General features: G+C 35.7%; 121 protein-coding genes, 2 tRNA genes and 1 other RNA gene (2 of these 124 cut by a window edge). 74 read left to right on the forward strand and 50 right to left on the reverse strand.

Annotated elements, in window-relative coordinates; translation table 11 throughout:
- Positions 1 to 748: the 5' portion of a primosomal protein N' gene (gene priA, locus WD055_00635; GenBank protein ID MEX0848717.1), read on the reverse strand. Its footprint begins 1,220 nt before the window's first position; only the first 748 of its 1,968 coding nucleotides appear in the window; its start codon is at positions 746 to 748; the stop codon falls past the left edge of the window.
- 63 nt (positions 749 to 811) lie between these two features.
- Here priA and WD055_00640 point away from each other — a divergent pair, with 63 nt between their 5' ends.
- The 3 genes from WD055_00640 (at position 812) to polA (ending at position 5,106) form a co-directional block, all read left to right on the forward strand.
- On the forward strand, positions 812 to 1,495 hold the full coding sequence (locus WD055_00640; GenBank protein MEX0848718.1) for a methyltransferase: 684 nt from the start codon (positions 812 to 814) through the stop codon (positions 1,493 to 1,495).
- A 100-nt stretch (positions 1,496 to 1,595) separates the two neighbouring features.
- Positions 1,596 to 2,276 (forward strand): methyltransferase, encoded by a 681-nt coding sequence (locus tag WD055_00645; GenBank protein MEX0848719.1) that lies wholly within the window; start codon positions 1,596 to 1,598, stop codon positions 2,274 to 2,276.
- 67 nt (positions 2,277 to 2,343) lie between these two features.
- Entirely contained in the window at positions 2,344 to 5,106 is a 2,763-nt protein-coding gene (gene polA, locus WD055_00650; protein MEX0848720.1) for a DNA polymerase I, read from the forward strand.
- On the opposite strand, the gene WD055_00655 is transcribed toward polA, so the two are convergent.
- A complete protein-coding gene (locus tag WD055_00655; protein MEX0848721.1) occupies positions 5,107 to 5,241 on the reverse strand; it encodes a hypothetical protein in 135 nt (44 codons plus the stop codon).
- A gap of 607 nt (positions 5,242 to 5,848) precedes the next feature.
- On the opposite strand from WD055_00655, the gene rpmA reads away from it, so the two are divergent.
- The 3 genes from rpmA to rho all read left to right on the forward strand — a co-directional run bounded on the left by rpmA (position 5,849) and on the right by rho (position 8,978).
- Positions 5,849 to 6,106, forward strand: coding sequence for a 50S ribosomal protein L27 (gene rpmA, locus WD055_00660; GenBank protein ID MEX0848722.1), 258 nt, complete (start codon positions 5,849 to 5,851; stop codon positions 6,104 to 6,106).
- A 112-nt stretch (positions 6,107 to 6,218) separates the two neighbouring features.
- Complete coding sequence (gene secF, locus WD055_00665) at positions 6,219 to 7,115, forward strand: protein translocase subunit SecF (GenBank protein ID MEX0848723.1); 897 nt, start codon at positions 6,219 to 6,221, stop codon at positions 7,113 to 7,115.
- 249 nt (positions 7,116 to 7,364) lie between these two features.
- A complete protein-coding gene (gene rho, locus WD055_00670; GenBank protein MEX0848724.1) occupies positions 7,365 to 8,978 on the forward strand; it encodes a transcription termination factor Rho in 1,614 nt (537 codons plus the stop codon).
- Positions 8,979 to 9,051: 73 nt separating this feature from the next.
- On the opposite strand, the gene WD055_00675 is transcribed toward rho, so the two are convergent.
- Positions 9,052 to 9,603, reverse strand: a complete 552-nt coding sequence (locus WD055_00675) for a hypothetical protein (protein ID MEX0848725.1) — start codon at positions 9,601 to 9,603, stop codon at positions 9,052 to 9,054.
- Between the two features lie 254 nt (positions 9,604 to 9,857).
- Here WD055_00675 and WD055_00680 point away from each other — a divergent pair, with 254 nt between their 5' ends.
- The 6 genes from WD055_00680 to WD055_00705 all read left to right on the forward strand — a co-directional run bounded on the left by WD055_00680 (position 9,858) and on the right by WD055_00705 (position 16,373).
- A complete protein-coding gene (locus WD055_00680; GenBank protein ID MEX0848726.1) occupies positions 9,858 to 10,853 on the forward strand; it encodes a hypothetical protein in 996 nt (331 codons plus the stop codon).
- A gap of 52 nt (positions 10,854 to 10,905) precedes the next feature.
- Positions 10,906 to 11,802: a hypothetical protein gene (locus WD055_00685; GenBank protein MEX0848727.1), complete on the forward strand. Its 897-nt coding sequence runs from the start codon at positions 10,906 to 10,908 to the stop codon at positions 11,800 to 11,802.
- Positions 11,803 to 11,838: 36 nt separating this feature from the next.
- Entirely contained in the window at positions 11,839 to 12,366 is a 528-nt protein-coding gene (locus tag WD055_00690) for a hypothetical protein (protein ID MEX0848728.1), read from the forward strand.
- 26 nt (positions 12,367 to 12,392) lie between these two features.
- On the forward strand, positions 12,393 to 13,211 hold the full coding sequence (locus WD055_00695) for a hypothetical protein (protein MEX0848729.1): 819 nt from the start codon (positions 12,393 to 12,395) through the stop codon (positions 13,209 to 13,211).
- A gap of 255 nt (positions 13,212 to 13,466) precedes the next feature.
- On the forward strand, positions 13,467 to 15,074 hold the full coding sequence (locus tag WD055_00700) for a tetratricopeptide repeat protein (protein MEX0848730.1): 1,608 nt from the start codon (positions 13,467 to 13,469) through the stop codon (positions 15,072 to 15,074).
- A 207-nt stretch (positions 15,075 to 15,281) separates the two neighbouring features.
- Positions 15,282 to 16,373 (forward strand): tetratricopeptide repeat protein, encoded by a 1,092-nt coding sequence (locus tag WD055_00705; protein MEX0848731.1) that lies wholly within the window; start codon positions 15,282 to 15,284, stop codon positions 16,371 to 16,373.
- On the opposite strand, the gene tsaD is transcribed toward WD055_00705, so the two are convergent.
- Together tsaD and WD055_00715 are read right to left on the reverse strand one after the other, a co-directional pair.
- Positions 16,370 to 17,392: a tRNA (adenosine(37)-N6)-threonylcarbamoyltransferase complex transferase subunit TsaD gene (gene tsaD, locus WD055_00710; GenBank protein ID MEX0848732.1), complete on the reverse strand. Its 1,023-nt coding sequence runs from the start codon at positions 17,390 to 17,392 to the stop codon at positions 16,370 to 16,372. The genes WD055_00705 and tsaD overlap by 4 nt on opposite strands.
- A 5-nt stretch (positions 17,393 to 17,397) precedes the next feature.
- Positions 17,398 to 18,093 (reverse strand): hypothetical protein, encoded by a 696-nt coding sequence (locus WD055_00715; protein MEX0848733.1) that lies wholly within the window; start codon positions 18,091 to 18,093, stop codon positions 17,398 to 17,400.
- Between the two features lie 66 nt (positions 18,094 to 18,159).
- On the opposite strand from WD055_00715, the gene WD055_00720 reads away from it, so the two are divergent.
- Complete coding sequence (locus WD055_00720; GenBank protein MEX0848734.1) at positions 18,160 to 18,639, forward strand: DUF2062 domain-containing protein; 480 nt, start codon at positions 18,160 to 18,162, stop codon at positions 18,637 to 18,639.
- Positions 18,640 to 18,647: 8 nt separating this feature from the next.
- Complete coding sequence (gene smpB / locus WD055_00725; protein MEX0848735.1) at positions 18,648 to 19,106, forward strand: SsrA-binding protein SmpB; 459 nt, start codon at positions 18,648 to 18,650, stop codon at positions 19,104 to 19,106.
- Positions 19,107 to 19,115: 9 nt separating this feature from the next.
- Here smpB and WD055_00730 read toward each other — a convergent pair whose 3' ends face one another.
- Both WD055_00730 and WD055_00735 read right to left on the reverse strand, forming a co-directional pair.
- Positions 19,116 to 19,382 (reverse strand): type II toxin-antitoxin system YafQ family toxin, encoded by a 267-nt coding sequence (locus tag WD055_00730; GenBank protein ID MEX0848736.1) that lies wholly within the window; start codon positions 19,380 to 19,382, stop codon positions 19,116 to 19,118.
- Positions 19,383 to 19,384: 2 nt separating this feature from the next.
- Complete coding sequence (locus WD055_00735; protein ID MEX0848737.1) at positions 19,385 to 19,666, reverse strand: plasmid partition protein ParG; 282 nt, start codon at positions 19,664 to 19,666, stop codon at positions 19,385 to 19,387.
- Positions 19,667 to 19,865: 199 nt separating this feature from the next.
- Here WD055_00735 and ssrA point away from each other — a divergent pair.
- The 6 genes from ssrA (at position 19,866) to prs (ending at position 26,019) form a co-directional block, all read left to right on the forward strand.
- Positions 19,866 to 20,237: a transfer-messenger RNA gene (ssrA, locus tag WD055_00740) on the forward strand.
- A gap of 135 nt (positions 20,238 to 20,372) precedes the next feature.
- Complete coding sequence (locus WD055_00745; protein ID MEX0848738.1) at positions 20,373 to 20,615, forward strand: GIY-YIG nuclease family protein; 243 nt, start codon at positions 20,373 to 20,375, stop codon at positions 20,613 to 20,615.
- Positions 20,616 to 20,738: 123 nt separating this feature from the next.
- Positions 20,739 to 21,170 carry a hypothetical protein gene (locus WD055_00750; protein ID MEX0848739.1) on the forward strand — a complete coding sequence of 144 codons (432 nt, stop codon included), beginning with the start codon at positions 20,739 to 20,741 and terminating at the stop codon, positions 21,168 to 21,170.
- 420 nt (positions 21,171 to 21,590) lie between these two features.
- Complete coding sequence (locus WD055_00755) at positions 21,591 to 24,287, forward strand: HAD-IC family P-type ATPase (GenBank protein ID MEX0848740.1); 2,697 nt, start codon at positions 21,591 to 21,593, stop codon at positions 24,285 to 24,287.
- Positions 24,288 to 24,387: 100 nt separating this feature from the next.
- Positions 24,388 to 25,011 (forward strand): OmpH family outer membrane protein, encoded by a 624-nt coding sequence (locus WD055_00760; GenBank protein MEX0848741.1) that lies wholly within the window; start codon positions 24,388 to 24,390, stop codon positions 25,009 to 25,011.
- Positions 25,012 to 25,098: 87 nt separating this feature from the next.
- Positions 25,099 to 26,019, forward strand: coding sequence for a ribose-phosphate diphosphokinase (gene prs, locus WD055_00765; protein ID MEX0848742.1), 921 nt, complete (start codon positions 25,099 to 25,101; stop codon positions 26,017 to 26,019).
- A gap of 221 nt (positions 26,020 to 26,240) precedes the next feature.
- Here the strand turns inward: prs and WD055_00770 are convergent, their stop codons facing one another.
- Positions 26,241 to 27,647 carry a hypothetical protein gene (locus WD055_00770; GenBank protein MEX0848743.1) on the reverse strand — a complete coding sequence of 469 codons (1,407 nt, stop codon included), beginning with the start codon at positions 27,645 to 27,647 and terminating at the stop codon, positions 26,241 to 26,243.
- 2 nt (positions 27,648 to 27,649) lie between these two features.
- Positions 27,650 to 28,768 carry a peptide-methionine (R)-S-oxide reductase MsrB gene (gene msrB, locus WD055_00775; GenBank protein ID MEX0848744.1) on the reverse strand — a complete coding sequence of 373 codons (1,119 nt, stop codon included), beginning with the start codon at positions 28,766 to 28,768 and terminating at the stop codon, positions 27,650 to 27,652.
- 88 nt (positions 28,769 to 28,856) lie between these two features.
- Here msrB and speD point away from each other — a divergent pair, with 88 nt between their 5' ends.
- Together speD and pth are read left to right on the forward strand one after the other, a co-directional pair.
- Positions 28,857 to 29,330, forward strand: coding sequence for an adenosylmethionine decarboxylase (speD, locus tag WD055_00780; GenBank protein MEX0848745.1), 474 nt, complete (start codon positions 28,857 to 28,859; stop codon positions 29,328 to 29,330).
- A gap of 17 nt (positions 29,331 to 29,347) precedes the next feature.
- The gene (gene pth, locus WD055_00785; protein ID MEX0848746.1) at positions 29,348 to 29,869 is read left to right on the forward strand and encodes an aminoacyl-tRNA hydrolase; all 522 of its coding nucleotides are present in this window, start codon (positions 29,348 to 29,350) and stop codon (positions 29,867 to 29,869) included.
- Positions 29,870 to 29,938: 69 nt separating this feature from the next.
- Here pth and WD055_00790 read toward each other — a convergent pair whose 3' ends face one another.
- Both WD055_00790 and WD055_00795 read right to left on the reverse strand, forming a co-directional pair.
- Positions 29,939 to 30,415 (reverse strand): hypothetical protein, encoded by a 477-nt coding sequence (locus tag WD055_00790; protein ID MEX0848747.1) that lies wholly within the window; start codon positions 30,413 to 30,415, stop codon positions 29,939 to 29,941.
- Between the two features lie 196 nt (positions 30,416 to 30,611).
- Positions 30,612 to 31,685: a hypothetical protein gene (locus WD055_00795; GenBank protein MEX0848748.1), complete on the reverse strand. Its 1,074-nt coding sequence runs from the start codon at positions 31,683 to 31,685 to the stop codon at positions 30,612 to 30,614.
- 132 nt (positions 31,686 to 31,817) lie between these two features.
- Between WD055_00795 and WD055_00800 the strand changes: the two genes are divergently transcribed.
- Positions 31,818 to 32,891, forward strand: a complete 1,074-nt coding sequence (locus WD055_00800; protein ID MEX0848749.1) for a DUF2339 domain-containing protein — start codon at positions 31,818 to 31,820, stop codon at positions 32,889 to 32,891.
- Here WD055_00800 and bamD read toward each other — a convergent pair.
- The gene (gene bamD, locus WD055_00805) at positions 32,881 to 33,954 is read right to left on the reverse strand and encodes an outer membrane protein assembly factor BamD (protein ID MEX0848750.1); all 1,074 of its coding nucleotides are present in this window, start codon (positions 33,952 to 33,954) and stop codon (positions 32,881 to 32,883) included. The two genes, WD055_00800 and bamD, sit on opposite strands and share 11 nt — an antisense overlap.
- 218 nt (positions 33,955 to 34,172) lie before the next feature.
- Here bamD and gspE point away from each other — a divergent pair, with 218 nt between their 5' ends.
- Positions 34,173 to 35,888 (forward strand): type II secretion system ATPase GspE, encoded by a 1,716-nt coding sequence (gene gspE, locus WD055_00810; GenBank protein MEX0848751.1) that lies wholly within the window; start codon positions 34,173 to 34,175, stop codon positions 35,886 to 35,888.
- A 28-nt stretch (positions 35,889 to 35,916) separates the two neighbouring features.
- Here gspE and WD055_00815 read toward each other — a convergent pair whose 3' ends face one another.
- A complete protein-coding gene (locus WD055_00815) occupies positions 35,917 to 38,373 on the reverse strand; it encodes an ABC transporter substrate-binding protein (GenBank protein MEX0848752.1) in 2,457 nt (818 codons plus the stop codon).
- A 141-nt stretch (positions 38,374 to 38,514) separates the two neighbouring features.
- On the opposite strand from WD055_00815, the gene WD055_00820 reads away from it, so the two are divergent.
- From WD055_00820 to WD055_00830, 3 genes are all read left to right on the forward strand, one after another.
- Positions 38,515 to 39,027, forward strand: a complete 513-nt coding sequence (locus WD055_00820) for a prepilin-type N-terminal cleavage/methylation domain-containing protein (GenBank protein MEX0848753.1) — start codon at positions 38,515 to 38,517, stop codon at positions 39,025 to 39,027.
- A 193-nt stretch (positions 39,028 to 39,220) separates the two neighbouring features.
- Positions 39,221 to 41,974, forward strand: a complete 2,754-nt coding sequence (locus WD055_00825) for a translocation/assembly module TamB domain-containing protein (GenBank protein ID MEX0848754.1) — start codon at positions 39,221 to 39,223, stop codon at positions 41,972 to 41,974.
- Between the two features lie 882 nt (positions 41,975 to 42,856).
- Positions 42,857 to 43,645: a phospholipase D-like domain-containing protein gene (locus WD055_00830; GenBank protein MEX0848755.1), complete on the forward strand. Its 789-nt coding sequence runs from the start codon at positions 42,857 to 42,859 to the stop codon at positions 43,643 to 43,645.
- A gap of 208 nt (positions 43,646 to 43,853) precedes the next feature.
- Here the strand turns inward: WD055_00830 and WD055_00835 are convergent, their stop codons facing one another.
- A complete protein-coding gene (locus WD055_00835) occupies positions 43,854 to 44,813 on the reverse strand; it encodes an RluA family pseudouridine synthase (GenBank protein MEX0848756.1) in 960 nt (319 codons plus the stop codon).
- 125 nt (positions 44,814 to 44,938) lie between these two features.
- Here WD055_00835 and mgtE point away from each other — a divergent pair, with 125 nt between their 5' ends.
- The 4 genes from mgtE (at position 44,939) to WD055_00855 (ending at position 47,209) form a co-directional block, all read left to right on the forward strand.
- Entirely contained in the window at positions 44,939 to 46,294 is a 1,356-nt protein-coding gene (gene mgtE, locus WD055_00840; GenBank protein ID MEX0848757.1) for a magnesium transporter, read from the forward strand.
- A gap of 225 nt (positions 46,295 to 46,519) precedes the next feature.
- Positions 46,520 to 46,595: transfer RNA gene (locus tag WD055_00845), tRNA-Lys, on the forward strand.
- 124 nt (positions 46,596 to 46,719) lie between these two features.
- Positions 46,720 to 46,797, forward strand: a tRNA-Glu gene (locus WD055_00850).
- 154 nt (positions 46,798 to 46,951) lie between these two features.
- A complete protein-coding gene (locus WD055_00855; protein ID MEX0848758.1) occupies positions 46,952 to 47,209 on the forward strand; it encodes a GIY-YIG nuclease family protein in 258 nt (85 codons plus the stop codon).
- 6 nt (positions 47,210 to 47,215) lie between these two features.
- Here WD055_00855 and WD055_00860 read toward each other — a convergent pair whose 3' ends face one another.
- The 5 genes from WD055_00860 to WD055_00880 form a co-directional block, all read right to left on the reverse strand.
- Positions 47,216 to 47,497 carry a hypothetical protein gene (locus WD055_00860; GenBank protein ID MEX0848759.1) on the reverse strand — a complete coding sequence of 94 codons (282 nt, stop codon included), beginning with the start codon at positions 47,495 to 47,497 and terminating at the stop codon, positions 47,216 to 47,218.
- 257 nt (positions 47,498 to 47,754) lie between these two features.
- Positions 47,755 to 48,288, reverse strand: a complete 534-nt coding sequence (locus tag WD055_00865; protein ID MEX0848760.1) for an ankyrin repeat domain-containing protein — start codon at positions 48,286 to 48,288, stop codon at positions 47,755 to 47,757.
- Between the two features lie 240 nt (positions 48,289 to 48,528).
- Complete coding sequence (locus WD055_00870) at positions 48,529 to 48,699, reverse strand: helix-turn-helix domain-containing protein (protein MEX0848761.1); 171 nt, start codon at positions 48,697 to 48,699, stop codon at positions 48,529 to 48,531.
- Positions 48,700 to 48,713: 14 nt separating this feature from the next.
- Positions 48,714 to 49,886, reverse strand: coding sequence for an ATP-binding protein (locus tag WD055_00875; protein ID MEX0848762.1), 1,173 nt, complete (start codon positions 49,884 to 49,886; stop codon positions 48,714 to 48,716).
- A gap of 593 nt (positions 49,887 to 50,479) precedes the next feature.
- The gene (locus WD055_00880; GenBank protein MEX0848763.1) at positions 50,480 to 51,157 is read right to left on the reverse strand and encodes an ankyrin repeat domain-containing protein; all 678 of its coding nucleotides are present in this window, start codon (positions 51,155 to 51,157) and stop codon (positions 50,480 to 50,482) included.
- Positions 51,158 to 51,477: 320 nt separating this feature from the next.
- Here WD055_00880 and WD055_00885 point away from each other — a divergent pair, with 320 nt between their 5' ends.
- Complete coding sequence (locus WD055_00885; protein MEX0848764.1) at positions 51,478 to 51,720, forward strand: GIY-YIG nuclease family protein; 243 nt, start codon at positions 51,478 to 51,480, stop codon at positions 51,718 to 51,720.
- A 23-nt stretch (positions 51,721 to 51,743) separates the two neighbouring features.
- Here WD055_00885 and WD055_00890 read toward each other — a convergent pair whose 3' ends face one another.
- A complete protein-coding gene (locus WD055_00890) occupies positions 51,744 to 51,989 on the reverse strand; it encodes a recombinase family protein (GenBank protein ID MEX0848765.1) in 246 nt (81 codons plus the stop codon).
- 378 nt (positions 51,990 to 52,367) lie between these two features.
- Positions 52,368 to 52,802 (reverse strand): hypothetical protein, encoded by a 435-nt coding sequence (locus WD055_00895; protein ID MEX0848766.1) that lies wholly within the window; start codon positions 52,800 to 52,802, stop codon positions 52,368 to 52,370.
- 874 nt (positions 52,803 to 53,676) lie between these two features.
- Here WD055_00895 and WD055_00900 point away from each other — a divergent pair.
- Complete coding sequence (locus tag WD055_00900) at positions 53,677 to 54,597, forward strand: endonuclease/exonuclease/phosphatase family protein (GenBank protein ID MEX0848767.1); 921 nt, start codon at positions 53,677 to 53,679, stop codon at positions 54,595 to 54,597.
- A 54-nt stretch (positions 54,598 to 54,651) separates the two neighbouring features.
- On the opposite strand, the gene WD055_00905 is transcribed toward WD055_00900, so the two are convergent.
- The 4 genes from WD055_00905 to arfB all read right to left on the reverse strand — a co-directional run bounded on the left by WD055_00905 (position 54,652) and on the right by arfB (position 57,859).
- Positions 54,652 to 55,149, reverse strand: a complete 498-nt coding sequence (locus tag WD055_00905) for a hypothetical protein (protein ID MEX0848768.1) — start codon at positions 55,147 to 55,149, stop codon at positions 54,652 to 54,654.
- Between the two features lie 252 nt (positions 55,150 to 55,401).
- Positions 55,402 to 56,841 (reverse strand): hypothetical protein, encoded by a 1,440-nt coding sequence (locus WD055_00910; protein ID MEX0848769.1) that lies wholly within the window; start codon positions 56,839 to 56,841, stop codon positions 55,402 to 55,404.
- A 33-nt stretch (positions 56,842 to 56,874) separates the two neighbouring features.
- Complete coding sequence (locus WD055_00915; protein MEX0848770.1) at positions 56,875 to 57,426, reverse strand: hypothetical protein; 552 nt, start codon at positions 57,424 to 57,426, stop codon at positions 56,875 to 56,877.
- Positions 57,427 to 57,448: 22 nt separating this feature from the next.
- Positions 57,449 to 57,859 (reverse strand): alternative ribosome rescue aminoacyl-tRNA hydrolase ArfB, encoded by a 411-nt coding sequence (gene arfB, locus WD055_00920; protein MEX0848771.1) that lies wholly within the window; start codon positions 57,857 to 57,859, stop codon positions 57,449 to 57,451.
- 171 nt (positions 57,860 to 58,030) lie between these two features.
- Between arfB and WD055_00925 the strand changes: the two genes are divergently transcribed.
- The 3 genes from WD055_00925 to WD055_00935 all read left to right on the forward strand — a co-directional run bounded on the left by WD055_00925 (position 58,031) and on the right by WD055_00935 (position 59,704).
- Positions 58,031 to 58,192, forward strand: coding sequence for a DUF1328 domain-containing protein (locus WD055_00925; protein ID MEX0848772.1), 162 nt, complete (start codon positions 58,031 to 58,033; stop codon positions 58,190 to 58,192).
- Positions 58,193 to 58,340: 148 nt separating this feature from the next.
- Positions 58,341 to 59,315, forward strand: a complete 975-nt coding sequence (locus WD055_00930; GenBank protein ID MEX0848773.1) for a sodium-dependent bicarbonate transport family permease — start codon at positions 58,341 to 58,343, stop codon at positions 59,313 to 59,315.
- 17 nt (positions 59,316 to 59,332) lie between these two features.
- On the forward strand, positions 59,333 to 59,704 hold the full coding sequence (locus WD055_00935) for a hypothetical protein (GenBank protein ID MEX0848774.1): 372 nt from the start codon (positions 59,333 to 59,335) through the stop codon (positions 59,702 to 59,704).
- A gap of 75 nt (positions 59,705 to 59,779) precedes the next feature.
- On the opposite strand, the gene WD055_00940 is transcribed toward WD055_00935, so the two are convergent.
- On the reverse strand, positions 59,780 to 59,983 hold the full coding sequence (locus tag WD055_00940; protein ID MEX0848775.1) for a hypothetical protein: 204 nt from the start codon (positions 59,981 to 59,983) through the stop codon (positions 59,780 to 59,782).
- Between the two features lie 277 nt (positions 59,984 to 60,260).
- Between WD055_00940 and WD055_00945 the strand changes: the two genes are divergently transcribed.
- The 3 genes from WD055_00945 (at position 60,261) to WD055_00955 (ending at position 61,991) form a co-directional block, all read left to right on the forward strand.
- Positions 60,261 to 60,830, forward strand: a complete 570-nt coding sequence (locus tag WD055_00945) for an ankyrin repeat domain-containing protein (protein ID MEX0848776.1) — start codon at positions 60,261 to 60,263, stop codon at positions 60,828 to 60,830.
- Positions 60,831 to 60,941: 111 nt separating this feature from the next.
- Entirely contained in the window at positions 60,942 to 61,148 is a 207-nt protein-coding gene (locus tag WD055_00950; GenBank protein ID MEX0848777.1) for a hypothetical protein, read from the forward strand.
- Between the two features lie 99 nt (positions 61,149 to 61,247).
- On the forward strand, positions 61,248 to 61,991 hold the full coding sequence (locus WD055_00955; protein ID MEX0848778.1) for a hypothetical protein: 744 nt from the start codon (positions 61,248 to 61,250) through the stop codon (positions 61,989 to 61,991).
- Between the two features lie 57 nt (positions 61,992 to 62,048).
- Here the strand turns inward: WD055_00955 and mutL are convergent, their stop codons facing one another.
- Complete coding sequence (gene mutL, locus WD055_00960) at positions 62,049 to 63,926, reverse strand: DNA mismatch repair endonuclease MutL (GenBank protein ID MEX0848779.1); 1,878 nt, start codon at positions 63,924 to 63,926, stop codon at positions 62,049 to 62,051.
- Between the two features lie 126 nt (positions 63,927 to 64,052).
- Here mutL and WD055_00965 point away from each other — a divergent pair, with 126 nt between their 5' ends.
- Positions 64,053 to 65,075 (forward strand): hypothetical protein, encoded by a 1,023-nt coding sequence (locus tag WD055_00965; GenBank protein ID MEX0848780.1) that lies wholly within the window; start codon positions 64,053 to 64,055, stop codon positions 65,073 to 65,075.
- Position 65,076: 1 nt separating this feature from the next.
- Here WD055_00965 and WD055_00970 read toward each other — a convergent pair whose 3' ends face one another.
- The 11 genes from WD055_00970 to WD055_01020 all read right to left on the reverse strand — a co-directional run bounded on the left by WD055_00970 (position 65,077) and on the right by WD055_01020 (position 74,111).
- A complete protein-coding gene (locus WD055_00970; protein MEX0848781.1) occupies positions 65,077 to 65,598 on the reverse strand; it encodes a PilN domain-containing protein in 522 nt (173 codons plus the stop codon).
- Positions 65,595 to 66,275 carry a hypothetical protein gene (locus tag WD055_00975; GenBank protein ID MEX0848782.1) on the reverse strand — a complete coding sequence of 227 codons (681 nt, stop codon included), beginning with the start codon at positions 66,273 to 66,275 and terminating at the stop codon, positions 65,595 to 65,597. The genes WD055_00970 and WD055_00975 overlap by 4 nt, the downstream gene beginning before the upstream one ends.
- Entirely contained in the window at positions 66,247 to 67,149 is a 903-nt protein-coding gene (gene prmC, locus WD055_00980) for a peptide chain release factor N(5)-glutamine methyltransferase (protein MEX0848783.1), read from the reverse strand. The genes WD055_00975 and prmC overlap by 29 nt, the downstream gene beginning before the upstream one ends.
- Before the next feature lie 57 nt (positions 67,150 to 67,206).
- Entirely contained in the window at positions 67,207 to 68,010 is an 804-nt protein-coding gene (locus WD055_00985) for a hypothetical protein (GenBank protein MEX0848784.1), read from the reverse strand.
- Positions 68,011 to 68,023: 13 nt separating this feature from the next.
- Entirely contained in the window at positions 68,024 to 68,698 is a 675-nt protein-coding gene (locus WD055_00990) for a hypothetical protein (GenBank protein MEX0848785.1), read from the reverse strand.
- A 186-nt stretch (positions 68,699 to 68,884) separates the two neighbouring features.
- Entirely contained in the window at positions 68,885 to 69,895 is a 1,011-nt protein-coding gene (locus WD055_00995) for a hypothetical protein (protein MEX0848786.1), read from the reverse strand.
- A gap of 15 nt (positions 69,896 to 69,910) precedes the next feature.
- Positions 69,911 to 70,801, reverse strand: a complete 891-nt coding sequence (gene ftsY / locus WD055_01000) for a signal recognition particle-docking protein FtsY (protein MEX0848787.1) — start codon at positions 70,799 to 70,801, stop codon at positions 69,911 to 69,913.
- A 60-nt stretch (positions 70,802 to 70,861) separates the two neighbouring features.
- The gene (locus tag WD055_01005) at positions 70,862 to 71,371 is read right to left on the reverse strand and encodes a hypothetical protein (protein MEX0848788.1); all 510 of its coding nucleotides are present in this window, start codon (positions 71,369 to 71,371) and stop codon (positions 70,862 to 70,864) included.
- 86 nt (positions 71,372 to 71,457) lie between these two features.
- Positions 71,458 to 72,771, reverse strand: a complete 1,314-nt coding sequence (locus tag WD055_01010) for an ankyrin repeat domain-containing protein (protein ID MEX0848789.1) — start codon at positions 72,769 to 72,771, stop codon at positions 71,458 to 71,460.
- Between the two features lie 60 nt (positions 72,772 to 72,831).
- Positions 72,832 to 73,431, reverse strand: a complete 600-nt coding sequence (locus tag WD055_01015) for a hypothetical protein (GenBank protein ID MEX0848790.1) — start codon at positions 73,429 to 73,431, stop codon at positions 72,832 to 72,834.
- Positions 73,432 to 73,451: 20 nt separating this feature from the next.
- Complete coding sequence (locus WD055_01020; protein MEX0848791.1) at positions 73,452 to 74,111, reverse strand: ribonuclease HII; 660 nt, start codon at positions 74,109 to 74,111, stop codon at positions 73,452 to 73,454.
- A 230-nt stretch (positions 74,112 to 74,341) separates the two neighbouring features.
- Here WD055_01020 and WD055_01025 point away from each other — a divergent pair, with 230 nt between their 5' ends.
- From WD055_01025 to rpsR, 4 genes are all read left to right on the forward strand, one after another.
- The gene (locus WD055_01025; protein MEX0848792.1) at positions 74,342 to 74,830 is read left to right on the forward strand and encodes a hypothetical protein; all 489 of its coding nucleotides are present in this window, start codon (positions 74,342 to 74,344) and stop codon (positions 74,828 to 74,830) included.
- Between the two features lie 212 nt (positions 74,831 to 75,042).
- On the forward strand, positions 75,043 to 75,714 hold the full coding sequence (locus WD055_01030) for a S24 family peptidase (GenBank protein ID MEX0848793.1): 672 nt from the start codon (positions 75,043 to 75,045) through the stop codon (positions 75,712 to 75,714).
- A gap of 185 nt (positions 75,715 to 75,899) precedes the next feature.
- Complete coding sequence (gene rpsF, locus WD055_01035; GenBank protein MEX0848794.1) at positions 75,900 to 76,385, forward strand: 30S ribosomal protein S6; 486 nt, start codon at positions 75,900 to 75,902, stop codon at positions 76,383 to 76,385.
- Between the two features lie 15 nt (positions 76,386 to 76,400).
- Entirely contained in the window at positions 76,401 to 76,688 is a 288-nt protein-coding gene (rpsR, locus tag WD055_01040) for a 30S ribosomal protein S18 (GenBank protein ID MEX0848795.1), read from the forward strand.
- Between the two features lie 189 nt (positions 76,689 to 76,877).
- On the opposite strand, the gene WD055_01045 is transcribed toward rpsR, so the two are convergent.
- Both WD055_01045 and WD055_01050 read right to left on the reverse strand, forming a co-directional pair.
- The gene (locus WD055_01045) at positions 76,878 to 77,300 is read right to left on the reverse strand and encodes a hypothetical protein (GenBank protein MEX0848796.1); all 423 of its coding nucleotides are present in this window, start codon (positions 77,298 to 77,300) and stop codon (positions 76,878 to 76,880) included.
- Entirely contained in the window at positions 77,297 to 77,677 is a 381-nt protein-coding gene (locus WD055_01050; GenBank protein ID MEX0848797.1) for a hypothetical protein, read from the reverse strand. The genes WD055_01045 and WD055_01050 overlap by 4 nt, the downstream gene beginning before the upstream one ends.
- A 150-nt stretch (positions 77,678 to 77,827) precedes the next feature.
- Here WD055_01050 and typA point away from each other — a divergent pair, with 150 nt between their 5' ends.
- Both typA and WD055_01060 read left to right on the forward strand, forming a co-directional pair.
- Positions 77,828 to 79,633: a translational GTPase TypA gene (gene typA, locus WD055_01055; GenBank protein ID MEX0848798.1), complete on the forward strand. Its 1,806-nt coding sequence runs from the start codon at positions 77,828 to 77,830 to the stop codon at positions 79,631 to 79,633.
- An 86-nt stretch (positions 79,634 to 79,719) separates the two neighbouring features.
- On the forward strand, positions 79,720 to 79,983 hold the full coding sequence (locus WD055_01060; protein ID MEX0848799.1) for a hypothetical protein: 264 nt from the start codon (positions 79,720 to 79,722) through the stop codon (positions 79,981 to 79,983).
- Between the two features lie 12 nt (positions 79,984 to 79,995).
- Here the strand turns inward: WD055_01060 and WD055_01065 are convergent, their stop codons facing one another.
- Positions 79,996 to 81,006, reverse strand: coding sequence for an adenosine deaminase (locus WD055_01065; protein ID MEX0848800.1), 1,011 nt, complete (start codon positions 81,004 to 81,006; stop codon positions 79,996 to 79,998).
- An 89-nt stretch (positions 81,007 to 81,095) separates the two neighbouring features.
- On the opposite strand from WD055_01065, the gene truA reads away from it, so the two are divergent.
- Both truA and WD055_01075 read left to right on the forward strand, forming a co-directional pair.
- A complete protein-coding gene (truA, locus tag WD055_01070) occupies positions 81,096 to 81,860 on the forward strand; it encodes a tRNA pseudouridine(38-40) synthase TruA (GenBank protein MEX0848801.1) in 765 nt (254 codons plus the stop codon).
- A complete protein-coding gene (locus tag WD055_01075) occupies positions 81,853 to 82,440 on the forward strand; it encodes a GNAT family N-acetyltransferase (protein MEX0848802.1) in 588 nt (195 codons plus the stop codon). The genes truA and WD055_01075 overlap by 8 nt, the downstream gene beginning before the upstream one ends.
- A 313-nt stretch (positions 82,441 to 82,753) precedes the next feature.
- On the opposite strand, the gene WD055_01080 is transcribed toward WD055_01075, so the two are convergent.
- Positions 82,754 to 82,975, reverse strand: coding sequence for a hypothetical protein (locus tag WD055_01080; protein MEX0848803.1), 222 nt, complete (start codon positions 82,973 to 82,975; stop codon positions 82,754 to 82,756).
- A gap of 94 nt (positions 82,976 to 83,069) precedes the next feature.
- Complete coding sequence (gene gpmI / locus WD055_01085) at positions 83,070 to 84,572, reverse strand: 2,3-bisphosphoglycerate-independent phosphoglycerate mutase (protein ID MEX0848804.1); 1,503 nt, start codon at positions 84,570 to 84,572, stop codon at positions 83,070 to 83,072.
- A gap of 170 nt (positions 84,573 to 84,742) precedes the next feature.
- On the opposite strand from gpmI, the gene WD055_01090 reads away from it, so the two are divergent.
- From WD055_01090 to WD055_01125, 8 genes are all read left to right on the forward strand, one after another.
- Entirely contained in the window at positions 84,743 to 85,075 is a 333-nt protein-coding gene (locus WD055_01090; GenBank protein ID MEX0848805.1) for a hypothetical protein, read from the forward strand.
- A gap of 54 nt (positions 85,076 to 85,129) precedes the next feature.
- Positions 85,130 to 85,516: a hypothetical protein gene (locus tag WD055_01095; GenBank protein MEX0848806.1), complete on the forward strand. Its 387-nt coding sequence runs from the start codon at positions 85,130 to 85,132 to the stop codon at positions 85,514 to 85,516.
- Positions 85,517 to 85,551: 35 nt separating this feature from the next.
- On the forward strand, positions 85,552 to 85,869 hold the full coding sequence (locus tag WD055_01100) for a hypothetical protein (GenBank protein ID MEX0848807.1): 318 nt from the start codon (positions 85,552 to 85,554) through the stop codon (positions 85,867 to 85,869).
- Between the two features lie 145 nt (positions 85,870 to 86,014).
- Positions 86,015 to 86,371: a hypothetical protein gene (locus tag WD055_01105; GenBank protein ID MEX0848808.1), complete on the forward strand. Its 357-nt coding sequence runs from the start codon at positions 86,015 to 86,017 to the stop codon at positions 86,369 to 86,371.
- A 210-nt stretch (positions 86,372 to 86,581) separates the two neighbouring features.
- Entirely contained in the window at positions 86,582 to 87,145 is a 564-nt protein-coding gene (locus tag WD055_01110) for a hypothetical protein (GenBank protein MEX0848809.1), read from the forward strand.
- A 163-nt stretch (positions 87,146 to 87,308) separates the two neighbouring features.
- Positions 87,309 to 87,629 carry a hypothetical protein gene (locus WD055_01115; GenBank protein MEX0848810.1) on the forward strand — a complete coding sequence of 107 codons (321 nt, stop codon included), beginning with the start codon at positions 87,309 to 87,311 and terminating at the stop codon, positions 87,627 to 87,629.
- Between the two features lie 18 nt (positions 87,630 to 87,647).
- Entirely contained in the window at positions 87,648 to 88,400 is a 753-nt protein-coding gene (locus tag WD055_01120; protein ID MEX0848811.1) for an RsmE family RNA methyltransferase, read from the forward strand.
- A gap of 70 nt (positions 88,401 to 88,470) precedes the next feature.
- Positions 88,471 to 89,466, forward strand: a complete 996-nt coding sequence (locus tag WD055_01125; protein ID MEX0848812.1) for a hypothetical protein — start codon at positions 88,471 to 88,473, stop codon at positions 89,464 to 89,466.
- Here WD055_01125 and tsaB read toward each other — a convergent pair whose 3' ends face one another.
- On the reverse strand, positions 89,467 to 90,150 hold the full coding sequence (gene tsaB / locus WD055_01130) for a tRNA (adenosine(37)-N6)-threonylcarbamoyltransferase complex dimerization subunit type 1 TsaB (GenBank protein MEX0848813.1): 684 nt from the start codon (positions 90,148 to 90,150) through the stop codon (positions 89,467 to 89,469). It abuts the gene before it with no gap.
- Positions 90,151 to 90,572: 422 nt separating this feature from the next.
- Positions 90,573 to 90,974: a Holliday junction resolvase RuvX gene (gene ruvX / locus WD055_01135; protein ID MEX0848814.1), complete on the reverse strand. Its 402-nt coding sequence runs from the start codon at positions 90,972 to 90,974 to the stop codon at positions 90,573 to 90,575.
- A 311-nt stretch (positions 90,975 to 91,285) separates the two neighbouring features.
- On the opposite strand from ruvX, the gene WD055_01140 reads away from it, so the two are divergent.
- The 7 genes from WD055_01140 (at position 91,286) to WD055_01170 (ending at position 100,609) form a co-directional block, all read left to right on the forward strand.
- The gene (locus WD055_01140) at positions 91,286 to 92,647 is read left to right on the forward strand and encodes an alanine:cation symporter family protein (GenBank protein ID MEX0848815.1); all 1,362 of its coding nucleotides are present in this window, start codon (positions 91,286 to 91,288) and stop codon (positions 92,645 to 92,647) included.
- A complete protein-coding gene (locus tag WD055_01145) occupies positions 92,604 to 94,028 on the forward strand; it encodes a UDP-N-acetylmuramoyl-L-alanyl-D-glutamate--2,6-diaminopimelate ligase (protein MEX0848816.1) in 1,425 nt (474 codons plus the stop codon). Before WD055_01140 ends, WD055_01145 begins: the two co-directional genes overlap by 44 nt.
- A gap of 85 nt (positions 94,029 to 94,113) precedes the next feature.
- Positions 94,114 to 94,344 (forward strand): hypothetical protein, encoded by a 231-nt coding sequence (locus WD055_01150; GenBank protein ID MEX0848817.1) that lies wholly within the window; start codon positions 94,114 to 94,116, stop codon positions 94,342 to 94,344.
- Between the two features lie 236 nt (positions 94,345 to 94,580).
- Complete coding sequence (locus WD055_01155; protein ID MEX0848818.1) at positions 94,581 to 96,557, forward strand: sodium-translocating pyrophosphatase; 1,977 nt, start codon at positions 94,581 to 94,583, stop codon at positions 96,555 to 96,557.
- Positions 96,558 to 96,750: 193 nt separating this feature from the next.
- Positions 96,751 to 97,965, forward strand: coding sequence for a hypothetical protein (locus tag WD055_01160; protein MEX0848819.1), 1,215 nt, complete (start codon positions 96,751 to 96,753; stop codon positions 97,963 to 97,965).
- 128 nt (positions 97,966 to 98,093) lie between these two features.
- Positions 98,094 to 99,365 carry an exo-beta-N-acetylmuramidase NamZ domain-containing protein gene (locus tag WD055_01165; protein MEX0848820.1) on the forward strand — a complete coding sequence of 424 codons (1,272 nt, stop codon included), beginning with the start codon at positions 98,094 to 98,096 and terminating at the stop codon, positions 99,363 to 99,365.
- An 11-nt stretch (positions 99,366 to 99,376) separates the two neighbouring features.
- A complete protein-coding gene (locus WD055_01170; protein MEX0848821.1) occupies positions 99,377 to 100,609 on the forward strand; it encodes a DUF1343 domain-containing protein in 1,233 nt (410 codons plus the stop codon).
- Positions 100,610 to 100,613: 4 nt separating this feature from the next.
- Here WD055_01170 and WD055_01175 read toward each other — a convergent pair whose 3' ends face one another.
- The 3 genes from WD055_01175 to WD055_01185 form a co-directional block, all read right to left on the reverse strand.
- Entirely contained in the window at positions 100,614 to 100,934 is a 321-nt protein-coding gene (locus WD055_01175; protein ID MEX0848822.1) for a hypothetical protein, read from the reverse strand.
- A gap of 85 nt (positions 100,935 to 101,019) precedes the next feature.
- Positions 101,020 to 101,691, reverse strand: coding sequence for a superoxide dismutase (locus WD055_01180; GenBank protein ID MEX0848823.1), 672 nt, complete (start codon positions 101,689 to 101,691; stop codon positions 101,020 to 101,022).
- A gap of 127 nt (positions 101,692 to 101,818) precedes the next feature.
- Positions 101,819 to 102,226, reverse strand: a complete 408-nt coding sequence (locus tag WD055_01185) for a thioredoxin family protein (GenBank protein ID MEX0848824.1) — start codon at positions 102,224 to 102,226, stop codon at positions 101,819 to 101,821.
- 728 nt (positions 102,227 to 102,954) lie between these two features.
- Between WD055_01185 and WD055_01190 the strand changes: the two genes are divergently transcribed.
- The 6 genes from WD055_01190 to WD055_01215 all read left to right on the forward strand — a co-directional run bounded on the left by WD055_01190 (position 102,955) and on the right by WD055_01215 (position 109,433).
- Positions 102,955 to 105,549 carry a ribonucleoside-diphosphate reductase subunit alpha gene (locus WD055_01190; GenBank protein ID MEX0848825.1) on the forward strand — a complete coding sequence of 865 codons (2,595 nt, stop codon included), beginning with the start codon at positions 102,955 to 102,957 and terminating at the stop codon, positions 105,547 to 105,549.
- A gap of 18 nt (positions 105,550 to 105,567) precedes the next feature.
- Positions 105,568 to 106,566, forward strand: coding sequence for a ribonucleotide-diphosphate reductase subunit beta (locus WD055_01195; protein MEX0848826.1), 999 nt, complete (start codon positions 105,568 to 105,570; stop codon positions 106,564 to 106,566).
- Positions 106,567 to 106,734: 168 nt separating this feature from the next.
- The gene (locus WD055_01200; protein ID MEX0848827.1) at positions 106,735 to 107,373 is read left to right on the forward strand and encodes a hypothetical protein; all 639 of its coding nucleotides are present in this window, start codon (positions 106,735 to 106,737) and stop codon (positions 107,371 to 107,373) included.
- Between the two features lie 62 nt (positions 107,374 to 107,435).
- A complete protein-coding gene (locus WD055_01205; protein ID MEX0848828.1) occupies positions 107,436 to 108,542 on the forward strand; it encodes an ankyrin repeat domain-containing protein in 1,107 nt (368 codons plus the stop codon).
- Between the two features lie 46 nt (positions 108,543 to 108,588).
- On the forward strand, positions 108,589 to 108,912 hold the full coding sequence (locus WD055_01210; GenBank protein ID MEX0848829.1) for a hypothetical protein: 324 nt from the start codon (positions 108,589 to 108,591) through the stop codon (positions 108,910 to 108,912).
- 116 nt (positions 108,913 to 109,028) lie between these two features.
- Entirely contained in the window at positions 109,029 to 109,433 is a 405-nt protein-coding gene (locus WD055_01215) for a hypothetical protein (protein MEX0848830.1), read from the forward strand.
- 81 nt (positions 109,434 to 109,514) lie between these two features.
- Here the strand turns inward: WD055_01215 and WD055_01220 are convergent, their stop codons facing one another.
- Positions 109,515 to 110,123, reverse strand: a complete 609-nt coding sequence (locus WD055_01220) for a hypothetical protein (GenBank protein MEX0848831.1) — start codon at positions 110,121 to 110,123, stop codon at positions 109,515 to 109,517.
- Between the two features lie 392 nt (positions 110,124 to 110,515).
- Between WD055_01220 and WD055_01225 the strand changes: the two genes are divergently transcribed.
- The 3 genes from WD055_01225 (at position 110,516) to WD055_01235 (ending at position 112,847) form a co-directional block, all read left to right on the forward strand.
- Positions 110,516 to 111,406: an ankyrin repeat domain-containing protein gene (locus WD055_01225; protein ID MEX0848832.1), complete on the forward strand. Its 891-nt coding sequence runs from the start codon at positions 110,516 to 110,518 to the stop codon at positions 111,404 to 111,406.
- An 87-nt stretch (positions 111,407 to 111,493) separates the two neighbouring features.
- Positions 111,494 to 112,120 carry an ankyrin repeat domain-containing protein gene (locus WD055_01230; protein ID MEX0848833.1) on the forward strand — a complete coding sequence of 209 codons (627 nt, stop codon included), beginning with the start codon at positions 111,494 to 111,496 and terminating at the stop codon, positions 112,118 to 112,120.
- A 13-nt stretch (positions 112,121 to 112,133) separates the two neighbouring features.
- Positions 112,134 to 112,847, forward strand: a complete 714-nt coding sequence (locus tag WD055_01235; protein MEX0848834.1) for an ankyrin repeat domain-containing protein — start codon at positions 112,134 to 112,136, stop codon at positions 112,845 to 112,847.
- Here WD055_01235 and WD055_01240 read toward each other — a convergent pair.
- Positions 112,836 to 113,240, reverse strand: coding sequence for a thioredoxin family protein (locus tag WD055_01240; GenBank protein MEX0848835.1), 405 nt, complete (start codon positions 113,238 to 113,240; stop codon positions 112,836 to 112,838). The two genes, WD055_01235 and WD055_01240, sit on opposite strands and share 12 nt — an antisense overlap.
- Before the next feature lie 179 nt (positions 113,241 to 113,419).
- Here WD055_01240 and WD055_01245 point away from each other — a divergent pair, with 179 nt between their 5' ends.
- Together WD055_01245 and WD055_01250 are read left to right on the forward strand one after the other, a co-directional pair.
- Positions 113,420 to 113,953, forward strand: coding sequence for a hypothetical protein (locus WD055_01245; GenBank protein ID MEX0848836.1), 534 nt, complete (start codon positions 113,420 to 113,422; stop codon positions 113,951 to 113,953).
- Between the two features lie 20 nt (positions 113,954 to 113,973).
- Positions 113,974 to 114,179, forward strand: the 5' end (the start) of a protein-coding gene (locus tag WD055_01250) for a hypothetical protein (GenBank protein MEX0848837.1). The gene runs 337 nt beyond the window's last position; 206 of the gene's 543 nt are visible here — the first part of the coding sequence; its start codon is at positions 113,974 to 113,976; the stop codon falls past the right edge of the window.

Below are 114,179 nucleotides of genomic sequence, written 5' to 3' on the forward strand. Positions count from 1 at the left end.
CATCAACAATGATCAATCCTAGATTTGGTAATGGCAATAATACCGGTACATGCACACCGATAATTACTGTCGGTTGCCGATTGAGCAGGCGTTGCCAAATCGTTTTTTTATCTTTTGCGGCAGATGCTGAATGAAAACTTAATAATACAATTTCTTGTGGAAATTGTATTTTCAGTAAACGTTCAAACTGCAGTGCTAAAGTGACTTCTGGCAGTAAAAGAAGGGTGGTTTTATTTTGTGCGTAAGCATGTTCAATCAATTTTTTATATACTTCTGTTTTTCCTGACCCGGTCACTCCATGGATCACCGTGGGCGTAAAAACATGATCTGTTATTTTTTGTTGTACAAAGTCAAAAGCAGTTTGTTGTTCATCGGTTAAAGTAACCGATTGTATTTGTTTTGTTTGTTCATCAGGTTGCATAGTGTTGCTTATCGGTTTTTGTGCAACAAATTGATGTATGCGTTTTAAATAATAGGTTGGTTCTGTTTGGTAGTATTGTGCTAGATGTTGAATAAACGGCATGTAGTGAGGATCATGTGGAAGTTTTTCAATACCTTCAATGGGCCGAATTTCAAAATTGCTGTTCGGTTTATAGTTAAAAGTACGTAACACTAAAGCTTGCGCAATGCGTTTTTGAATGGGAACGCGCACAATAGAGCCGGTTAAATCTTTTTGTGTAAGATTTGCAGGGACTTCATACAGTAATGGTTGTGGAAAGCCTTTGAGTAAGCGAACTTGAATGAACATATATACATGTTACTTCAAAATGCGTTATTTTTGTATATATATGTTTAAAAAAAGGATATTACCATGTCAATATGGCGCTTATTTGCTTTAGTATGTATTTTTTTTGTTATGAGTATAACGTTCTATTGTTATTTCTATTATGGCGATTGTATTTTCTTTGGGCGTTTTTTATGGCAACCAAAGCAGACCGGCTCAATTATGCCAACTTCGCGTATTGCAGCAACTGAATTGATTCAACCAATGTTGGCAAAAGATGGCCCGCGCAATATTCTTGAAGTTGGTGCCGGTACCGGACCGGTAACTGAAGTTGTCGCGGAGCATTTACGGCCTGAAGATAAGTTCGATGTATTGGAATTGGATGATGTATTATGCGATTTATTGCGTGATAAATTTAGTGCATATGAACAACTGGATATTCATTGTGTGCCGATTGAGCAATGGGATCCGGGTTATCAATATGATGTAATTATTTCCACGGTCCCTTTGACTAATTTAAATTCTGAGCAAATTCAGCCGATATTACATCAATTTGAGCAGTTAGCAAAGTCGAATGGTGTGATATCATATCTTGAGTATATCGGTGGTATGCAATTAAAACAGTTGGTTGCGACAGAAGAGCAAAAAATTGAAATGCAAAAAAAAGAACAATTGTTCGATACATTTAAGAATAAACATAAAACAGATACAGTTTCAGTTTTAGTTAATGTGCCGCCAACTTATGTACATCATGTGAATATGTTAAAATAAGTAAGTAAAAAAAGTTAAGCTCTTGACGAATTGTGTTGTTCCCTTACAATTGCAACAACGTTAAATCATTTTTTATTAAAAACAGTTACTTAAGGGCGCAATGAAAAGACAGCTTTTATTTTCAATTTTATTGTCAGGCGTTACATCGTTATATGGCTATGATTTTTATGGCAATTATCTTTTTTTTAAACAGTCAATGCATGATATGAGAAAAATTGGTGCTATTATGCCAACATCGAGATCTGCAGCCAATGAGTTGGTGCGTCCATTATCATTTAAGGTTGGAGCACGGAATATTTTAGAAGTTGGTGCAGGAACCGGTGCAATTACCGAGGTTATTATTGCTCAATTAACACCGGAAGATCGATTTGATATTATCGAAATTGATCCGGCATTGTGTCAAATCTTGCACAAAAAATTCGGTCATCTTGCTCATGTTCATATTAATAGCATGTCGATTGAACAGTGGAATCCAGGCTATACATATGATGTAATTATCTCTACTATTCCATTGACCAATTTGGCAATTGAAGATATTGAGACCATTTTTAATCATTTTCAATATCTTGCTGCACCGGGGGCTGTGTTCTCTTATTTGGAGTATATGTCTGCTCCATTAAAAAAACTATTTATAAACAGCCAAAAAGCTGCAGTATTGCAAGAGAAACTACAGTATATGCATGATTTCAGGGGGCAATTTCGTAGCAATTCTGTGAAAGTGTTTGTTAATGTGCCGCCTACCTATGCGCATCACATTGTGTTACCGGGCAAATTGGCATAGATTGGGAACAATGAGCTTTGTATGGTATAATGGGGTAAAGTATCCTTGTTATAGAAAGCGCTAAAAAATGAAGAAATTTGATCCAAAAAAAACCATATTTTTAATTGATGGAAGCTCTTTTTTGTATCGAGCTTATTATGGCTTGCGTCCGTTGCATACAAAAGCAGGAGAGCAGGTTCAGGCGGTTTATGGCTTTATACGTATGATCAAAAAATTGATAGATCAATTCAAGCCTGAGCATATTGCTTTAACCTGGGATTCCCCCGGCAAAACAACACGTCATGATATGTTTGATGAATACAAAGCAACGCGTCAAGCGCCGCCAAGTGATCTGTTTGATCAAAAAGAACATATCAAAACTTTTGCTGATTTAATTGGGCTCAAGCAAATTGCAATGCCCGGCATTGAAGCTGATGATATCATGTATTCTATGGCATGTGATGCAAAAAAACAGGGTTTTGATGTGGTATTGATCACTTCTGATAAGGATATGGGCCAAATGTTGGATCAAAAAACCTATATTTTCGATACATTCAAAGATGTTATGCTTGATGTCAATTCATTTGAGGAAAAAATGGGTTTTCCGGTTGCTAGATTGCCATTCTATTTTTCATTATTGGGTGACAGTTCTGATAATATTCCTGGAGTACGTGGTATTGGCAAAAAGGGCGCATTGGAACTTGTGCAAAAATTTGATTCTCTTGAAGATGTCTATAGTCGGCTTGATGAGGTGCCAAAGCCTCGTATGCGCACAGCTTTAGAAAATAATAAAGATAATGCATTTTTAAGTCGCGACCTATTTTTATTGCAATATTATCCATGTGAAAAAATCATTGCTGATGTGGCATTTAATCCAAGCGATTGGGCAAATGCTCGGCCATTGTTTGCCCAGCTGAATTTCAAGAGTTTGCTCAAAAGTTTAAATGGGCTTCCTGTCCCAGGTAATGTTGGCGAGCAACAACAATTGTTATTTGGTACAACTGCAGATAGTCCACAACAAACCAAAAAAAAACGAATTGATCATCAATTTAAAAAAGTAACAACAGATGCTGATTTACAACAGTTAGCTACTGCATTAAAAACAAAAAAAACTTTTGCGTTGGATACAGAAACAACCGGTATAAAACCGATGAGTGATCCAATTGTAGGGATTTCATTTGCAACTGAAGTGGGAGATGCTTGGTATGTTCCATTTGGTCATGCTACTGATGAAGAGCAGCTTACTCAACAGCAGGTGTTTGATGTTTTAGGGCCAATTTTACAAAATCCTGATTATAAAAAATATTTGCATCATGCAGCATTTGATATTGCAGTATTATGGCAAGCGGGTGTTGAGCTCAAAGGTGTTGCCTTCGATACGATGGTTGCAGCAAAATTGGTTAATAAGTCATGGCAAAAAGCAAGTTTAAAAGCTCTTTCAGAGTTTCATTTAGATGAAATTATGCTCAGTTATCAAGAGGTGGTGAAAGATAATAAATATCGTAATTTTTCATATGTACCCCTTGACTTGGCAACACAATATGCAGCGGCCGATGCGCATCAAACATTAAAGCTTCAAGAAGTATTGTATAAAGCACTTAAGCAAGAAGATTTAATTGAGCTTTATGAGCAGATCGAGCAGCCATTGCAAGATATATTAATTTCAATGGAGCAGGAAGGTGTTGTTGTTGACGTTGAAAAACTGAGTCAACTGGGCAAGAAAGTGAATGCCGATTTAATAGAAATTGAAGATCATATTATTAAGGCAGCCGGCGATAAATTTGCCGGAATTAATCTTAATTCGCCAAAGCAAGTGCAGCAGTTGTTGTTTGATGAATTAGGTTTGCCGCCACAAAAAAAGAGCTCAAAAGGCAGTTTTTCAACTGATAGTGAAGTGCTTAAAATTTTGGCGAAACTGCATCCAATTCCCGGTATGATTTCAAAATATCGAGAATTGGCGAAATTAAAAAATACCTATATTGATGCATTGCCTACTTATATAAATCCTAAAACAAATAAGATACATACAAGTTTCAGTCAAACTGCGGTAGCAACAGGGCGTTTGTCCAGTTCTGATCCTAATTTGCAAAATATCCCTGCAGATATGCATGGTTATGGAATTGAAATTCGTGCAGCTTTCAGGCCAAATGAAGGCGATGTTTTTGTTTCGGCAGATTATTCACAGGTTGAATTGCGCGTAATGGCTCACTTATCACAAGATGAAAGCCTTAAAAGCGCATTTGCTCGTAATGCTGACATTCATGCGGAGACTGCAGCTCGTTTGTTTAATGTTTTGCCGGATGAAGTTACGCATCAACAGCGCCAAATTGGTAAGCGTATAAATTTTAGTGTTTTGTATGGTATGACTCCTTATGGACTATCTAAAGATTTGGGAGTTCCTTTTAAGGATGCAAAGCAATATATTGATACTTATTTTGAACAATATCCAGGCGTTCGTGCATGGATGGATCAAGTGGTAGAGCAAACAAAAGAGCTTGGTTATGTTGCCACAATGTGTGGACGTCGTCGTTATCTGCCCGGTATTTACGAATCTAATAATGGATTATACCAAGAAGCGGTGCGGGTTGCGGTCAATACAGCAGTTCAAGGAACAGCTGCAGATATAATGAAAATTGGTATGTTGAAACTGGCCCAAGCATTTAATGAGCAACAAGTTCCTGCAAAGATACTGTTGCAAATACATGATGAATTGTTGATGAGTGTGCAAAGAGGATTTGAAATACAGGCAGGGCAGATTGCGAGCAATATGCTTGAAAATGTTGTGCTATGGGATGTCCCATTGCAAGTTACAACACGTATCGGTGCTGATTGGAAAGAAGTGACAAAGTAACTATTCCGTTGTTTTTTTTGCTTTTTTTTGCTTAGGTTTAGTTGTATTGTTTTTGTTTTTAGGTTCCTCTTCATGAGGTGTATTAAGCCACTGGCCTAAGCTACTTTTTGGTTTTGATTTTTCTTTTTTTTTCATTTTTTTTATCCTGTTTTATTTTATTTGGTATAGCTTCGTGTGGGGCTAAATTTTTATCGAAAGTGTTCGATTTAAAGATTTAAATAAGTAAGATTCAGCCGGAGACAAGCTCCAGCTGAATCTGCTAATGTATTAGGCAGGAACGTGGCTATTTACCACAAGATGTACATTCTTGCTTATCACAACCACAGTTGTCCTTGCATCCATCGCCGCAATCACATTTGCAGTGCTTACAGGCTAGAGTAAAATTAAAAGCTTTCATAGTAAGCTCCTTGTTTTTAATTAATTAAATAAAGATTACATAAAGGCTTTCGCCCTCTTCTATCTTAAAAGATAACAAAATAGTTTTCTATTTGTAAATAATTGCTTGTCTTTTAATTGACTTAAAGGTTTTGCCTTAATATTAAAAACAGGTAATTATAGGTGTTTTTTTAATGTTACTAACTGATCTATAGTCAAATATTAAAGAGGGTTTTTTTTAGGTGGAAAGGTTTTTGACTTTTGTTAACGATTCGGCTATAGTATCCCTATATAGAAACAAATCCAGTATTCAGATTTCTTTTGAAAACTAAATAAATAAAAATAAATAACCTGTAAAGGAATTGCGGTGGCAACCAGTAAATCGGGTGGAAGTACCCAGAATGGAAGAGATAGTCAAAGTAAAAGACTTGGTGTAAAACTTTTTGATGGACAAAAAGTTACAGGTGGCGAAATTATCGTACGTCAACGCGGTACAAGAGTTCATCCAGGTAAATCTGTAGGTCTTGGTAATGATCATACGCTTTTTGCTAAAGCACCAGGATTTATTAAGTTTCATTATGGTCATAAAGGCCGAAAATACGTTTCAGTTATTCAACACTCATAGTTGTTTATTTAAATATATAAAATTTTAATGGACAGAACGTTGAGTGCGTCGTAGAATAAAACTCTGTTATGAAGTTACATTGTACTAAAAAGTCTAGTTGACGGAGAGTCTCATGATTAATATTTTGCAGTATCGCAAATTGAGTGCCATAGTTTCACTTACCATTTTATTAGCAGCCGGTGTATTGTTTGTGTATCGCATGCAAACACGAGGCTATGCGTTTACTTATAGTGTTGATTTTACAGGTGGAACGCAGATTTTACTTAAATTTAATAAAGATACTACAGCTTCAGATATCAACAGTGCTCTCAATGAAGAATGGCCAAATGCTGTTTTACGTCAATTTGAAAAAGACGAATATTTAGTACGTGTGAAAGAATTCTCTAATGACCCGCAGGGCTTATCAGCACGCATGGTTGATGCAATAAAAAAAGCTCATCCAGATTATGAAATTACAGTTTTAGAAAATGAAGCTGTTGGAGCTGGCGTTGGACAAACGCTGCGTTATAAGTCGTTAATGGCGATTTTTTATGCATTATTAGCAATGCTTGGATATATTGCTGTTAGATTTTGGTCGATTGGCTTTGCCGTTGGTTCTGTTGTAGCATTAATACATGATGCGCTTATCATGCTGGCAGTGTTCTTGATCTTTGGCCGAGAAATTTCAACTAATGTTATTGCAGCTGTTTTAGCCGTATTAGGCTACTCTATTAATGACACGATCGTTATCTATTCTCAAATACGAGAAAATTTAAAAACTTTAAATCGCTCTTCGATTTATGATATAGTTAATATAAGTTTGAATCAGACTATGCGCCGTACTCTGTTGACCAGTATTTCTACCGGTTTGACTGTTGGGGCAATGTTTGTATTAGGTGGTGAAGCGTTACGAAGCTTTTCTTTAGCGCTTTTAATAGGTATAGTTTTTGGTACTTATTCATCTATTTTTATTGCAAGTCCGATTGTTATGTTCTTTTATAGAAATAAAGATAAAACAGTTTTGCAATAGATTAATATCAATTTAAGAATGTATAAAAAAATATTGAATTATTAGATGAGCGTTCAGAAATAGGTTGACAGGGGACATAGGTATGTCTTCTTAGGTCCTATTTGAAGAAAAAATTTTGTGTGCGCTTTTATTTTAGTTTAGTATTTTTATCAAAATTATTATTTTTCAAATCAATGATCATCATGGTCAAAGGGGGCCATTCATGTCAATTAATTCAGGATTACTTTTTCCTGCGACAAGGAGGCATTAATGAAGGTGCGTGAAACGATACCAGTTACGAGCGAATCTACCAAAGATGAGGTGGCTAAGCCATCTACGGAAAAAAATGTGGCTGAAAAAGCTACTAAGCCAAAATTGGTAGCAAAGAAACCAAAAGATCCTGCAGTTGTTCCCGTTGCAGAATCATCAAAAAATAAAAAACTATCTACAGAAGTTCCTTCTGTAAGACCGGTCGAACAAGAAGCTGCTCGACAAGTGTCTGACGAAAAAATAAAAAAAGAAGAACGTAATCAAAGAGTTCATGAAGTTAAAGGTGGAAACAGGCGTCCTGTCCATCAAGCTGATCACCGTAATAATCAACAAAAGCCGCATCGTTTTGAGTCAAAGAAGCCTGTAGAAGAACGTTCATTTAATGATTTAGTTAATTATGCTCGTCGATTTGGGATTGTTGGCGCATTGTTAATGCGTAAGCCAGAGTTAGTTGAAAAAATTAAATATTTTGAAGCTCATCCTGATCTTGAAATAGAGGTTGAAGGAGTGCTGGAGCGCTTGCCGGATGGATTTGGTTTTTTGCGTTCATCAAAATTTGATTATGTTTCAGGTCCGGATGACATTTATGTTTCTCCGTCTCAAATTAGACGCTTTGGTTTGAAAACTGGTGATACAATAAGTGGTATTATTAGAAAACCAAAAGAAAATGAGAAATATTTTGCGCTTCTGAAGATAAGTAAAGTAAATTATGATGATCCATCAAAAATTAGTGACCGCATTCCTTTTGAGCGCTTATCTCCATGGCATCCTACTAAGAAGTTTAATTTAGATTATGATCCAACTGTTATTTCAACACGTATTATGGATCTGTTTTCTCCTATAGGTAAAGGACAGCGTGGTTTGATCGTTGCTCCTCCAAAAGTTGGTAAAACAGTATTGTTAAAAGATTTAGCTAAAAGTCTTATTACTGAGCATCCGGAAGTTCATTTGATTGTTTTGTTGATTGACGAGCGTCCTGAAGAGGTTGCTGATATGAAAAAAACAGTTCAAGGAAGTTCAGCTGAAGTTATAAGTTCTACTTTTGACGAGCCGCCAGAGCGTCATGTTGCGGTTGCTGATATTGTGCTTGAAAAAGCAAAGCGTATGGTTGAATCAGGCAAGGATGTGGTTATTCTACTTGATGCTATTACTCGTTTGGCACGTGCATATAATGCAACGGCTCCTGCATCAGGAAAAGTTTTGAGTGGTGGTATCGATGCTAATGCATTGCAAAAACCAAAACGTTTCTTTGGTGCTGCACGAAACACCGAAGAGGGTGGTTCATTAACCATTATCGGTACGGCACTTGTGGAAACCGGTTCACGTATGGATGAGGTTATTTACGAAGAATTTAAAGGTACAGGTAATATGGAAATGCATATGACGCGTAAACTTTCCAATCGTCGTATCTATCCTGCATTTGATATTTTGCAATCAGGAACACGTCGAGAAGATCTCTTACAGCCTGAAGATATGCTCAATAAAGTATGGGTATTGCAGAAATTCCTATCTACTATGAATACTATTGAAGGTATGGAGTTCTTGATTAGTAAAATGAAAAAAACTAAAACAAATCAAGAATTTTTAGATGCAATCAATAAAAAAGCAAGTTAATTGATTGTAGAATTAGATATAAAAAAGGCTCGCAATTTTGCGAGCCTTTTTGCTTTGAGATGTTTTTTTTTGGCTAGTGTAACCAGTAATTGCCTAAAAGTGCAGCAGCAGCTATAAATGTGGTGCCAATAGTAGCCATCACTGTTTCTTTGCTTTTTAATTCACCGGAGTGTTCTTTTAGGTTTTGATAAGAAAGCAATGCGCCCAATCCGGTAATAACAGAGCAAAAGAATCCTTTGAATATATGAGCGGTTGAGGATTTAATTGACTCTCTAACTTCGTCACCGAGCCTTTTTGGTGTAGCATCTATGGTTATTTTTAATGGCTGTACAATTTCTGTTGATAGTTGTGTAATGCGTTTCTTTGAAAGTGTATCAAGTTGTCCCACTGTGGTTTCTAATGTCTGTTCAGTTTGGTGTAGTGCTTGTATTATAGGGCGAGAGATCATAGTTGCTTGGTCAAGTTGTTTATCTTGTCCTTCTTTTTTTTGTTTTCTTTCATTTGCGTTTTGCATTGCTTGAGCCATTTCTTTTCCTTTACCCGGTGGTAAATTTAAACCGCTAAACATTGCATGATTAACTGTATAGATAAAGCATACTAAAGATAAAATATAGATTCTTTTCATGAATAATTTCCTTATTATGTGATTTCGGTATTATATATTGTGTATACAATTATAAACTATGTTAAGTTAATGAAAATAGGTGTATTTGCTGTTTATTTTTTAAAAAAAAGTTAGAGTTTTTTATTAACTTTCGATGTAAATAGTACTTTATTTTAATGTAAAATTAAATGTTAAAAAAAATGTTTTCTTGGAAATAAGTATATCCCTTATGTATGATATATACAAAAGGGATTATAAAATAAAAAGTAGATACAATGAAAAAAAAGACGATTCCGTTATCATTATTATGTGTGTTGTTTTATTCAAATGCACTGTTGTGTGCTGATCCTTTGGCGATTCAAGTATTGGATTCTGATGCGGAACGTCAATTGATGATGATAGATGTGCGCAAGGAAATTGCCTCAGGCGCTCAGATTCATCAAGCTCTTTCATCTGGTAAGGATAGTCAGATAGTTCAATTTCAAGATAATTATCCGGAAAGTATTAGGTCATTTGTTTGGTGGGTATATGCAAAGGGCCAAAAAAAGTTTTCTGAAGGAACATTTGTTGTTCAAGATACGCCAACTTTTTCAATTCTTACTTTCCTAAAGAGTTGCCCGGGAGTTTATGAGCGTTGTTCTACGCATTTTAAGTATAATGTAGAAAAAGAGCCACAGTTTGGTTTTGATATTGCTGACTTGCCAACTCAAACAACAAAGCGAACCATTTTATTTGGTAAGGCCGGTAAAGATATAAAAAAGCAAGCTGATCTGATTTTTATTAAGCCGGAAAGTTGGGGTACTGCAACATGGGGGCATTGGATAATGCACTCTTTGCAATTGCCGCTTTGTGTTGCTCGTAAAGTACCTTATTTACAATATCTGGCAGGTACTGATGATGATCCGGGATATCAAAAAGAGCGGATACCAAATGATGTATGGTATGAATTTATTGATCTCATAGCTCAAATACAAAGTGTTGTCGCAGAAGAACATAAAGTTAAAGGTGAAGATTTTATTGCAAATGCGTATCAGCGAGGTATTGCTTATATGATTTCAGTATTAGATGATCTTGTTGTTCTTGATCAAGAAGTTGCATTAAAGGTATCTCTTTTTATCAAAAAACTTAATGAACGATTTGATCATACAGATAAACGTTATGGTAATGAAGTGGTTATTGTACTTGATGAGGTTCAAGAGATTTGTCCTGAAGTGATTGAGAAGCTTGCTCAGGAGCATCTTCAGCGATATCCCGTGAAGATTTGTGCATAGTTAATTTCAAGCGTATACTCCTTTGTAGTTAATTTTACTTACGGAGTATACAATGCAAAAAAAGATCTTGTTTTTATATTGTTTTTTATTTTGTACATTTGCTTTTTGTGCAGATCAACAACAAAAAGAATTGGCAAGCAAAAGACGCTTGTTTCAAGAGGCTGATGAGCACTATAATCAAGGATTGTTGTGGCAGCAAAGAAATGAGTTAAAAACTGCGGCCTATTGTTTTACACAAGCAGGGATAAAAAGTAAAGATCATTTGTTGGGTGCTACTGTGCATCTTGCTTATTATCATACGCTTAAACGAACAGATTGTGTGATTGCAGATGCAATTATTAAGGCAGCAAAAGCATTTTTTGAAAAAGCTGCTAATGCTCAATCTGCGGCTGAAAAACACCCTCTTTATTGGCCAGAAATTCAAAAATGTTTTGAGCTTCCTGAAGTTGTGCCTACAAAAAATGGATCAACTAAAAAAAGGAGATCTGCTGAAAAAGGTAAAGAGGCAAAGGATGAGCAAGCGTCACAAACACTACCTAAAAAAATAAAAACTGCTGAAGATTATTATAAGGAAGGGATGGTCTTTCAATCAAAGGGCGATATTCCTGAAGCAGCTAAATGTCTTATTCGAACAATGGAGATGAGTTCAAATACTTATGGATTACGTGCCGGGGTCCCATTAGCCTTTTATTTTTGCCAAAATAAAGATGGCGGCGTTATTACCCATTGTCAAATGCGTTGGATAAAAAGTCATTTACAAAAGCCTAATTATGCAGAGCGTGCGGCAAAGCAGTTTCCTTATTATTGGCCTTCAATTAAACGTTATTTTGATGTATATGATAAAAACAGGGTCAAGCGGGCTCCGGATGAAGGAACTTCAGCAGAATTAGAAGAGAATGCAGAAAGACGATTAAAGCGTAAGTGTACGCAAGCTGATGAAGATGTATAATATATATGCAATATAGGTGATTATAAAGGTTTTGCTATGTTTTATTTATTATTTTTTTTCTTTTTTTATAGTGAATTAACGGCTGCTGATCCAGCATCTGCGGATAATGAGTTGAATCGTTTATCTATTGCAACAAGTTTAATGGAATCCGGGCCGTGGTTAACGCGCAATAAAGAACGATTTATTGGTGGAATGCATTATCTGGGCATTGTGACCGTTTTGCAACAAAAAATCGGGACCAGTTTGAATATGCGTGAACATGTCGACTTATTGGGGCGTATTTGTGGATATTATCAAGGTGTTGGTTGGGACAGCATTGCGCAAGAAGAGTTATATGAAAAATTACGTGAAGTTGATGTACATGCTAAAATGATGCGACAATATGAAGATCGTTATGATGCACTTATTGCTCGGCCGGTTTTGCAAATGTCTGAAAAAAGGCATTTGCATATAGCCGAAGATCCGCGGGCAGATAAACGAGTGAGAGGAAATCCAGTGGATGTATTGCCAAATAAGTATACAAATGAAGATGAAGTCATAGCGATGGTGACGACACCAGACTAATTATTTATTTTTATAGGAAAGATGTAATGCTACAGAGGAATAAGTACAGTATAAGCATTTTTTTTTGGATGAATGCTCTTTTTGCTTGTGATCCTAATTCATTAGGGATATTAAAAATCTTGCCTAATCATTCAATTCGTATGCCAGAAAAAAATGGTGTAATACAGATTGTAGAAAAAATAAATCTTGAAGATATTGATGTGATTGTGCATGAGCCATTTATAGAGGCTGCTCAAGATCGATGGGATAATGGTTTGCCATGGATTTTGGCTGCAGTGTTGAGCTTGAACAATAAAAATGGTCTTTTGTGGCGAACATATTATGATGCATTGGGGCTTAATCGATGGTTACTAAGTGATGAATATGAAATGCGTTATGCAGTTGATCCTCTCAATAGTTTTGAAATCATTACGATTGATTATTTAAGTTTAGAATCTAAAGAAAAAGAATTTATTCATTTAGGAACGTTTGATCAATTACGTACTGATGATAAATCGGTTTTGAGATTGTTTTTTAAAGTGGATGTAGAATCGGATGTTGAGGCGATGGATGAGTTGGGTGTATTTTTGTATAGCGAAAAAAAAGATGTTTCGGGAGCTTATCAGTGGTTCAAAAAAGGTGCTGAAAAGGGATCCATTTATTCTATGCTCAATATCCTTGATCTTTGTGTGCATCATAGAGATTCGATTGTTTTAAGTGCTGCCGAATGTGCTCATTATGTAAGTCAGATCAATAAAAAAGACCATATTGATGAAGTTCATAGTTATAAAATGGGGACAATTCGTCAATATGGTAATGATAGATGGAGTAATATTCGGTGTCTGTTGAATGGGAATGGTGCCTGATCTTTAAATGTGCATTTTCGATTCTGGTTTAGTTGCTGCTGAAAAACGGAAGCGTTAAAATATATCCAAGCTTAGATCATCGAATTGGTTTTGCTTTATGATGAGCTGCCAATCTAATCAATTTATGTTCAAGTATCGATTCTTAGTTTTTTACCTGAATCTGGCTATGAGCTTTTTCCCTTGATCTTTACCCTTTGAATATTGTATAATTGCATTATATATAATCGCATTATTTAAAAAAAAGGCTCTTTAAAGATGAATTTTATAGAAAAAGCTTTTTTATCGTTGTTTCTTATCAATGCTTTGGCATATGCTGCTGATCCGCAAGCGCAAATATCTGCTTGGAAGGCTTTACCGAAAGGTTCGTTAACACTTTCTGAAAAAGTCAAAATCGCTGAAGAGCGAGGGCAAATAAAGAAAGATGATCAAGGGAACCTCATTGAACAGATAAATTTTGATGCTGACGATTATATTATATTAGATTCATTTCAAGAGCTTGGGCTAGCGCAGTACGAAAAAGGGTTGCCTTGGGTTTTAGCCGCAACAATAACAAAAGAGGGCGAAAGCCTTTGGAGGGATTATTTTGATGCGCAGGGAATTAATAATTGGCTATTAAATGAGCAATTTAGATTGAATAAGGCCGAAGTTATTCATCCAGTGACGAAGCGCCCAATTATTACGATTGATTACTACAGTCTTTTTCCAGGTAAAGAAGAGTTTGTATATATTGGCAATCTTGAACAATTAGTAAAAAATGATCCTCAAAAGATGAGATTGTTTTTGCAAGCAGCTAAAGGTAATAATCAGGATGCAATGACAAATTTAGGGGTTTTGTTATTTGAAGAAGGAGATATTGCAGGGGCAAAAGAGTGGTGCAAAAAAGCGGCCGATTTAGGCAATACAGATGCAATGACAAATTTAGGGATTCTGTTGTTTGAAGAAGGAGATATTGCAGGGGCAAAAGAGTGGTACCGAAAAGCGGCCGATTTAGGCAGTGTGGTTGCAATGACAAATTTAGGGATTCTGTTATTGCAAGGGGGAGATATTGCAGAGGCAAAAGAGTGGTACCGAAAAGCGGCCGATTTAGGCAATACAGATGCAATGACAAGTTTAGCGTTTTTGTTGTTTGAAGAAGGAGATATTGCAGAGGCAAAAGAGTGGTGGAAAAAAGCGGCCGATTTAGGCAATGCAGATGCAATGACAAGTTTAGGGCTTTTGTTGTTTGAAGAAGGAGATATTGCAGGTGCAAAGGAGTGGTACCGAAAAGCGGCCGATTTAGGCAATGTGATTGCAATGAAAAATTTAGGGGTTTTGTTGTTTAACGAAGGAGATATTGCAGGTGCAAAAGAGTGGCTTGAGAAAGCGGCCGATTTAGGCAATGCAGATGCAATGACAAATTTAGGGATTCTGTTATCGCAAGGGGGAGATACTGTAGAGGCAAAAAAGTGGTACCGAAAAGCGGCCGATTTAGGCAATGTAACTGCAATGAAAAATTTAGGGGTTTTATTGTTTAACGAAGGAGATATTGCAGGTGCAAAAGAGTGGCTTGAGAAAGCGGCCGATTTAGGCAATGCAGATGCAATGACAAATTTAGGGATTCTGTTATCGCAAGGGGGAGATACTGTAGAGGCAAAAAAGTGGTACCGAAAAGCGGCCGATTTAGGCAATGTAACTGCAATGAAAAATTTAGGGGTTTTATTGTTTAACGAAGGAGATATTGCAGGTGCAAAAGAGTGGCTTGAGAAAGCGGCCGATTTAGGCAATCCGGATGCAATGAGCAATTTAAGGGCTTTACTGGCAAAAGCAGAAGATGAGTCCCAAGAGAATGAAGATGAAGTTCCGGCTGCTGCAAAAGTAGGCTAAAAAACATCCAGGCTTAAATTATCAAATTTGTTTTATTTTGTTTTATGATGAGCTGCCAATCTAATCAATTCATGTTCAAGTATCGATTCTTAGTTTTTTACCTGAATCTGGCTACGAGCTTTTTTTCTTGATCTCTATCCTTTAGATATTGTATAATTGCATTATGCATAATCGTATTATTTAAAAAAAATAACAAGGCTCTTTAAGATGAATTTTATAAAAAAAGCTGTTTTATCGTTGTTTCTTATCAATGCTTTGGCATATGCTGCTGATCCGCAAGCGCAAATATCTACTTGGAAGGTTTTACCGTTTCCTGCGATAAAAGTTGCAGAAGGTGATGGGCAAATTAAGCAGTTCGAGCGAGTGGATCTTAATGCCGTTGATGGTATTGCACGAGAGACTTTCAAAAAGATGATTGCAGAGCAATGGGAAAAAAAATTGCCTTGGGTTTTAGCCGCAACATTAGATATTGACGCCGAGGGTAAGTTGTGGCGCTCTTATTTTGATGCATATTCAATAACTCGATGGCTGTTGAATAATCGATTTCAACGAATTGCAGGCAGGAGAAATCCTTTGACGGGGCGCCCAATTGTTATGATTGATTATTTCAGTATTAATCGTTCGGATAAAAAATTTAAACATATCGGTACCCTTGCGCAATTAGTAAAAAATGATCCTCCAAAGGTGAGATTGTTTTTGCAAGCAGCTAAAGAAGGTGATAATCCTGATGCGATGTTAGGTTTGGGGCTTTTGTTGGAAAAAGATGAAGACATTGCAGGGGCAAAAGAGTGGTATAAAAAATCAGCTGATTTGGGCAATCCTGATGCGATGAATAACTTGGGAGTTTTGTTGGCAAAAGATAAAGATATTGTAGGGGCAAAAGAGTGGTGGCAAAAAGCAGCTGATTTAGGCAGCGCAGTTGCAATGCTTAATTTGGGGCATTTGTTGGTAAATAATAAAGAGGTTGTAGAGGCAAAAGAGTGGTACAAAAAATCTGCTGGTTTAGGCAATGCAGTTGCGATGAATAACTTGGGGGCTTTGTTAGCAAAAGATGGAGAGATTGCAGAGGCAAAAGAGTGGCTCAAAAAAGCAGCTGATTTAGGCAATGCAGTTGCGATGAGAAATTTGGGGATTTTGTTGAAAAAAGAAGGTGATATAGAGGGGGCAAAAGAGTGGTTAAAGAAATCTGCTGATTTAGGCAATACAAATGCGATGATTAATTTAAGGAATTTGCTGGCAGATGAGTCCCAAGAGGATGAAGATAAAGTTCCAGCAAAAAAACGGGCTCGTATTGATTAAAAAATATCTAAGCTTAAGTCATCAAACTTGTTTTGTTTTGCTTTATAATTGGCGACAAAGGCGATCATAGCTGCGTTATCAGTACAATATTGCGGTGAGGGTGAAAAAAACGTTAACCCACGTTTTTCGCAGAACTCGCTTAGTTGCTGCTTAAGATACTTGTTGCAGGCAACGCCACCAACAAAAGTGACGGCTTTTACTTTAGGGTAAAGTTGAAGTGCAAGTTTAAGTTTGTTTTTAAAAATGTCGCCCATGCAAACGAGTAATGAACTTGCGACCTCTTTTTTCAGTTGTTTGTCATTATTTTTTAAAAAGGTTTTTGTTTTCAGATCAAAAGCATCTCGTTTAACCAGGTCATAAAGTACCGCCGTTTTTAAACCAGAAAAGCTGAAATTTATCATATTTTGTTTTCCGCGAGGATAGCTATAAAAATCTTTAAAGTTTGCCTCACGGGCCAAATTTTCCACGATTGGGCCACCTGGGTATCCAAGGTTGATAAGTTTAGCAATTTTATCAAATGCTTCACCGGCTGCATCGTCAATTGTCTGTCCAATTATTTCATACTCGCCGAAGTCTTTAATTAAATACATTGAGCTATGCCCACCCGATGCGGTCAAGCAAATATGCGGGAACGGCACATTATGCTCAATCATTGATGAGAATGCATGTCCTTCAAGATGATTAACGCCGATGATCGGAATCTTTTTTGCGTATGCGAGTGCTTTTGCAAAGCTTACACCAATAAGTAATGAACCTGGCAAGCCGGGCTTGCTTGTGACTGCAATAATGTCGATATCATCTAATGTTTTGTTTGCTTTTTGTAATGCTTCTTGCACAATAGGTTTGATTTTTTGTACATGTGAACGAGATGCGATCTCAGGAACAACGCCCCCGTATTGTTTATGCAGATCAATTTGTGAAAACAGAACGTTTGAAAGCATGCCGTCTTGTTCATTATAAACTGCAGCTGCAGTCTCATCGCATGAGCTCTCAATTGCTAAAATGGTTGGTTGTTTCATAATGATTAAGCTGTGAGTGCAATAATGGTTTTATGTGGAATATCATGTTTTATTTGTGTATTTTGTTTGGCATGAATTGTTTTTAAATCAAGTGATGACAAGATAAACTGTGCTGATACATCATGCAGTTCATCAGGTGTTAACTGATGTAAAATCTGTTCATTGAGTACAATTTTTGGTAATTCCAGCGCATTGCCTCCTTCAACATTCTGTATCAGGTTGGGATGATAATGCACGATGATTGCATTGTCCGGAATGCGCATATCATCACGTAATGCTTTTTGTGTAATTTCCCAACTACCTAAAGCATTCAGATCAGTCTCAGGGGTGATCTTGGTGGTAATCTCTCTGTTGGGGTTGAATTTTAAATGAAAGAGTTTGTAGGGGCGGCTTTTGCATATACGTTGAAACTTTATGGTGTTTTGCTCAGTAACCCACTCAATATCATTGCTGATTAACAAAAAGAATTCATTACGCATTTTATACTCTGAAATTGCAAATGAGATTTGATGTGTCTCTTGTTGTATTTCAGTAATAATTTGATCGCCGGCATAATACACTGCCACCGGTTCGGTTATTTTTGTGTCGTATGGGAATTTTACTGTACCATACCAAAGAGCTTTATCAGCCGCAAGGTAGGCGTCAATATTGCCAAAAACAGTTGGCAGTAGGACAATGCTAAAAATAAGGGACTTGTTCATGGGTATACCTTTTTTGTATTTAAGCTATACTTACACATATAATTAAGTTTTTGAAGTAAGGCTAGAATGATTATACAAAAAGTTCAACAGTTTGGTAAGAGAATATTACAAACAGAGGGTTCGATAAAAAAACGTGCTCGTTCAATATGCTTGGGTATTTTTATCGCTTTTTCGCCATTTGTAGGATTACATACCCTAATGGCATTTGCTTTATGTTGGTTATTTTCTCTTAATTATCCCATTACCGTAACGGTACAATTGGCTATAAATAATCCTTGGACTTGGGTTCCTGTTTATGGATGTGGTTATGGTTTTGGTAGATTATTAAGTAATGTATGTCATATTGATTTTGCACAATGCTCTCCGAAATTTTTTTCATCTATTGAGCCTTTGTGTTCAACGGTTGGCGTGTCTGCCGATTCCATTTGGATCTTTTTCATTGGAGGCAATGTTTTGAGTGTTTTGCTTGCAATAAGTATGTATATTCCGATAAAATGTCTTTTCAAGAAACTTGAACAACGAAAAACATCAGCAACCTCTTCATGAGTATTTAAATGAAAATTATTGCATCGAACAAAAAAGCATTTCATGATTATCATATTGACGATCGCCTAGAGGCCGGCATTGTTCTTTCCGGCGATGAGGTTAAATCAATCCGTGCTGGGCATATTTCGCTCAAAGGTTCATTTGCACATATTCAAGGTAATGAACTTTTTTTGGTCAATTGTCATATTACCCCGTATACAAAAGCTTTTGATAAGGCAGGCAAAGATGAAGAATATGCAACACGTCGACGAAAACTTTTAATTCACAAGCGTGAATTGACTAAAATAATGAACGATATCGCTCGCCAGGGAACAACAGTTGTGCCACTTAAAGTGTATTTTAAGGGTGGCTTGATTAAGGTTGAGCTTGGTATCGCAAAAGGTAAGAAAAAAGCTGACAAGCGCCAGGCGTTAAAAGAAAAAGACCTTAAACGTCAAGCAGATCGTGAGATAAAAGAGCGGTATTAAGTTAAATAATTAAAAAAGGTCAGCATGAGTTCCTGTTCTTACTAAAATTATTTCTTGAATTGTTTTTTTATAGATTAAAAGCCAGTCCGGTTCAATATGGCATTCCCAGTATCCTTTCCAGTTGCCATGAAGGGGGTGGTTTCTATTTTTTGTAGGTAAAGGTTTTTCTTTTATAAGTAGTGAAAGAATATCGTTCATTTTTTTAAGATTTTTTCCATGCTTTTTTACTTTTTTAAAGTCTTTTTTAAATTGACTTTCGTAAGCTATGTTGAGCATTCTTAGCTTTCCAGTTTTTCAAATAGGTCTTTTATGTCTTTAGCTTGAACAAGCTTTTTGCCTTTTTCAATGTTGGAAATAGCTTTTAAGGTTTCTTTATTTGGCGTGTGAGAATGATTACAGTCAACTTTTTGATCAGATTCATCAATCCAATCGTCAATTAATTCATTGATAATTATACGCATGCTTTTTCCGCGTGCAGCTGCCATCGCTTTTAATCGACGATGCTGTATTTTAGGGACATCTACTACGATTCGTGATAATTCGTTTTTTTTAGGATTCATAACTGTTTTTTGCCTTTTTTTGTATATTTATATAATACTATATTTATATAATACTATAAATGTATAAAACAAGTAAAGAGGCAAGGTGTTTGGGTGTGATATTCATGAGAGAGAAGGTAATCTTGACTAATAGAAACACTTTGGCTACTATAATAGTATGATTTCTTTGAAACAAATTTCAGGTTTTCTCTAAAGATTCGGGGGCGTCCAGGCTTCGACGTGTTATTTAGGGTCTGAGGTGCATGCCGAGCGTTGACTGAGTGCTCGTTAAACAATTGGTTAAACTATAAATGCAAACACTCAGGTGAATGCAGTACCAGCTTTCGCTTAATAGCTAGTTGGTATTCTTGTTAATTAAAACGTGCCTATCAGTTTTGTTAACTCGTAATAACTCAGATAGGATTTCCAGAGTGAGCATTCATCATTGTGTAGCTTTGGAAATATTACGCAATGATCTTATATGTGATGCTGAGTTCTCAAGGCCGTATATAAGTATAATTGAGAAATAAGCATGTAGTACCTAGGATTTGCGATAGTGCGGACATGGGTTCGATTCCCATCGCCTCCACCAGTCTTCGTTCCTTACGGAACTTCGTCTGGCAAGCCAGTTTTTTTAAGGAATTGATTTTAAAATAAAAATAACTTTATTAGAACGAAGACTGCCCGAAGAAGCCTTGGCGAAGACGGGCTTTTAATTCTGGTTATCATGTATTATGTATATCTTATTAAATCACTGAAGTATTCAAATCAAATGTATGTTGGTATAACGACAAACTTTAAAAAAAGATTAATTTGTCATAACTCTGGCGGTTCTTTCCATACGGCCAAGTTTAAGCCTTGGGAGTTGATTACCTTTATATGTTTTAAGGATAAAGTCAAAGCAACTGAATTTGAAAAATATTTAAAATCACAATCCGGTAGAGCTTTTGCCAAAAAACGATTGATTTAAATTTTTCAAAAACATTTTTCGATAGTTAAAAAACAATGCTCATGATAAATGGGCGTTTTTTTTTGCGCAATTTTGCTAAGCTTTCTTTGTCTTTTAAAAAGCAAAGCTTAAAAGGAGTCTGTAATGAAAAAAGTGGTGTGGTGCATAGGTCTATTGTGCGCTCAAATTTGGTCAATGGATGATCAAGAGCAAAAAAAGGGAACTGTTGTAGTAGGTTCAGGTGAGGTTAAGATTGAGGATGGTTTCGATGTGAATAAAGCTTTAGATATTTTGCGGTTTTGTCAAAGAGCAAAAGCAACAGACTCTGCGCCCAATGGCTATATTCCCGGAACAGTGGCAACTGTTCTAGAGGCAGCCTATCTTAAAGAGCCGACATATTTTGAGCAAACGTACAGTGATTTATTCACTAAGGTATTGATATGGGTAGAGCAAAACATATTGCATGAAGAAAGAACGTTTGATGTAGATCAAGGCTTAAAATTTTTGTCTTTATTGCAAAAAGCAAAAGCAACGGAATCATTTGCCGATAAGTATGTGCCAAAAAGATTATATTGAGTTGATGTTTCAGCTGTCCTGGAAACTGTTTGGATAAAGGATCAAACTCGTTTTGAACGCGTCTATGGTGGGCTTACCACAAAAATGTTGCAATGGACAGAGCAGAATCTATTGGATGGAAAGCCAAAAGAATAATACAATAGGCTTTTTTAAAGCAAAAAAAATATTGATCATTGTGTTTTGTATTTAGTTACCTGTATAGTTTTTATTAGTAATGTCATTGAAAAATTCGCGGGATTGTCGTCAACATCAAAATTCCATGACTTGAAGGGGAGTGGGGTGAACAATTCGTTTTCATTTAGGGATATTGGCGATGTGAATGGAGGTTCTCCCGCGATCTTATCTTTTTTTATGCTGACATTTGTGCTTTTTTTTTCTACGCTAACGTGATTAAGAATCAACGTTCAGGTAGGATTTTTTATGAATCAAGAATTAGACATTTCATTGAGGGCGCTAGAGCGTCTATGCAAGACCAACATTAAAGATGGTTTATCTGCTGCTGAAGCTCGCAGACGACTAGAAACTGATGGCAAAAATCGATTGCCTGATGTAAAGCAAGAAACATGGACCATGGTTTTTTTGCGTCAGTTTCAAAGCCCGCTTATTTATATGTTATTAGCTGCTGCGATCATTATTTTTTTTGTAGGTGAAGATAAATTAGATGCATTTATTATTTCAGGCGTACTGCTTTTTAATGCTATTGTAGGCACCATTCAGGAAGGGCGCACGCGTTCAGTTTTACAAAGTTTAAAACGATTTGTGAAGACCACCTCTATTGTTATACGTGATGGCAAAAGAGTGTTGCTTGATGATGTTGATATTGTGCCCGGGGATGTTATTTTGTTGCAAGAAGGGCAACGAATTCCGGCAGATGCTTACGTTTTCCAATCGAATGCACTGCAGCTTGATGAAGCAATTTTAACAGGTGAGTCACGCCCGGTGTATAAATCACCTTATGTAGAGTGTGCGCAGGGCGAGCAACAAGATCCGGCAAATATACTTTATAAAGGGACATATGTATTGTCGGGTTCAGGCAAAGCAGTTGTATTTGCAACCGGATCGTATACTGAGGTTGGTAAAATTCATAGCGGCATTGAGGGCCTTGATACTAATATGCCACTCAAGCGAGAGATTGATCGGCTTTCATACTGGTTGCTTCTGGTTGTTTTGGGCACGTGTGTTGTACTGTTTACAATTGGACTTTTTGCAGGTCAACCATTGCGTGAATTATTAGTAATGTTGACTGCATTGTTTATTTGTGTTGTGCCTGAAGGATTACCGGTTGTCATGACTTTAGTATTGGTGACCGGCGTATATCGTATGGCAAAACAAAATGTCTTGGTTAAGCATTTGCAGGCGGTAGAAGGTTTGGGGCGTGCTGATGTTATTGCGGTTGATAAAACAGGAACGCTAACGCGTAATGAGCTTTTGGTTAGTAAGGTCCTTACTCATGATGATCGCTATGTTGTTTCGGGTCAGGGATATTATCCTGAGGGTGACATTTTATTAAATAATACAAAAGTAGAAAAAGTTCAATTTGATGCCCCATTGTATTCGATGGCGGTCGCTGCAGGATTGCTCAATTCTGCTGAAATCACCTATGATGAATTGCGTCATACGTTCGATATAAAAGGTGACCCGACTGAGGCTGCAATGTATGTGTTTGCCAAAAAAGCGGGATTTGATCAGCAACTGCATGATGCATATGAAAAATTGTATGAAATCCCATTTAGCCCTGAATTGCAGTATCATGCAGGCTTTTTTGAGCATGAGGGCCAAGGGATTATGTATGTTATCGGTGCGCCAGAATTACTATTTTCAATTTCTGAGCCGGTGCATAAAAAAGATGATGGCTTTTTACGCGATTTGCTCAAAGATGGATTGCGCGTGGTGGCGGTTGCTTCAAAAGCGTTTGATATTGATATATTCGCTCCGGACATGGCAGATGATGCACGATTTGATGTTGCATTATCCGTTTTAAAAAATGGGCCGTTAACTTTGCATGGTCTTTTTGGTATTCAAGATTCTATTCGTCCGGAAGTTCCTGAAATGGTGGAGAAAGCACAAGATGCAGGCTTGCAAGTGATTATGGCGACAGGTGATCATAAGGATACTGCATTGTATGTTGCAAAAGAGGTGGGTATTTTCAAACCGGGTAATGATACTTTAACGGGAACTGAGCTGAACAATCTCAGTGATGATGAGATGCTCGCACGGCTTGAGCGCACAACGGTTTATGCACGTGTAATGCCGCAAGAAAAAATGCGCTTGATTAAACTGTTTCATAAAGAAAATCGCATTATTGCGATGACCGGTGATGGCATTAATGATGCGCCGGCATTGGTTGCAGCAGATTTGGGTATTGCCATGGGAGGCATTGGGACTGAAGTTGCAAAGAAAGCAGCAGATATAATTTTGCTTGATGATTCATTTGCAACAATAATTCGCGCAATTGAGCAAGGGCGACATATATTTTATACGCTCAAGCGAGTGATTTTATATTTTTTTGCAACTAATGTGGGTGAGGTATTGATCATCCTTTTTGCTTTGTTGCTTAATGCATTTGGATATGATTTTCCCTTGCCGCTAACTGCGGCGCAGATTTTATGGCTTAACTTGGTAACGGACGGTTTTTTGGATATTGCACTTTCTATGGAGCCACAAGAGGAAGGGCTGTTGCGCAAGAAATGGTTACAAGAAAAAGTTCATCTTGTCGATTGGTATATGGCAGCAAAAATGGTGTTTTATGCAGTGCCTATGGCGATAGGTTCTATATGGATATTTTTTCAATATTATCAAATTGATGTGCGCTTAGCTCGCACAATGACTTTGATATGTATGGCGATGTTTCAATGGTTTAATGCATGGAATTGTCGATCAGAAAATAGATCATTATTGAGTATCGGTTTTTTGACGAATCGATGGCTTATTCTGGCGACCGGTTTTGTCTTGTTCCTGCAATTTTTACTTGTTTATGCACCATTTATGCAATATATTTTCAAAACGGTTCCTTTAAGTTTAGATCAATGGTTATTGATTTTGGGCATCACAGCGCCCATTGTTTTGTTTGATGAAATGCGCAAAGCGATTGTTCGATATATTTGGCCAGAGGGCTAAAGCATGGCTGGAAGGCTGTTGACTAATTTTGCAAAAAAGTTAAAGTTAAAAAAGTTAACCTAATATGTTTATACTACATTATTTTAAGAAGGATATGTATATGAAAAAGAAAATGTTATTTACCTGTGTTTTGTTGAGTTCAGTCGGTCTTGCATTTGCTAAGGATGATAAAGCAGTTACTAAAGCCGATGCAAAGACAATGCCTGCAAAGAAGACAGAGCTTGATCCATCAAATGTGCTTTATGTTGATATGCAACAAGCAATGTTGCAATCAAAACAAGGTGCTGAAGCACAAAAAATAGTAGAAGCAGAAGAAAAGAAATATGCTGAACTTGCACAAAAAGAACAGCAAAAAATGATGAAGTTAAAGGCTGATACAGATGCTAAAGCTTCTATGATGACTGCTGACGCACGTCGTAAAAAAGAAAAAGAACTTGCAGATATGCAACGGGATTTCCAAAACAACATGCAAGACTGGAAATATGAATTGCAATATACTATGCAACGCGAAACTGATGCAATGGTAAAAGATATTGAGCAAGCAGCAATTAGTTTAGCTAAAAACAACGATAAAGCTGCTGTGATTGATGCAACAACCGGTCGTGCACTTTATTTGCGTGATGATGTAAATAGCACTAATCAGTTGGTAAATGTACTTGATGAGCAATATACATTGAAACTAGCTCAACAAAAAAATGATAAAAAAGCGGCAATAACTGCGTAAGTTTTTTTAAGTCGTATTGATTAAAAGATATATAAGCCGAAGAGATATCCTATTTCTTCGGCTTATTTTAGTAATAAGGAGCTGTTGATGAAGCAAATTATTATTGCATCAGAACATCAGGTGCAGTTAGCCGAGCAGATTGCACAAAAAATGAATGTTCCTTTAATCATGTCTAAAACAGTTCGTTTTGCTGATTCTGAAATGCGCATTGATTTTGTAGTAGATAATGATTTAATTCTTGAGGCGCATGCGATTGTTGTACATTCAACCGGCCGTCCGGTGCATGATAATTTAATGTGGTTATTGTTAACCTGTTATCAATTAAAGCAAAAAGGTGTAAAAACGATAACTGCAGTTATTCCCTATTTTGGTTATGGCAGGCAGGATAAAAATTCGGATGGAACTGTTGGTGCAGTACAGATGATAGCGCGTATGCTTGAGGTTGCGGGTATTGATCAGATTGTAACCGTTGAGTTGCATGTTCCTGAGGTTATTAAGTACTTTTCTATTCCGGTACATAATATTAAGTTAGATAATTTTATAGCCCATTTTTTAAAGCATTATTGCATAAAAAAAGATTGTACCTTTATTGCACCGGACAAAGGTGCAGATGATCGTGTTGTTGCGATTGCAAATCAATTGGATGCGCCGGTTATGCATTTTGCAAAAGAGCGTTATGCTGTCAATCAAACCCGCATTATTTCATCGCAAGGTACATGTAAAACAGATAAATCAATCATAATTGATGATATTATTGATACCGGTTCAACTATTGTTCATGTTGCGCAGGAATTGTACCAAAAAAACAGATCATGTAATATTGCAGCATTTGCAGTTCATCCTGTTTTGAGTGCAAACGCATCAGATTATTTGCAACAGTCGGTTCTTTCTAAAGTTTGGGTAACTAATTCAATTCAATTGGCCATTGATCAACAGTTTAAAAAACTTGAGGTTGTTGATATAAGTGATGAAATTGTTGCATGTTTGGACAATATTAGTATTCAATAGTGCAAGTTTTTGCAGTTCAAGAAATAGTTAAAAGATTTGTGCCTGAAAAACGTGAGAAGGCTTTTGCTCTACTTGCTATGGGCACAAGTGAATCTGAATTGCTAAAAATTGTGTGAAATTATTGAGAGATCAAAAAGGTGTACATGGAATTCCTTTTTGATCTCTCATGGTTTTTGGCTCATTTCGGCATGATATCTTGGAAAATAATCTGTTATTGCTTGTTATTGTTCTGTTATCAGTTCGCCTCCGCTTTGCTCTATAGCAGTTCTAATGTGATCTATTTGTGTTGAGTCTAATGCTGTTCCTTTTAGATGTAATTCTAGACTTTCTGGTCTTATTCCGAAATCAAGCTCTTCAGGGATATGTTCTATTGGATTATTTGAGAGGTCTATGTGCCATATGTCAGGAAATGCCTCTTGGCCAAATGAAGGGAGTGTTGTTATAAGATTATTACTGAGAGCCAGGGAGTTGAGCTCATTCCCTATTATGTTGTCAAAAGAGCTTATTTTGTTATGTGCCAGATCAAGCCAATTTATATTATTAAGGTTTGCCGGTATGGTTGAGATATTGTTGTGTGTGGCATAAAGATCTTCAAGATTTTCTGAGGCTAAAAAATCGGGCAATTGTGTAAGAGCATTGTAGCTGATATCAAGTTCTACAGGATTTAATGACATTATATTTTTCGGGATTGATCGTAAACGATTGTGCGAAAGATTAATTGCGAGTTCTTGAGAGATGTCAGGCGGGTCAGGAAGTCCATCTAAGCTTGTAAGGAACAATCTTGATAAATTTAAAGTTGTTACCTCTTTTTCGTCTAGGCCTATTTCAGATATAGATCCCGGTTGGAATTTAATGAAATGTTCAGGTAGCTCACGGATCGAGAGCTCAAAGTAAATATTTTTCCATTCTTCAGGCATTTCTTGATATGTTAAAAAATATTGTTTTGCGATGTAAGGCATGTAGTTTCGTATAATATTAGGTGCAAGAAATTTATTCAAGAAGGCTATAATTTCATTATGATCTTCTGGGATATGTACTTGAGTAAATAGATATTTTATTAAAGCATTTTTTATTGTATCGCTTGCTTGAAAAAAATCAGTAGCATTCAGAAGGATAAAGATATTAGGATTTCGTTTGATATCACGTTTGGACATTTTTAAAGCTGCAAAATAAATTTGGCCTTTATGCCAATAATAAGGGGCAACTTGCTTGCTTAATATGTTTTTAATTTCGTTATCGATTTCTTCAGGTCGCTGCTCAGCTACTGTCATTATATTAATTATATCTTTGAGTGCTTGCGTATCAAAAAATGAAAACTGATACACTTTTGCAGTTGGATCAATACCTTGCTCCTGATCAAAGGCAATCAATTCATTAAGTGTTTGAGATTGATTTTGAGCGGTTTCCATTTCAATTGGGAGCAATTCATGACTATCAGATTCGACTGAAGATTGTATATGAATTATTTTGCCGGTTTCTCTTTTTTTTCTTTCATCTTGTTTATTTTGTTCGGTTCGAGATCGTTTGCCTAATGTTGATACGTCCGGCATTATTTCATCAGGATTATATGCTGCGGGTAGGACGACGTTGGCGCATAATAATAAAGTTAAATAATGTCGCTTTTTCATTGTTAGCTTTCCTGTTTAAATAGTTTTTCGTATTGTTCATAACCTTCTTTTGCAAGATCTTTAGCCGGTACAAAACGCAAGGCTGCAGAGTTCATACAGTAACGCAGGCCGCCTTTATCTTTAGGGCCATCATTAAAAACGTGCCCTATGTGAGAATCGGCATGTTTGCTGCGAATTTCGGTACGTTTGAAAAATAAAAAATTGTCTTCTTTTTCAACAATGTTTTCCGGTGCTAGCGGCTGCCAAAAAGTTGGCCATCCAGTTCCGGATTTATATTTATGTATTGAACTGAACAATGGTTCTCCTGAGACTATGTCTACATAAATACCTGGCTCAGTATTGTCCCAGTAGGCATTATCAAATGGTTTTTCCGTGCCATTTTCTTGGGTAACTTTGTATTGCATTGGTGTTAACGTTTTGCGTAGCTGTGCATCGGATGGCTTGATAAAGCTTTGCCAATCTTGTTTGTTCATGTTGTTATATGGGCGCACTGGAACTTTATAGTGCTGTTCGTTGCCCCATGTTTGTTTTAGATACTTATCGCGTCCTGATCGTAGGCGAAAAAAAGCATATTTAATGGGATGCTTTTTATAATAATCTTGATGATATTCTTCGGCTGGATAAAATGTAGATGCGGATAAAACTTCGGTTACAATAGGCTTTTTGAATATTCCTGTTTGTGCAAGTTGATGCTTTGACTGTTCAGCTTCACTTTTTTGTTGTTCATTGTGATAAAAAATAGCTGAACGGTATTGCGGTCCACGGTCGCCAAATTGTCCGTCGGCATCGGTTGGGTTGATTTGGCGCCAAAATATTTCAAGTAAATCATGGTATGAAATTTTTTTAGGGTCGTAGGTAATTTGTACCACTTCGATGTAACCTTTTTGTGCGTAGTCTTGATAGTTTGGGTTATCTCCTATCCCGCCCATATATCCTGAAACAACTTTTATTATACCATCAGCTTTTTCATATGGTGACTCCATGCACCAAAAACAGCCTCCGGCAAATGTGGCAACAGTAGGAGTATGAAGGTTATTTTTGTTGTCACGAACTGGCGCTTTGGCAATAAGCATTGCTCCTCCCAGGGAAAATATAATAAAAATCAAAAATTTGTTTCCCATTGTAATTCCTTTTTTTTTAAGTATAATCGATAGAATAAGTTAATATCAATAAAAACCTTGTCTATTTGTAATTTTTATGGAGCAGCCTATGAAAAACATTTGTATTCTTGTCATATTATCTTTTTCTGCCTGTCTTAGTGCTCAGTCTGTGTATGAGATCAATAATCTTTTGCAAAAGCATGAGTATAAAAAAGAAGGGGTTGTCGAGCATTTAGGAACGCATATTATTGCAGAATTTATGGGATGCTCGTTTGATACTTTAGATAATCATGATGTACTTGCAGATTTATTGCGCAATGCAGCGCAAAATGCACGTGCGACGGTATTGAATGTTTCAACTCACAAATTTGAACCGTATGGCATGTCAGGGTTGGTATTGTTACAAGAATCACATATTTCTATTCATACTTGGCCGGAATTTGGTTATGCTGCAATTGATATTTATACATGTGGTGAGCATGTCAGTTCTCAAGCTGCTATTGATACCTTGGCCGCATTTTTTAAGCCTGAACATGTCCGTCAGATCGAAATCAAGCGTGGTTTTGATAAACTGATGAGTTAAATAATAAAAAGAAGATCATGGAGCAAGAAAAAAATATAAAAGCAATTATCGGTTTGGGAAATCCCGGATCGAAATTCAAAAAACATCGACATAATATTGGATTTTTGGTTGTTGATGAGTTTGCCCGTCGGCATCATGCTGATTGGCAAAGTAAGGGTTTATTTGATCTTGCTGAGTTACAACATGATGGTAAAAAATTGTTGTTACTCAAGCCGCAGACATTTATGAATGATTCGGGCAAAGTTATTCCTTGGTTACAAAAAAAGGGAATTGAACCTGAAAACATCATGGTTATCCATGATGAGTTAGAAAAACCGTTTGGTCATACATCAATTAAATTTGGTGGCTCTGCTCGTGGCCATAATGGATTGCGCTCTATCATTGCTCATACAGGCAAAGACTTTTATCGTTTGCGTTTTGGTATTGGGCGTCCTGAACGTAAAGAAGATGTTGGCGATTTGGTTTTGAGTAACTTTTCTGAACCACAGCAAGAACTTGACCGGTTGATTGACCAGGCTGTTGATATGCTTGAAGATTAAAAAATTAAAAAAAGAGAGCTCTTTATATAAAAAGCTCTCTTTTTTTAATTTAATATAAACAAATTCTGTTTATTTTTGTTCGTTTGAAACTTCTTCAGATGTAACTGCATCATCAACGTTATTTTTAGTTGAAGTTGTGTTAAATAATGAATTAACGTTTTGACGAGCCATGTTCCAATAGTTAGTTGCATAAGTTTGTGTTGTTGTGAATGCTTTGTTGAACTGATCATTTTGACGAACTTCTGCCAATGCAGTCGGTGCGTTAACTTTAGCGTTGAATAATCTTTGTCTAATTGCTGCAAAACTGAATGGATTTTGTAATTGTGTAATTGGTGTGCGAGTGTCTGGATTTTGCATGAAATATTCAGCAGTTTTACCTAGTCCATAACCTGAAGTTCCATAAATTACCGGACGGTTAAAAAGTGCTTGACGAGTAAGAGTTGCAGCTGATGTAAATAAGCTTTTTGTTGCAACAAGCATTGCATGGCAAGGTGCTGCACAAACTAATAAGAGCGCAAGAGTAAGCGCTTTTTTCATAGATAACATAAAGTATCCTCCATTTGAGCATGAAATAAGGTAAAAAATGCTTTTCTACCCTGTTTTTCAGCTTTTTATATTAATATATACACTTATCATTTTACATAATTACCTTGGTTTGTCAATTTGTATAGAATAGTTGCCTTTTGCTTTAGTATTATTTCTATTAAGCTGTTTTGATAAAGGTGCTTGAGTAAAAAAGTATCTATAGTCCTGCTTTAGAGCAGATTTCAGAAGAAACTTTATAGCATGCTAAGCCAAATAATATCATTCCTGCAGCACGGCCTGTAGTATAGCTTCTAATTCTATTAACATGTCCCAAGGGGCTTTTTTCCAACAGTCCTCGATAGCGCAAAATGTTTAGAGTTGCTTTTGTGCGTAGACCAGGAGATGTTTCAGAGGTATTGATATGTTTTGCTGCTGCATTATATGTCAGAGAAATGTTTATAGGATCGATGTTAGAGTTATAAGAAGTATAAGATGAAAGATGTCTTTTTATGCCTTCTTCTGTTAAGTGTTCTGTAGGATGTTCATGATATGAGCATCGTTGATAGCCTTTTTTTTCAATAACAGGTGCAATTTGTTCTATATGTTTTCCACCTGCTACGACAATAGATGTTCGATTTTTTCTACGATCCTCGGATATTTTTTGCAGTATATGCAGGTCAAGCAAATGAGCTTCTCGACTTGAGAAGAGGCAATACGTTGGCAAAGGATTGAGTCCTAGTTTTGAACGAAATAGATTTGTTACTTTATTATAGTTGGTCATGCTAAAAGGGTAGTGTTGTAATTTCTTAAGTATTGGCAAACCATATTTTTCAAATTCACCAATAATTTTTTTGTTATGTTCTTGAAAGTCATTTTTATAAGCTAATGTTTGTTCATATTGTTTTAATATCGGTGGTGCATAGAAACATCCTAAAACGCTATCTTCACGAGGTCTAAATTCAATGTTTGAACTTTTGATACCGGCAGCTAATGCCCAAGGATGTAAACAAAATAAAGGAATTTCTTTACCAAATCGGTGGGAAGGGCCTAGTAGTAATAGCCGTGATGTTTTAGCAGCCATTTTGTCTTCAACAATCATATGGGCATTAGGTATGTGTGATGCTCCCTTAATAAGTTCATATTGTTGGTAACAGCTATGTTTATCTGGTAGATGAATATCACCATAACCGATAATGACATGATTGTTTGCGGGGTCCTTCCAGATACCGGCGGAATATATTATTGCTTGTACATGTGATCCAATCAGTAGTGTTAAAAAAAATAATAACATAGTTAAAGGCCTTTCTAGTTTAGCTCTATGTGTTTAGTTGTGCATATATAATAGTTTATATATGTATATTGCTCAATAGGATTGATGCTTGAGGCTGTATTATAGTATCTTCATATAAATATGGAGGATATAATGAGTCAAAAAAATAGCTTAGTATTAATTATCGATTTCTTGAGTAATTTGTTTAAATTAATTATCCCGGCTATGAGTGCCTTTTTATTTGGTTATCTTATGTTTCGGGCCACTCCTATAATTTCACCAATGATTGCTTTAATATCTGTTACTTCAGTTGCTGTTCTGTTTATTGGAATGGCATTTTATCTCTATCACTTTAAAGATGATATCTATATTGCTTATGGGGGTGCGATAGCCGGTGTTAGTCTGTTATATGCATCTTTTTATCAAGCATATGTCTCATTTGCTCTTTTCAAGCCTATTGAAACCTTTTGGCATTTAACTATTATTGCTCTTGCAGCAGCGTATGCGGCGGTTCGTTTTCAGGGTTGGTTACTCGCAGTGTTGGCAATCGCAATGAGTTTGGTTACGCCTTCAATAGTATTGGTTTTCTTGAGTAGATCTTTTTTAGCTTGGTATTTTGTTTTGTTTTTATTGTTTTCGATGCTGATTGCTTATTGGCGGGGTTGGTTTGAATTGGCAGCTTTGAGTTTTCTGGGGTTTGTAATGTATAATCCGCTACTTTTTACTTTTACCGATTTAGAGGGAAAAAAAGGATTTTTGAGTATATATCAAGTTTTTTGGATTGCAGCAGCTCTTTTTGGTATTTATACCTGTATCCCATATTTCTATACATTGTTTTGGGCAAAAAAAAGAATCTTTGAATCGATTAGTATTACTGTCGGTGGAGCATATAGTTTTGCATTGGTGCGTTATATTATTAAAACGCAATTATCGATGCTTGAAAAGCTTCCTTTTTTTATCAAGTTATTTGTTGGTAAAACGCTTATTATGAATGATATTCATATGTATCTATTTTTGTTGTACGGATTAATATATGCGCTTCTCTTTGTACTTTTATATTTAGTAAACAGACAAGCGAAAGTCGTACTTGCAACATTAGCAAGTTTATCTGTTATTTGTACAATTGGCATGTTTTATACGCAAACGAAAGCTACCGGAATTTTGCGATATATAATGCGTCTACGTAGATTTTTGTTGCAAACTATACAAGTGGTTATTAGGCAGTAACCTGTTTTATATCTTGTATGGTCGGCTTTAAAGCTAATGTAATTTCATGATCAGGGAATTTTTCAATTAATTCATTCAATTTTGTTTGTTCGATAGTTTTGTTTTGTTCTGCTTGGGCAAGCTCGATTTCCAGTTTCAGTAATTTGGGTTCGATGTTTGGGCGGACAACCAAATCATTGCTGCGAGCATCATCTAATCGTTTGTGAGCAGAACGATAAATACCACGGCCGATATAATGCTGAGCAACATAGAGATTGCTATCAACAAGTTTTTGTTGGCACATGCGCTTGAATTCGGAAACGCGCTCTATGTTTTCTTTGGCATAGATTGCAGAACGTGTCTCAAACTGTTTAATCAAATTGAGTGTATCTTCAGTTTTTGTTTGATCGCGATCAAAATTTGCAGTCTGTTCCCAACTGCACTCAATCGCTTTTACAAATGCCTGTTCAACATATTCATTGCCGGGATAGAGTTTTATAAAGTCATCGAACAGTTTTTCTGCTTTTGCATATTGCCCTGTTTTCATCAAAAGTTCTGCCCATTCGAGCATGATGAAAACTAATTGCTCAGCATTTTCAGTCAGACGGAACATTTTCTCAAGATATTTAATAGCAACTTCATAATCACCTTCTAAAAGAAGTTCATTTTTTCGTTGCAATAGTTGGTGGAAATTCATTTGGCTTATAGTCAAATGCTCTTTGCGTGGTGCTCGGCGTTTTTGCATCCATTTTTTGTATGATGCTTTTTCTTTTCGTTCTTTATTTCTTTTTCTTGCTTCGTCTTGATCTGGTAGGTTGCGACTAAATTGTTGGCTGAGTTCCTGTTTTTGTTTTGTGTATTCAGTTGGAGGTGCAGGGGCAAAAACGAGCATTCTTGGCGGTTCTTCATCAAGAACTTCATTTGTAACTGTGCTTTGATCTTGGGTGGTCTTAGGGTTTTGATTTTCAGTTGTCTTTGGTTCTTGTGTAGTTATTTTTTCTGTTTGTTCAGATTTTACAAGATCATCTTTTGCATGTATTGCAGTGATCGTTATCAGAGATAGTATAAGAGCAATCTGTTTCATTTTTTAAACCTTTTATAGATCAAGATAGTTTGAGTTGCATATAATAATTTTATCGCCTGGGCTTATAAAAGCAAATGCCATGAGATTAAGATTTGCTCCTTTTAATACAATAGGCTGTTTCAGGTTTCCCTTGTCTGTAACATTTCTATACTATTATTTTTATTGTTGGTTTGTTATGCTGTCAAAATAATTAATACAAGCCATTTTAGGATATGAAAATGTTCAAAAAGGATGTGGGAGATCTGCTCATTGAGGCAGGTTTAATAACTTCTGACCAACGAGATCAATGTAAAAAAGAGAGTAATGAGTCCGGTGCTGCAATAACTGAATGTTTATTAGCAAAAAAAATTATAACACCTGAAGCGCTTGCAAAAGCATTGGCAGCATATGTTGGTGCACCGTACATTGATGTTGTTACTGATAAAATGGCAGACATTACAACTTTAGGCAAAATTCCGCTCAAATTCTTGCGCGAAAATGAAGTTATGCCGGTTGTCATTGATGGAAAAATAACTACATTGACCTCAAATCCTATGCATTTTCAACCGATTGATGAGTTAAGTTTATTATTAGGTGGCAATATTGGTTTTGCTATTGCTCAGCCAAAAACGATCATCGAAGCAATTAATAAGTATTATCCGCTTGAAGGAACCAAGCAGATGATGCAAGAGTTGGCAGAAGAGGAGCCGGCACTTGAACAAGTAGAATTTACCGATATTGATGAAGGTGACATTGTTTCAATGGCTGCAGAAGCGCCGGTTATTAAGTTGGTTAATCATATTTTATATCAAGCGGTAAAACAGGGTGCATCTGATATTCATATTGAGCCGTATGAAAAAGAAGTTGGCGTTCGTTATCGTATTGATGGCGTGCTCTATAATATCATGTCACCGCCTAAAAGAATTCAGGATGCATTGATTTCACGTATAAAGATTATGGCGAATTTAAATATTGCTGAAAAACGTGTACCACAAGATGGACGAATAGATTTACGCATTGCGGGAAAACCGTATGATATTCGTGTTTCGATTTTGCCCGTGCAATTTGGCGAACGTATTGTGATGCGTTTGTTAGATAAGTCCCGTACTTTTTCTAATTTAAAAGATATCGGTTTTTCCGATCGAGATTTTGCAATTATTACTACAGCAATTTCAAAGCCGAATGGTATTATTTATGTTACCGGACCTACCGGTTCCGGTAAGACGTCAACGCTTTATGCGGTGTTAGGTGAATTGAATAAACCTGGAGTTAATATTATTACCGTTGAAGATCCGGTTGAGTATCAAACAAAAGGTATTGGGCAAGTGCAAGTTCGTAGTAAAATTGGTATGACATTTGCAGCAGCTTTACGTTCTATTCTGCGACAAGATCCAGATATCGTAATGATTGGTGAAACCCGTGACCAAGAAACTGCTCAAATTGCAATTCAAGCAGCATTAACAGGTCATTTAGTATTAAGTACATTGCATACTAATAGTGCACCGGCAACCATTACTCGTTTGCTTGATATGGGTGTTGAGCCTTATCTGATTGCATCATCTTTGGAGCTTGCGATGGCACAACGTTTAGTCCGTAAATTGTGTCCATACTGTAAAAAACCTTATAAACCGACATTAGAAAGGCTTGCAAGTATCGGTTTAGATGAAAAAACCGCAAAAGATATTACATTTTATGAGCCGGTTGGATGCGAAGAATGTGCACAAACCGGTTATAAAGGTCGTCTTGCTATTTTTGAAATGATGGAAGTTACCTCTGAGTTGGCAAAGTTGATTATGGAGCGTGCTGATACCTCTCTTTTGCGACAACAGGCAATGAAGGATGGTATGACGTTACTTGTACAGGACGGTTTGCGTAAAATTAAAGAAGGTTTGACAACTATTTCTGAAGTTCTTTCGGTCGCTACTGTTGAAGTTGAAGTGGAAGAGTTTGAATGACATACTTTTGTATGAAATTACATATTCATTAATTGTATGAAAGAAGATCGATTTCTTCCCATTCCGGTTTTCCAGTGTTTAGCCAAAGAGTATTTAATAGTCCGCGATCATAAAAATTGAGCTTGAGGCCTTTAAATTCGTAATTTTTTATATTTTCGATAAATTCTAAAAGATTGTCTTTATTTATTGGTTTTTCTAATCTTTTTAGGCAATCTATAAGAACACTAGAATTTATGTATGCTTCAAGACTGATTGTATTGAATTCTAAGCCTTTGTTGGCGGCATCTTTTCGGTATTCTTTAACGATGTTAATGTTACTTGCATTTGGATTGGGGACAATGTTTGAAATGATCATATCCAAACCTTTTTGTTTTAAGAAGTCTTCTAATCTTGGTTCAGAAAGCGTGTCGAGGCCAAACAACATTTTTTTTGTAAGAAAGTCCATGCCTACTTTGTTTAGAAGTTCTTTGGTTGGAATGGACAGGACATAAAAACCGATAGCATCAGGATTGAATTCTTTAATTTTTTTTGCTTGTTCGCTTAAGTCTAATACATAGCGTTCAGAACTTACAAATAGATAGTCAGTAATATTGTGCTTTTTGAATGCTTCTTTAGCTCCTTCAATTGCATTTTTTGCCCAAATATCGTTTTGATATAGAATAGCAATTCGTTTTGCATCTTTATTTTTAATTGCATAATCAACAAGTATTTTTCCTTGTTGAGCATATGAGCTGCGCAAATGGACAACATATTTTAATCCACGTCCAACACCTGAATTAGGAAAGAGTACTAAAACTTTTTCTTCTTTAATCAAGTCTTGATATGCCTCTAGTGTAGGGTCTCCAAATGGAGAAAGTAGAATATTTGTTTTATATTCATTCAAGAGAGTAAGTATGTTTTCACGAGTATTGTCAGGAGTATATTCATCATCCAAGGTGATGAGTTTTATGGATTTATTATGTACTCCTCCGCGATTATTGATATTTGTTATGGGCATCATGAGGCCATTTTGAATATTTGTTCCGTACATCTTAGCAAATCTTTCTAGTGGAATAGACGTACCTATAACAATAGTATTGTTTTGTACGACCATTCCAGTTTGTGGTTCTGGAGCAACCACAGCGGCTTCTGTTTCAGGTTTGACTTCTAAGGTATCTTTTTTTTCTTCCTTTTTTGCATCGACCGGAGTTATCTCATTGCTTTTTTGAGCAAGAGTACAGCTTTGAGAAAGTTTCTTAATTTTTTCTTCGATTTCTATTGTGTTTCTTAAGAGATTTGTAAATAACTGATCGTTACTTGTTGATTCTTCGTCAGATCGAAGTTCTTGCAGTCCGGTTACTAAATTGTAGGTGTTATTTTTCTTGAAGCCCAATAATTCTCTGACGTCTTGGTTGTAGAGAGTTATTGTCCATTCATTTAATGTCTTGCCTACATTAAGAAATGTAAAGGCATCAAAGTAAAAGTCTTGTAAATGACGATAGCTTTCAGTTGGTGCTGAAAGAAGTGTCCATGCAGTTGATCCTTTATCTGATTCGAGTTGGGCCAAGCCGGGTGTTGGTCGATATATTGTTGATCGACTTTCACTTTTGATAATTGCGCGAATATTTATTTTTTTTTCGCTATCTTTAACTTTATTATTAAGTTGAAAGAGTTGTATTCTTTTATCGGTACCTTCAAAAAATCCTGTAAATTTTTCTTCATCAAGTTCTGTTTTATCTCGTCCATAATGAGATATTCTTATAACATTAATTGATTCATCATCTTCACTTCCAATCAAATAAAGTGCAAGAGGAAGCGTGTTGAAAAAGCTTGAAATTTCTTTGCCTAAGGGAGGGTCTTCATTTGAAATTGAGGCAGCTCTAATGATTAGATCATCTTTTAAGTTAAAATTCTTCCAATGATCAACATCTTCATGATTGCCTCGTATATAAAATACTTTATTAGAATTTTCATCCATTAATTTTAGTATTAAGCCAAGTACTTCAAGAGAATATGCAGATCTATTAATAAAATCACCATTAAAAATAAAATAGTAGTCTGGTTTAATTATTTGTAGGTTTTCATCTATAATACCGCGCTTAAAAAGCTCTTCAAGAGCACGGACGAGGGAATGAAATGCCCCTTGGACGTCGCCCCAAATGATAAATGTACTGCCTTCTTGCGGTTTCATTTTTATTACGTATCGGCCAATGTACCCAGAGTTTTCTCGATCATTAGTTACTTTGGAAAGTAGGTGTGCAAAACCTTTTATATTCCATGAAGGTGGGGTTTTTATGTTGATTTTATAAAGAAATCTATTAAACCAGTTTTGGACAAGCGTACGAGAGTAGGCAGAAAAATCAGGGTTTGCCCAAGTGGTACCTTGTATTGGAGGATTTTCATCAATGCTCGCAGCATATTGACTGATTTCAGGTAAATTGGAAAAAAACGTAAAATTTATTGTGGGAACAATGAGGCTTACAAGTAGGATATAGATTTTTTTCATAAGGTATATGTCTTTTCGGTTGTGATTATTATTGAGTGCATTTTTGCTTTTTATTTTTTTATATGCACTTGTTTTTAAATAATTTCACATGCATCATGATAATAAATATAGATGATGAGAGTAAAGTATATGTATTTTAAAATGAATATAGGTCAAAAAAAAAGTTTAGGGTTTTCTTTGTTAGAGATGCTTATTGTTTTGGCGTTGGTTTCTCTTACGTTGTATCTATCCTTTGGGCAGTTGCGTTTTTTAAAGCGTGGATATGCCTGTGCAGAGTTAGATAGTTTGTATCAGACCTGTTTGTATATGCAGCGTCATGCAATGGTTACCGGAAAAACTTGTGATATAACATTGAATCTTGTAGATAATTCTTATCAATTTAATAATCAACAATGTCAATTGGCGCAAGGTATACAATTTGATGTTTTGCCATACGTGAAAGGACCGCCGTCAACGCCTACAAAATTATTATCAAAGCCGTGTAGTTTTAAAAATAATCATATCAGTTTTTCAAAAGATGGGAGTATGAGTGCAGGAGCAGTGTATATAACTGATGTGGCACATAATTGTTTGTATGCGTTGAGTTCGTCAGTTTCGTCGTATTCCTATTTGCGCAAATATCGTTATGCTGGTAAATGGCATCAGTTAGATTAACGTGAATTAGATTTAAGAAATTTATTTTGCAAATTGTTTTTTTTTGCTGATATAATGCGGCTTAATGAAAGAAGTGGGTATTTTTTTGTCATCCTCGAAGAGGATGACAAAGTAGCGTCTTTAAATTATATGCAAAGAACTGACTAGATCAAGTTTACATTAGATTGGACCAGTATTTTTTGGAATAGTTACTATGTTAAAGCAACTTGTGTTGTCTTGTATTGCCGGTTTGTGCATAGTTGGATTCATGGCTCAGCGTGATACATGGATACAGCAATATGTGCTAGATTATTTTATTACCCAATTTCAGTATGCACTTGATTGTAGAGTTTCATGCCGTTTACAAGATTGTTCTATGTCAGGATTGCAACTACAGTGTAGAAATTTACAGGTAATGCCTAAAAATGGAACCGATTGGTCATGGCGTGCAAAACAATTCAATATTGGTTTTTCATGGTGGCAATTGTTACTGTATGGCTCATTTGATTTTTCAATTTATATTCAAAATATGCATGCATATTCTCAAATAAAAGATGATGAACTTGCTATTGCCAATCATCTTTATTTGGCATTTCGTGGGCCACAACTTTCGATATATACATTCTTGAAAGATATGGAATGTGATGATCTGTTTGTTACTATTGAAGACAGGCAAAAGCATCGTTATGTTGATTTACATTGGGACATTCAGGCCAAAAAGATCGACAACTGTTTTAATGTAGCTGTTGATCTTTATAAGGGTTCACTTCTTGCACAAGAACGTACATTGTTTAAAAATATGTCCGGCTCGTTACAATTTGATTCTTTCGATGGACACCCAACTATTGATGTCTGTGTTAAAGGGGCTGCATCAATTGAAATGCCACAATTGGGTTCAGAAGTTACTCCGTGTTATATCTCCGGGGCATGGCATCATAATCAAGGAACTTTTAGTTTAAAAAATGTTGACCACTCATTTGCTATTGATCCTGTTTTAATTAAAAAAGATGGCAATGGTTTGCAAGTTTCAGTTGAGGCGAAACTTCCCTTAAATTATGTTTGGCATATGCTTACAAATGATAATGATGATAATCGATTATCAGGTAGTTGTGCATTACAGGCAAAGTATGGAGCCTACGATGACACAGATAACTTTCATGGGCATGTTTCTGCTCAGCGCATGCGTTGGCAAGATAAAGAGATCGGCTCGCTTGCAAAGATTACTTTTAATAAAAATACAGAAGATTTAGGCAAAGCTCATTTTGGTGGCGGACTGTATTTACAAAGAACTTCAGGTGCATGTGTTGCAGGATCTTGGTCCTGTTGCCCGCAAGAAGGGATTGCGCAAGCAAGTATAAAAAATAATGCACGGCTTACTTTTTCACCTAAGCATGATTGGCAAATATTGCCGGATGACCTAACCATTAGTTGTGATGTTGATGGTCACGGAGCATTACATGTTCATTATGATGGTAAAGCAACACATGCAAAAGTACAAAATCATATTGTTTCCTCAGGCACTGCATTGATACAGGGAGCGCATGTTGAAGCGGAAGGAACGCTCGATGAAAATAGGTATAAACTTAATGCTTGTTATGATCCTGTTTTGTACTTAAATTCGTTTGATTATGCGAATGCGCAAGGAGATACATTAGTACAAATGACTGGAAACGAAGAACAGCATTATTCAGGATTTATTGATGTTGGTTGTGTCAAAGATATTCTCAAGAAACGTTTACAATATGATTTGCAAGGTGAAGGGATATTTAAACTTAATATTGATAAAATTGATCAATGTTATCATGCAAATGTGCACCTTGTTAATGGTGCAATTCGTTTGCCGCGGACTTATAACTTTGTTCAAGGTTTTGACTGTGATCTTTTTGTTGATCCATTGTATAAAAAATGTACAGTACAAGATTTGGTTTGCACATTGCATAATGGTATCATTTCAACTCAAAAAATGCATGTTGTATTGGCCGATGATTTAAGTCCAAGTTTTGTATATGCGCCTGTTTTAATTGATCGTTGCTTGCTTAACGTTGAAAAAGAACTGTTTGCTATTGTTTCAGGATCAATGTTGTTGAGTAAGAAGCAGGATGCTGATGCTTGCCTAAAAGGGCATTTGATTATTGATCGTTCGCAGTTGAAAGAGAACCTGTTTTCTGATGTGTTTCAAAAAAATATGCGTAATTATACCGCTTATTCATTTGATACGCATGACGATGATTTGCAATGTGATATTACTATAAAAACAAAATATCCGGTACGGGTGCAGACGCCATTTTTGCAAACTGATGCCCGTATTAATTTATCAATAAAAAATAAAGTACGAGATCCGCATGTTTCAGGATCGGTTAATTTAAGTACTGGTCAGTTGCACTTTCCTTATAAGCCTTTATATATTACCAAGGGCTCTTTGCATTTTTCACCAGGTAAGTTAGATGATCCGCTTATTGAATTAGAAGCAAAAAACTGTATTAAAAAAAATAATATTAATTTACATGTTACCGGTTCATTGCAAAATCAGCATGTGAGTCTAGAGGCGTCACCGACTTTAAGTGAAGAGCAGATCATTTCATTATTACTTGTCGGTTCGCAAGAAGAATCACTCAATATGGTTATGCCTGCGCTTATTATGCAAAACATTAAATCGATTTTATTTGGGTATGATCAAACGACGCATAATGCAAGTCGTTATTTTGGCAATTTGCTCAAACCGTTCCGACGTATACATTTGGTGCCAAGCTTTATTGATCAAAGTGGTCGTGGTGGTTTGCGTGGTGCAATTGAGATTGATATTAGCGATCGTTGGCGTGCTGTAATTCAAAAGAACTTTAGTTTGACTGAAGATACTCGTTTTGAATTGGAATATTTATTATCTGATGATATTAGTGTACGCGCAACGCGGGACATTCGTCGTGATTTGATTGGTGAAGTTGAGATGAGGTATAAATTTGGGGATTGATTTTTTAGTCCTCGCCGGACGGGCTTTTTGTTGTTTTTAGCTTCTTGTGAAATTATTGGCTTTTCTTTTTTTTGAATTACTTTTGTTCCAAAGGTTGTCTTGCCACAACCTCTGGACTCCGGGCAAAAAAAGGGAGGCCCCTTTTTTTAATCCCCTTATCGCGGATAAAAACGTCCTTCTTCACTTTGTTCATTCGGACTGTCAGCCCACACTCTCACTCACGTTCCTACTTCGCTCTTCGAGCTGCGAAGGACGTGGTCGATCTTAGGCTTCCATATCCGCTAAAGGAATAAAAAAGATATTAGACCTTATGCGTAATAAAAAAACAGAGACACAAATACTTTTTTCCCATCTCCCTGTACTTCCGTCAAATCACACTTCTCAAAACATTACACAATTGATTTACTTTAAATTATAGCACATGCCAATACGCAGATTATAATAACATTTTGAGGTGGGCGCATTTTTTAAAATTAATTACGCATAAGGTCTATTATAAATTTATGTCCGGTAGTTTGTCTGAGGGTATTTGCCGTTTAGGCATAATGGCCCGAATACAAACGTGCAAGGCGCTCCAACAGCATGTTGGTGTATTTTAGTTAAGGTATTTTGTACAAGCAAAATACCTTAGCCTGTCTGGCAAGACAATAAATAATTTTAAAAAAAGAAAAACAAGCGATCACGATGCTTCGACAAGTTCAGCATGACTTCGCTGCACACGGCAGCATGACTTCGACAAGCTTACCTTTTTGCCGCACACGGCAGCATGAAATCAAAAAATAAAAATTAACATGTAATTTAAAAAAACAAGAAAGCCTTTGATAATGAATATATAATATAGTAAACTGCACCTGGTAATGTAGCTAAAAAAAGGGAGAAGTAATGCAAGCGCATGCTTTCAAAAGAATATTTCGTATTTTGGCACTTTTTGCATTAGCTTTTTTTTTGGTAGGATCAGGGATATGCCCTCCTGAGCTTTCACTAAATCGAAGCACACGTAAATCAAGAGCTCGCAAAACAATTCTAGAAGTTCCCGTTTCATTTGGTAAAACACATTTTATTGTTGGTTTATCAAAAGAAGAGGTTTCTCAACGTAACGCACAAAGTAGTTTTTCTGATGTTGAATGTACGGTAAATGAGGCATACTTTTCTCCTGATGATGATTTGCAGCAAAAAATAATAGATTTTATTGATCAAGAAAAAAAGGGTATTTATTTAGCAATATTTTCATTTACCAATAAAAATATTGCTGATGCTTTAGTGCGTGCACATAAACGGGGCATTGAAATTCAGTTAGTTGCGGATCCAAGTTTCTTGCATGATCGTTATACCAAGATTGCATTGCTGCAAGAAAAAGGAATTTCTGTTTTTGTGTATGATCCAAAAAAATCACCTGGTAATGCATCAACTATGTCGAATATTATGCATAATAAATTCGTGCTTTTTTTGAATAATGTTGATGATAAGCCATTGGTTTGGACAGGGTCATTTAATTTCACCAAGTCAGCATGCTTGAGTAATCAAGAGAATGTTGTGGTGTTAAATAATCCACAAATTGTGAACAGATATATCGAAAAATTTCATGAGTTAAAAAAGCGAGCAATTGCATACAATAACATACATGCTGCAGCCGGACGGGCAACCACAAAAAGAACAGCAAAAAATAAGTGAAAAACATTGTCGGGAGCTAAGACCCAAAAGATATGTGTAAAGTGTGCTTCATTACTACAATTCCTTCTTAGCTCTGCATTATGCTATTTCGAATTTAAGAAAAAAGCAAGTTCTTTTTTTTAGTTTTTTTTACAGAGTTTTTGAAAATGTGCTTTAAATTAACGTAATCATAGTTTTTTAACAAAAATCGAAACTTTCTTTCTTTTTATTAGTGAATTATTTTTAATTTTTGTATGATTTTTTTAATATCTTCAGGGAGTTCACTTTTTATTGCAATTTTTTCTCCATCAAAAATAAATTGCAATTCAGCTGCATGCAACGCTTGTCTGTCAATGAAGGGTGATGGTTTGCCGTATACAGGATCGCCAATGATTGGATGGCCAATTGCAGCAAAATGTACGCGAATTTGATGTGTGCGTCCGGTTTCTAATGTAACACGCACTAGTGCGGCATCTTCATAATATTGTTCAACCTCGTAATGGGTGACTGCATTGCGTGCTTTTGTTTTGGCCTCTTTTTCTGATGTGTATGTTGTCATGCGATTTCTTTCTTTCGGATGCCGTCCAATTAGCAAATTAATAGTTCCTGTTTTTGGTGGATGCCCTTTGACGATTGCGTAATATGTTTTGTTTATATCACGATTGCGAAATAAGATGCCGAATTGTGCGTAGGCATAATTGGTGCGTGGAATAATCATCAAGCCGGAAGTGAGCTTGTCAAGGCGATGAATAATTCCTGGGCGATCTACAGAGCCAACATGAGCAATGTCGTCAATGTTGTGCAATAGCCAATCAGAAAGCGAAACTTCATTGCTTGTTGATGTCGTGGGATGTGCAAGCAGGCCTGCCGGTTTTTCGATAATAATGAAATGAGGGTGCTTGAATACTATTTTTATAGGGATGTTTTTTTGTTTAACCATGTCAGCAGTGATATTGCGCTTTGGTGGAAACATAATAAAGATCGCGTCGCCAGGTTTTACTTTATGGCCGGACTTAGTAACTGTTTGTGTATTTACTTTAACATAGCCATCTTCGATTGCACGATGGAAAAAACTGCGTGTATAGCTAGGAAATGCTTGATGTAAAAAAATATCAATACGCTCTTGAGAGGTTTCAGCATCAACAATGAGTTCAAATTCTTGGCCATGTTGAATAAGGTTTGGTTTCATCAATTTTATCCGGAATTTAAAGTGTATATCCATAGACAAGTGTATTGGGATAGCTTATGATAAAAGTAACAGAAAATAAGCATTAATGCCATATCTCACACAGGCAAAAGTTTAAAGGTCGGGCCATGGATAACAAAACGTTACTTGAAAAAATAAGATATAATGTTATTGAGGTTGCAAATCAAAGTACGGCACTTGGAGCGTCTCTATGGAAAATGTTTATGGAACTCCATCAGGCAGATATAGCAGATTTTTTTTCTGATATTGACAGGGAGTCCTTTTGTGTGTTGTTTTTAGCACTGCCAAAAGAGTTAAAGTATGCAGTTTTTAAAGAGCTTCCTGATAGTTTAAAAGTGTATATTTTGGGCAGGCAAGAAGAGTCTGATGCTTTGGCTATTTTGAATGCTTTGCATGCGGATGAATTAACCGATCTTTTTGATTATTTTTCTGATGATGAATTGCGCAAGTATATGAATGTGCTCAATCAGACTGCGCGTGAACGTGTTTTATCGCTTAGAAAATTTCATCCTGAATCTGCCGGTGGTATTATGGACCCTCATGTTTTCTCTCTTAAGCAGGGTTTTACTGTAGGCAAAAGTGTTAGTATTTTGCAGCGTTTAAAGCCGGATAAAGATATTTATCAACGGATTTACGTAACTGATGAAAATCATCGCTTGCTTGGTTGTATTGATTTACAAGATCTAGTATTACATGGCCCAAAAGAACGCATTTCCAGCTTTATGAAAAAAAATGAATTGATTTTATCGGTAGATGAAGATCGTGAAAAAGTTGCACATCAAATGATACATTATGGCTTGACCAATGCGCCGGTAGTCGCCCAGGATGGTCTGTTTTTAGGAGTAGTCCCGGCAGATACTTTGGCTGATGTTTTAGTTGAAGAGGCAGGTGAAAATGTGCAGCGGATTTCTGCAATGACGCCACTTAAAAAATCTTATTTTGAAACGCCATTTTTAAAATTATTATATGAGCGCAGTGGAATCCTGGTTATTTTATTATTAGTCGAGTCGATATCGGGCACTATCTTGGAAATGTATGAATCAACCTTAGGGATTGTATTGCTATTCTTTATTCCTATGATTATTAGTACCGGTGGAAATACCAGTAGTCAAACATCAGCTGTTGCTATTCAAGGTATGGCAGCGGGCGAAATTCGTGAATCTAATATGTTTAAGTTTTTAAGACGTGAATTGAGACTTGGGGCTGCAATTGGCTCATTGCTTAGTATTGCCGCATTTGGACGGGTATTCTTAACGACCGGTTCATATTTGTACGGTTTTGTTATTAGTTTAGCTTTGGGGCTCATCGTTATGCTTTCAGTTGCTTTGGGTAGCCTTGTCCCTTTAGTGCTTAAAAAATTGAATATTGATCCTGCATTTTCAGCCGGTCCATTTTTGGCAACCGCCATGGATATTTTAGGTGTACTCATTTATTGTGCTATAAGTCGATTAATTCTGTTCTAGCATTATTTTAGCATGGCTTGAACCAGGTAGGGAAAAAGATGTTTATTAAGGCTTTTTGCTCGTAAACAATAGCGTGTTTTATAGAATAAAAAAAGAAAAGTGTTGTTAGAAAGGAAAAATGCCCAAAAAAAGAGCTTTTTCCTTGACAAAAGAACAACATACCTATAAATTTATTTTTGTATCTTAACTGTAAGATGCTTTTTCTTTTGAAATAAACTTTTGGGAGAGCCGTTAGCTCAGTTGGTAGAGCAACAGCCTTTTAAGCTGTGGGTCGCTGGTTCGAGCCCAGCACGGCTCACCAGTCTACACTTATCCGGGTCTATAGACTCGGCAAGCTACGTCTGGAATAGCTATTTTTTTAAATGAATGTTTAAGTTAAACTTTATTATAAAAAAACAAGCTGTAACAAAACTAAAAATAAAGATGTCCCCATCGTCTAGCCTGGTCCAGGACGTTGCCCTTTCACGGCAGAGACAGGGGTTCGAATCCCCTTGGGGACGCCAGTCTTCGCTCTAAAGAGCTTCGTCTGGCTTTCGCCGCTAAATAAATTAAGAAATGAATATAAGCTTTGATAGCAAATAGCGAAGACTGTCCGACGAAGTTGAAAACGTAGACGGGCCGGCCCTATCAATTGAATTATCGAATTACTGTGTTATTATGTATTATGTTTATCTCATAAGATCCATAAAATCTCCTCAAGCTATATACGTAGGTTATACTATCAATATAAGACAACGGTTAGAGACTTATAACTCCGGTGGTTCTGTTCATACAAAAAAAGATCGACCTTGGGAATTAGTTGTGTGTATGGTATTTAAAGATATGAAATGCGCAAAACAATTTGAAAAATATCTTAAGTCTCAATCGGATAGAACATTTGCTAAAAAACGATTTTTGAATTCACAGATTTCGTAGAATGCCTTATTGCCATTTATTGCAAATCAGTTGTAATGAATAAGTGCTGGAGGCATGCAATTCAAAGGCTTTGATCGCAATGTGTGCTTCAAATTTATCAACCACGATATCTTTTTTATCGCCTGATATGCGAATATTTTTATAGCCATAGGGTGCTTTTGACGGCCATTCTCCCTTGCGTAGTTTCTGCTCTATAGTTCGTTTGACGTTATCGCTAATGGCATCGGAATAATATTTTGCCAATCCCAAACTGAATAACGATTTTGTGTGAAGTGTTATCTTCCGCATAATGCGGTGATTGTATCCACGTGTTTGATGAGTTGTTCAGGTTGCCTGTCCGCCGTAGCTTCAGCGAAGGCTGAAAGGCTGATGATATAAATCGTTTTCATGATGCTGTCTTTTTATTTTTTATGGATGTCATTTGTATGGATTATAATTTAAAAATGAATTATATAGATTTCTTTAAAAGAATGCGAAAAAAAGCTAGCCGTATATTTTGTTACACAACTAGCTTTTTTGTTTTATTTTTGTGTTTAGACTTTTTATTATGGTCGTGCGGGTTTGGTAAATTCGCCTGTACTAGTGGGGGTGTGGTCTTCTATAACCTTTGCTAGCTGTCTATTCATTTGAGCAGCAGTTTGACCATGTTTGTCCTTAAGTGTTTTGTTGACACCCCAATCAAGTAAAAGCTTTGCCATATCTGTATTGTCTTCAAAGAATGAGGCTCCTCCAGGAGAACTAGTATGGAAACTTGCCACATAATGTAAGGGTGTCGCTTTAAGCGCGTTATCTTGATTGTTTACATCAGCGCCTCTTTCAAGCAACAATCGTGCAAGTTTTTTGTTTCCTAGCATTACAGCAAGAACTAGAGGTGTTAATCTATGCTCTTCAGTTTGAACGTTTACATCAGCACCTTCATCTAGCAACCTTGTGACCTTATCGTGTAGATAGCTTCCAGATAGTTCTTTTTCCAGGATATTTATTAATTCTTGGCTTTTTGTTGCTTGTTGTGGATCAGCAGCCCAAATATTACAAGCAGTTGCCAATGCAACAAGGTAGAGTAAATTTGCTTTCTTCATATTATTTCCTTTTTTACTCTGGGTTATAGGAGTCAGACCATCTGACACCCTTCTATTATTAATTTTATAATAGCAATTATTTAGGGGGGGGGGGTGCAAGGAAAATATGAAAAAACATGCTCTATCAGGGGTAAAAAAGCTAAAAAACAGTTAGAGATAGATTTGGCAAATTGATTTAATGAGGATCTTTGGGTCAATTCTTTTTTGAAATGTGGATTGGGAATTGTTGGCCATTTCTTTCTATGATAACTTTGCGCAGCCAAGACCTCTTAATATTTTGAACAAGCTTTGGGCGCTTACATTCTTGCGTGTTCCAGATTTTACACTTTGTACAATAGTTGGAGAAAGGCCGGCAGCCCTTGCAAGCTTATGCATCGAAACTTCATCACTTTCTATTGCTGCTGCAATCATTTCTTCAATTTATTTTAAAAAAAATTTTTTAAGTATGTATCAAAAGCACCTGTTGAGATAGAATCAAGGCCGCACGCAATAAATGTTTCAGTTAATGGAAAGATATCTTTGCCAGGATATATGACCAGTAGTAGGTCAAGTTTCAGATCCCTTTGTGCACTGTGCATGGATTTAGTCGTTGAAGGGGAATCGGTATATTTGAATTCAAATCCGATTCGCTTTCCTTTTTTTATAATAAACAGATCCAACTCTGCAGATGCTTGTGTTGCCCAAAAAAAGCATTCTTGAGATGAAACTGAAAGTGTTTGTATAATTTGTTCAAGGGCAAAGCCTTCCCAGAATGCTCCTAACTTAGGATTGCGTTGTAGCATTTTATCATCTTCGATATCAAGCAGAGCATTTAAAATTCCGCTATCGCGAAAATAGATTTTGGGTGATTTGACTTGGCGTTTTTTGAGGTTTTCAAACCATGGTGAGAGAATGCGAATCATAAAAGTTCCTGCAAGGATATCCACATATTTGCGTACGGTATGATCAGAAATGCCAAGCGAGCGAGAAAGTTCACTTGAATTGAGTATTTGTCCATGGTAATGAACAAGCATGAGCCAAAAACGGCGCATTTGTTCAGGAGGAATATTAAAGCCTAAGCTTGGAATGTCTCTTTCTAAAAAGGTGGTTATGTAATTTTTACGCCAGAGAAAGCTTTTTTCTTCTGTATCGGCTAAATATGAGCGTGGAAATCCTCCTCGGATCCACAGTTTTTTGCTTTCATGTACTTCAAACAAAGTAAATGGAGGTAGCTCAATATAGCCAATGCGGCCGGCTAATGTTTCAGATGATTGCTGTATGAGGTCTTTTGAGGCGCTGCCAAGAATGAGAAATTGTTGCTTGTTTTCTGGGCGATCAACAAGAACGCGCAAAATGGGAAAAAGTTCTGGCACACGTTGAATCTCGTCGATGACGATGAATTTTGCAGTGACATTTGAGAGTGCGAGCATTGGATTTTTTAGACGAGCGAGATCAAGAGGGTCTTCAAGATCAAAAAAATGGGCGTCATCAATGTGATGCTTTGTAACATAATCTCGTGCTAACGTTGTTTTTCCCACTTGTCGGGGACCCAAAATAGCGCAAATAGGATGAATGCCGAGCAATGTTTGTATACGTTCTAGGTAATCTTTTCTAATCATAAAGTTCCTTGAAAATTCGAGGTTTAACTTCGATATTACAAGGAACTCTGCATAATTGCAATATATTTCCTTGTAAATTCGAGATTTGATCTCGAGATTACAAGGAAGTCAGTGGTTATGTTTTTAGACAGAAGCATAGTCAATCCTATAAAAGAGCTAAATTGATGGTTTGTGTTGGCTTGAGCCACTCTTTATCATCTTCATCAAAATTGACTTTTAAACCTAGGCATGAATAGAATGCGTGTTAGGCGTGTTAGGCGTGTTAGGCTGATAGTTATCTCTATTTTGCGAGTTCCGAACATATCCAAGAAGTGACGCCAGTCTTCGCTAAAGCTTCAGCTGGCACGGTCATCTTTTTAATGAATTGGTTTACAAAAATAAATTTATATTATTCACGAAAAGCGAAAGCCACCATACTTCGCTCCTACCAGAGCCTTCGTACGGCAAGCCATTTTTTTCAGATACATATGAAGTTAGTCTCTATCAAAATTGAGCTTCAAACCCAAGCATGAATAGAAGGCCTTCATTCTTGTTAGGCTGATGGTAATCTTCATTTCGCGATTTGTATAGAACATATCCAATTTTAAATTGGTTTATTTATTTATTGCCCTTTTGGTCATAGGGCCTTGTTCTGATTGTATAGCTTCTAAAACAGAAGGTTTCTGCTCTCCTGCTGACATCAATTTCGCACCATGGCTAAGCAGTAGCTCGACTAGCTTATTATCTTTACGTATTGCAGCCCAATATAATGGAGAGTGTGATATTCGTCGTGTTGTTTCAAGATTTTTTTTTTGTATAACATTAGGATTAGCATTATGCTTCAGCAACAATCGAATTATTTCGGCATTATCTTCATCTTTAAATTTGTTTACTACTAATTCGACTAAAAATGGCCGATCCTCATTTTCTTGGCCGACATTAGGATCAGCGCCATGCTCCAATAACAACTTAACGATAACTGGGTTATTCTTCAATTTGGCTGCTCGCCACAAGGGTCTTACTTTATATCTATCTGCAATGTTAGGATCAGCTTCGTTCTCTAGTAGTAATTTAGTCATCTCTTCACTTCCATTGTGTATTGCCCAGTGTAAGGCTGTTAAACCTCTTTCTCCTTTTTCATTTGGATCAATGCCTTGCTTTAACATTTGTTTAACACCATCAATGTTGTTTTCTTTCACAGCAGATATAAAGTTTTGTACGTTATTATCGGCAGTCCAGACGTTACAAACAGTTGCCAATGCAACAAGGTAGAGTAAATTTATTTTCTTCATATTATCTCCTTTTTTATTTTGAGTTTATTTATATTGATTTCATAATAGCAATTATTTTTGGAAGGGTGCAAGGAAATTATGAAAAAATATGCTATATCAGGGGTAAAACAGATAAAAGAGCTAAAATCCATCAAAATTGACTTTTAAACCTAGGCATGAATAGAATGCTTTCAGTCGTGTTAGGCTGATAGTTATCTCTATTTTGCGAGTTCCGAACATATCCAAGAAGTGACGCCAGTTTCGAATAAATGAAATTGGCTATCCAGCCGTCGCTCTTCGAGCTATGGCGGACAAGCGTCTTCTTTAACTGATTTAATATTATGTATTTTGTATATTTCCTAAAATCAATTTCTTTTCCTGATAAAATGTATGTTGGTTATACATCTAATGTTCAAGTTAGATTGGCAGAACACAATGTGGAAAATTTTTTTCATACATCAAAATATAAACCTTGGGAAATAATAACGTCGTTTGGATTTAAAGAACAATCAAAAGCACTAGCGTTTGAGAAGTATTTAAAGTCAGGTTCAGGGCGAGTATTTATAAAAAAGCATTTCCTCTGAATTTGCTTGTTCGCCATAGCCCTTCAGGGCGAAGGAGGATCGCTAATGGCATCGGAGTAATATTTTGCCAATCCCAAACTGATGCCAAATTGGAACTTTTCTGAAGTTGAAATGCGGTTATTGATAATTTGCCCATCAGAAACGAAATGGAGTTCAATCTCATCATTGAGCGCTTTTTCATATAATAAGGATATGCGCTTATCAAACACGTTTCGTGAAAGCCGATCAACTTTATCGCAGCATACTGCGACTTTTTCTTTTTGAGCCAAAATAAGATCAATGATGCATCAAATTCTGTGCGGTTATTGCAATAGGAGCTTTCATCGACTGTGTCCGTCGAAGTTTGCCGAGCCAGAAGGCCCGGATAGACTAGGTCGGAAGCTGCATATTTCAAGAATTTCAAAATCGCGCATCTGGCAATGTTATTGTTAGTGTATCAGTACATCAAAGAAAAAAAAGAAGAGCCAATTGCACGTATTTTTTGTGCATTGTTGTCGAACCAACAAACGTTATACGGGGTGGGCTAATGATCTAAATTGAGCTTAACCAATATAAAGAGTCTAGCCATCAGAAAGTTTTTGTGCTTTAACAAAAAAGTCAGACGATCAATGAAAGTCTGACTTTTAGATTGCAACTATTTTTAATCATTATTTAGTAAAGGGCTTTTTCGATTCGGTGAGTGCTTTTTTCCAGCTTTCGAATGTCTTTTTTCCTAGATATGCTGCCATGATTCCGCTTGCAGTGAGAGAGCCAGCTAAGGTCATTTTGTTTATGTTTTTAGGAAATCCCTGATGCAACGCTTTAAGCAATGGTGAGGCAGCTGCGCCGGTCATTATGCCCCAGCAAATTGTCTCAGGGGTTTCCCCTAAGGAGATGCCTTCTGATGATAAGAACACCGGGTCTTCAATGCATTCACGAATGCAAAAATCGATCAGGAAAAATGACAAAGCGCCTGTTAAAAGAGTAACTTTCCCTGTATTAAGTACTCCACCTAGAAAATTTTTCGAATTCTCTATGATATTTGCTTGGGCTGACCCGACCAGCATGCACCCTAGCACACTGCTTAATAGTATACGTTTCATAAAAAGACTCCATTTAAAAGAAAGGTATATTTTTAGCTACTTTAACTATTTTACCATAAAAAAATGAAGGCATCAAGGGCCTTTGTATTTTGCTTAACGATTGTTTTATTGGTATTATTACTATTTGTGAATCCTTCTAGAAGGGAACGTTGATTTTGCGATGTTTGGCAATTTGCCGATGTTTTGAGAGCTTAAGTTTTTGCTTTCAACTTCGCCGAACATGACGGTAGAAAAAAAATATTTTTTAAATAAATCACAAAAAAGAAAAACCATGTATTTCGTTTATTTACTCAGATCTGTAACTTTTCCGGAAAAAACCTATATAGACCACGCTAAGGATGTTCCGCTTTGTTTGCAAGAGCACAATGCAGGAGAAGATCAGTATACTGTTCAACATAAGCCGTGGAAATTAGTTACATCTGTTGCGTTTAAGGACCGAGATAAAGCTATCAAGTTTAAACAATATCTTAAGTCCGGACCCGGTCGGATTTTTACCAAAAAGCACTTTCTATAGAATTCACTGATAAAGTTTTTTATTGATAAGGATCATCCTGGTATAGATCGCTTTTATAATCTTCTTTCGCTTTCAATGCTTTTTGTTTTTCTTTTATAGGCATTTTGGCGCTTTTCTTTTCATATGCGTTTGTGACAATGATTTTACCATCATCAAAGAAAAAACATATTTATTTAAAAGTTCAAATGCGTCTCAATAAACAAGGAATTTTTTAAATTAATTGAGGTTAAGTATTGAGAAAAAGAGAGCCTAGACGTGAATAGAAAACTTTGCGCGTGGGCTAGTAGTTATCTACTAGTCTAAAAAAATGTTAGTATTGTAGCCGGTTTCTATTTTTAATTTTTTTCAAAGAGGAAGAACATGAACGAATGTTGGTCAAGTAAGGGTTTGATGCTAGCCTTATTATTGTGTGCGAATGTTGCGCAAGCTGCTGCAGACGAACTATCGAAAGATGTATTTACAAGTTCTGCTTTAAAAGTATTGTCATATAATATTTGTACTGAAGCAAGAACATTTGGCACAGAGTTAGATATAGAGCATAGGCTTTCGGCGATTTTGAAAATTATAAAAGAAAGTAATCCAAATATTATTTGCTTGCAAGAAGTGCGTAGTAAAGTTGCTGAAACGGTTGCAGCATTATTGAGTGCAAATGGCTATAGAACCCATTACTCTTCAAATAATGGTGGGGAAATGTCGTTGGGATTAATGACTGCATATAAACCGGATTTATTCCTTTGTGAAAGCCATAAAACGCAATGGTTTTCTGAAACGCCGAATGAGTGTAGCGGTAATGAATGGTACCCATGGGGGCGCATTTATACCATTGCCAAATTGCGTGCGTGTTTGAAAGGCGGTATGCCAGATACCTCAAAAGATTCGCTTTGGATAATAAATACTCATTTAGGATTGAAAGAAGAAGAAAAAGAATATAGCGCTAAACAGTTGCTTGCCGCTATGGCAGTTTTAAATCGGGCAGTACTTGTTGGTGACATGAATTTCTTTGATGATAAGCAAGGCCTGGAACAACGTAAAATGTATACGGATGCCGGTTTGCTTGATCTTCTTGCAAAAAAAGTTGGAACTTTTTCAGGTTATTCATATGATGGGTTTATTCCTAAAACAAAAGCGACATTGTCAAAGCTTGATGGTGCTTTTACAAAAGGAATAAAACAAGTGGAAGCAACTGTTTTGCTTTACGATGAACTTGAAGATGATTTAAGTAATCGTGATGAAATGCCATCAGATCATTTGCCGATTCTATTACGTTTGGCAAAACTTTAGATTTTAAATAATGAAAAAAGGCCCTATTTTAATAAGGCCTTTTTTCATTGTTATTTAAGATGCAAGTTTTATTAGTTCTTTATGTAGTCGTTTTGCATCGTTAAAACTGTATTTATCAATTAGATCTGCTGGAAAGAGTTCTGAACCATAATCGGATGCTGTTGGCAGATTGTCTACTATTTTCTTTAGCTTTTTTGCAGCCAAATCACACTCTTCTTTTGTTGGGTTTAATGATATAAGGTATGCAAGGGCATTTATACGATTATACGGAATGAATTCTTCCCAACAATCCCAGGGAAGGCCATCGGGATGAATTATTGTGTGAGTTATTTTTCTTGAAGTGTTTAAGTATGATGCTGCTATTACAATAGGGAATTCTCTCGTTTTGGGATCAGTTTCATGAATATTATCTTTATTGAAAGTCTTTCTCACAATTTCAACCTGGCCTCTTCTTAGGGCATCAAATCGTGAGAAAGTAGTCGATTCTTTTGAGTTTTCTGCTGATTGAATGTTTAAGCATACCGCTAAGGTACATAAATAAAATAATTTCATTTTGAGGTTTCCTTTCAAATTGTGTGAGTCTGTTAACAAATTTGAATAATATCATAGATTTAAAGTTTATGATATACGCTTTAGTTTACGGCAATTTTTTTCTAATGGAATCTATTGTATGATCTCGAAAATTATTTCCAAGCAAGATTGTTCGGCAACAAATCTGAAAAAGTTGCAGTGAAAACTAAAATCGTTAAATGTGCTTTTATTAAGGAATAAAGGAAGTATAAAAGATAATTTATGCTTATGTTTTTAATAACTGATGCCAAACTTACTCCATACACACCAATTTGAAAGAGCATTGTTGTCTGTGGAGACTTCATAAGAGGCTCCGGCGCCGATCAGTGTGGGCAGACCATAAAAGTGGCCGTCATAACCAAATGCAGCGTACACTGAGTTGGTGAGTGAGCGTGGCATGGTGCCGGATGCAATGTTTAAATCGCACAAACTTAATTTAACGCATGACGGATCGGATACTGGAGCGTTATTAATCACCGATTGGCAAATCTGAGCACATGATGCAGATGTTGGCTGTTGCATACAATCGCCAACAATGTCATAAATGGCATAGCCTTTAGGAAAATCATAGATTTGAACTTTTTCTTTTTGTTGCCACCAGAAATTATAGCCAATTTCAACATCACAACTGCGGTGACGATAATGCAATGCAATCCACCAATCAATACGGGATTGAATGGTGATTTGAGCCTCTTGAGTAAAAACATTTATACCCGGCATACTATTTGAGGGTTCATCACATTTTACCACTTGTAGGTAACGCGACCAATCACCATTTTTGCACAGATCAAACGAGCGTTTTTCATGTACCGGCAGTCCATAAAGATATTTAAAATCGGTTAAGATCGCCAGTTCATGGATTTCATCTGCATAAAAATTATGGTCTGCAATAAAGCCGAAACCTACAGCATTAACGGTACTCCCAACTATGGGTTCAAATATGCATTCTGCGGTGCCGGCTTTTCCGGTTGGCACGGCAAAGGTGAAATATGGACTTAAATGATCAACGCTATCTTCTTCAAGAAAGTACCAATCATAGCCGAATTTAAATTCAATGTTATCTACACCATGCTTTGTTTGTGTTTCAGGACAGAATGTATTAAATTCCCAGTTTTCTTGATTGAGTGCTTGGCAAATATTTGTGACATTACATGCGGTTCCAAAAGTGTTACTTTTTTCGCACAAACCAATGTTATGTTTTGATTTCATTGCTGCAAGGGCAATGTCTGACCATAAATGAATATTTAAAATTGGATTCCAATTGATACGAATATTTATGAACGTCCCGATGAGGGTACGTTGTGGACTAAGTGAAAAAGAACCATCAAACTGCTGGTTTGCATCGGCAATTAAATTAAGCCACAACGAGCCAATATCTCCCGTGCCATCTTCTTTGACAGAAACGGATGGTTGATTACACGGTAAAAAAAAGCGGGCAATGTCGTCTTCGTTGGTGGAGCGTTGATAAAATGGTGAAACTTGAAGCGTGATGAACGTATCATGATTTTTAAAAATGGTTCGATACCACCAGAATAAAGTAAGGTTGTGTTGCAGTAGGTTGTTGCTTGTTATATCTCGCGGAATAAAAACGCTGTGTGAATGGCATGTATCATTACGGCAATCAGCTAATACCATTATGTGCAAAAAAAATAATAAAAAGTAGAAGTGCTTCATATAATCCTTTTTTTTCTTATACTCATGCAGAGATCAAGGTAATTTTTTGCGGGCATTATATGCATGTACATTCATGAGAGCTGCAACAGGGAGAAATATGATTGTAGCGCCTAAAATTGTTGCACAAAGTAAAAGAAGAAGGCCATGCCATCTTGCATGCTTAGTTAAGTGATCACTGCAATGAAATGATTCAGTAATAGAGCTTTTATCAAGTACAATGCAATATTCTATATAGTAATAACGAGAAGCAAGATAAAGGCCTGGAATAATAAAAAGGATTAAGCCGATATTGACTAAAATGGTATATAAAATTAATGCGGCAAGCCCTTTTATAAATGTTTTCCAATCAATAAAAAATTGCCTCAGTGTGACCGGTTGTTGTTGATACAACAAATAAGAAACTTTGATGTAGCAAAGCGTGATATAGAAAAATAAAAAAGGGAGGCCGAGACCCAAAGTTGTTATGCCAACAATTAAAACAAGCAGTGCTGTGAGAAAAAAAAGTTTTATAAAAACTGTTATATGATCAAAAAATTCTTTAAATGCCCATGTAGCTGCATGAGTTACAATGGAGAGATTGTTCATAACTTTTTCCTTATTATATTTTTTATTCAAAATCTTTTTTGCTGCGCATGCGTTTGAGTACGCTTCTTATTTTTTTACTTTTGAGTCGTTTTTCTTTTGCACCTTTTGGAATTCCGGTTTTCTTTCTTTTTTTTGGTATGTATAAAGCTTTACGTATTTTTTGTGTAAGCAGATCATAGGCCAGTTTTTTGTTTTGTAGCTGACTGCGAGTTGAGCTATGTTGTATTACGAGTTCACCATCTGTGGTTAAATCTGATTGTAGTTTTTCTAATATACGTTGTTTTTGATGTTCATTGAGCGCGTTTGTTTTATGCACATTCCATCGAATAATTACTCGCGTATTTGTTTTATTAACATGTTGTCCGCCCGGACCGCCGGCGCGTGCAGTGGTTATTTCCAATTCATGTTCAGGAATTATAATATTATTTTTCATAAGTATCATTTTATTATTAAAAGTTATTTTGTTTTCAGTTTATACAGAAGTATATCTAAAAAACTATAAGAATCATGTTTTTAGTCCGGATAATATTGTTGAGCTTTGAGTGTATCGCAATGTAATATATATAGGAAAGAATCACAAAACTAAGTAAAGAAAGGGTTCCAAATGATCGATTGGGTAGTAATTTTTTTGATACTAGCTATAGTTGCCGGAGCTTTAGGATTTGGCGGCATTAGTATTGTGTCGGTAGAAATCGCAAAATTATTATTTTTCATCTTCTTGCTTTTGTTTGTTGCATCACTTGTGATGAAGGTCTTGCGTAAGTAATAAAAATATCTGTTGAACAATCGGCAAAGGATATATTAGCAATGGTTGTATCCGGCCGGAATTGATGAAAAACCGGCTTTTTGCTAGTATAGAGATATTAAGTCCTCTTGTATTCCCTTTTATAACTAATGTTTTAACCGGAAAAACTATGTGTATTGATCCGATTGTTCTGTTTTTTTTATGCGGTATTTTTATAAAATTGATATTTCCATCTCTGAAAATGCCTAGACTCGTATATGATAGTGTGAGTGTTTTTTTACTTATATCTATTGGTCTAAAAGGAGGGCTTGAGCTTTGTACTTGGGCAAGTCTTTCATTGTTGGTTCAAGTTTTGGGCATTTTACTTTTAAGCATCGGGATCTGTTTTTTGGCATATTTTTTGCTTGATCATTTTGGTTCGTATAACAAGGCTGATTGTGTTGTGATTGCAGCTCATTATGGATCGGTCAGTGTGGGAACTTTTGCCGTTGCAATTGCGATGCTAGAGCATCTTGGTATTGACTATGAATCATTTATGCCGTTATTTGTAGCACTGATGGAATTTCCTGCAATAATTATTGCATCGTTAATGTTGAAAAATATCTATCATGGAAATCAGTCGTTTATGCGTAGTTTTTTTAATGCTTTGAGTTGTAAGAGTGTCTATGTTTTATTGTTAAGCATTGCTTTCGGTTATGTTTTTGGGCCTTATGGTATTGATGTTATTGAACCTTTATTTTTTAATCCATTCAAATGGATATTGGCGGTCTTTTTGGTTGAAATGGGCATCTTAGTTGGTGATCAGTTTAGTTTGATTAAGAAGCATTATAAAGAAATTGTGTTGCATTCTATTGGATTGTCACTAATAGGCGCATCTCTTGGCTTATTGTTTGGTTTAATATTCCAGTTAAGTTTGGGTGGTGTTATTTTACTTATGGTGTTAGCTGCAAGTGCTTCTTATATTGCCGTTCCTGCATCACTCCGCCAAAGTTATCCTCAGGCGAATGTACCATTGGCTTTGAGTCATTCTCTAGGTGTAACTTTTCCATTTAATGTTTTTTTTGGTATTTATATGTATATAGCGGCAGCTTCTTGGATTTTTAATTACTTTGGCCTGGATAAGTCGGTTTATTTTTGTAGTTAAAAAAAAAGGATTTAAAGATGATTGGTAGTAATATTTTAAAGAGAAAGCTGATAACATTATTTCTTGTTTCTTGTTTTTGCATAAAAGCAAATACAGAAGCTCAGCCGCTTACGCCGCGATCATCTAAAGATTTGGTACATTTTTATGAAGGATTGTTTCAGTTAAAAGAGTCTGCTATAACATGTAGCACCACTAGTAATAAAAAAGAAGCTCAAGAGATGGAGATGAGATTGAATCGTTTGACTGCTGAGTTTACTGGAGTGTTATTGTCTTCCGGTGTTGACGCAGCAAAGGTTCTTGCATTAAAAAGTGGATTGCAGCAAACGAATAATAAATCACAATATATTGCGTCTCTTGAACAGTTGTTGAGTGGGCCTTTATCAAAATAGAGTTGAATGTGTATAAAAAAGGTGGACGGGAGATATGAACATTATATCCCGCCCACCTTTTTTATATATTTATGCTTATTTTTTCTTGCGTAACATTGGCAAGCCGGTGCGTTTGTTTTCAAACACTTCATACCCTGCAGGTAGAGTGTCTAAAGCATTTTCACCGGCTTCCCCAGCAAAATAGTAAATTCTTTGTAGGCGACCACCGGCCAATTTCACTTCTTTTGTGTGCAAGTGGTAGGTTTTGCCACTTTTTTTAGATTTTGCAGTAAAAGCCATGATTAAGCTCCTTTTTTTATTATATTTATTCAAAACACCTAAAAATAGTTAAGATACAGCTATTAACATCAATATATTAAATTCAAATAGGAAATAGCTATACTTTTTTTAAATTTATCTGTTTTGGCTATAAAATAGCTAAAAAATGTATGCTTTTTTTAATAAAACAGTTTTAACTGAGGGATTTTTTAATGTTATTGCTTTTTGTATAGACTTTACTTTATAATGTATAATATGAAATAATGGTCGAAGTGATCTGAAAGAAAAGGGTATTTTCATGAAGAAAATTATGTGGATGTTGATTTTTATAAGTTATGCTTCATTATTGCGAGCAGATGGTAGTAGATCGCCTTTACTTAGGCAAGCTGCTCAAATTAATTTAAAAAGTCTTGTTGAGTCAGAAGAATTTGAGCCGTCAGAATCGAGCTTACCTTTGGAAGATCGACATGCAGTAACGGCAAATAATAAGCTTAATTTTTTAAAAGCAATTAAGGAGGGCGATGAACGTGGTGTTCGCCGTTTTTTACTAAAAAGAAAACCTATATTTGTTGATAAATTAACCGGTTTTACTTCATTGCATGTAGCTGCGATGCATGATCGTTTAGATATATTACATTTGTTGTTTGCTCATGGGGCTCAAAAGATAGTTAATGTTGTTGATCGCAATGGAAATACTGCTTTGCATTATGCAGTTCAAAAAGGTGATCCTCAAGTTGTTATGAAATTGTTGATTAATAAAGCTGATCCAACAATAGAGAATTTGAAGGGCCAAAAGCCAAGTGATCTGATTCAAGAAGATAATGAATTCATTAAAAATTTATTAATTGAGTATGCTAAGAAATTTTAACATGAGTTTGTGTTTTTGTTTTCCTATTTTATTTTTGAATGTTTGCACATAAAAGTAAATAGAATTATACTTTAGTATCTATACATGAGCTTTTTTTATTCAGGACAATTTATGTATAAAAATAGTAATAAGACACTCGGAATGTTATATATTGTTTTTGGCGCTTTATTATTCTTGTTAGCTGCAGGTGAATGGCTTTTGAAAGCTGGTTTGGCAATCGCGGCTTTTTATATTATAAATTATGGGCTTTCGTTGCGCGGGAAGCCTCCGTTGACTTTTTATGTGATGCGTTGGTTTAGTGGAACGCGTCCTTTTTAACTTTTTATTATTTCACATAATATTGTTTTCTCTTTGGGTAATATGTTACATTGAGCCCATGGGAAGCTTATATTAAAACTTTTTTTTGGAGTATGTTTTATGAATACAAGACTTTCACTTTCAATTGCTGTCAAGCGTTCTTTTAATTTGATACTTAATAATGCGAGCGTAGTTGTTCCGGCAACATTGCTTTATTGGAGTATTCTTGCGCTTGTAGGTTTTTTTTCTTTTTCACCGCTTATTAGTTTTCAAAGCATTTCTTCATTATGGTCTGGTTTGAATGGTGCAACGCCACAATTACAACAACAGGCAATTACATTGTTTATTAATGAGAATGTTTCGTTGTTTAGGTATGGTTTTCTTGCGCTATTGCTTGTGTCATTAGTTTCTATTTGGTTATGGATCGGTCTGGTGCGTGTCTTATTCGATCTGTATGATACAGGCAGTAGTAATGTCTCACAGCTTTTTTCCGGTTCACTTTCACAAACATTTAAGATGTTAGCGGGTTGTGTTTTATTGATGCTCATGTTGATTCCTGCTTTTATGCTTTTTATTGTCCCCGGTATATATCTTATATTACGTTTTATGTTTTTCCCATGTTTTATTGTTGATCAAGATGCAGGGGTTATTGAAAGTTTCAAAAAAAGTTGGCATATAACCAAAGGGCATGAATGGGCGATGGTTCTGCTTTTGCTCGTGTTTATTTTATGTTTAAGCTTTATATCATTAAATTGGGTTGTCTATTTATTGGTTATGCCTTTTAATTTAGTGCTATGGATGAGTGTTTATCGCCAATTGAGTGAAGAAGGGCGCCTTGCAGTGCCAACATCTCAATTAGATTAGTTTTAAAAATATTAAGAAGTAAAAAGAGAGCCGATTTCAATTGGCTCTCTTTTTTATTTATGTATCGGTTTTTTGTGAACGATAATCTCGCTTAAATTTCTTTTTTATTTCATCGTGATGAAATAAAAAACTGGTAGGGCGTCCATGAGGGCATAAGAAACGATTCTCAGTTTTTTCGAGATCAACAAGCAGTTGTTGCATTTGTTCACGGCTCAAGGTATCGCCGGCTTTTACTGCAGCTTTACATGCCATGTCGGCATATAATTTTTTTTGCATTTCTTTTTCAAATTGTTCAGAAGCGAGTTCTTTATATTCATTAATCCAGCCAACGGTTTGTTTGATAATGTCATCAAGAGCAACGTTTTTTAAGTGGACCGGTGTCGCTTGAATTTTTACAGTATCTTCACCAAATGGCTCCAGTTCAATGCCATAACGAGAAAATAATGTTATATGTTTTTCTATAATGCTTATATCTTCTTTTGGCAGCGTAAGAACTTGAGGGAAAAGTAATTGTACTTTTGTTACGTTATTGTGTTGTGCAACAAATTGTTCATATAAAATACGTTCGTGAGCAGCATGTTGATCAAGTAAAAACAGTCCATTTTCCTGCTCGAGTAAAAGATATGTTTTTTTGTATTGGCCAATTAGTTCATATTGTTGCTTTGCAGATTCAGGTAATACTGAATTTTTTTCTTCGGTAATTGCTTGATGAGGATCAGAGTGATCGTTTAGTTGTTCAACGTTATTAATTTCCGGTGTTGATATGGTTGAATTTAATGTTGTATCAGTTGGTGCAAAGGCAGGTTTGTTTAAGTATTCATCAAAGTTAAATGGTGAAAAATGAGTATTTGATGAAGATGAAAATGTTGGTGTAGGTTGAGTGTGCGGTTGCGATTCAAAGGGCACATTTTGTTTTATATGTACTGTTTTATTCAATTGTGCTGAAAGTTGTTGTTCTAATGCTTGAGTGATGCATATTTGTATCTCACGTTCAACGCGGCGTGGGTGCAAAAATTGTACTTCTTCTTTGCGAGGATGAATATTGATATCAACTTCTTGTGGGTCGATGGTAATAAACAAGCATCCGGTAGGATAACGTGCAGGGGGCAATACATTTTGATAGCCTTTAATAAATGCACGCGTTAGTTTGCTGTCTTTTATCCATCGATTATTCACAAACAGATAGATGCTGTTACGGTCGTAACGCTGTAATTGATGATCGGAAATCAGACCCTTCATGCTGACTCCGAATGCTTCGTGTGTTGCCGTAATCATTTGCTGTGCCGTATGGTGGTCAAATAGCTGTTGCCATCGTTGTGCAATGGTATCAGTACCGGTGCAGTTATATATGAGTTTATCTTCAGCATATAGTTTGAAGTCGATATGCAAATGAGCTAAAGCTACAGCAAAGAATAGTTGTTGAATTTGTCGCCATTCAGTTTCACGTTTTTTTAGGAATTTTTGACGAGCGGGTAAGGTATGAAAAATATCTTTTACTGAGATATCAGTACCATTGATTGCAGAAACATTTTCTTTTTGTATGATACTATTTTGCTCGATGTGAATTTTGGTACCATGCTCAGCTGTTTTTTCTTTAGTGATTAACGTTGTTTTTCCTACAGCTGCAATACTGGCAAGTGCTTCACCACGGAAGCCAAATGTTACAATTTCTTGTAGTTGGTCAACATGTGTAATTTTACTTGTCGCATGTTGTTCAAAGCATAGTATCGCATCTTCAGGTGACATGCCATATCCATTATCAACAACACGAATAAGTTCTTTCCCGCCATCTTTAATGTGAATAGCAATTTTACTGCTTTGCGCATCAATAGCGTTTTCAAGCAGTTCCTTGAGTAGGTTTGATGGACGTTCAACTACTTCACCGGCTGCTATTTTTTGTGCCTCATGAGTAGGGAGCTTATGTATTTTGTGCATGATAAAAAACTTTTGTAAAAAATTATATATGTTGCATAAAGTTTAACAGATTCTTTAAATATATTGTATTAATAAATGTATTAAAGTTAAAATCGATGTGGATAATTATGCTTATAGGGGAGTATTATGAAGAACTATTTTATTTTTTTATTAGGTTTCATGCCCATGTTGGCATGTGCTAACGTTGAAAGTTTTTTTTCAGATGACGTAGATGGTGCAAAAAAAGGTAATTTAGGTGAACAATGGGCAGAGTTTATTGCACGTCAGCACATAAAGACAAGAAGTCACAGCCGCTTGCATGATGATCCGGAGCAACAAGAAGAATATGATGAAGATCTTTTTACACAACTTTTACGGCAAAAAGAAAAAATCGAACAGAGTCTTGCAGGAATACAAGATAGTGAGCGCTTGCGTCAGTTTGAGCTTGCTTGTTTTGCGATAGCAAAATCATTTTTGCAAGAGTACCAAAAAGGTCATTCTGATGCGAGACATCAATTGCATTCCTGTTTGCAGCTTGCCTCACGTCTGAAGTTATTGCAAGACCCACGTTGGTCAGACATGTTACCATTTATTGATATGCAAGGTCAGCAACAACCGGTGCCGGCTTATTCAGTAAACCAATTAGAAAAAGATCTTGCGGTTGATGAAACAGGAAGAGACAAGTTGGTTAAGCATTTGATTGAAGTGTTATTGGATAAAAATAGTGTTTATCGCAATGCAACTGACGAGTCTTTGGAGTTATTAAAAGATAAATTAGAACAAGTGCCAAGTGATAAAAATCACTATAGAGATGTTGAATCATTGTTGATAAAAAGGGGCAATGAAGGTATTTCAGAATCGGCGAAAGAGTTTTATATGGCGGCTGTATTGGGGGCACGGACAGCTGATGTTTTATTATCAAAAAAAGGATCAAAAAGAGACATGTTTCCTGAATTGGAAGGAGCCTATAGCTCTGTTGTGATGCTTTATTTAAAAGCGCATGATGCAGGGCATCCTTTTGCAATTAAAGATGCGCAAGATATAATGAATGGCCCATTGAGTATTATTATTGATTGGAAAAGTAAACATACAGATAGAGATACATTACGCTTGTGGGCTGAAATGTGGCATGAAATTAATGTGCGCATAATACAACAACAAATGAAGTAAATCATTTGATTTTGATTTGTAAAAGTCCTTTAATTTGATTGTTTATCTGTTCAATTGATCCGACATTAACTTGATCAAATAGAGTATTTTTTTGTAGGTTTGTTGCATACTCTAGTATCTGTTTTGTATGAGGTGCAAGAACGGTTATCTCTAACTGCTTCTTATTTAATGAAATGTTATGTATAGCAATGTCTGAGGGTGACTGGTTTAATGTTTGCAAAAGATCGGCAGGATTTTTTGGTTTATGTTTTATGCGATTTGTTTTTGCAAGTTTATTTTTTAGTATTTTTGTAGTTTCTTTGAGTGTGCGTTTTTCAGTTAAGCAACTGTTTAACTGTTTTTCTATCGGCTTGAGGCGTTGAAGTTCTTCTTGTGCGTTTTTATAAGTAAAAAAAAGGCGCATTTGTATTATGCTTAAGCAGATCAATAAGGTAATTAATAGGATGCAAGAGTGCCAAAACCAACGATGCATAGCTTGTTGTTCAGTGTGATTTTTTGTTTTAATAAAATTAATCGGTTTCATATCTGTGCTCCAAAAAAGCTACCTAAAGCATAAAATAAATTAAGATCATCATGGGTAATTGGTCGATCAGTTTTTAAAGATCGACGCAAAAATTCGAGTGAAAAAATTGAAGGAATGCTCGCATTTTTTTGATTAACTTCTTGTGCTAACCGTGCTTGATTGAAAGTGTCTTTGTATAGATGTTTATATAATGTAATTTGTACACTCAATGGTGGGCTTATATGATGCACATGTAATGGCAATTGCATGTTGAGCATCTGTAATTGCAAAATGAGCGGATGTGCTGCTGTGCAAATATAAAATAGATAATGGTCTTCGTAAGGCCCAATATAGCGATCGTAATATCTTTTATGCTTTTCTTTTTGGCCGATGAGCTCATGTGGCGTTGGATCACTTTTTGAATGTTTTATGATCTGTTCTTGAATTAAATCAGCTCCTAATATAAAGCTTATATAGGCATTATTTAGATTGTGGTTATCTGCAAATGTACGTATATAACTTCGTAATGCAGTTGAATTATACATGAGAACGCTATCACTCATGGGGATTTCATGCTGCTCATAGGTTTGTAGTTTAGCCGGATAAGAAATGGCTGGCTTTATCCAATAGATTGAGACATTATTTTGGTTGAGTACGACTTGTATATGTTCATTTTTTATTGCCGGCAATGGCCACATTGTTGATTCTCCCGGAAACAACACGATCTTTGGATGCGCTATCTTTTTCAATAGTTATAGCAGTATACTGATTTTTTTGCATCAATTTTTTAACATCTTGTCCTTGTTGCCATCCAATTTCAATATACAGTTGTCCAATGTTTTGTTGTTGTAATATTTCATTTTCATGAATATATACAGGAGCTTGTTCAATAATTTTTTGTATTAATGCAATGCCATTATCATCGGCAAATAATGCGCGCTTATCTTCCCATGCAATAACTGATGTATCAAGCTTTTCGGAGGTGCCAATATATGGCGGATTGGTTACGATGATGTCAAATGTTATGTTGGGCAGTTGCTCAAAAAGATCAGATGTAATGATGTGAAGATTTTTGATGTTATGCAATGATGCGTTTTGTTGTGCAAGCGCAATCGCCTCATCGGCAATATCTAATGCGTAAACGATTGCATCAGGAAGTTCATGTGCAAGTAGTAGTGCAATGCAACCTGAGCCTGTACACAGATCTAAAATCTGTAATTTTTGTGCATTACTTTTTTTTATCTGTTCAATCAAGTCAATTATCCATTGCTCAGTTTCAGGACGTGGAATAAGTACAGGAGGTTTAACATTAATTGTTAAATCACCAAATGGAACATTGCCCAAAATATATGCAATCGGTTTGTGCTCATTTACTATCTGATTAATCCATGTTTGCAATAGTTTTTCTTGATGTTCATCTAATTCGATTTGAGATTGGATTATTAAATCAGTTTTTGTTTTTTGTGTAAGATGCTCAAGGAGCCACCAAGCATATTGATTGCACACTATTTTATCATGCAATGTAGGCATAAGTTTTTCGGTAATGCATGTTATATGTTTTTGAATGTGCATGGTAATCAGTTCTTTATTTTATAGCTTTATACTATATAAGCATAACACAATACAATCTTACTTTGTATCGAGTAAAGCAATAAGTTTAGGACCATGTTTTGCTTTTTTCAGTGATGCTTTATTCTTTTTAATATATTTCATTATTGGCTGTGCGCATGCTGAATTATGCTCAAGTAAAAAAGTAATAACTTCAGGTGATTCGGCATTATGTTGAGCAATGTATGGCATTTGCTCTATTAGAAATTCGATCACAACATTAACGGTATCGGGATAATAGAGTACAATCTTTTTGAATGTTCGTTGCCAAAAACCATTATCCAAAAAACTTGCAAGATATTTCATTGCAGCAACTGCTTGAGATGGTTTTTCTTGATCAGTAAATGTTGCTAACCTTGAGCGTAAAAGTTCATGATCATTCAGTTCCGCTTTGCTTATTGAAAAATCTTTTTTTTCAATATGTTGATTCCATATGTTTTTTTCTTGATCACATGTAGTGATTCCCATGCCTGCAAATAAGGTGGCGGTAGTTTTTTTTATTGACGATATATATTGATGTGCTCTGTTTCTTAAGGAGTTCTGTATATTATTGAACCAGTATTTGTATTGAGCATGCCTATTGTTGAACATGTTTTTCCAAAACGGAGTTTTTATAACAGGTTTTGGCATCTGTATTTTAATGTTATTCGGGTAAAACATTCTATGCACTTGGCGCAACTGTGCATACTTTTGTGCTGCATATTGTGTACGATTTAATTGTACAAATGTTCGTTGTGATGTGCGCAAAAAAGGCATAAACATGCGTGCATTAAATGCATCTGTTTGTGCTGCGCATATAGTTAATAAAAAAAGAATTTTTTTCATAGGTTATTCTTTTTTATGCCTGTGCGCATATGGTGACTATAGCCGGTCCATATGTTGTATTTTGTAGCTGTTGTGCATGAGCGACAATGCATTGTTTTATCGGTTGTGCAATAGTCTTGTGTTTTAATAACTCTTTGAGCACTAGAGGCGCTTGCTGTGATGTTTGAGCGAGTTGGATTATATGTTCTTTTGCAAGCTCTGTTATTATGCGTGCCGTTTGCGGATGTTTTTTAATTGCAGACTTAATGCCTTGTTTTCCAAACCAACTGTTTGTGTATTTTGCAATCTCTTTAATCATATCGCGTAAAATTTTCTGCTTTTGTTCTTTATCGGCACTATTGATTTTTTGTTGTAATTGTTGTGGATTGAGCAGGTCATCTTTACCGATAGAGATCAGTTTTTTTGGTATAGTTGTTTTTTTAGTTTGTTGAGTTTTAGGTTCATCGTTAACTATAGCTTTACGATAGGCAGTATTTTTATTCTGCTTAATTCCTGAACGAAGCTCAAAACGTTGAGTGCGATTATTGTCAACTACGATGAGAGCTGCGTAGGTGTGTTTACCATGCTGCATGAGTAAATCTTTGATCATTGCTTGATCAACAAAACTTTGTGCAGGCAATAGAGCCAGTAAAAGAGAGCAGAAAAAAAGCTTTCTTTTCATTTTTTTTAATTGGATTAATTTCTTCATATTTTCACCTCTTTTTTTATATATAAAAGAGAGGAAACCTCCATTTCCCCATGCCTTTATCTTTTTTTATTTCTATTGTTAATTATATACATAAATGAGGTTTTGTCAATAGACAGTTGTGACAGGTTTGAGAGCTAGCGGCTATTCTTATTTTTTTCTCTTAAAAAAGGTATTTTTTTCTATTTTTTATTGAAAACTTTTTTGCAATCCTATGGCAAAGTTTTTTTGATTGCCAAGTGTTTTTGATGTGATTAATTCAAATGGTTCCTTGCGGCACTTAGGGCAAGAGGGCTTGTGCTCTTCTGCTTGTATAGCACAGGCAAAATGTGAGGCTGTATAGCAACAATTGTGAATTGTGACATTATCTTTATCAATCGGTTCTATGCAAATAAGACAGCCATTGTCTGCAATGTTTTGGCGTATGCGCAGTTCGTGGAGGCATATCATTTGTTGTTCAAGGCTTTTGAGAGATTCTCTTTCAAAAAGTTTATTAGTTGTCGTATAATCACCTGCGCCTAATGCAATCAATTTTGTACAAAGTGGCATTTGTTTTTTATCATAAGCGGCTTCAAGAAGTGATTTATTGTCTCTTTGATGAGAAATAAGTTTGAGTGGTGTGATACTATCTGTGTCAGAAGTATCAAGTAATATTTCATATTTTTCATGATGGATCAAAAAAGAAAGCAGTTCAATTCGATGGTAGTGCATTGCGTGATGCATGAGATTCTTTCCTTTGTATCTATAGTGCATTATCTCTGGAGTGTTGTTGAGAATGTTTTTAGCGATGGTCAGTTGTGATGTTTCGGGTGCCGCTAGTACACATTGATACAATTTTAATAAGAGCTTTTCCTGTTGTTCTTTTTTAGCATTATGTTTTTGAGTGAGTGTATCAATTATTTGTTGAGCAGTTTGTGTAGATTGATATAATTGTTCTCTCCTCATTTTTAACTGGTCATTTTTTAGGCGCAACAGTGTTATGCGAGATTGTTGTTTTTCTATTGTATCTGTTAGGTCTTGTTTGTCTTTAAGAAGTGATGCAGTAGTTTTTTGTTGTTGCTGATGTTGCCAATATAAATATCCGGCAGCTGCAGCGGGTATTATAGGTGATATCCATGGCGCGACTGTTTTCCAATTATCAAGTGCTTGTAGTTGCAAAGAAAGCATTAAGCTTAATAAATAATATTTTGTTTTTCTCATTATGAAACGCTCAAGTTATATTTGTAATAGTTCTTGAACATATTGTTGTGCATTAAACAGTTTATAAGCATCCGGTGTTTCACCAAATGAGATATAGGCAATGGGAATATGTAGTTGATCGGTGACAGAAAATAGAATGCCACCTTTACCGGTGCCATCCATTTTGGTAAGTACCACGCCGGATACATCAGTGCTTTCATTAAACAGCTGAGCTTGTTCAAATGAGTTTTGTCCCAGCATTGCATCAATGGTAAGCAATGTACATATGTTAGCATCAGGCAACTGTTTTGCGATTACGCGTTTTATTTTTTCAAGTTCGCGCATTAAATTTGTTTTTGTTTGCAAGCGGCCTGCGGTGTCAATGATTAATTGATCAAAGTTTTCGTTTTTAAAACGTTCACATCCGGTAAAAACAACTGATGCAGGATCTTGGCCGGTTTTGCCAAGTTCGATTTGGGTGTCGGTTTTTTGTGCCCATTGTAAAAGTTGTTCAGGTGCGGCAGCACGAAAGGTGTCTGCGGCAATAAATAATGTTTTTTTACCTTCTTGCTGTGCTTTGTGTGCCAGTTTGCCGGCGAATGTGGTTTTACCGCTTCCGTTTATGCCAACAAGTAAAATTACATTGCAATCAATGTTCGGCTTTTGTTGGTTTAAGATATTAAGAAGTTCAGCTTCAAGTGCTTGTTTTAATTCTGTGCCGCCTTGTATCTTTCCTGATGCGTGAGCTTTTGTTAATGTTGCGATAATAGTGCGTGTTGTTTTCACACCGGTATCTGCTTGCAGTAAGATTAACTCGAGTTCTTTGAGTGTATCTGCATCAATAGTAGTTTTGCCAAATAATGCACCCAGTTTGCTGGTAACGGTATTATAAATTTTAGAAAAACTGTTTTTGAAAAAATTGAACATGATGCTTCTTTCGTATTTTGCAGGTTATATATGTTTATGTCAGTATAGCATGAAACAAATTCAGTTGTAACGAGCTTTTTTTCTTGGTTCTTCTTCTTCTTTGTCTTCTTTATTTATTATTTGTTTACACGTTTCTATTAATTGTATGTCGGCATTTATTTTGTCCTGTATTTCTTTAATGAAATTGCTATAGACCTTGTTGCGTGCTCGTTCTTGTTGTATCTCTTGTTGATTAAATATTTCTTTGCCGGGTGATCGCTCTAGTTTAGATTTTTTGCAAAATTGGATGAAATAGGTGTATATTTGTTCAGATTTAACAAACTGGTATGCATCTTTTTTATCTGCGATTTCTTGCTGTATGTTGAGTATGTCAGATTGATAATGGTCGAATGTCGTTCGATTCTGTACAAAGAGATCAATAGTTATCTGACATTTTTCTTGTTTGATTGCAATGCAATAATCTAATAATTTGAGCATTGCAGCTTGTTCATCAGTTTGTTTTTCTAAAAGATAGAATCCAATCCTATTGGGATCAGTGCGTGCGCAGCATTTAGCTAGAAATGGTAGCATTAAGCATAAAACTATTATTTTTTTTAAAATGGCATTCTCCTCGAATTTTTATACATATAAATCTGTTTTTTTATGATGACATAATTTTATTTTTTATCAACTTCGAGCGAGCTTTTTAAGAGCTCATATTCTTGGTTGCAAAAAGGGCATTCGTTTTTTTCTTTTTCGGGCTCTTCTATTTTCGGTTTACAGTCGGCGCAAATCATTTTACTGCAGCAACTGAAATAAAAACAAACATCTATTACTGTTTTTTCTTTATCAGCAGGTGTTTCATAGCATATGTTGCATTCAGGTTCTGTGTTTCGGGTGTTTAACTGGCTGAGTAATAAGGTGACCGCCTTTTCTCTTTTTTTTTCATCTTTTATATCTGTGCATCTATGTAATGCTGAAATATGGTGTGCAGAATATTCAATTGATTCAGTCTTTTTGCCTTCTTTATGGGTGGTGCTTTGTGATAATAAAAAATTAACCATTTCTTCTTTATCCGCTTTTAATGCTAGTGAGAGAGGCGTTTCTTTTTTATTATCTTCTGTATTGATATTAGCGCTGTATTTTAATAATAGTATTGCTAATTCGGTATTGCCGGTTTGTGCAGCATAGTGCATTGCGGTCATGCCTCGTACATCTTTTACGTTAGGATTTGCTCCTGAACGCAATAAAATAGTAATAGTTGGAATATGTAATCTGTTTATTGCATAGATTAATGGTGTTTTACCATATTTATCAACAGTGTCAATAATCTCTTTTGTTGCAGGTGCTGTGAGCAAGAGGCCAATGATTTTTGGTGTGCTTAACTGTGCGGCATGATGCAATGGTGTCATACCCAGATCATCGGCAATATTAGGTAAGGCTTTTTTTTTGAGTAACAAAGAAATAGTGCATGCATTACCAGCTTTTGCAGCGCATATTAAAGGTGTTTGTCCGTGCAAGTTTTTTGCATTAATACGTGCGTGATGATCCAGTAGAAATGAAACAACTTTGTTTTTTCCTGCTCGTGCTGCAATATGTAGAGCAATATCACCTTTTTCATCAATATCGTTAATATTAAAAGTAGGGATTGATGTTAGCATGTGCAGAGCGTTTTGTATATTAAGTTCATCTTGTAAGATTGATCTATTTATAAAGTTGTTTAGTGGATTGCAAACATATTCTTTGCCATCTTTTTTTATTAAGCATCCCTGATGGCGCAATTGGTGTAAAAGTTGATCTTGTATGCCAATTTTTTCTTGAAGGACATCGAGTTCATGCTGTATGCGTTCGAGTTCTTGTTGCTTATGTTTATGAACAGCCGTTCCGGTAAAAATACTCATTGCTGCGGCAGTAAAAGCTGTTGGCAAAAAACCGTCCATCGCGTTTAGTGGTAATGATATTGTGCATAGGCATAATAAAAAATGTCGCATCTTTACCCCTTATAATTTTAATACGCCATATTTTAGACATATGTAGGTAATGATACAAAATCAACAGTTTTGTACAATTGGTTGCACTCGTTGTAAAAAAAGTTTCAGGCGACGATAGTCATTGCCGCTCAGTATTGAGAATGTTTCAATGAGTTGATGTAGTTTTGTTTTATTTAAAATGCCGAGTTCTTTTTGTTGTTTAAATAGTGCCAATAATAGTTCATCAAGATTACAAATTTGGTCTGCTGCATTGAATAATGTGTGCAAGTAGGTGTCTTGATAAAAAAAGGTTTTTAATGAATCGGTATCCATAGGGCTCACAAACGCATGGATTTTTGGCGGTTCGGGGCTAATGGTATACTGTATGCTCCCTTTTTCTTGATAGCCTAATATTAAACATGAAAAAGTGGTTTTTAAAAAAGAGAAAATTTGAGGTTGTTCTTTTAGGAGTTCTTGCTCAGTTTTTTGATATACAAATGGTGCACGGTTAGGATCCATAGATCCGGTTTGTACTTGATGGACTACAGCAAAAATCTGTTTTGTGCCGGAATCAACTTTTACTAAAGATCCAAAATGAGCAAATCTGTCCCATTGCCAACTTTGAGCGGTGAAGTTATGTAAAGAGCTTTCAATAATTTCTGCAAATGGTGCTGGGTTCATATTGACCTTTTTTTAATGTCTTAAAAAAGTTCTTGTTGTTTATCAGGATCATTGATTTTATTAATTAATACAAGATTTTTTAAGTACGTTTTGCGATGAACAATTACAGAGCCATGTTCTGCCAGTGCCCATTTATGTTTTTTTGTTCCATAACCTTTATTGGTGTACCAAATATAGTGAGGAAAATATCGGTTCATCTGTTCCATCATGGCGTCACGTTTCACTTTTGCAATGATTGATGCAGCTGCAATTGAACTTGATTTCTTTTCTCCGAATGGAAAATGATGTATAGGGATGTCGTTATAACAACTATTTTGTAGATTTAATGGCATTGCATCGACAACAATTGATTGTGGTTTAGGTGCAATTGCAAGTAAATTCATAACAGCACGGCGCATAGCAATAAGTGTTGCATGCCAAATGTTATGTCTATCAATAATGCGGTGGTGCACAATTCCGTAACTATAGTAACAATTTTTGGTAATCCATTTATGTGCCTGCAGTCGTTCTTCTTGTGTCATTTCTTTGGAATCTTTGAGCAATCGATATGATGTGTTAGGAGGTAATATAACTGCAGCGGTTACTAATGGGCCTGCCAAGCAGCCCCGACCAACTTCATCAATGCCGCAAACTACTTGGTTTTGTTCCCAAGCAAAATATTCATGGCTATTTTTTTTCACGAAAGGGCGTTTTTTTTTGTTGAGTCTCTTGTTTTTATGAATCATGTGCTCTTTGATAAGCTTACGTCTTGGCGAGGTTTTGCCACACGTAACAGGATGAATATATTCTGTGCGATTTAATGATATCAATGATCGGTTTTTCTGTCAAAAAAATGTCTACTCTTTTTTCTAAGTGTAATGGTGCATTATACTTAGAACCGGACGAAAAATTATAAAAAAAAGGGGAAAAGATGAATATATGTTCTATATTGTTTTTATCTGTTTTGTGTAATACGGTGTGTGCACAAGATGGCTTTGATTTGAAAATAATATCAAGAGATCAAAAGAGAGAGGTGCCATGGAGTCTGGATGGATTTGCACAAAATTTACGCAGTGATGCTAAGCATGCGCTGCAGCAGATTATGGATTCGTTTACTCTTTTGTGGCCGGAAGCAGCATGGAATGATAATCAAAAGCCTTCAGTTGCAACTATCGAACAAGCATTCGCCGATTTAACTGCATATATACAGCAGGAAGGAAACCCTGACAGAATAGATCAGATAAAAAAATCGATAGATTATATCATTTTGTCTTATGTTCCGGTGGTGCAGAAAAAAATAGCAGATGGAGCGCCAAGCATAAAAAATCCTTATTTAGATGAAAAAAAGCAGCTTTTAGATCTTTTTGAGCAAGCTTTAAAGCAAAAACGAAAATCATTTGATTCATTTTTAAATGTATAAAAATTGGCAATAAAGCATTTATTGTATGAATGGCATTTAGTGCTAAAATATAGCCCTTTTCAGGTTTATGAGCCATGACATAGCTCTTTTTTGACATTTTTTTCTTGTCAAAAAGCGACTTTTTAGGTTGACAATGGGAAAATATTGAGTACAATTAGAAATAAGGCAGTAAATTTAACCATATAAATATAAGATAAGCTAAGGAGTTTGCTATGTCATCTACAGCTCTTAGAGTAAAAGAGTTGCTCAGAGAAAAAGGCTGGACAACTAAAATTTTGGCTGAAAAGACAGGAATGTCTGAAAGTTATTTAACTCATATAAAGAATGGCACAAGACGCTGGAATGAAGATTCTTTGCGAAAATTGGCCAATGCTTTTGAAGTAACACCGATTGATCTATTTGCACAGCGTCGTCAACGTACTGATAATATTGATAGCAATGTTAGTATGCCGGAAGAATCAAATGTTGAATTGCGTGTGCATGTTGTACCTGTTGTGGGAGAAATTCCATCAAATCCATCTCCATATAACAATCAACTTATGCAGGTAACTACAGGTTACAAAGATGTTTTTGTACCCGTGCTTAATACAAATGATAACGCAATGTTTTCATTGTGTGTAGAAAACAATTTAATGGCACCAACCTTTGTTAAAGGTGATTATTTGATCGTATCTCCAGAGATCTGGACACGTTCAGGTGATATCGCAGCTGTTGAATATGGTAATGATACACAGGTAAAAGCAATTATGCAGGTTACCTATACTGAAGACTTTATTGTATTGGAATCAGTGAATCACAAAAGTCCTCCAATTGCATTGATTAGAGGTAAAGATCATTTTAGAATTATTGGTCGTGTGATCCAACGCCATCAAAAGCTTGCATAATATTTGCTAAAAAAAGTACAGAATACCAGAAAGACTAGCATTAATCGGTCTTTCTGGTATTCTTATTTTTACATATTTGTTTGATTTGTGTACAAATCAGCAAAATATACTAAATAAGGCTTATTTCGAGTCTTATAGTGATTATTAATATATAAACACTTCCAGTTAGTATAGGAGTATACTACATGTTACGTTACGAGATTTTAATGCTTTCTGTGCCTGAAATAACAGGTGACGAAGTAAAACAGCTTGAAGATCGTTTGGAAAAAACGATTGAAAAATTCAAAGGAGCTGTCATTTCCTTTGAGCGCTGGGGCAAATTCCGCTTGGCATATCCTATTGAAAAAAATGATTATGGCGTGTATTTTTTGATTCGATTCGAAATTGAATCAAAGCCGTCAGAGTTGTTAGAAGAGCTGAAAGCTATTTTTGCAGTTAAATTGAATGATGTTGTTATGCGTCATATAATTTCAAAGCTTGATGTTAATGCTTCACTTGCATATCAACGCCCTCAATCATTAGAAGATACACCGGCGCATGATGTCGATAGCTTTTTGCGTGAGAACAAGATGGAAGGACTTCTTTCACTTGACAACAAAAAGAGATCGGATGAAAAGCCAGTAAAAGAGGTTAAGGTAGAAGAAACAACTGAAATTTCAGCTGAAGCTTAATTCTAAAGGAATATCATGACAAAAAAAATTAAATTAAAAATGAGCGCGAGACTTTCAAAAAAGAAGTTTCGCAAACAATCATTTGGGGCAAAAAAACATTGTCGTTTTTGCAATAGTCCTGAAATGCAGCAACAAATTGACTACAAAAATGCTTCATTTTTGAAAGGCTTTTTGACCGAGCGTGGTAAAATTTTACCTTCACGTATTTCAGGTAATAGCTGCAAATGGCAACGTCGCTTGTCAAGAGAGATCAAGAAATCTCGTACAATGGGCCTACTGCCTTATACATCGCCAAGATACTAAGACTAATACTGTCGTATTTCCGCCTGTTTTACTGTGTCCGGCGTAGCTTCCTTATTTCGTTAAAAACTTCGAAGGGCAGGTTTAGCGAAGCCTGGAAGTGCGAGACCCGGTAGGGCGCGTATCGAAGGGCTCTAGTTTTGAAATTAGACTTCAAAAAGAGCCGGTTTTTAGCCGGCTCTTTTTGCATTTTTAATTATTTTTTTTGTTTGTTATGAGTTGTATGATTTCATTTCGTTGCTCACGCTCTTTTTCTAGCCTTTCAATTTCTGTTTTTATGCTGTTATCTTTTTTACGCCAAAACCTGTTTAGTTTGTTCTTTTTGTGCTTTAAATGATCGATTGTATTTTGTGAAGTTGCATTATTTTTTTCTAATATTTCCCTTGCTAGCTTAAGATTCTCGCCATCGTATCCAGCTTTAATAAAATATCTCAGGGCTTCAAGGTCATCTTTTAATGCTGCGATTTCAAGGAATGAATACTCTTTATAGCGTGTATCCATTTGTAATTTTTTATAGCGTTTTACAAATGGATGGTCATTATTATTTGCAGCAGCACAAATAAGCATTGAGCTTGCCAAGTAAACTGAAAGTGTCAGTGTGTTTGTTATTCTCATAATGCCTCCTTTTTTATGCGACGATTTAAATCTCGAATTTCATTTTTTAGCCTTTTTTCAAGATTACGTGCTTTGTAGAGTTTGCTTGATGCAAGACCTTTGCTGACCGCTTTGAGAAGCTTTTTATGTAATTCTTTAATATTTATTGCAAGAATATCTGCTTTGTTTACGAGGAGCTCACGAGCTTTAGTTAGTTGTTCTTGTGTTGCTTTATAGGCAAAATGGCGAATGCCCTCAAAGTCCTCAATATCCGCAGCTATTTCAATGTATGACATCCCTTGGTAGCCGGGATTTTTCATCAATTGATCATAGCGTTGCTTTAAAGTTTGAGCATGTATAGGTAATACAAACAGTAAGAAAAGATATCTATATTTCATCAAAACCTCCTTTTTTGTTATTATGGCTCATTTTCTGCATGTAGATCAATGGTTAGTTGTTTTATATCAGGGTCATTTATGGACAGAACCGTTATTTGTGTTACAATTAGGATAAACCCTTTTTTAACCCCCCTTAACATATGATGTGCTATGGAAAAAGAACGTTCAAATTTACGTAATATTGCTATTGTTGCCCATGTTGACCATGGAAAAACGACACTTGTTGATAAATTATTAAGACAGTCAGGTACGCTGAAAGATCAGGAAGTTGATCGCGTAATGGATTCTAACGATCTTGAAAAAGAGCGTGGAATAACCATTTTGGCTAAAAACACCGGTTTAAAGTATGGCGAATATGCAATCAATATTGTCGATACCCCGGGTCACGCCGATTTTGGTGGTGAAGTTGAGCGTACATTGCAAATGGTTGAAGGGTTTTTATTATTAGTTGATGCGGCAGAAGGGGTTTTGCCCGGTACACGCTTTGTACTGCAAAAAGCATTAAAATTAGGTTTGAAGCCTATTGTCATGATAAATAAGATTGATCGTAAAGATGCTGACACTGCAAATACTGAAGCAGCAATCGCGGATCTTTTTTTAGATTTAGCTGAGTCTGAAGATCAACTTGAATATCCTGTTTTATATGGTTCATCAAAATTAGGTTTTGTTACCGATGATCCAAATAAAAAAACTGACTCTATGAAACTTCTTTTTGATACAATTATTAATACTATTCCGGCACCAAAAGAAACTTCAGAGCATTTACAATTTTTAACAACTAATCTAGCTTATTCAGATTTTTTAGGCACCATCGCTATTGGTCGTGTGTTTAATGGCAAAATGTCTGTGGGTGATTCAATTGTATTATGCAAAGATGACTTTGTTAGCAAGCAAATGAAAATCACCAAAATTATGAAATTCGTTGGGCTAGATCGTGTTGAGGCTGATTCTGCTTCATTTGGTGATATTGTTTGTGTTACCGGTTTTACTGAGCCTGTAACTATTGGAACTACTATCTGTGAACCAGAGTATCCAATGCCGTATGCATATGTTGCAATTGATGAGCCAACATTAACGATGTTTATTTCGGTTAATGATTCGCCATTTGCAGGCAAAGAGGGTTCATTGCTTACTTCGCGTCAAATCAAAGATCGCTTGGAAAAAGAGTTGTTGACTAATGTTGCATTAAAAGTTGAACCTACTGAATCAGCAGAAACGTTTAAAATTTCAGGACGTGGTCAATTACATTTGGGTATTTTAATTGAAAACATGCGTCGTGAAGGTTTTGAAATGCAAGTTTCTGCGCCGGAAGTTATTTATAAAACAATTGATGGTGTAAGACATGAGCCTATGGAGCTGTTGGTAATCGATGTACCTGAAGAATATCAAGGTGTATTGATGGAAAAACTTGGTCAACGTAAAGCAGAATTAACACATATGCATCCATATGATGATGGTCGTATTCGTTTAGAGTATGAAGTGCCATCACGTGGTTTAATCGGTTTCCGTGGGCAGTTTTTGACTGATACTCGTGGAACTGGAATTGCAAACTATAGTTTTGCAGGGTACAAACCGTATAAAGGTGAAATTCCATCACGTACCAAAGGTGCACTGATATCTATGGAAAATGGTACAGTAACCGGGTATGCTCTTGATAATTTGCAGCAACGGGGTATTTTGTTTGTGAAGCCATCAGATAAAGTATACCAAGGTATGATTATTGGTGAGCATAGCCGTGATAATGATCTCGATGTTAATCCGGCTAAAGCAAAAAAATTAACCAATATGCGTGCATCAGGAACTGATGATTCTGTGAAGTTAGCGCCGCCAAAAATTATGGAACTTGAATATTGTATGGAGTGGATTCGTCCTGATGAACTTATCGAAGTAACTCCTGAAAGTATTCGTTTGCGTAAAAAGATGCTCAAAGCAAATATGCGTAAAAAGCAAAATTAGTATATATCGTTCAAGTAATGAGTTTAAAATCCCTGCTTTCAAGCAGGGATTTTCTTTGAAGTAGATCTGTTTAACTGGAGAGAAATATGAATAAATTAACTGTTTGGGCTATTGGATTGTTGTGTTTTTCTTTGACGATACATTCTTCAGAGATAGCGAAACCGTCCAGAAAAAAAACTGGATCATTTCCTCTTCGTCAAAGTAAAACAGCTCAAGAGCTTCCGCATGTATTGGCTTGCAGTTTAGGGACTGTTGGTGGTTGCCGGACATGTAAGTTGCACTTGGAATTACAAGAAGTTCGTGAGCAAACCAGAACAGTAAGGATGAAAAGAAGGGCCCATGATCGTTAAGATTGCTTTGCTTTAATGTTTTTGATTTTTTATCCAATCATCAAGTTTTTGCAACATTTTATTTTTTTGGTCATCAGGTACAAATGATGACATGAATGAATTGCGTGCAGATTGTACGAGTTGTTTATTTGTTAAGCCTAATCGTTGTGCTTCTTGATAATTTTCATTAATGTATCCACCAAAAAAAGCAGGATCATCTGAATTGATTGATATATTCAATCCTGCATTCATAAGTTTTTTTAATGGATAATCTTGTTGATTGGTAAAAATGTTTAAATGTATGTTTGATAGTGGGCAGACGGTAAGGGGAATTTGTTCTTTGGTCAAATAAGTCACCAAATTCGGATCTTCAATGCACCTAATGCCATGATCAATGCGATCGACATGAAGTTCATTTATTGCTTGCCAAATATAATCCGGTCCTGCATCTTCTCCGGCATGAGCACACAACTTATAACCATATTTTTTTGCCTGTGCAAAAAGTTTAGTAAACTTGCTGGGTGGATTTGCATGTTCGTTTGCGGCTAATCCAATTGCTATAATTTTATCTTTAAATGGTAAAGATTCTTGTAATATTTTAAGCGCTGATTCTTGGCTTAAATGGCGTAAAAAACATAAAATGGGCAGCGCGGTTATATTATAACTGTTGTGTGCCTGGTTGATTGCTTTATTTATCCCATTAATAATGGTGCTAAATGGTATTCCGCGTGGCATATGGGTTTGTGCTTCAAAGAAAATTTCAGCATGAAGAACTCCTTGTTGTGATGCTTTTTTTAAATATGCTAATGTGACATCATAAAAATCCTGTTCAGTCTGCATAAGTTGAGATGCCTGAAAATAAATCTCTAGAAATTGATCAAGATTGTTAAAATCTTTAAATGCCTGTCTCACTTCCTGTACCGTAGCGTAGTCAGTGGCAATGTTGTTGCGATGGGCAAGTTGAAGGAATAGATAAGGTTCAAGTGTGCCAAGCAGGTGCACATGCAGTTCTGCCTTGGGTAAAGTTTGTATTAAACTGTTCATAAGAAACTTTTACATTAGAAACTTTTACATTTAAAAAAATCTGTTACCATAATTGATATTAGGCACTATTAGATTATAAAGTAAAGAACATGTTTAAAATTATAGTTGCATACGATGGTACCGATTTTAATGGTTGGCAAATTCAACCCAATGAACCATCAATTACTCAAGCGTTGCAGGATTCATTTGCCAAACGTTTTGATCACAAAATTAAAATTGTAGGTGCATCGCGAACTGATGCCGGTGTACATGCAATTGGTCAAGTTGCCGCATTTCGCACAGATCTTGTTATGGATTGTCAAAAAATGATTTCAGCATGGAATGATATATTGCCTCCGACTATTGTTGTGCGCGGTATCGCCCAAGTTGCTGATGATTTTCATCCTATATATGGTGTTGCACAAAAAACCTATTGGTATCATTTTTTTCTCGATCGTCCATTACCGTTTGTTGAACGGTATGGGTGGTTTTTTCGTTATCCATTAGATATGAAAAAATTAGAACAATCATTGCAACTATTTGTAGGAACGCATGATTTTCGTTCATTTTGCACCGGAACTGATATGGGAGAAAATACAGTGCGTACTATAGAGAGTATCGAACTTGTGTATAAAAAAGAGTTTGGTGCATGGCGCATTGTTGTTAAAGGTCCTGGATTTATGCGTCATATGATTCGTAGGGTTGTAGGGGCTTGTATGCAAGTTGCTTCAAAAGATGAAGTTGAAATGGACTATTTAAAAAATGCATTAGTACAAAAAGATCCAAAGCAAACGCTAGTAAATGCGCCTGCAAAAGGGTTATGCTTGTATGAAATTATATATAAAAAACTAAAAGAGGATTCTCTGCATGAATAATAATAGTCAGTATAATTTAATTAAAAAAAGCTTGCTGATTGCTACTATGGTGACCATTGGAAGCGGTATTAGCTATTGGTATATAAAAAAACCAAAGCTGGAAGTTGAAAAGACGTATGTCATTTATCCACTTGCAAATGATCAACGTGATATTGACGACATCTTACAGTTATTTAAAGATGAAATTTATGCACTTACTACTGCTGATTATGATGATGTACATGCAAAGTTGATGCGTCGATCATATAATATCAATGATCCGTCAAAAGATGGAACGCTTTTGTTTTATGTAATGCGTGATAAAAAAACAGATGCATTTATCGGGTTTTTGGCAATCCATCGTATGACTTTTTATAAAGGTAAAATTTTATTCTTAGCTGTTAAGCCGGAGTTTAGGGGCAAGCGTTATGCAGGTGAATTGGTGAAATTTGCTTTCGATACATTCAGAGAAATGGGTATGATAAAAGCAATGCTTACAACGCGTGTGGATAATGTTGCCGGTCAAAAAGCATATGAGCGTGAAGGGTTCAAAAAATACCAAGTCTATGATGGATTTGTGTATTACGAGGTTTATCTTTAACTGAATTATATTTTTAAATATAACATAAGGTCAATTTATCTTTGAGGATAAGTTGGCCTTATGTTTTTGGTTGACCATTTTCTGTATTGTTTATTCAATGGTTGCTGACATGAGTGTTGAGCCTTGTATCCAAGATGATAACACTGCTTATGCAGCATATCTGATTGGTTTGATTGGTGCGCGGATTCTTGGGTCTTAAACAGTGCCACCATTACCTTAATGTTATAACTTAATTTTGGAATAAAAAAATGGCGCTTCTTTTAAAAAGGAGCGCCATTTTTCTATATTCGTAATTTTGAAACGAAAGAGATGATTAATCGTTGTCGTCGCAATCATCATCGCAATCATCTTCACAATCTTCTTCGGCTTCGAACTCAACTCCAGCATCTGCAGCAGCTTCAAGTTGTGCAATTGCAAAAGTGATAAGCTGGTTAGCGATTTCTGAAACAGTAGTTTCATGCTCTTTTGCAGCTTCTGCTAATACTTCAGCCAATTCTGCATCAAGTTCTACAGTTACTTTTGGTTTATCTGCCATGTGACATCCTTTTCAGTATAATGATTTGACTATATGTTTGAGTATATCAGGTTTTTTTGCTTTTGCGTAGGCAAAAAATAACTGTTTTTATCCTTTAGTGTTGCATTTCAGGGGGGATTGGCAGGTGCATGAGTTTTAAAATATAGGGTGCAATATCGGTAATACTCTTTAAATTTAAAGTTGCTTGGCTGTTTTTATCTGTTTTGCTTGTCACGATAAATGGAACTTTATTAGTTGTGTGAGATGTTTTTGGTTGATTGGTGATAACATCCAGCATTTCTTCTGCATTTCCGTGATCGGCGGTGATGATCAGTGTGCCATTCATTGTGTTGACCACTTGTTGATAAAGTTGGTGTAATTGTTTATCCAGACATTCAATTGCCTTTACGGTTGCCTGGAAATCTCCTGAGTGTCCAACCATATCTGCATTTGCATAGTTAATGAGATAAAAATCTTTTGGGTTATGTTTGAGTGAATCTAATACTGTTTGCGTAATATGCGGTGCAGACATTTCCGGGCATGATGCATATGTTTCAGTTTTAATCGATGGAATGAGTTTCCAGGTTTCAGTTGCATAAGGTGTTTCGCGTCCAGAATTAAAGAAATAGGTAACGTGAGCGTATTTTTCTGTTTCGGCTATGGCGAGTATGGTTTTATTATATTTATGCAGGATGTCGCCAAATGTGTTTGCAATAGATGGCTTTTCAAATAAAGGTAGAGTGTGTAACTGTTCATTATATAAAAATGGCGTAATAAAAAATGAAAATGCCAGTTTATCTTTGTGTTCCAAAAGCATTTTAGTCAATTGTCGTGCTCGATCAGCACGAAAATTGAAACAGATAATACCATCTCCGGGTTCAATAGTGCCTTGAGCGTTGAGCAATGTAGGCGGAATATATTCGTCAGTTATTTCTTTGTTATACCAATGATTAAGTGTATCTTCCCAATTATTAAAATGAGGCACAGTTGCTTGAGTTAATGTATCAAAACTCTTTTTGGTGCGATTGCTGTTGTTATCACGGTCCATTGCATAAAAACGTCCATGCAATGATGCAATAGATACGGTTGGATATTTTTGTATGAACTTTTCGAGTTGTTGGAGATACTTGGTAGCCGATTGCGGTGGTGTATCTCGTCCGTCCAAAATAAGGTGCAAGTATATATGGGGAACTTTTTGTTCGATTGCGCATTCTATCAGTGCATATAATAGTTCTTGATGGCTATGGACGCCTGCATCAGAAAGTAAGCCTATAATGTGTAAGCGGTCACTATTTTTTGATAATTCATGTAGGTTAACAGCGAGCTTTTTATTTGAGCAAAGTTTGCGTTTTGATAAAGCTTGATGAATGATTGATACCGGTTGGGGTATAATGCGACCGGCACCGATAGTTTGATGACCAGCCTCAGAGTTACCAATAAAATTTTTAAGAAGACCGATATCTTCACCGGATGCTTTAAGGTAAGTGTGTGGGTATTGCGCGATCAAATTATTAAGAAAATCTGTTTTTGCTTGTGCAATAGCATTGAACTCTTTATGAGCTCTGTGTCCAAATCCATCTAAAATAACCAAAACAACCGGCTTTTTACTGTTTTTCATGGGCTTAAAGTCCTTTTTATTATTGTGGATTGTTTTTTTACTTTAAGTCAACATCTCTTGGTACGGGACTTAAAAATTCATGAAATTCTTGTATTTTTGCTCTATTTTTGATATATTTATAATTGTAAATATTAGTTTTCCAGAAAGACTTAATCTGTTCTTGGGGTATTATGAAAAAGCTATTTTTAGTTTTATTGTTTTTGTCATGTGGTGTGTTTGCTAATGATATAGATGATGCAAGTATGGCTCAAGATTTGCAATATGCATGGAATCAGATTAATACAACTGAGCCAGCTTCTGAACGATTGCGGCTTTTTCGCAATTTTATACATTATGCAAAGCGTCAGTTGCCCAATGTTTCTCCATCTGAGCGTAGAGATATACGAAGTTTAATTATGAGAGCTCGTGCTCAAGTAAGTTCCCAAGGGAATAATAATTTAATCCGGTCATTATTTCAGCCGGATCGTATGGAGACGGTTGATCCAAGAAAGCTTGGTGGATAAACGATGGTGTATGTTAGAAAGTAAATGTTTGTTTTTATTATGAGGTTTATTATTATGAAGAAATTATTTTTGTTAGTTCTTTTATTTCCAATGTTTATGTCAGCAGCTGAGCAACAATTATCGGCACGTGATATACATCGGCAGCTTCGTCAATTTAGAGATGTTATTAATAATCCAGGCACCACAGAGGAAGGTATTCGTAGGGAAATTACTGCGATAGATAATTATGAAGATTCTAACCTAGTGAGAAGATTCATACAGATGCATCCTGGTATGAGAGGAAGATTTAATGCTTTGAGAGAGTTCGCACAAGGTCGTTTGCCACAAGGTCATTTGCCAGTTGAACCTCAATTAGAGCCAGGAGTTGGTCGAGAGCTATTTCCTTTAGATCCAACTACAACCCACTTTTCCGTTTCAGGAGAACCAGATTTAATGGATTAATTTGTTCATATTTTAAAAACCTTAGAAGGTCGTTTATGAAAAAAGTTTTATTAAGTTTAATTTTTGTGCCTGTTATTGCATTTGGAATGAATGTTGTTGAAGGTTTAAGGCAAAGATTTGAAGAAATTGGCCAATTACCAATTCAACAACGAGTTCCGCAATATCACATGTTTGCTAATGATGCGCAACAGGAGTTACAAAATGTGAATGATGTAGGTCATCAACAAGAATTGCGTATCTTAATTGAAGATGCTCGAAGGAGAGCAAATGTGCGTAGACGTTTGGTGTTTCCAGTTGCTCCTGTTGAAGATGATCTTGCGGGCGAATTTGGGCAAATGAATATTGACGGTTAAGAATTACATTAATTGTATTTTAAAATTGAAAAGCCTTCTCAATCGAGGAGGCTTTTTTTATGCTTAATTTTGCAACTATTACTTGATAAAAAACATGATATCCATATTCTATGAGTAGTTTTAAACTTCAAGTTTGAGGAATAATATGAAATATCTTAGTTTTTTATCCCTGTTGTTACTTTGTGTCTATGCTCATGCAACTGATGATAATGCAGGAAAAAGTAATCAAAACAGCCCAATAAATTGGAAACATGTTGATACATATGTGGATCGAGTGACTCATTGGCCATCATATCAACAGATGTTTAATACGTGTAAAGATGACGGTTTGTCACCAAAAACATGGCAGCAGTTATGGCCAAAACACCAAACTCAAATATACACACTATCAGGGTTGGCAGCTTTGAGTATTTTAAGCCCTAGAAGAGCACCTGCACGATTGGGTTGTTTTTGCACAGCAGTACTCACATTTAAAATGGGCAGGGATGCACCTAGAGTTTAGATTTATCTTAATTTTTTATCAAAATGAAAATAAAATCGATTTATTTTCATTGGTTTAATAAAAATAAATCCTATTGGTATCATAATTGCTTGTTATGCCTCTGGTAAAGGCTTTTTTGCTCCTGCCTCCTTGTAAAAAATATTTTTTTTAGTATGATTACTTTATACATGTAGAGAAATATTTTTTAATCTTTTTTTTTGGAGGAAGCTTATGTTTAAGCGTTCTTTATTTAGTTTATTATTGCTTTCTGCAATAGTATGTCCGGTTGTTTATGCTAATGATGCTGTTGATACTGGAAAAGGCTTGTTTGAAACAGGTTGCGATAAAGCTTCAGTTTTTTTTACAGATAGCAAAAACTGGCTTGGTGACAAGTGGAATTCAATTAGAAATACTCGCGTAGCAAGTCCTGCTGTGGATAAAGGCTATTTTACAACAGGTTGTGATAAAGTTACAGCTCTTTTTGCAGATAGCAAAAACTGGTGTGGCGACAAATGTTCAAATGCTAAAAAAACATGTGTTAGTCAATTGAATGCATTTAGAAATGCTCAAGCAACAAGCTTTGCTTTAGATATGGTTAATCCTAAAGCTTATGCAGCTGCATGTAAAGGTGTATGGGATGCAGGCTTCAAAAAAGCAGCTCCAACATTGTGGGCTGACCACAGACCGGTAGTTATTGGTACAGGTATTCTTGTAACAGCTACAGCTGCTGCAGTTGCCTACTACAAAGGTCTTTTTTCAAAAGCGAAAAATTGGGTTGACAACAAAATAAATTAATTTGTTTTGTCATCAACTTTTAAGAAGTTAGAAAAAGCCTCGTTATTTATAACGAGGCTTTTTTCGTATAGTGCTACATTTCTTGTTGCATTCACTGTTATCTCTTTGTAAACTCTTTTTTGTCCCTTAGTAAATTAAATATGAGATATGTAGGATTTTAACGATGAAATCAAAAAAATATTTGTTATCCATTATATGTGTTTTTTCAGGATTCTTTGCTCAAGCAAATCAAGTTAAATTGTCTTATGCGCAGCAGAGTCCAATTAGGCGTGATAGACAAATGCAAAATGTTCATGAAATAATGCATTTTGATGAAGAGTTAGACTTTGATTTAGATGAACAAGAGATTGATGTTACTCAATTGGTCCCAGTGTGGGCAAAGTTTGCAAATAAATTAGCAGCACCTTTTTTTGTGTTATACAATAAAATGTCTCATTGGTGGCAAGAGCATCTAAAAAAAAACGAAAATATCCAACGATTTTAGCACAGATTGATAGTGACGATGACTAAAACACGTGATGCCGGACATCAATTTGCTCTTTTTTTTGCTGATGTATCAGCAGTTCATCATGTCGTAAATGGTGAACTCATGATTAATGATGCTGATATGGTACGTCGTATTTCCTCTATTTTGCGTTTGCGTCCCGGTGATAGTTTGTTGCTTTTTGATCAACAAATGCATATGGAAGTCGTGCTCCTTTCTCTAGAAAAAAAGAAGATTATTTGCCAAATCAAAAATATTAAACAAAATAATATAATTACTCCTCATATTACAGTTTGGTTGCCATTGCTCAAGCGAGAGGCATTTGAGCATGCAATATATAGTTTGGTCGAGCTGGGAGTTAATACTATTCAGTTGGTCTCAACGGCAAAAGAACAGCGTCATTGGCATGGGCAAAAAGAGCTGAATAGATTGCATAACATTATGATTGCAGCGGCTGAACAATCGAAAAACTTTGCGTTGCCTCTTTTAAAAGAACCGAGAACATTACAAGAACTGTTATTAGCAAAAAGTGGCGAAAAAAGCTTGTTTTTTGATGTACAGGGTAAACCTTTGCTTGAGGTTGCAAATGCGTGTGCTTTGCAAAAAAATAATGCTTATATCATATTGGTTGGACCTGAAGGAGATCTGACCGAATCAGAAAAGAATCAATTACGCAATGATCAGTTCATGTTTGTTCATTTAACACCAACTATTTTGCGTGCACAACAGGCTGTTGCTGTGGGTGTTGGCGCATTGAGATCATTGTTATAGCTTATCTTATCTCTTGTGTTTCGGTACATATATACATTATATTAAATAGAAAAAAGAGATGGAGGTTGTGATGAAGTTTATCAAACCATTTGTATTGCCGTTATTATTACTTGCAGTGGTTTTTTTGTTTAAAACGGTTTATGTACAAGAGTTATCAGCAGAGCAAAAAGAGCAGGTCGTAAAGAGTCGCTTTTTAACCTATGATCAATTGCGTGAACAGTTGCAATTGTCAGATGAGTCAGATGAGCAGGGCGTTGAATCGCAATCGGCTCAATCTCAACAGATGGAAAAGCGTATAGTTTCAAATGAACAGTTATTAAGTCATATGGCAGCACAGCTTGCATCGCGTAGTGTTGAACAGGTAGCGAGTTATGTTGCCCATGATGGAATACCTTTAGATCAACGCATTGAACTTTTGCATGAGATCATTATAAATGATGCATATGGATTTTCATATGATGATGCAGTGCAATTGGTTCTTGATATTGCCAATCGTTATCAACCGGGTTCAGAAAGTCAAAAACAAGTTTTTAAGTTGTTAACTCAATATAAAGATTTACTTAAAAAAAGTAGCCCATTGTTTATTGCAGTCGAAAATGGTTATAAGCAAACAATTTTGCCGTTAATTGAATGGTCAATGAAGATGGCTCCGCAACATCCGGAAGTGAAAGAAGATCTGCAAGAATTGAAATATAGAGCATTGGTGCGTGCGGTAGATGAAGAGAACGTCAAGGCTTTGCATGGGATCTACAATTTTTCTCAAGGAATCTCAAAAGAACACGCAACCGACTTGGTGTGGCATATTGCAAAGAACGGCAAAAGCGCTTCATTGTTGCCGGAATTAAAAAAAATGGGAGCTGATATAGATCAATCGCGTGGACGAATGACGCCGGTTATTCAAGCTGTTGTCAATAAATATATAGATGTAGTTGAACAGTTAATTAAACTGAATGTTGATCTTAATAAAATTGCTGATTTAGAGACTGGATCAGCATTGCAACAAGCAATAGCAAGTCGCGATGTGCCGATGGAAAATCTTTTGCGTAGATCAGGAGCGCATGAATAGTTACTTTACATTGATTGAATTTTTATATGCGAGTTGTTTTAAATATAATGGAAGTGCGAGTTCTATAATTTTGTTTTCTTGCCAATTTTGCCATCCGGACTGTACTAATTGATCAATTAACGGATACGGAGATCTGTCAGTTATAGTTGCTTTGTTGCCCAATATTTGCTTGATGTTTTTGGCATATAGTTCGGTGCCGTTTCCAATGAATGTTATCCGGTCTTGCGCAGGCAGTTCTTTTATGTTGTTGAGAAATGTATCAATATTTTCATACCCGGATTTGATTGTTTCACCATATGGTGCAATGGCGTAAAAAATATCAAAATTAAATGCATTCAAGAGGACGACAGTTGTTGTTTTTTCTTCGTTTGGTAGATGCTTGCCCACAAATGTGTGGAGAGCATCAATGCCAACTAATGGAATATGAGTTGCTGTATGTAAGCCATTAACTGTTGCAATGGCAATTCGCAAACCGGTGTAAGGTGCCGGCCCCAAATTAACGCCAATAAACATCATATCTTTAAGTTGGCTGTTATTGTTTTTGAGTAATGTATCGATTGTCAAAAGGAGCTGTTGGTTGCTATTTTTTTTGTCGACAGATTGCTGTGCAATGATGGTGTCTTCATTGCACAAAGCAACATGAATTTGTTGATAATCACTTGCGATGCATAACCATAAGTTCATAAAATATCCGGATGTTTATTAATTTTTATTTTTGCATTTCTGTTGTTGATAAAAAATGCTAAATGTATCAAATTCAATTGTTTTGTCTTTTCTAAGGATTATTTTACCACAATTTAAACATTTCCAACCATCAAAATTTAAAAAGTGGTCAAAAAAGGATTGCAAGACCATTAGGCCGTCGCATTTTTTACACTTCATTGGACTCCGCTCCTTTTTGAGGTGTTTCTGCAATACGGCTTTGAATTGCTTCATGTTCAAGGCTTTCTTACAGTTTTCGCTTACATTACTCTCTCTTTGTTTCCTTAATACTGAATCTAGTTCAGAAATCCTTACTTTGTCAACGATTGGCCAAAAAGGGCTCCTGTTAAGGAGTTTTGTTAAAATTTCTTTGTTGAATGTTGTATGCGGAGTCTTTAATTTACTTATTGTTGTGATGCAAACATTAAATAACTAGTTAAAATTACAGCGGCTGCAATTGAATGGGATGCGATTTTATCCTCTTTATTCTTTGTTTTTTTTATGCTTGCAGCTTGTTTACTGCTCAAGCGCTCATCCCATAGGACCCATTTGATTTCAGGGAACTGTTCTTGTAGTTTTTCTTTTTGAGCGACAATTTTTTTGGTTTGATCACTTTCTGTGCCACGCATAGTTTTTGGGTAACCTACAACTATCGTATCAATTGGTTCATTTTCGATTAAATTTTGTAAAAAATCTACTAAATGTGGTGGTTTTACTGTTTGTAATGGACGAGCGGTGATGCTTAGTTCATCAGAAATAGCTGTGCCTACCCATGCATCTCCAAGATCGAGAGCTAATGTCTTCATCTGTTTTCCTTATGATTATAAAACTGTTTTTTTAATTACGTGTTGGTGCTTCCTGTTTAGCATCTTTTCTATAAGATGTTATTGCTGAAGTGGGTGTGTGTAAAAAATGCAAAATTGATTGAACTATACAACTGTTCTAATACGGAATCCTTGCTTTCGCAGGTATGGCAGGGTTGATATTATTTTCTCATCAAATTAACGAATATTTCAAGTAATATTTCAAATGTGACCTGCGTTTCATTATATCATTTATTTTGAGTATACTAAACGTGCCGTAATATTTTAAATCCTTATCTGAAAAAGGAAAATAGGTGCAGTTAGATATAAATCATATTATACATGAAGTGAGTACAATTGTAGCTGGTTGGCCTTTAATAATATTTTTAGGTGTAGCCAGTTTTTTTTGTACTATAGCATTTGGATTTGTTCAATTCCGCTATTTCTTGTCATCTTGGAAGATGACCTTGTTTCCATCAAAAGATGAAGTTGAAAAAAAAGAAGGTCAACTGAGTCCATTACAAGCATTTTTAAATAGTCTTGGCATGAGTATGGGTAACGGTGTTCTGGCAGGAGTTGCAACTGCAATTTATGCCGGTGGACCCGGTTCTTTGTTGTGGCTTTTTTTGACCGGTATGCTTTTAATGTCAGTTAGATTTGCTGAGGTGTATTTAAGTTTGCATTTTCAAGATGTCAAAGCCCATGCTGGCGGCCCTATGGTTTATATAAAACAACTGTTTGGGGGTCATTACTTAGCTTATATATATGCGATTTTTGCATTTTTATATATTTTGGTAGTTGGTAATGCAATTCAAACTAATGCAATAAGTTTAAGCATGCAAACGGTATGGAATACTCAACCAATTATAATAGCTGTTTTATCTTTTATATTTACTCTTTATGTGATGCTTGGTGGTGCAAAGCGCATTATTGCTTTGTCTGATGCAATTGTACCATTAAAAGTGATTCTTTTTTTTATTAGTGTTTTTATTGTATTGAGTTATCATTGGCAAGAGATTATTCCATCGCTTGCATTAATTTTTAATAGTGCATTCTCATATGCAGCTTTTGCGGGCGGTACGCTTGGATTCACCGTTCAACAAGCGGTACGTTTTGGTATGCTTAGAAGTTTAATGTCATCAGAGGCAGGATTGGGAACTTCAGGTATTGTATTCGGTTCAATTGATAGTGATAAGCCGATTGAAGACTCTTTAATGGCGATGCTTACGATATTTATTAGCAGTTGTATTTGTTTTATTCTTGGATTAGCGATTATTGCTTGTGGTGTATGGCAGGAAGGTCATACCAGTACAGCATTGGTTATTACCTCTTTTAATACGGTATTCGGTTCTATTGCAGGTTGGGTTGTGGTTGTTTTATCCATTGCATTCGGCAGTGGCTTAATTGTGAGTTATGGTTTTGTTGCGCGAAGCGTTTGGGGGTATTTGACCGGTGGTCGATTTGCATTTATTGGTAGCCTGCTTTATTGTTCGTTTTCCTTTTTAGGAGCTTCTTTAGTCAATCCACATGTTCTATGGCTATTGGGTGACATTATTAATGCAGGTATGATTTTGATTAATATCCCAACTATTATTATTTTGAGTAATGTAATAAGGAGTGCGTTAAGAGCATATGCAGCAAAAAATAAGATCAGAAAAGATGTTAACGTTACCTAAAGTATGGCCGGTTGCGTGTCATACAGATAATGTTGGTATAGGCTCAACCTTTGTTGCGATTAAAGGAATCAATTGTGATGGAATTCAATTTGTTGCTGATGCAATCCAAAAGGGCGCAACGCGTATAGTTGTTTATCAAAATGCTCTATTGCCGATAGATATTTTACAAAAAATAAAGCAAAAAAATATTGTATTAATATATGTTGACGATACTCGTTTGGCATTAGCTCAATTGAGTACGCAAGCCTATAATCATCCGGCGCATAAACTTAATATTGTTGGCATCACCGGCACAAAAGGCAAAACCACTACTGCGTTTTTAACCCATCATATTTTGCAAGCATCAGGTATAAAAACGGCATTACTCTCAACGGTAGAAAACAAGATTGGTGATTTGGTGTTCACTGCGCCATTAACAACTGCTCAGCCGGATTATTTACACATGTTTTTTGATCAATGTGTGCGACAAGGTATAACACATCTAGTCATGGAAGTTGCAGCACAAGCATTCAGTTTGCATCGTGTATATGGTGTGCAATTTGATATTGGTCTATTTACTAATTTCGCTCATGAGCATTTAGAGTTTTATACTTCTATGGATGATTATTTTGCGGCGAAATGTTTATTGTTTCAACAGATGAAACCAAGTGCGCCTGTGATTATTAATGTTGATGATAAGCCTTTACAAAATATTGTATATGATAATATGGTGCATATGAGTGCAAAAGATATAACGGTTAATTGTGTTGCTCCAGACGTTCAATTTGTTATTGAACTGCAGGGTGAAAAATATATGGTTCATGCACCATACTTAATAGGTGAGTTTAATCTATATAATGTTTTGAGCGCATTACATAGTGCGTTATTATTGGGAGTGCCAATTGAAAAAATTATCTCTGCTATAAAAACATTTAAAGGTGTAAAAGGGCGGATGCAAAAATATCAACTGCCAAATGGTGCAGTTTGCTATATTGATTATGCGCATACACCCGATTCATATAAGCAGGTCTTGGGTTTATTGCGTAGTTTAACCGATCGGCTTATTGTTGTTTTTGGCTGTGGAGGTTTGCGTGACAAAACAAAACGTTCATTGATGGGCGCTATTGCAGGATCATTTGCGGACACGGTCATGTTGACTTCAGATAATCCACGGACTGAAGATCCGAATGAGATTGTGCGTGATATTAAGCGTGGCATTGCAAAAGAGCATGAGTATAAAGTGATTGTTGTGTTGGATCGAGAAAAAGCAATTGAAAAGGCATATGAACTTTCAACAGCAGACACAATTATCGCTTTATTGGGCAAAGGGCCGGACGAATTTCAAATAATTGGAAATGTGAGACATAGGTATAGTGATGAAGAGAATGTGATCGCATTGTAGTAAGGAGAGTTGGTTTGTTGTATTTATTGATGTGTACATGGCATTATGATCAATACAAATATAAGTGTGTATGAATGGGGGGATGATGAAAAAAGTAATTATTGCGATGTATATATCGATTTCTATTTTTGCGAGCGATGAGTCAAAGAAGTCTTTATCTTTTTCTGCTCCGGAAGATTCTCGGCCTGTCCAGGATAGTTTATTAAAAAATTGCATTGCTCCAACACCTACTAACACCCCAAATCATTCGCCACGTAATTCAATATCTCAAACAGAAGTTAATGTCGCAACGATTTGTGTGCTGAAAAAAAAATAGACGTGTGCTTGTAAAGAAGGATCTATTTTTTATGCAAATTAACAATAAGTTTTGATCACCTTGTCACCAAGTGAAAAATGGTTTTCATATAGAAAAATTATACCTATGAGTTTTTTAATGATTCTAGGCTTATCTTTTATGCTGGAATATTGACTTTACAAAGTTGTCTGTCGCCAGTAATATAAACTATTATCGTGAAATAAATCCGTTTTATTAATTATCTAGTTGGAGTTTTTATGGACATGACCCATTATGTAGCTTTATTTGTTGGAGCTGCAGGTTTAGGATTGCTCGTTGTAGCAATACTGTTAGCAAAGATTAATGCAATTGCAGTCACTAATGACAAAGCACGGAATATTGCTCAAGCAATTCGTGAAGGCGCAATGGCATTCTTACGCGAAGAATATCGCATCATTTTAATTGTTGTTGCATTAGTAGCAATCGTTTTGGGTGTTTTCATGTCTCCAAAAGCAGCGGCTGTTTTTGTGGTTGGTGCATTATTTTCTATGACGGCCGGCTTTATCGGTATGCGTGCAGCAACTGATGCAAACGTTCGCACCACTATGGCTGCAAAAGAAGAGGGCGAACATGCTGCTTTTCTTGTTTCTTTCTTTGGTGGCGGTGTTATGGGATTTGCTGTTGCGAGTTTCGGGCTTTTTGGTTTGGGCACATTGCTCTATCTCTTTTCTCATGAAGTTGACTTTGTTAATTACATTACCTGTTTTAGTTTGGGTGCAAGTTTAGTTGCCTTTTTTGCTCGTGTTGGCGGTGGTATTTATACCAAGTCTGCTGATGTTGGTGCTGATTTAGTTGGAAAAGTTGAAGCGGGTATTCCTGAAGATGATCCAAGAAATCCAGCAGTAATTGCTGATAACGTTGGTGATTGCGTAGGTGATACTGCAGGTATGGGTGCAGATATTTATGAGTCATATGTTGGCGCAATGGTTTCATCAACTATTTTGGCAATAAATGCATACGGTATGGATTTGCCTTATGTTACTTTGCCCTTGATGTTATCTGCAATCGGTTTGGCAAGTTCAGTTGTCGGTTTATTTTCTAACTTGATTTTCAAAGCAGAACCATCTGCAATGTTGCATAATGCAACCTATATTTCTATCGGCTTGTTTTTAGCTGTTTCAGGTTTCTATATTAATTTTACCGGCTTGGGTATGCATTTCTTTGGTTCAATTGTTTTAGGTTGTATTGCAGGAATTGCAATCGGTTTAATCACTGAGTATTACACTGCAGGTAAACCGGTACGTGATATTGCTGAAAGTTCACAATCAGGTGCTGCAACAAATATTATCACCGGTCTTTCTGTTGGTATGGAGTCAACCGTTATTCCTGTTGTATTGTTAGCATTAACTATATTATTAGCATTTCAATTTGGTGGTGGCCTGTTTGGTGTTTCATTGGCTGCAGTTGCAATGTTGGCAACAGTTGGTATTTCTATGACAGTTGATGCTTATGGCCCAATTGCAGATAATGCCGGCGGTATTGCAGAAATGTCAGGATTTGGTCAATCAGTGCGTAACATTACCGATAAACTGGACGCAATTGGAAATACAACTGCTGCAATGGGTAAAGGCTTTGCAATTGGTTCGGCATTATTAACTGCACTTGCAATGTTCTCAGCATATGCAGAAGAAGCTCATATTGCTGTATTGAATATTTTAGATCCATTTGTATTGGTTGGTGTTTTTATTGGTGGAGCGATGCCATTCTTAGTTTCTGCGCTTACCATGCGTTCAGTGAGTGATGCAGCATTAAAAATGGTAATGGAAGTTCGTCGTCAATTTAAAGAAATTCCAGGAATCATGGAAGGCACAGGCCAACCTGATTATCGTCGTTGTGTTGAAATCAGTACAAAAGCATCACTTAGAGAAATGGTATTGCCGGGTATGCTGACTGTGTTTACACCAATTTTAATGAAATACACTTTAGGTGTTGAAGCTTTAGGTGGTTTCTTGGTTGGTGCAACTGTATGTGGTGTGCTACTTGCTCTTATGATGGCAAATGGTGGCGGTGCATGGGATAATGCAAAAAAATATATCGAAGCCGGTGCTTTAGGTGGTAAAGGTTCAGATGCACACAAAGCTGCAGTTGTTGGTGATACTGTTGGTGATCCGTTCAAAGATACATCAGGTCCTGCATTGAACATCTTAATTAAATTGATGTCAGTTGTTTCATTGTTACTTGTATTGATGAAATAAATCGAATTAAAAAAACAATAATAAAAAGCCTCGACTGTAAAGTGTCGGGGTTTTTTATTATTTAAAACTATATAATTATAGTACATTAAGTTGAAGTAATAGTTTTATAAAAATATATTAATTAAAGTTGCGATCTATGATTTCTATCTTCAAGTATTATTCAAAATGTTTTGCATTATTATTTTTATGCTTAATGCACACGTTTGCTTTTTCGGCAGATCCATTGGCTGAGGCAACTTCTTTGGTTGCAAAGTTGTCACTAGAAACACCGGAAGATTTTATGCGGCATTTGCGCGCATGTGAAGCGGGCAGTGGTCATGATTACGTAACGAAATTTGATTATAAAGAAAGTATGGGTGATCATGACAGATTTCGTGAATTAGTGCCGAAATATTTTGATTATTTTTGTACTTTAGCATCAAGTATTAAGTTGAGTGATGAGCAAAAATTGCAAGCTCCTCTTGTGATGGTGCCTTATTTTATGTGTTTGAAAAATGGTTCACAAGAAAATAAGGATAAAGTTGTTCAAGAAGTGACTAAGAAAATTAATTATCATAATTATACGGTTGGCCGATTATTATTAGCTGCTCTTTGCTATACAGGTGCAAATATGAATGATAAGGGTTTTCTTTGTCTACCGGCTAGCTGGGCTTTATTGTGGAGTGATTATTCTTTGCTTGAAAAGCTGTTGTGTGTAGGTGTTGATCCTAACTGTAACCGTATCTGTTTGGCGAGAGTCGAAACGGTACAGATGGCAGATCTTCTGCTCAAATACGGAGCTGATATTTATCAGCAACATCAAAAGGAAGATTTGATTGATTATTTGTGTAGTTATCTAGGTCGTGATGCAGATCCGCGTCTTATAGCATTATATTTGAACTATATTCCTTTGGATGAAACAAATGGATTTGGAAAAAAATGGTTTAATTCGCTTGCGCGATCTTCAAAAGATTTATCCAAAGACTTGATTATTAGAATCAAGTCCTTGTTGCCTTTTGGTTGCCACTATGATGAACAGGAAATAGAAAATATAATTAATAAAGATTTTTTGTTAGATGATGGAAAAAAAGAAACATTTAAAAAGATATTTCATGATGCTTTCGATCAGGATAAAAAGAAGAAACAAAATCTTGTCCGAGGATTACACAATCGGCAAATAACCGGTCGGCGCATGCATTCAGCTAAAGTTAATATGCATTCAGTGCGTGAGCGAGCAATGATATTCCATGATGAACTGAGGCAAGAAGTTGAAGAGCCAGAGTCTTTGTGGGGAATAATAGTCCGTTGTTGGCGTATTGTAGCAGAAGGACCTGAAGCTGTAGCTGCAAGGGAAGAGCGAATACGAGCATCTGCATGGCAGGTAGCGTTAATTGATGGAGATGATTCCATGTTAGATGAACTTTTGTAAGAAATAAATCATAAATAGCTTTTCTTATTCTAAATAGAAAATATATTGATTTATAAATTAAATAAATGATACTCTGAATCTGAAGATCTAAAAAAATGTGAGGGATGTAGGTTAATCGAGGAAGAGTAATGTTCAGGGGGGTTATACTTTTATTTAATCAATGTTTTGAATTGGCAAAGATATTTTTTATTATATCTATTGTCTGCTTTGCTCCGCAAATTTTGTTTCGGGAGCATAAAAAACCTGCGCCAACTCTATTGGGGAAATCAACTAATGGTGCATTCAAATTAGGCATTGAAAACGTTACCGCTGAATATATATCTCAAATCTGCGCCGGTAGGGCACCTCGTATTGGATTAATAACGCAATATGGTTCACATGATAAAGCTGAAAATATAGTATTGCTCAAGAGCAAAGGTATTGAGGTTGCTCAGATTTTTTATCCTACATATGATTATTTTTCTAATGATATTATAGATGTCGGTCTAAAGAGTTTAAATAGTTCTATCCCTTCATGTGTGATAAAAAAAGATGGTTTTAATGACGAATTAAAGGATATCAGTCTGTTGCTTATTGATTTGCAAAACATAGGTTTGGGATGTGTGTCTTCAATATCATTGTTGTTTCAAGGGCTTTCTGCTGCTGCAAAAGATAAAATTCCGGTTGTCGTTTTAGATAGACCTAATATTTTGGGTAATAAGATTGAAGGCTCCTTGCTAAGTAATGCCGGCCTTAATGCACAAGTTCCTTTGCGTTATGGGATGACCGTTGCAGAGTTAGCGCATTATTATAATATGCATATTCTGCATAAAGAGGCTCAGTTGCATATCGTGCCGATGCATAATTATGATAGGCTTGCTGTCAGGCAGGAAATAGATGTAAATGTGTTACCTAAAATAAATAATATAACGACTGCTTGGGGTTTTAGTGTGTGTGGTATTCTTGCACAAGTAAAACCGTTTGATGTTGGTCTTGATACTGATAATCCATATCGATGTATTGCATTGCCTAAGTCGGTCATCTTTCCTGAACAGAAATGGTATCAGTTACAAGTTGTGCTTCGTGATGTTGGTATCGATAGTTCTATATGTCGCTATTACAGTAAAAAGAAAAAAGAGTCATGTCGTGGTTTGCGCTTGTATATTGAAGATATGAATACAGTTGATAGTTTTCAACTTTTATTGACTACTTTAGAGTTTTTCAAGCGTTCAGGAGTGATTTTACATTTTACGGATGATTTTGATCAGGCTGTGGGTAGTACTCTTGTGCGTAAATACATACAAGGAAAAATACCAAGACATGTATTGGCGCAGAGCGTCAATCAAGGATTAGAAAATTTTTATCGTAAAGCATTTGGTGCATTTATGTATCATCCATTGCCTCAAGTCGTTTTAGTATGAGGTTTTTTGATATGAAAAATATTTTTATTTTTTTATTTCCATTAAATATCTTTGCCTTTAGATTAGGTATAGAGAATATGTCATCCGATTTTATTCGCCAATTGGGTCAATCACCTGTTGGGATTGTTACCAATCAAACGGGAGTTGATCAACGGGGTAAACGTACCATTGATATATTGTTAGAAAAAAAACTTAATATAAAAGCGGTTTTTGTTCCGGAGCATGGGCTTGATGGAACTATAAAGGCAGCATGCACCGTTGAAAATGGTATTGACAAAAAAACCGGTTTGCCGGTGACAAGCTTGTATAAACATGGGTCAGGTTATATTCCCTCTAATGTTTTTAGTGAGATAGATGCAGTTATATTTGATATGCAAGATGTGGGTATGCGTCATTATACTTATATATCAACTCTGTATACGGTAATGGAAGCGGCCGCTCGGGATAAAAAAAGGATTATAGTATGTGATAGGCCAAATCCATTAGGCAATGTTATGGAGGGGCCAATATGTGATGCAGCGCTTTGCTCGTTTATTGGTATTGCGCAAATTCCACTACGGCATGGCATGACAATTGGTGAGTTAGCACAACTGTTTAACAATAAATGCTTAAAACAAAAAGTTGATTTGCATGTATTGCCGCTTGCAGATTATCAGCGTGATATAAAGTTGCAAACATTACAAGCGCATCTTTCTCCTAATATTAAAACATTGTCATCAGTGCATGGTTATAGTTTTCTGGGTTTATTAGGGGAAATAAAGCCATTTGATGTAGGTGTTGGTACACCGTCGGCATTTCAAGTTATTACATTGCCTGAAGAGCATACAGTTTCTTTACGTGCATGGGAAAATCTTCAAAAAGAATTGCAAGAGTTTGGCATTTATTCAAAGCGTTATAGTTATTATCACAAACAAAAAAACAGATCGTTTGCCGGTATAGCATTACAGTTTAAAGATATTAATGTTGTTTTCGGTTTTAAAGCATTGTTATCGGTTTTATCTTGGACAAAAAAAGAAAATATTCCGGTTAATTTTTCGCCATATTTTGATAAAGCGATTGGCACCAAGGAGGTGCGCGTGTGGTATAAAAGCGATCAAATGCAAGATGTATTGGCAAAAAAAATAACAAAAGAGTTGCATGAATTTTTGCGTGTAAATGAAGATGTTTTGCTCTATCAGTCGGTTCCTAAGGTGGTCAAACGAGATGTTTTAGATGCTTTTCTTTTGCCTTATTGTGTACTATGACTTATTAATCGGTTACAAAACGGAATGTAAGTTTGCCATGTGTTTTGTTGGTTTTTGCTGAAACATATGCGACTTTTTTTATCATATCATTAAAACGCACAATCCATTGATCAAGCTGTGTGTCAGATGACAAAGAAGGTGTATATAAATCTAGCATGCAGTCCATAATATATTGCCAAACTTCTTCATTAACATCATGGTCTTTAGATACTTCAAAAATAATCTGAACTTTAGATGGATTTTTTTGTCGGATATCTTCTTTTCTATTTTGTGATGCAAATAAACTGCAAGTAAATAATGATAGGCATAATAGTGTATATTTCATGTTTCATTCCTTTTTTTATTATACAGTGAACATATAATTGTGCACTATAACAAAAAAAATATGATAGTAAAAATAAATATAAATATTACTGTTGTGTTTTTGTATAATAGTTCTGAACTTGTGGCCAGTTAATAACATTCCACCAAGCAGAAATGTAATCACCACGTTTATTTTGATATTTCAAATAATATGCATGTTCCCATACATCAAGGCCTAAGATAGGGATTAATGTTGGTGATAGCGGTGAGTCTTGATTGTGTGTTGCAATAACTGACAAGTTTCCTTTTTTATCGGCGACAAGCCATGCCCATCCGCTGCCAAAAACAGTTTGTGCTTTTTTATTGAACTCTTCTTTGAACTTTTCAAATGAGCCGAATGTTTTATTGATTTCTTGAGCCAATTTCCCTGACGGCATTTTTTGCGCATTAGGTTGCATCATTGTCCAGAATAGGCTGTGATTGAAATGTCCACCGCCTTGATTGCGTACTGCTGCGCGTACATTTTCAGGTAATGCACTTAAATTACTGAGTAACTCAAAAAGTGTTTTGCTGTGAAGGTTTTTATGCGGCTTAACTGCTGTATTTAAATTATTCACATAGGCTTGGTGGTGTTTATTGTGATGAATCTGCATTGTTTCTTTGTCGATGTATGGTTCAAGCGCATCAAAGGCATAAGGTAATTTAGGTAAGGTAAATGGATATGTTGCTTGATAAATGGGCGCAATAGTTTCCGTGCTATTTAGTTGTTTAGTTTTCATTTGTTGTGGACATTGTGTGCATGGACTTTCTGCAAGACAAAGTGAAGTGAGTAAGCAAAATAGGCTTAACAATTTGTTCATAGAGGGTTCCTTTTTTTTGGGTAGTCTTTTGTTAAGCCTAGCAAAATTATTGAGATTTTGAATCAAAATGTTCGTGAATATCTTTTTCAAACGATTGTGCAAAATCTCTTTTGCGTGGAATCTCTTTTTTTTGTCCATTTTTTACGAAAAATAGTTTTGGCACACCGTTGACTTTCCATTTTGGGTAAATAGTTTGGTTTCCTTTTGTATCGGTGTTTATTCCCAAAAAGATGATTTTATCTTTGCGATCTTTGTTTGCTTTATCAGATATTTTTTTGTAGTCGGATTCGATTGCTCTGCAATGAGGGCATCCGGGGCGATAGAATTTGATGACTACATGTGGATGTTTTAGTTTGTTATCGAGATCTTGTTGTCCGTCAATTTCAATAACCTTTGCTTGTGTTACTGAAGACATGAGCGAAAGTAATGAAATTATGTATAGTTTTTTTATCATAATAGGCTTCCATTTATAAAGGGTTATATAGTGCAAATATATCATGTAGCTATTATGCGGTGTCAATGGAAATGTATTGATTTGAGTTTTTTACATTTATGTATTTGCATAAGATGGGTTAGGTTTTTATTTAAGCTTTTACTGTTTGTCATGCTGTTTTTTTTCTTCTTGACTTGTTTGTTGCATGAGTGTAATTTTTTTAAAAAAGAAGATGTTATTAAAGCAAAAAGAGCGGATTAAATAATCTTTTTCTTTTGAAAAAAGTTAAAAAAGACATTACAATACTTATATTATAATGCATTAGTATTGAGTGTGAGATTTCTTGAAATTTCTGTTAGCTTTTTTTTTTTAATTCATGATATATCATTTTTTCTCTACGGTTATTATTTTGATGTTTATAAAGAGATCGTTTTTTACAATTAAACGGTCTGCTTATCGACTGTTTTTGGTTTTGTGAATCATACAGTTTGAATTTTTTGTCGCGATTAAGGTTGCAAAAATTTTAAAATATGGTTAGCAAATTTTTTTAAAAAACAGTTGATTCTACATGCTTAAACGGTTACCATATCAATATGCCCCGATACAGATTTTTTCTTATAGTAACTTATTTAAAATTTACTTTTTAGGCAAGAAAAGGTGCGGATTGGAATTTGAATTGAATTCGTTAGGGGGGCGTATACGAAAAATTATAGTGATTGGTTGCTATTTTTAACACTGAAAGGGTTGCTATGGATCTGGAAAAAAAAACGAGTTTGAATGCCTTACAATTCGCTTCGTTATCATCTTCTGTTGAATCAAATGTAACAGGCGGTATAAAAAAACAGTTATATGTTATAAAACATGACGGAAGCCGTGAAGCTTTTGATGTTAATCGCATTTATAAAGTAATTGCTTGGGCGAGCCAGGGGCATGAAGATGGTGTTAATCCTGATACTATAATGCAAGAAACTATTCGTAACGTGTATGACGGTATTAATACTTCAGAAATATCAGAGGCGTTGATTTTAGCGGCAACTGCTTTTATTGAAAAAGATCCTGCATATGGTTATGTTGCAGCGCAGTTATTGTTAAAAAAGTTGTTCATTGAAGTTACCGGCGTTCCAATGGATTACGCGAACAATGAACAAGCTTATCGTCAATCATTTATTAAAAGTATTAAGCAAGGTGTCGAACGGAATGTTTTTGACAAGCGATTGGCTGAATTTGATTTAGAGCATTTAGCGCAAGAATTATGTTTGGAAAATGATCGCTTATTTTATTATATGGGTTTAAGAACGCTTTATGAGCGTTATTTGATTGCGCAAAAAAATAAACGTACTGAATTGCCCCAAGTGTTTTGGATGCGTGTTGCAATGGGTCTTTCAATTGAAGAAAAAAATAAAACTGAATGTGCAATCTCTTTCTATCGTTTAATTTCTTCTCTTTCTTATGTGCCCAGTACGCCAACATTATTGCATGCAGGCCTTAAGCGTGCACAATTAAGTTCATGTTTTTTAACTACAGTATCTGATGATTTGCATCATATTTTTAAATGCATTGGTGACAATGCACAAATGGCAAAATGGTCAGGTGGTGTTGCTAATGATTGGACACCTGTTCGTGCAACTGGAGCGTTGATTGAAAGTATCAATATCGAAAGCCAAGGTGTTATTCCGTTTTTAAAAGTGGCAAACGATACAACAGCTTCAATCAATCGTAGTGGGCGTCGTCGCGGGGCATCAGTTGTATATCTTGAAACATGGCATTATGACATTGAAGATTTTCTTGATTTGCGTAGAAACACCGGTGATGATCGTCGTAGGACTCATGATATTAACACCGCAAATTGGGTACCTGATTTATTCATGAAACGTGTGCAAGAAGATGGGCAATGGACATTATTCTCACCGGAAGAAGTGCCTGATCTACATGATCTTTATGGATCAGCATTTGAACAGCGTTATGTTGCATATGAAAAAATGGCAGAAAAAGGTAAAATTCGTTTGGCCAAAACAATACCGGCAAAGCAACTTTGGCGAAAAATGTTGAGTAGGTTATTCGAAACGGGTCATCCGTGGATTACATTTAAAGATTCTTTCAATGTCCGTTCACCACAGGATCATGCAGGTGTGATTCATAGTACAAATTTATGTACTGAAATCAGTTTAAATACTTCAGCTGATGAAACAGCTGTGTGTAATTTAGGTTCTATTAATTTATCGCAGCATGTTGTAGATGGTGTATTGGATAAAGAAAAACTGGCTAAAACAGTAAAAACTGCAATTCACATGCTTGATAATGTGATTGATATTAACTTTTATCCAATCAAAGAAGGTCAAACTTCAAATTTACGTCATAGACCAATTGGTTTGGGTATCATGGGCTTTCAAGATGCATTGTTCAAAATGGATTTTGCTTTCGATGATGAGCGTGCATTAACATTTGCTGATGAAACTATGGAATTTATTTCGTATCATGCCATCTTGGCATCATCAGGTCTTGCAGCTGAACGGGGTGCATATTCATCATTTAAAGGATCTAAATGGGATCGCGGCCTTTTGCCTTATGATACTGTTTCATTGCTTGAAAAAGAGCGTAACGTAGCGATTGAAGTGAATCGTGATAGCAAGCTTGATTGGACTCCTGTACGTGAATCAATCAAGAAGCATGGTATGCGTAATTCAAATACTATGGCAATTGCACCAACTGCTACAATTTCAAACATTGCAAACTGTTATCCATGTATTGAGCCAATGTATAAAAATCTGTATGTGAAATCGAATATGAGCGGTGAATTCACTGTATTAAATCAATATCTTGTGCAAGATTTGAAAAAGACCAATTTGTGGAATGAGCATATGCTTGATCAACTGAAATATTATGATGGGAATGTGCAATTGGTTCCGGATATTCCACAACAGATAAAAGATAAGTATAAAGAAGCATTTGAAATTGATCCTGAATGGTTAATTGAATTGACTGCAGTGCGCGGCAAATGGATTGATCAAAGTCAATCACATAACGTGTTTATGCGCGGTGTGTCAGGCAAAAAGCTGAATGATATTTATCTAAAAGCATGGCGTTGCGGTTTGAAGGCAACTTATTATTTGCGTACACTTGGTGCAACACAGATTGAAAAATCAACATTAGATGCAAAAAAGTTTGGCTTTACTCAAAAACGTGATCATTCTGAAAATGGTAAACAAGAAGAGTCAGTAGAGGTTAAAGTTACATCAGTAGAACAAGCATTGCCTCAAGAAGATATTGCTTTGAACAATGGACAATCAGACAAAGATGTCATGTGTAGCATTCTCAACGGACCTGAATGCGATTCATGTCAATAACAAGGAAAAATAAATAAAATGGCTAGAATTATTAACGATTCAAAAACTGATCCAAATAAAATATTGCCGATGAGCTATTTGTGGGCACGCGAACATTATAAAAGTGGTGTGGCGAATAATTGGACACCTGAAGAAGTTTCTATGCAACAAGATGTTGAACAGTGGAAATCAAAAGATGTGCTTTCAGATACTGAACGGCGTTTGATTTTGTGGAACTTAGGTTTTTTCTCAACGGCAGAATCATTAACTGCAAACAATATTGTATTGGCGCTTTATCGACATGTCACTAATCCTGAATGTCGTCAATATTTGTTGCGTCAAGCGTTTGAAGAGGCGATTCATACTGATACATTTATTTACTGTTGTGATTCACTTGGATTAGATCCGGATCTCATGTATAACATGTATGAAACCGTTCCTTCTATCAAAGCAAAAGATGATTATGTTGTTAAGTTGACTAAATCGGTTTTTGATCCGAATTTTAGCACTCAAGGATCAGAAAATACTCAAAAATTTGTACGTGATCTTATTGGTTACTATGTGATTATGGAAGGTATTTTCTTTTATGCCGGTTTTGCTATGATGCTTGCATTAAAGCGTCAAAACAAAATGGTTGGTATTGGTGAACAATTTGAATATATTATGCGTGATGAAAGTATTCATTTAGCTTTTGGTTGTGATTTAATCAATACCATTAAAGCAGAAAATCCTGAAATTTGGACTGAAGCATTTCAAGCAGAAGTTACTGAGCTTATAAAAGAAGCGGTGATTTTGGAAAAAGCCTATGCGCATGATGCATGCCCAAAAGGATTGCTTGGCATTAATGCTGAACAGTTTAGTGAATATGTGGAATATATCACCGATCGTCGTTTGGAACGTATTGATCTCCCAAAAATATATGGTAGACAAAATCCATTCCCATGGATGTCTCAAGCTACTGATTTGAACAAAGAAAAGAATTTCTTTGAAACCCGTGTGACTGAATATCAAACAGCAGGATCTCTCGATTGGGATTAACTGGATTTGAAAAATAAAAAAAGGCGCAATAGCTTAGGTTATTGCGCCTTTTTTTGCGTAATTGTCGGTTTTACTATAATCTTAAATAGTGTTGTTAAGCCTTTATCTAAAGGCCTTTTTTTTTCAACTTAAGTTTTATGGTATTTTTTTTATGATGGGGTTTATTCTATGAGACATCTGTTCGCTTTTGTATTGTTACTATATGCGCATGTTAATTTTGCAATGTTCACTGTTTTTCCGACCTTAAAAAATGGTATATGTGCTCAAGCTGGCATGCGTGCTTTTTCTCAATCTGTTTATTCACAGTTTCCAAATCTGTTAGATCGTTTTCCATCAGAAGACCGGCGCTATATGCAACAGCGAGCAGAGTATTATAGGCAACTGTTTATAAAAGATCAAACGCGCCAGAAATGGGGAAAACAAGGAACCTATACAATATGGGGAGCTTTGAATTTGATTAAAAATAATGTAGACGAAGAAGTTATTAAATTTCTTGATGTATCTTTTTTAAGTAAGTCGTTGCCTTTAAGGTATCAATTAGATTTTGGTCGTGGAACTTTGAGTCTTGAAATTCTTAAACTTGCTTTGGATTTTGCAAAGTATAAAAAGATAGGGAAAGAGATGGATATGGCTGAATGTAATAAAGAGCATCTACAGACAGTTGATGAGTTAGGTTTGCGTACCGATTATGCTCATGTTCCAAAAAAAGCATTGGATAATGCAAAAAAAACATGTGATTATGTAAAAGAATATATTGAGATGTTTAAACAAGAATTATTAGAGACGCAAAAAAAAGACCGATTGTAAATAAGCTTTTTTATCTATTTTAAAAAATGTTATCTCTTTGTAACTTGTATAGAGGAGTCATCATGTTTTATTTATATTATTTTCTATCTGCTTGTTTATGTACATTGGCTACACAATGTATGGATGATATGAATGATAAGGCTGTGGATAGTATATTGTCGAGTGATGCATGTTTTTCGGCTTATATGCCTTTTGATTCTTTAGGCCAAGATTCAGACAGTAGCGATAACGTTAGAAAAAATGAATTAGCTGAAAAGGGATCATTACATCCTCTGTGTATAGAATTAAAAAATAAAAAGTTAATAAATTATAGAGAATTTCCTAAATATATTATGGGGAGGTTATACAGAGAATTTATCTTAGATAGAACCATTGATGTTTTAGATACAACAGTAACCGATGAACGAGGTTTTACCTTTTTGCATTATGCAGCTATGACAAATGATGTGTCGGTTACAAATGATCTATTGATTAGGCATAATGCTGATATTGATGCATGCTCACATACTGGAAATACTCCTCTTCATACAGCAGTGGCAGTTGGTGCAACAAGTGTTATTTCATCCTTACTATATTATGGTGCTGTTCCTAATGCGCAAAATAATGCAGGTGATACACCTTTACATATTGCTGTCTTGCATGATCGAGATGATACTGTATTAAATTTATTAAAACGCAAAGTTCAAGCAGACGCAAAAAATAACTTAGGTGAGACACCATTATTTTATGCTGCACGTAGAGGTCATGTTAAAATTGCACGTTATTTGGTTTGTTATGGTGCTGATGCTGAAAAGAAAAATAAATTTGGAAAGACGATATTTGATGGTATTCATCATCAGAAAAAACGTGAAAAGTTTAAGAACGATATGCTGATACGGACACCTTTACATCTTGCTGTTTTGCGGGAGGATTTGCAAGAGGTCCAACGCTTATTGGAAAAACATGCACATGTGGATGCAAGAGATATTTATAGAGAGACTCCACTTTTTTATGCAGTGCGCCAACGTAACGCAAAAATAGTTGCGCATTTAATTTATGGTCAGGCTGACACTGTAGCAATGAATAAAATGCACCAAAAGCCGTTTGAAATTATTATTGATCTGGTAGAACGAGCTCAATTTAAAGAAAATATACTTGTAGAGTGTAATAAGATATATTCGCAACAATAGAGTTGTACAATGAATAGTTAAATTTTTTACAAAAAGGAAAAGTAGTATGTTTAATAAAAAAATATTATTTTTAAATTTGTTGTTATCTATAGCAGGTATTTGTGCAAGCGATGTAAGTAAATCTAAGAGGGGCAAAGCTCCTGAAGTGAGTGTAGAAGATCAAATCAGGCAACAACTGATGAGAGTTACGTCTCGTAATCCAAAATACCAAGAAGCTTTGACTACTGCTAAAACATTGGCAGTTGTAGAAAAATCGAGAAATCCGGATGCGAGTCCTTTTGTGCGATATGTTGCTTGTATTCCTATACAGCATAAAAGTATGTGGGAAAAGGTGGCAAGGGCGCAGGAAATGATGAAATCAGGGCAATAGGCGTATTAATTCAGGTTGAATTAATTTTTTGTGTGTAGTTTTTATTGTACTTTATCTAATTGATTTTTTGTAGTATTATTGTCATAAGATGTTTTTAACTCTAAATGGAGATCCTTATGATAAGAACAAACAAAATAGCTGTTTTAGCTTTATTGTGTTTAGCGTTGCCTGCAGTAGCATGCAAGATTAAGCTGGTTAATGATAGTACTACTTATGATAAAAATGTGCGTGTATTGGTTAATGATGAATCAGCAAAAGATCTTAAAGAAGGCGTCATCAGTGGCCGTACGTTACGTAGATTAGATGCTAGAAAAATTAAGCCGTGCGCAAAACGTGACTTGGGAAGTAAATATAAATTGAACCAATTTTATGTGTATGAAAAAGTCAGTAAAAACCAATATAAGCTTATCGCTATTGTTGGTCAAACCGTTCAAGCAGGTAAAGGGCAAGAACTGTTAGTAAATCTTTCAGATTTGAAAGCTAACAATGTTTCTCCTTTATTGAAAGTAACATTGAAGTAAAAGAACCTATTTGGATTTAGTTAAAAAGGGCTTGCTAAAACAGCGAGCTCTTTTTTTTTGTTTCTTTATTTAAGTTCAGATTTATGTACCCATGATAATTGCAGCTGCAATAGCACCTCCGGCTGTTATTAAACTACCGAGTGTAGTAACTATTGCAATCTTGTAATTAAGGCGCGCTGTTTCAAGCTCACTCTCTTTTTGGCCAATAGTGGTTTCATGTGTAGTAATGGTTTGATTTTGTTCATTATGCTTTGCTTCTACAGCTTTAAGAAGTTCAGTAATCATTTCCGGTGTAACGATTTGAGTTAGAACATTGGGATCTATTTTTCGTGTCACTGGGTTAGATTTTTTTTTGATTATTTCATTTTTTTTATTTAATTGGCCAATGAGGCTATTAAATTTAGGTTTATCTTGTTCTTTTAGATGCTCTAATCGTTCACGTAATATGTCGGTGCAGAATTTATTGCCGCATATTTTTCCATATAATGCCTGAGTGTATACTTGTGCATATTCAGAAGTACCTACTAAAAATTCTTGAGTATCATCAGCGACATCGACTGGCAGACTTGTAGCAAAATCATCTAACTCAATTTCAATAGCTTCATTTTTCGTGGCAACTGTTCTATCACTTGCCGATATGTGTGTACAGTATAAAAAACTTAAAATTGTAAAAAATAAGAATGTCATCATTAATCTCCTTGTTCTTTAGTGATTTTATTGATACAACAGTTATGTGTTTTAATACAAGATAAAAAGAAAATCGCATCTTTAACCTGTATAATCAGAGGTGTTTGTATGAAAAAACTATATTTTTAAATTATCGTATGCAATGCAGTTGCGCTACAAGCGTTCATGCCTTTTGCCCCTTATGGGATGCCCAAGTCATCCAATTGTAATTTTTATGTTACTAAAAAAAGAAGCGCTGTAAAAGTATTTCTTTACTTTTTTAATCATAATCTGTTTTTATTGTTCAGATGAATAGTATTTGTTTATCTCAAATATATTAGGTTTTTTGGTTTATATACGAGCAAGAAAATATAAAGAAAGATATTTTCTATAATAGTCGATCAAAAGGATTATTGATGTTCAATATTATAATAGGAATGAGTATCTTTTTTTGTTTATATTCCTATGCTGCACAACAAGAAGCACAATCTAAGTCATTAAGAGCACAAATTATTGAGCAAGTTGCTAAAGATATCGATAACTATAATCTTGATGAGTTGCCGATTTGCTTAAAGGATGAAATTGCTGAGACTCACTTGCAACATGAGCTGGAGCAAAAAATGTTGTCAGTGCGTAAAGAAAACTGCTTTATAGAAAAACATCAAAAAGCTACATGTATTCTGAAGCTACTTGCCAAAGGTGCAAGACTTGAAAAACTGGATGAAAAAGTAAAAAACTATGAAATCGCGATTTTATTATTACAACTGATAAAAACAAAAATGTTGGATTATCAACAAAAAATTACTGCATTAAATGCTTGTATGCATATAAAAAAAGATTTAAAAGATGCAACCAATGCACATCTGCTTGCGCATGCAGTTTTTTATGATCAAAAAATTATTCCGGCATTGCTTTATTTTGAGATTAATGCAACTGAACCTGTTACGTGTATTGAGCATCACCAAGCTCAAACGCCACTACATATTGCTGCTAGAGTTGGTGCAATGAGCGTTGTACGTAAGCTTTTAAAGTATGGAATTGATCCAAATATATTAAATTTTTCAGAATCTACTCCGCTACATTATGCTTCGGTTTTGGATAAATATGAAATAGCAGAATTACTTATTTCATATGGAGCAAAAGTTGACGCACAAAATATGGATGGGCATACACCTTTGATGTTAGCGCAACCATATCCTCGCATGTGCGCATTATTGCAAGGAGCACACAAAAGAATCGAAAAGCGAACAGGTTCGAGCAGCGCATGTCAAATTGAAGAACGACCAAAAAAACGATCACGCGAATGAAAGCAAAAAAACATCCTTGTTTTTTTGCGGATCTATCTTATATGCTCTTTATGTTAAAGTCTCATGTTAAAAGAAGGGGTTTTTGTCATGAAAATTTTTTTTGTTGTGTATGCATTGATGTTTTGTTTATTTATGAGAGCAGCCGATACAGATGAGGTAAATCAAACACTTTCTAAAGTGATAACTCGGTTTGATGTGCAAAGCCAAGAGTCTATGCAATGTTTTTTAGAGCGAGTTGATTTGTGCATGGCTTATGGGGCAACGTTTGAAAAAGCCAAAATTGATATTAATAAAAAATGTGGTAGTCATTCATTATTTGAACTTGCGATTTTACACAAAAGATGGGGATTGGCAACAAAACTTGTGGATCAAGGAGCAGGTGATATGTTTACAAGGGATGCTTGTTGTCGTGATGTTTTGCATTTAGTCGTTAATGAGGGACAGATTGAATTACTGCAAAGATTGCTCGATAAAGATAGAACTCCTGATCCTCGTGATCAAGTAGGCGAAACGCCATTACACTATGCTGTTAGAGTTGGCAATCCTCAAATAGTTGAACTATTATTAAGAAAAAGAGCGAATAAATTTGAGCATAGTAATGCGTTGTTAACCCCAGGAATGTTGGCTCAAGAGTTGAAGCAAAAACAGGCTCATGTTGAGGATGTATCTAAATATGTTCAAATAATGGAATTATTTAAAAAAGTATATCTGTAAAGGAGATTTACAAATGCGCAACATTGTTTTTTGCTTGTTTTTGTTTAGTAATATATGCATACAGTCTGCTGATAATGATATCAATCAAATACTAGATAGTTTTGTACAAGCGGAGACGAACGAGGAAATTAATCGTCAGTTGAGTTTATTGCAAGAGAAGTTATTAAAGATAAAAGATGTGTCATGTGATGTTAATGTGTTGAATAAAAAAACAGGAATCTGCTTATTGCATTATGCTTTAGGTCGTGGTTATAAACGGTTATTTGTAGAAGCTTGTGATAAAAAATGTGCAGATTTCAATGTATACGAACAAGGTAGTACAGGAAAAAAGCCATTTTTGTATTGGCTGGTTAGGCAACCGGATGGTTTTGTGAAATTAGCATTGAAATCCGGTGCTGATCCTGAGCTAAAAGATGCTGATGGGCAGAATGCATTACATATTGCCAGTTTTTGTGGTAAAACAGAAATCTGTAGAATGTTTTTAACGAACTATAAAATGCCTGTAAATGAAACATCAAACTATGGCGCAACTCCATTGCATTGTGCTTCATATTTGGCACATACTGAAACGATCGCATTGTTGCTCAAGCATGGTGCTAGAAAAAATGTTCAAGATTATATGCTGGAAGCATTTCCAATTGATTTTTTGCATATAGGGTTTGATGCTTTGTCTGATAATAGTCCTATAAGTAAACGTTTTGCTCAGGCTATTGCATTACTTAAATGAATTCAAATGTTGTTCCATTTGTTTGACCGTCATATTGCCATTGTTGCTACCGTGTGTTTTTATTGTTTTACCATTTTGTTTGTATATTACTGTTGGATAGGTTGAAAAACCGTAACGTGATTTATACGAGTTATCACTGCCAACGTTTACGACAATAAATTGAGCTTTGTTTTGGTTATTTTGTGCAAAAGTACGAAATTTTGGATTTAGATATGAGCAAAATGGACACCCTGTTCTACAAAACATAATGACCGCTTTATCTTGTGCATGTTTATCAATTACAGTAGTTGGATTTTGGATGCCACGAGTAGATGCATTTAGTGTTATTAAACTTTGGTAAGTGAACGTGGCGTTAGAGCAGATGATCATACTGATCGCTATTAATTTTTTCATGAGTATTTATTCCCTATAATATATATAGCTATTAATTACATAATATCAAACTGCTCTTATTTTAGCAACAGGGTTTAAAATATTCTATTTGGAAATGTTTTGCTAACAGAAAGTCTTGAGTTTTCGATATGTTTTTGTATAGTTTCAAGGTTAGAAATATCAAGCAAGAGGGGTGCGATATGTTTAAAATATTATATGGTTATTTAATGTTATTTTGTGTGCTAGTATGTGGTTTTTATGCGTATGGTGCAGATAATTTGGAAGTTGTCATTGTTGGAACTGATGGAAAACAAGAGCGTAGTGATTTTACTGAGATTGAGTTAGGAGACATGCCGGATGTTTCTGTTTGTATAGATGATATGGGTATTTACGTTCCGCATAATCCATATATTTCTCAAAAAAAGCGTAGCAAAATTATGGCTCAAGTCTTAGATGATTTCAAAACAAAAAAACCTGAAACCTATCAAAATTTGCATTGTGTTATTAGAACAAGAAAAGATAATGTATTGCGTGGGTTTGAAGTGCAAGTTAATAAAGAGCAATTAGAATCGGTTGTGGGTTATTTTGTTAAAAAAGTACTCAAAAAAGATATTGAGGTTCTTGGTCGTGAAATTCAAAGAGAAAAAATTCGAAAAGTTGTAACGGGATTGGTTTCGGCAGGTGCAGCGGCTGGCCTTTCTGCATTGATTGCATATTTAGGTTCATTATGGTGAAAATATATTAAAAGGAGAAAATGATGAAGAGAGTTGTATATTGTTTTTTTATTTTTGGGGTTGCACATCTGTTTTGTGCCGATAGTCAGGAATTGACGACTAATGATCCTCTTGCGGCTGAAATTGGTTTAACATCAGATTTACCTTTATTGATTGAAGATAATATTGCGCAGTTATTATCTAAGCATTTACCAAAAGGTAGTGAGCTTAAGCGAAAAGATATAAA

It is taken from the genome of Candidatus Dependentiae bacterium, assembly GCA_040878395.1.
Taxonomy (GTDB): Bacteria; Babelota; Babeliae; order Babelales; family Vermiphilaceae; genus JAKBEL01.

What these genes read in the sequence shown, in the direction of transcription:
- WD055_00800 (MEX0848749.1), top strand. Translation starts at nt 31,818, where the DNA reads ATGAGTCAAAAAAATAGCTTAGTATTAATTATCGATTTCTTGAGTAAT.
- WD055_00875 (MEX0848762.1), bottom strand. Translation starts at nt 49,886, where the DNA reads ATGATTAGAAAAGATTACCTAGAACGTATACAAACATTGCTCGGCATT.
- WD055_00880 (MEX0848763.1), bottom strand. Translation starts at nt 51,157, where the DNA reads ATGAAGAAAATAAATTTACTCTACCTTGTTGCATTGGCAACTGTTTGT.
- WD055_01170 (MEX0848821.1), top strand. Translation starts at nt 99,377, where the DNA reads ATGAAAAATATTTTTATTTTTTTATTTCCATTAAATATCTTTGCCTTT.
- WD055_00870 (MEX0848761.1), bottom strand. Translation starts at nt 48,699, where the DNA reads ATGATTGCAGCAGCAATAGAAAGTGATGAAGTTTCGATGCATAAGCTT.
- ruvX (MEX0848814.1), bottom strand. Translation starts at nt 90,974, where the DNA reads ATGAAGACATTAGCTCTCGATCTTGGAGATGCATGGGTAGGCACAGCT.
- WD055_00885 (MEX0848764.1), top strand. Translation starts at nt 51,478, where the DNA reads ATGTATTTTGTATATTTCCTAAAATCAATTTCTTTTCCTGATAAAATG.
- gpmI (MEX0848804.1), bottom strand. Translation starts at nt 84,572, where the DNA reads ATGAAAAACAGTAAAAAGCCGGTTGTTTTGGTTATTTTAGATGGATTT.
- WD055_00970 (MEX0848781.1), bottom strand. Translation starts at nt 65,598, where the DNA reads ATGAAACCGATTAATTTTATTAAAACAAAAAATCACACTGAACAACAA.
- WD055_00680 (MEX0848726.1), top strand. Translation starts at nt 9,858, where the DNA reads ATGAAAAAAAAGACGATTCCGTTATCATTATTATGTGTGTTGTTTTAT.
- WD055_01045 (MEX0848796.1), bottom strand. Translation starts at nt 77,300, where the DNA reads ATGAGAATAACAAACACACTGACACTTTCAGTTTACTTGGCAAGCTCA.
- WD055_01235 (MEX0848834.1), top strand. Translation starts at nt 112,134, where the DNA reads ATGCGCAACATTGTTTTTTGCTTGTTTTTGTTTAGTAATATATGCATA.
- WD055_01225 (MEX0848832.1), top strand. Translation starts at nt 110,516, where the DNA reads ATGTTCAATATTATAATAGGAATGAGTATCTTTTTTTGTTTATATTCC.
- WD055_00760 (MEX0848741.1), top strand. Translation starts at nt 24,388, where the DNA reads ATGAAAAAGAAAATGTTATTTACCTGTGTTTTGTTGAGTTCAGTCGGT.
- WD055_00795 (MEX0848748.1), bottom strand. Translation starts at nt 31,685, where the DNA reads ATGTTATTATTTTTTTTAACACTACTGATTGGATCACATGTACAAGCA.
- WD055_00895 (MEX0848766.1), bottom strand. Translation starts at nt 52,802, where the DNA reads ATGAAACGTATACTATTAAGCAGTGTGCTAGGGTGCATGCTGGTCGGG.
- WD055_00695 (MEX0848729.1), top strand. Translation starts at nt 12,393, where the DNA reads ATGCTACAGAGGAATAAGTACAGTATAAGCATTTTTTTTTGGATGAAT.
- WD055_01065 (MEX0848800.1), bottom strand. Translation starts at nt 81,006, where the DNA reads ATGAACAGTTTAATACAAACTTTACCCAAGGCAGAACTGCATGTGCAC.
- WD055_00685 (MEX0848727.1), top strand. Translation starts at nt 10,906, where the DNA reads ATGCAAAAAAAGATCTTGTTTTTATATTGTTTTTTATTTTGTACATTT.
- WD055_00950 (MEX0848777.1), top strand. Translation starts at nt 60,942, where the DNA reads ATGTATAAAAATAGTAATAAGACACTCGGAATGTTATATATTGTTTTT.
- WD055_01195 (MEX0848826.1), top strand. Translation starts at nt 105,568, where the DNA reads ATGGCTAGAATTATTAACGATTCAAAAACTGATCCAAATAAAATATTG.
- secF (MEX0848723.1), top strand. Translation starts at nt 6,219, where the DNA reads ATGATTAATATTTTGCAGTATCGCAAATTGAGTGCCATAGTTTCACTT.
- WD055_01090 (MEX0848805.1), top strand. Translation starts at nt 84,743, where the DNA reads ATGAAAAAGCTATTTTTAGTTTTATTGTTTTTGTCATGTGGTGTGTTT.
- WD055_00955 (MEX0848778.1), top strand. Translation starts at nt 61,248, where the DNA reads ATGAATACAAGACTTTCACTTTCAATTGCTGTCAAGCGTTCTTTTAAT.
- WD055_00790 (MEX0848747.1), bottom strand. Translation starts at nt 30,415, where the DNA reads ATGTTATCTATGAAAAAAGCGCTTACTCTTGCGCTCTTATTAGTTTGT.
- WD055_01115 (MEX0848810.1), top strand. Translation starts at nt 87,309, where the DNA reads ATGAAATCAAAAAAATATTTGTTATCCATTATATGTGTTTTTTCAGGA.
- WD055_00820 (MEX0848753.1), top strand. Translation starts at nt 38,515, where the DNA reads ATGAATATAGGTCAAAAAAAAAGTTTAGGGTTTTCTTTGTTAGAGATG.
- WD055_01010 (MEX0848789.1), bottom strand. Translation starts at nt 72,771, where the DNA reads ATGCGACATTTTTTATTATGCCTATGCACAATATCATTACCACTAAAC.
- WD055_01150 (MEX0848817.1), top strand. Translation starts at nt 94,114, where the DNA reads ATGAAAAAAGTAATTATTGCGATGTATATATCGATTTCTATTTTTGCG.
- bamD (MEX0848750.1), bottom strand. Translation starts at nt 33,954, where the DNA reads ATGAAACAGATTGCTCTTATACTATCTCTGATAACGATCACTGCAATA.
- WD055_00770 (MEX0848743.1), bottom strand. Translation starts at nt 27,647, where the DNA reads ATGAAAAAGCGACATTATTTAACTTTATTATTATGCGCCAACGTCGTC.
- WD055_00990 (MEX0848785.1), bottom strand. Translation starts at nt 68,698, where the DNA reads ATGAAGAAATTAATCCAATTAAAAAAAATGAAAAGAAAGCTTTTTTTC.
- WD055_00905 (MEX0848768.1), bottom strand. Translation starts at nt 55,149, where the DNA reads ATGAAATTATTTTATTTATGTACCTTAGCGGTATGCTTAAACATTCAA.
- mgtE (MEX0848757.1), top strand. Translation starts at nt 44,939, where the DNA reads ATGGATAACAAAACGTTACTTGAAAAAATAAGATATAATGTTATTGAG.
- WD055_01015 (MEX0848790.1), bottom strand. Translation starts at nt 73,431, where the DNA reads ATGAACCCAGCACCATTTGCAGAAATTATTGAAAGCTCTTTACATAAC.
- WD055_00730 (MEX0848736.1), bottom strand. Translation starts at nt 19,382, where the DNA reads ATGCTCAACATAGCTTACGAAAGTCAATTTAAAAAAGACTTTAAAAAA.
- WD055_00855 (MEX0848758.1), top strand. Translation starts at nt 46,952, where the DNA reads ATGTATTATGTTTATCTCATAAGATCCATAAAATCTCCTCAAGCTATA.
- rho (MEX0848724.1), top strand. Translation starts at nt 7,365, where the DNA reads ATGAAGGTGCGTGAAACGATACCAGTTACGAGCGAATCTACCAAAGAT.
- WD055_01025 (MEX0848792.1), top strand. Translation starts at nt 74,342, where the DNA reads ATGAATATATGTTCTATATTGTTTTTATCTGTTTTGTGTAATACGGTG.
- WD055_00815 (MEX0848752.1), bottom strand. Translation starts at nt 38,373, where the DNA reads ATGAAAAAAATCTATATCCTACTTGTAAGCCTCATTGTTCCCACAATA.
- pth (MEX0848746.1), top strand. Translation starts at nt 29,348, where the DNA reads ATGGAGCAAGAAAAAAATATAAAAGCAATTATCGGTTTGGGAAATCCC.
- rpsR (MEX0848795.1), top strand. Translation starts at nt 76,401, where the DNA reads ATGACAAAAAAAATTAAATTAAAAATGAGCGCGAGACTTTCAAAAAAG.
- WD055_00995 (MEX0848786.1), bottom strand. Translation starts at nt 69,895, where the DNA reads ATGAGAAAAACAAAATATTATTTATTAAGCTTAATGCTTTCTTTGCAA.
- WD055_01165 (MEX0848820.1), top strand. Translation starts at nt 98,094, where the DNA reads ATGTTCAGGGGGGTTATACTTTTATTTAATCAATGTTTTGAATTGGCA.
- WD055_01060 (MEX0848799.1), top strand. Translation starts at nt 79,720, where the DNA reads ATGAATAAATTAACTGTTTGGGCTATTGGATTGTTGTGTTTTTCTTTG.
- WD055_00860 (MEX0848759.1), bottom strand. Translation starts at nt 47,497, where the DNA reads ATGCGGAAGATAACACTTCACACAAAATCGTTATTCAGTTTGGGATTG.
- polA (MEX0848720.1), top strand. Translation starts at nt 2,344, where the DNA reads ATGAAGAAATTTGATCCAAAAAAAACCATATTTTTAATTGATGGAAGC.
- WD055_01095 (MEX0848806.1), top strand. Translation starts at nt 85,130, where the DNA reads ATGAAGAAATTATTTTTGTTAGTTCTTTTATTTCCAATGTTTATGTCA.
- WD055_00835 (MEX0848756.1), bottom strand. Translation starts at nt 44,813, where the DNA reads ATGAAACCAAACCTTATTCAACATGGCCAAGAATTTGAACTCATTGTT.
- WD055_00715 (MEX0848733.1), bottom strand. Translation starts at nt 18,093, where the DNA reads ATGAACAAGTCCCTTATTTTTAGCATTGTCCTACTGCCAACTGTTTTT.
- WD055_00965 (MEX0848780.1), top strand. Translation starts at nt 64,053, where the DNA reads ATGAAGAACTATTTTATTTTTTTATTAGGTTTCATGCCCATGTTGGCA.
- WD055_00910 (MEX0848769.1), bottom strand. Translation starts at nt 56,841, where the DNA reads ATGAAGCACTTCTACTTTTTATTATTTTTTTTGCACATAATGGTATTA.
- WD055_01230 (MEX0848833.1), top strand. Translation starts at nt 111,494, where the DNA reads ATGAAAATTTTTTTTGTTGTGTATGCATTGATGTTTTGTTTATTTATG.
- tsaD (MEX0848732.1), bottom strand. Translation starts at nt 17,392, where the DNA reads ATGAAACAACCAACCATTTTAGCAATTGAGAGCTCATGCGATGAGACT.
- WD055_00755 (MEX0848740.1), top strand. Translation starts at nt 21,591, where the DNA reads ATGAATCAAGAATTAGACATTTCATTGAGGGCGCTAGAGCGTCTATGC.
- WD055_00985 (MEX0848784.1), bottom strand. Translation starts at nt 68,010, where the DNA reads ATGAAAAAAATTCTTTTTTTATTAACTATATGCGCAGCACAAACAGAT.
- WD055_00705 (MEX0848731.1), top strand. Translation starts at nt 15,282, where the DNA reads ATGAATTTTATAAAAAAAGCTGTTTTATCGTTGTTTCTTATCAATGCT.
- WD055_00825 (MEX0848754.1), top strand. Translation starts at nt 39,221, where the DNA reads ATGTTAAAGCAACTTGTGTTGTCTTGTATTGCCGGTTTGTGCATAGTT.
- typA (MEX0848798.1), top strand. Translation starts at nt 77,828, where the DNA reads ATGGAAAAAGAACGTTCAAATTTACGTAATATTGCTATTGTTGCCCAT.
- WD055_01240 (MEX0848835.1), bottom strand. Translation starts at nt 113,240, where the DNA reads ATGAAAAAATTAATAGCGATCAGTATGATCATCTGCTCTAACGCCACG.
- prs (MEX0848742.1), top strand. Translation starts at nt 25,099, where the DNA reads ATGAAGCAAATTATTATTGCATCAGAACATCAGGTGCAGTTAGCCGAG.
- WD055_01205 (MEX0848828.1), top strand. Translation starts at nt 107,436, where the DNA reads ATGTTTTATTTATATTATTTTCTATCTGCTTGTTTATGTACATTGGCT.
- WD055_00975 (MEX0848782.1), bottom strand. Translation starts at nt 66,275, where the DNA reads ATGTGGCCATTGCCGGCAATAAAAAATGAACATATACAAGTCGTACTC.
- WD055_01005 (MEX0848788.1), bottom strand. Translation starts at nt 71,371, where the DNA reads ATGCTACCATTTCTAGCTAAATGCTGCGCACGCACTGATCCCAATAGG.
- WD055_01110 (MEX0848809.1), top strand. Translation starts at nt 86,582, where the DNA reads ATGTTTAAGCGTTCTTTATTTAGTTTATTATTGCTTTCTGCAATAGTA.
- WD055_01185 (MEX0848824.1), bottom strand. Translation starts at nt 102,226, where the DNA reads ATGATAAAAAAACTATACATAATTTCATTACTTTCGCTCATGTCTTCA.
- ftsY (MEX0848787.1), bottom strand. Translation starts at nt 70,801, where the DNA reads ATGTTCAATTTTTTCAAAAACAGTTTTTCTAAAATTTATAATACCGTT.
- WD055_00640 (MEX0848718.1), top strand. Translation starts at nt 812, where the DNA reads ATGTCAATATGGCGCTTATTTGCTTTAGTATGTATTTTTTTTGTTATG.
- WD055_00700 (MEX0848730.1), top strand. Translation starts at nt 13,467, where the DNA reads ATGAATTTTATAGAAAAAGCTTTTTTATCGTTGTTTCTTATCAATGCT.
- rpsF (MEX0848794.1), top strand. Translation starts at nt 75,900, where the DNA reads ATGTTACGTTACGAGATTTTAATGCTTTCTGTGCCTGAAATAACAGGT.
- smpB (MEX0848735.1), top strand. Translation starts at nt 18,648, where the DNA reads ATGAAAATTATTGCATCGAACAAAAAAGCATTTCATGATTATCATATT.
- WD055_01175 (MEX0848822.1), bottom strand. Translation starts at nt 100,934, where the DNA reads ATGAAATATACACTATTATGCCTATCATTATTTACTTGCAGTTTATTT.
- tsaB (MEX0848813.1), bottom strand. Translation starts at nt 90,150, where the DNA reads ATGAACTTATGGTTATGCATCGCAAGTGATTATCAACAAATTCATGTT.
- WD055_01075 (MEX0848802.1), top strand. Translation starts at nt 81,853, where the DNA reads ATGAATAATAATAGTCAGTATAATTTAATTAAAAAAAGCTTGCTGATT.
- WD055_01100 (MEX0848807.1), top strand. Translation starts at nt 85,552, where the DNA reads ATGAAAAAAGTTTTATTAAGTTTAATTTTTGTGCCTGTTATTGCATTT.
- WD055_01210 (MEX0848829.1), top strand. Translation starts at nt 108,589, where the DNA reads ATGTTTAATAAAAAAATATTATTTTTAAATTTGTTGTTATCTATAGCA.
- WD055_00645 (MEX0848719.1), top strand. Translation starts at nt 1,596, where the DNA reads ATGAAAAGACAGCTTTTATTTTCAATTTTATTGTCAGGCGTTACATCG.
- WD055_01105 (MEX0848808.1), top strand. Translation starts at nt 86,015, where the DNA reads ATGAAATATCTTAGTTTTTTATCCCTGTTGTTACTTTGTGTCTATGCT.
- WD055_00935 (MEX0848774.1), top strand. Translation starts at nt 59,333, where the DNA reads ATGATTGGTAGTAATATTTTAAAGAGAAAGCTGATAACATTATTTCTT.
- WD055_00690 (MEX0848728.1), top strand. Translation starts at nt 11,839, where the DNA reads ATGTTTTATTTATTATTTTTTTTCTTTTTTTATAGTGAATTAACGGCT.
- arfB (MEX0848771.1), bottom strand. Translation starts at nt 57,859, where the DNA reads ATGAAAAATAATATTATAATTCCTGAACATGAATTGGAAATAACCACT.
- WD055_00925 (MEX0848772.1), top strand. Translation starts at nt 58,031, where the DNA reads ATGATCGATTGGGTAGTAATTTTTTTGATACTAGCTATAGTTGCCGGA.
- WD055_00930 (MEX0848773.1), top strand. Translation starts at nt 58,341, where the DNA reads ATGTGTATTGATCCGATTGTTCTGTTTTTTTTATGCGGTATTTTTATA.
- WD055_01155 (MEX0848818.1), top strand. Translation starts at nt 94,581, where the DNA reads ATGGACATGACCCATTATGTAGCTTTATTTGTTGGAGCTGCAGGTTTA.
- WD055_01190 (MEX0848825.1), top strand. Translation starts at nt 102,955, where the DNA reads ATGGATCTGGAAAAAAAAACGAGTTTGAATGCCTTACAATTCGCTTCG.
- WD055_01030 (MEX0848793.1), top strand. Translation starts at nt 75,043, where the DNA reads ATGTCATCTACAGCTCTTAGAGTAAAAGAGTTGCTCAGAGAAAAAGGC.
- WD055_01125 (MEX0848812.1), top strand. Translation starts at nt 88,471, where the DNA reads ATGAAGTTTATCAAACCATTTGTATTGCCGTTATTATTACTTGCAGTG.
- WD055_00865 (MEX0848760.1), bottom strand. Translation starts at nt 48,288, where the DNA reads ATGAAGAAAGCAAATTTACTCTACCTTGTTGCATTGGCAACTGCTTGT.
- WD055_01145 (MEX0848816.1), top strand. Translation starts at nt 92,604, where the DNA reads ATGCAGCAAAAAATAAGATCAGAAAAGATGTTAACGTTACCTAAAGTA.
- gspE (MEX0848751.1), top strand. Translation starts at nt 34,173, where the DNA reads ATGTTCAAAAAGGATGTGGGAGATCTGCTCATTGAGGCAGGTTTAATA.
- WD055_01200 (MEX0848827.1), top strand. Translation starts at nt 106,735, where the DNA reads ATGAGACATCTGTTCGCTTTTGTATTGTTACTATATGCGCATGTTAAT.
- mutL (MEX0848779.1), bottom strand. Translation starts at nt 63,926, where the DNA reads ATGCACAAAATACATAAGCTCCCTACTCATGAGGCACAAAAAATAGCA.
- WD055_00945 (MEX0848776.1), top strand. Translation starts at nt 60,261, where the DNA reads ATGAAGAAAATTATGTGGATGTTGATTTTTATAAGTTATGCTTCATTA.
- WD055_01220 (MEX0848831.1), bottom strand. Translation starts at nt 110,123, where the DNA reads ATGATGACATTCTTATTTTTTACAATTTTAAGTTTTTTATACTGTACA.
- speD (MEX0848745.1), top strand. Translation starts at nt 28,857, where the DNA reads ATGAAAAACATTTGTATTCTTGTCATATTATCTTTTTCTGCCTGTCTT.
- truA (MEX0848801.1), top strand. Translation starts at nt 81,096, where the DNA reads ATGTTTAAAATTATAGTTGCATACGATGGTACCGATTTTAATGGTTGG.
- WD055_00900 (MEX0848767.1), top strand. Translation starts at nt 53,677, where the DNA reads ATGAACGAATGTTGGTCAAGTAAGGGTTTGATGCTAGCCTTATTATTG.
- WD055_01215 (MEX0848830.1), top strand. Translation starts at nt 109,029, where the DNA reads ATGATAAGAACAAACAAAATAGCTGTTTTAGCTTTATTGTGTTTAGCG.
- WD055_01080 (MEX0848803.1), bottom strand. Translation starts at nt 82,975, where the DNA reads ATGGCAGATAAACCAAAAGTAACTGTAGAACTTGATGCAGAATTGGCT.
- WD055_00675 (MEX0848725.1), bottom strand. Translation starts at nt 9,603, where the DNA reads ATGAAAAGAATCTATATTTTATCTTTAGTATGCTTTATCTATACAGTT.
- WD055_00655 (MEX0848721.1), bottom strand. Translation starts at nt 5,241, where the DNA reads ATGAAAAAAAAAGAAAAATCAAAACCAAAAAGTAGCTTAGGCCAGTGG.
- WD055_01050 (MEX0848797.1), bottom strand. Translation starts at nt 77,677, where the DNA reads ATGAAATATAGATATCTTTTCTTACTGTTTGTATTACCTATACATGCT.
- WD055_01180 (MEX0848823.1), bottom strand. Translation starts at nt 101,691, where the DNA reads ATGAAAACTAAACAACTAAATAGCACGGAAACTATTGCGCCCATTTAT.
- WD055_01245 (MEX0848836.1), top strand. Translation starts at nt 113,420, where the DNA reads ATGTTTAAAATATTATATGGTTATTTAATGTTATTTTGTGTGCTAGTA.
- WD055_00940 (MEX0848775.1), bottom strand. Translation starts at nt 59,983, where the DNA reads ATGGCTTTTACTGCAAAATCTAAAAAAAGTGGCAAAACCTACCACTTG.
- msrB (MEX0848744.1), bottom strand. Translation starts at nt 28,768, where the DNA reads ATGGGAAACAAATTTTTGATTTTTATTATATTTTCCCTGGGAGGAGCA.
- WD055_01160 (MEX0848819.1), top strand. Translation starts at nt 96,751, where the DNA reads ATGCACACGTTTGCTTTTTCGGCAGATCCATTGGCTGAGGCAACTTCT.
- WD055_00915 (MEX0848770.1), bottom strand. Translation starts at nt 57,426, where the DNA reads ATGAACAATCTCTCCATTGTAACTCATGCAGCTACATGGGCATTTAAA.
- WD055_00745 (MEX0848738.1), top strand. Translation starts at nt 20,373, where the DNA reads ATGTATTATGTATATCTTATTAAATCACTGAAGTATTCAAATCAAATG.
- WD055_00735 (MEX0848737.1), bottom strand. Translation starts at nt 19,666, where the DNA reads ATGAATCCTAAAAAAAACGAATTATCACGAATCGTAGTAGATGTCCCT.
- WD055_01120 (MEX0848811.1), top strand. Translation starts at nt 87,648, where the DNA reads ATGACTAAAACACGTGATGCCGGACATCAATTTGCTCTTTTTTTTGCT.
- WD055_00720 (MEX0848734.1), top strand. Translation starts at nt 18,160, where the DNA reads ATGATTATACAAAAAGTTCAACAGTTTGGTAAGAGAATATTACAAACA.
- WD055_00750 (MEX0848739.1), top strand. Translation starts at nt 20,739, where the DNA reads ATGAAAAAAGTGGTGTGGTGCATAGGTCTATTGTGCGCTCAAATTTGG.
- WD055_00830 (MEX0848755.1), top strand. Translation starts at nt 42,857, where the DNA reads ATGCAAGCGCATGCTTTCAAAAGAATATTTCGTATTTTGGCACTTTTT.
- prmC (MEX0848783.1), bottom strand. Translation starts at nt 67,149, where the DNA reads ATGCACATTCAAAAACATATAACATGCATTACCGAAAAACTTATGCCT.